Origin of the sequence: Arthrobacter sp. 35W, from assembly GCF_000482545.1 — a bacterium.
Classification (GTDB): Bacteria; Actinomycetota; Actinomycetes; order Actinomycetales; family Micrococcaceae; genus Specibacter.
This window is the reverse complement of record NZ_KI519454.1, coordinates 1,265,591-1,379,195: the sequence shown is the minus strand read 5'-3', so window position 1 is coordinate 1,379,195 and position 113,605 is coordinate 1,265,591. Positions and strand designations below refer to the sequence as shown.

The window sequence follows — 113,605 nt, the reverse complement described above, 5'->3', positions numbered from 1 at the left end:
CCCGCAACGTGGACGGGCCACCCTGGCGGCGGTATGTGGCGGTGGGCGACTCCTTCACCGCGGGCTTCGGCGATCCGGATCCACGCAGCCCCAAGGAGTTCCGGGGCTGGGCAGGGTGGGTGGCCGGCGAGCTCAGCCGCTCTTCGACGGACTTCGCCTACGCCAATCTGGCCGTCCCCGGGCTGAGGCTCCGGCAGGTTGCCAGCGAGCAGGTGCCCGCCGCCGTCGCTCTGGCCCCCGACCTGGTCACCTTCCAAGCGGGCGGGAACGATCTCATCCTCCCCGGGGCCGACCCCGACCAGCTGGCCACGCTGGTGGATGCTGCCCTCGCCTCCCTCACGGCCACAGGAGCCACTGTCGCCATCTTCGTGGGCCCGGATTCCGGTTCCGGTACCGTGCTCGGCCGGGTGCGGGCAAAGATTGCGGTGTACAACGAGAATGTACGTTCTGCCGCGGCCCACCACAACGCCGTGGTGGTGGATCTGTGGTCGTTGGAGCGGTTGAAGGACCGGCAGATGTGGGGCCCGGACCGCCTCCACCTCTCACCGCCGGGCCACCTTGCCGTGGCGGCCCTGGTGCTGGACACCTTGGGCGTTCCCCATGGCCTCGAACCCGCGGACGAGGTCGAAGCCCCCGATCCCTCCTGGCGCGAGGCACGCATCCAGGATCTCGCCTGGACCCGCGACTACTTCATTCCCTGGCTCCTGCGCGGCCTCGCACGGCAGCCAACCCGATGGAAACCACTGGCGCAGCCGCCCGTGCAACGGCGGGACCCCCTCCACCATGATCGTCCACGAAAGGCCGCCTAGCCCACCGGTCAGGGCCGTTCCTCCCGAGCGTCCCGGGGCTGGGGGCCGCGCTCCTTGAGCGAGGAGACCTCGGCCTCCAGGACCAGCACAGCCGCCGCCCCGGCCAGATTCATCCCTGATTCCAGCAATTCGTTGATGTGGACCACCCGGGCAAGATCGTCCCGGCTGTACAGGCGGCTGCCCCCGGTGGTGCGTGCAGGATCCACCAGCCCACGCCGTTCAAACAGGCGTAGCGTCTGCACCGGCGTGGCCGTCAGCTCCGCAGCAACGGTGATCCCGTAGACGCCGCGCCCGGCAGGGATGTTGGCCGGATCCACGAGCCCACCCGGCCCCCTGCCCTGCACCCGTCCGCTGCCGGTCATCTGAGCGCCAATGCTCCGGCCTCAACGGCACATCCGGGGCTGCCGTGCGGCAGATGGGCATCGATCCCCGCGGAATGGGTCCAGTCCTTGATAAATGCCGTACCCGCAATCTCCCGGGCCCTGGCAATGCCTTGGACTGCTGCCTCCTTGGTCTCAAACGCCACGGACACCGCCATCAATTGCCCATCGCCATCAACCAAATGCACCCGGTAGGCGCCGTCGGATGTGTCCACCAATTCGAATGTTCCCGACATGTCCCTCGTTCCTCGAACCAACCCACGCTATGTGATGTACACCATATTAGTTATGGTTGGTGCCATAGCAATGATGCACCGAAAGGAACCATCCCGTGGCTTTCATCGCCGTCGGCACGGAAAACAGCACGGACATTGAGCTCTGCTACGAGGACCACGGTGCGGGCCAGCCCGTGGTCCTGATCCATGGCTACCCTCTGGACGGCCATTCCTGGGAACTGGGCGGATGAGGGGTCCGCCGGCCGCCTCAGCTGGGATTCAACTCTGTGGCCAGCCCCTGGTCGTCGGGTTCAGCGTCATCCTTGTGCTCCGCCGGCCCCGCCGGTCCGCCAGCGGCGTCACGCTGACTCTCATTCTCCTCATGGGGCACGGCCGTACTCGCTTCGTCCGGCGTTCCAGCTGCCCCTGCACCGCCTCCGGCGTGGGGCTCCTGCGGATCGCGAGGCACTGGGATGTGGCCTTCTTGCACACCATCACGCACTGGTCCATCGGAGCCGTCACTGCCGCTGGTGCTGGGGAGTTCACTCATGCCTTCACGCTAGGCCAGCTCTGGTGCGATGTCGAGGACGGGCCTGGATCCACTATTCGGCAATCGTCCCCGCGCCGGGCACTGCATCAGGAGTGTCGGCTCTAGCCCTCTTCAACTGCCGGTTCTCCGGGCGTTCTGGGATCCGCTTCTTCGCCACCGTCAGCGGGTGCCTCCGGGTTCCCACGCTTGATGCCTTTCGCGCCGGCCACCGCCACCACGTCGTCATGGACGCCGCCCCGGGTGACGCTGGAACGCCACAGGCCGGTTTCTTGTCCGCGGCCCTCCACGAGCTGTTTGAAGCGCTCCAGGTCGCCTCGGATTTGAGAGGCGTCCAGGCCAAATACGGCGCCGATAATTTCAAGGCCCGTGACCGGCTGCCACGTGAGTTGGACGGTCACGATGGTTTCCGTCTCGGACGCCCGCTCAAAGACCGCACTGCCCTCATTGCTCGGGCCGTCAAGGCTGGCCCAGGCGGTGCTCTTATCGGGCCGTTGGCGGGTGATCGCGGCATCGAAGTCGCGCTTGACACCCTTCACGCTGGTTTGGAAATGCAGCCTAGTGTCGTCAAGCTGTGTCACAGCCACGACGCCGGACATGAAGCGTGGAAACACCTCGAACTGCGTCCATTGGTTGTAGGCCATGCGCAGGGGGACGTTAACCGGGGTGGTTGCCCGTACGTCCCGCACTGCTGGTTCTTCCGTCATCGCGACCACTCCATGGTCTGGATGCCGCGCGCCGCGGACCCGGTTCCTCCGTCTGCAAAGCGGCACCCACTCTTGACGATAGCCCCGTCGTGGTTTGATGGCTACGCGCCCACAGCACCGCCCAGCAGCCTGGACACGGCGGCATCGGTGGGCCGCACCCCCGCCAAACCACCCTTCAGGTAGATGTCGAGGAGCCGTGGGTCGACATATGATCCCCGCGCAACGGCGACGGTGTTTCCCAGCACCTCGGCGGCAACCACGATCGCCGCCGAAACCGCTTCACCGGTCGGAGCGCCCCCGGTTCGGGCCAATTCCGCGGCGGCCGTCATGGTGCCCTTCCAGGTCCTGAAATCCTTGGCGGAGCAGCCAGCGCCGGCCACCCGGGAGATGTACTCATTGACGGCCTGTGCGTCCACGGACTGCCACGCTTCCCCCACCTTGTAGGCCAGCAGCGCGGATCTCCCGGACTGTGCGGCCAGGGGTTTGAGGAAGTCCGCAAGCAATTTGTCATCAAGACGGAGGTCCCATGGCTGGCCGCTCTTGCCGGGGAACGACAGGTGGACTTCCGTCCCGGACACGGAGGCATGCCGGGATTCCAGCGTAGAGAGGCCGAAGGACCCGTTCTCCGCGGCATACTCCTCGGACCCGATGCGCAGAGCTCCGAGGTCCATGAGCCGCAGCGCCGCGGCCAAGGTGCGCGTTCTTGGGGATGTGGATTCCCGAAGATGCCTCGCCACCCGGCGGCGGACCTGTGGCAGCCTGGCCCCGAGTTCCGCGGCCCGGATGAACTTCTCCTTCGCCTGGGCCTCGGTCCACGCTTGATGGTAGATGTACTGCCGCCGGCCGGCGTCGTCGGTGCCCGTCGCCTGAATGTGGCCATTTGGCCGGGGGCAGATCCACACATTCCGCCAGGCCGGCGGAATGGCGAGAGCCGTGATGCGCAGCTTCTCCTTCGGCGCCACGGGACGGTTTGAGGGCGTCAGGTAGATGAAGCCTCTGCCCGCCCGGCGCCGGCTGATGCCGGGACCGTCGGGATCGCTTTGCTGTAGCCGCTGCATGCCGCTCCTCTCCTCCCACAGGTGGACCCCAGCTGGGGATTTTCAGAATCTACTTCCCACGCATATCAATAATTGTGCACATTTTCTAAACCAAAACCATTTCACTATTTGATCCGATTTTTCCGCTGGGCAGCAGCAAGGGTTGATTATTTGGTGCGGAGATGGTTACGGTGCGGCAACGGCCGTCGGGCGGGATTTCATTGTTCATCCTCTGCAACGCAGTGGTTGCTAGCCGCCGCAAAGCCATCGAGGAAACCGGAGATTTGGATCCCGCGCCGAGGACATGAATATTGGGCCGACCGAAAAATTGGAATTGTTCCAGTGGTTCATGAGGGCCATCTTGAAAGAGATTCCGGAGAACTCGCCGACCACGGTACAGACACCGAAAGGGGCACCGCACAAAAGGCCAAGTAGGCAGCCGCATCCACTATGCGGGAAAACGCAGGACTAAGTAGCAATCATGGGTTTCATCGGATGGATCATTCTCGGCCTCATCGTGGGTGTGATCGTCAAGGCGATCATGCCGGGCAGGGTTGGCGGAGGCTGGCTGACAAGTCTGGTACTGGGCGTGGTCTGAGCCATCGACGGTGGCTGGATCGGTGACCTAGTCTTCGGGTCGGGCAAGATGGAATTCGGGCTCCTGGGCTCCTGGGTCCTTGCCATCGTCGTTGCCGGGGCCTACGGAGCCATCACCGGCCGCAACAAGTCCAGTGCCTAGGCGGCCCGACCGTCTCATGGCCGCTTAGGCCAAGAACCCTATGTGGTCTAGGGGCCGGCAGCACCGCTGCCGGCCCCGGCGCCTACTCAACCGCAGCTGGCGCCTGGTCCTCCCCTTCAGCCTCCAGACGCTGCCGCTGGCGTTCTAGTTCCTTCTCGCCCTCGTGTTCGGCATCGTATAGCTTGCTGTTGCTGACCTTGAGCTCCAACATGATGGCATCGAGCTTCACATGCAGCGCCTCGCTGTCACGGTTTTGCGTGTTTTGAATGATGAAGACCATCAGAAACGTGATGATAGTCGTGCTGGTATTGATGATGAGCTGCCAGGTATCGGAGAAACCAAGCAGCGGCCCCGTGAACGCCCACACCACCAACGCGCCAACGGCGATGGCGAAGACCCATGGGTGTCCCAGAACCGTGGCCACCTTGGTGGTGAATCGCGTGAAAATGTCGGGCTCGTCCTTGTTGTGTGCCACTGGACTTTCCTTCAATGCGTCGTAGGTTCTAATGGGCGCGCCGGTCGACGGCCAGCGGAAAGATGACCAGAGAGGCCACGAGGATGATGAGGCCCACTAGGGCTGTTGCAATGCCCGCGGGAGCACCCGTGACAACGTAGACGATGAACGCCGTGGTCCCGGCCACCAGAAGCGCGACCAAGGCCAGCGCCACCTTGACGATCCTGTCGCCGTCGTCCACCAGACGCGCCTTGATTCTGTGGCCGAACAAGCGGCGGTGGAGTGCCACGGGAATCAGCATGACGGCCGTGGCCAACGCCGCCAGCACGACAAGGGCCAGAAAGGCCCCCACTTTTGAAAATCGTCCAGTGTGGCAAAGCGCTGCTGGAACGGGAGTGTCAGCAGGAATCCGGCGATGATCTGGGTGCCGGTTTGCATGACACGCAATTCCTGAAGGAGATCACCCCAGTTCCGATCCATCCTCTCCTCAGCTGTCTCGTTGCGGCCATCACCAGCCGGTGGCCCACTACTGATCCGCATCTGCGGGCCCGTCCCGCCCTAGGAGTTCCGCAGAGAATCGATCAGCTCACTCTTGCGCTTGCGGGAGTAGCCAGTGAGTCCAATGTCTTTGGCCTTCTTCTTGAGCTGGTCAACGGTCCAATCCTCATAGTCACCGGATTTTCCGCCCCTGCGGCCGATGGTGCTGCGGCCCTCCTTGGCGGCCGCATTGGAAATTCGTGCCGCCTTCCGCTTCGACGCGCCATCATCCCGCAGGGCCTCATACATCTCGGGGTCCTTCAGCGAGGGATTCTTCTTTGCAGGCATGGTTCCACTCCGTCCGGCTGGGGGTTGCTCGTGATCATGCGCTCGGTCGGACCTGAGGGTTGTGGGCGTCGACAGTGGATAGGGAATGTCGTTGTCGTGCGGGTCGATGTCGGCGGTGGCATCCCTTCCGGGGCGGCTTGGCGCACGCCGTGCTGCTGGATGTGAATTCGCCACGGTCGACCCTTCCTCGGTGGGGCAGTGCCTGGGACTATGCCGCCCCGCCTGCCACAATCCCCACGCTAGGACCGTTGCAGCCCCGGCGCAATAGACGGCGCCGTCCACCGGCGACGTGCTTCGTGGCAGTGCTGTTGATCGGGGTATTGGCAGCACACCCCCTTGCGCCGGATCGAGATATTCCGTCTAGTGGTACGTACGGCTGTGGACGCTTGTTCGCCGCCGAAGCAGTAGAAACCGGAAGGATCCATCGCATGGCTTTCATCACCGTCGGAGTAGAAAACGGCACGGACATCGAGATCTACTATGAGGACCACGGCACCGGCCAGCCCGTTGTCCTGATCCATGGCTACCCGCTGGACGGCCATTCCTGGGAGCGGCAGGGCACCGCCCTGCTCACGGCGGGGTACCGGGTCATCACCTACGACCGGCGGGGGTTCGGACGCTCCAGCCAACCCACGGCGGGGTACAACTATGACACCTTCGCCGCGGATTTGAAGTCGCTGCTCGACACCCTCGATGTCCGTGGGGCCGTCCTCGCCGGGTTCTCCATGGGCACCGGAGAGGTGGCCCGCTACCTGGGCACCTACGGATCCGAGCGCATCGCAAAGGCGGTATTCATCGGTTCCCTCCAACCGTTCCTGCTGAAGACCGACGACAACCCCACCGGCGTCCCGCAAGACGTGTTCGATGACATCCTGGCCGCCGTCACCGCCGACAGATATGCGTACTTCACCGACTTCTTCGACAACTTCTACAACACAGATGAAACCCTTGGCACCCGGATCTCTGAGGAGGCGCTGCGCAACAGTTGGAATGTGGCGGCCGGCTCCTCGTGGTTTGCCTCCAGCGCCGCGGTGCCAACATGGCCAACCGACTTCCGTACCGACATCCCCAGCATCGATGTTCCTGCACTGATCGTGCACGGAACGGCCGACCGGATACTGCCAATCGACGCCACTGGGCGCCCCTTCCACCAGGCGCTTCCCTCGGCCCGGTACATTGAAATTGAGGGTGCTCCGCATGGGCTGCTGTGGACCCATGCCGACGAAGTCAACGAGGTGTTGCTGGGCTTCCTGGGCGCATAGGACCGGCCCAGGCGCCCATGCGCGAACACCTGGGGCGAGCTAAACAGGCAGGGCATCGAGGCGATCAACGAGTGAATGGGACAGCCGCTGCCGGACCTATGCCTGGTTTGCGGCTTCCTGTTCGACAGTCTGGACCGATCGGTCCAGCAGGCAGAACTCGTTGCCTTCCGGATCACTCAGCACCACCCAGCTGACGTCGGGCCCCTGGCCCACGTCCGTACGCCGCGCACCCAGGGCGAGCAGGCGTTCAAGTTCAGCCGTGGTGGACGCCCCGTCGGCCCGCAGATCCAAGTGCAGCCGGTTCTTTGCGGTCTTTCGCTCGGGCACGGGGCATATGTCGATGGAGGGCCCGGAACCATTGCTGGGGGCGATGCTGATGAATCCGTCATCCTCTTCGACAATGTGCCAGTCGAGAACGGCGCACCAGAAATCGGCCACCACGCGCGGGGCGATGGCATCAAGGGCAATCGTTGCAATTCTGCTGGTCATGGCACCACCCTAGCCCCAGGGGCCGGGGTGTCGTTCTCGGTGGCCGCCCACGAGGCAAGCAACTGGAGGGCCTGTTCCGAGGCAGACCCGGGTTCGGCGGCATAGATGGTGAGGGTCAGGCCGGGCTCTGCCGCCATTTCCAGGCCTTCGTAGGCCAGGGTGAGGTCGCCGACGACCGGGTGGTGGAAGGTTTTCAACCCTGCACCATGGTGGCGTACGTTGTGCGCACTCCAGCGGCGCCGAAAGTCTTCGCTGCGGGTGCTGAGCTCACCGATGAGGTCGTGGAGTTCCTTGTTGTGCGGGTCGCGGGCGGCCTCGCTGCGCAGGATGCCGACGGTCATCTCGGCAAAGAGGTCCCAGTCCGGGTAGAACGCACGTGCCCGGGGATCAAGGAAGGTGAACCGGGCAATGTTCGGCGGCTGCCCCGGCATGTCGTAGACGTCCTTGTAGAACGCACGCGCCAAGGCATTGACGGCGATGAGATCCATGCGGCCGTTGCGGACGAAGGCGGGGCCGGCCGTGACGGCGTCGAGGACCCATTGCAGACTCTGGTGCGCCGCCCATGTCTGTGGGCTCCTCCGCCGCGGCGGCCTTGCCACCGGGCTTGCCGCATGGGCCAGATCGAAAAGGTGGGCGCGTTCGGCCTCGTCCAGCCGCAGTGCCCTGGCAAGGCTGTCGAGGACCTCCGGGGAGGCCCCGCTGATGGCACCGCGCTCCATGCGGGTGTAGTACTCGATGCTCACCCCGGCCAGGGTGGCCACTTCGCTGCGGCGCAGCCCCTTGACCCGACGATTGGTGCCGGAGGGCAGGCCCACCTGCTCCGGTGCCACCTTGGCCCGGCGCGACGTGAGGAACTCACGCACCTCAGCTCCATTGTTCATGTTCTTAACCCTAGCCAGGGCTGCTCCGGGGTGGGAGTCCCTGCCAGTACCCCCTACAACAGGGACTCCCTCATCGGCGGCAGGCGGTGTTGAGTGGTTGAAGGAAAGCCAACCATCGGGGACACCGCACGCCCCGGCCAACAGGAGGACACCCATCGTGACTTCAGCAACGACCACGGATGACAGCGAGCGCACACTCGATGCCTCCGGGTCCGCCGTCGGCCTCGCGGAGAAACCGCCGACGGCACCGGGCAGACGCCTGCCATTGCCGGCCCTGCTGGTCATGGCCTTGATGGGATTCATCCTGATCGCCACCGAAACCATGCCGGCGGGCCTGCTGCCGCAGATCGCGCAGGGCCTGGACGCCACCGAAGGGACGGCGGGGCAGCTCGTCAGCGCCTATGCCCTGGGCACAGTGGTGCTCACCATCCCCGCCGTCGCACTCACCCGCGGCATGCGGCGAAAACCCGTGTTCCTGGCCGGGGTGCTCGGTTTCCTGCTCGCAAACTCCGTCGCAGCCGTGTCCCCTGACATCGCCCTGACCCTGGGCGCCCGCTTCGCCGCCGGCGCGTTCTCGGGCCTGCTGTGGGGCATGCTTGCCGGGTACGCCCGCCGCATCACGGCGCCGGAACTGGCCGGGCGCGCCCTGGCCATCGCCTCCCTCGGCACACCGCTCGGACTGGCCATCGGGACACCGCTGGGATCGTGGCTGGGCACCACCCTGGGCTGGCGTTGGTCCTTCGGAACGCTCTCCCTGCTGGCCGTCCTCACGGCGGTTCTGGCCCTGGCGATCGTCCCGGATGCCCCCGGGCAGCGGGCGGAATCCCGGCTCCCCCTGGCACGGGTCTTTGCCATCCCCGGCGTCACGATAATCCTCGTTGTCATCTTCGTCTGGATGCTCGGCCACAACACCTTGTACACCTACATCGGAATCTACCTTCGGTCGGCAACCATCCCGCTGACGGTCGACGTGGCGCTCGTCGTGTTCGGGGTCTCCGCCCTGGTCGGCCTCGGCATCACCGGGGCGCTCATCGACCGCGCCCCGAGGCTGCTGGTGCTCGCCAGCCTGTCCCTGTGCACCCTGGCCGGGATCGTCTTTTTTCTGGGGCATGCATCAGCCCCCGCGGTGCTCACCGCCCTGGTGCTGTGGGGCATCGCTTTCGGCGGTGCCGCGCCACAGCTCCAAACGGCCGTCAGTGAGGCGAGTGGCGAGAACGCCGACGCCGCGAACTCGCTTCTCGGTGTAGCCTTCAACGTCGCCATATTCTCCGCCGGAGTCGTCGGCGCCGTACTCATCGGCAGCTATGACGGAACGGCCCTACCCGCCCTCATGGCCGCCCTCGCCGTCCTAGCCTTGGCGATCGCCGCCACCGCCCGCCGCAACGCATTCCCCGCCCGGAGCTAATCCTTCGGACCCCCCGCTTTCCCCTACCAACAGCCTCTACAGAACCACCAGGAGAAACCATGTTCACCGTGAACGCCTACGCCGCGCCGTCAGCCACCGGCGGCCTCGTCCCCACCACCATCGAACGCCGTGATGTCGGAGACCACGATGTCCTGATCGAGATCAAGTACGCCGGCATCTGCCACTCGGACATCCACACCGTCCGCGGCGACTGGGGCCCGCAAACCTATCCGCTGGCACCGGGCCATGAGATTGCCGGCATCGTCACCGGGATCGGCGCCGCCGTCACCAAACATGCCGTCGGCGACCGCGTGGGCGTCGGCTGCATGGTCAATTCCTGCGGTGAGTGCGCCAACTGCCAAGCCGGCGAGGAACAGTACTGCCTGGCCGGCAACACCGGCACCTACGGCGCCGTCGACCGCGACGGGACCATCACCCAGGGCGGCTACTCCACCCACGTCGTTGTCGCCGAGAACTTCGTGGTCACCATCCCCGACGGTCTCGGGCTCGACGTCGCGGCGCCACTGCTCTGTGCCGGCATCACCACCTATTCGCCCCTGCACCACTGGGGCGCCGGTCCCGGCAAGAAGGTCGCCGTCGTCGGGCTGGGCGGTCTGGGCCACATGGCCGTCAAGATCGCCCACGCCATGGGTGCCGAGGTCACGGTGCTGTCCCAGTCGCTGAAGAAGCTCGAGGATGGCCTCGAGCTGGGTGCCGACTTCTTCCACGCCACCAGCGATCCGGCCACCTTTGAACTGCTCGCCGGCAGCTTCGATCTGATCATCAACACGGTGAGCGCCGCCATCGACATCAACGCCTACCTGCGGCTTCTCACCCTCGACGGCGCCCTGGTCAACGTGGGTGCCCCGGCCGAACCGCTCCCAGTCCAGGTGTTCTCGCTCATCATGGGGCGCCGGTCCTTCGCGGGATCGGCCATCGGCGGCATCCGTGAAACCCAGGAAATGCTCAATTTCTGCGCCGAGCACGGCATTGGCGCGGAGATCGAAGTCATTCCGGCGGAGAAGATCAACGACGCCTATGAGCGAGTCCTGGCCTCCGACGTCCGCTACCGCTTCGTGATCGACGCAGCCACCCTCTGAGGCCAGAACGGCACCGCCGGGGCGGCGCGGGCCCCATTCCGCGCAGCCCGGCGGCAGCCGCGTCAGGCGTGCGTGCCCAGGTACGCCATTGCAGCCACAACGAGGGCCTGGACGCCGGTGGACAGGGTCGGTTCGACCAGAGGGGCGAAGAACGGCGAATGATTTGCTGGAATGTCCCTCGACGTAGTGCCGTTCGCTGCCGCAGTGGCATAGGCCTGCGGGTCGCAGCCGCCCAGCAGCCAATAGGTGTACGGCGCGCCAAAGGCTTCCGGGATCCTGCCGAAGTCCTCCGAGGCCGTTTGCCTCTCTGCCGTTGTCACTGCTTCCGGGGCAAAGTGTGCGGTAAACGCAGCACTGACCCGTGCCGTCACGGCCGCGTCATTGTCCGTTAGTGGGAATTGGTCAAAGTACTCGAAGTCCGGTTCCCGGGGCGATCCCGAGGCGGCGCACTCTCCCCTGGCAATCCGTTCAATGGCGGCCAGGACGCCGGCCCGGACCTGCCCGTTGTAGCTGCGGACGTTGACAAGCATGGTGGCCCGGTCGGGAATGATGTTGGACGTGGTTCCCGCATTCAGCGCCCCCACGGTAACCACCGCGAACTCCCCCGGCTTTGTCTCTCGCGCGACGACGGTCTGCAATTTGAGCACGATTGAGGCGGCCAGCACCACCGGATCGACGGACATATGCGGCATCGACCCGTGGGCGCCCCGCCCGTGCACCGTGATCCTCAGCGAGTCGGCCGCCGAAAGGACCGGACCGGCGGTCGTCGCGAGGGTCCCCGCCGGCAGCAGCATCACATGCTGTGCCAGGACGACGTCGGGCCGCGGCACCTTGGCGGCAAGTCCGTCGTCGACCATGGCTTTGGAGCCTCCGCCTATCTCTTCGGCCGGCTGGAAGAGAGCGATGTAGGTGCCGGACCACGCACCGCGCCCGTCCGCCATCAGCTTCGCGGCACCGAGCAGGGCGCTGACATGAACGTCATGGCCGCAGGCATGCATCACGCCGTCCACCTCGGAGGCATAGTTCAGGCCGGTAGCCTCCGTGACGGGCAAAGCATCCATATCAGCCCTCGACATCACGGTGGGACCGCTTCCGTTGCTGAAAATGCCGACAACGCCGGTGGTGCCAAGGCGGATGGTCGAGTAGCCGAACGACGTGAGCTTTTCATCCACCAGCTTGGAGGTCTCTTGCTCCTGGAAGCTCAGTTCGGGGCGCCGGTGCAGCTGCATGTAGGTGTCCGCCACCCAGCCGAGCTCGGCTTCAAGTCCTGCAAGGACCATTGTTGAACTATTCACGGGCATCCTTCCCTCGCGGTCTGGACATGTGGGCGTCGTCGTGCTGCCACCCTACTGCGTCAGCGCCGCCCGGACCACCGGGAGGACCTCGGTCGCAAGGAGCTCGATGGAGCGCAGGGTCTGCGCCTGCGACAGCCCGCCCAGACCCACCTGGGCGAGGAAGCGGCTGTGGCCCAGGAGTTCGTGCTCCCACAGAATCTTGTCGACGATCTCGGCCGGGCTGCCGGCGAACAGTGCGCCGCGCGGCCCCGCCCAGGAGTCAAAGCCGGCGCGGTCCAGCCGTCCGGCGCGCGGCATGTTCTGGGAGATGTAGGCGGAATAGTGCGGGAAGAAGGTGTCCCTGGCCCCCTGCGAGGTTTGCTCCACGTAGAAGTGGGAGGTCACGCCGATCCGCCCCGGAGCCTTCCCGGCCTCGGCCGCAGAGTGTCGATACAGTTCGGCCAACGGGGGAAACCGCTCCGGGCCCCCGAGGATCGCCAGGTACAACGGCAGCCCCAGCCGGCCGGCGCGGACCACGGAGGCCGGCGTCCCGCCAACCGCCGCCCAGATCGGCAGCACATCCTGAACCGGGCGGGGCCAGATCCCCGCGTCCACCAGCGGCGGACGGGTGGTGCCGGTCCAGGTCACGGGGTTCTCGCCGCGGATCCGCAGCAGCAGCTCGAGCCGGTCCTCAAAGTACTCGTCGTAGCGCTCCAACTGCTGGCCAAAGAGCGGAAAGGACTCCAGGTACGCCCCACGTCCGGCAGTGATTTCCGCCCGCCCGGCACTGATGAGGTCCAGCATGGCAAAATCCTCGAAGACGCGGACGGGATCCGCGCTGGAGAGCACCGTGACGGTGCTGGTAAGGCGGATCCGTTCGGTTTGCGCGGCCGCCGCGGCCAGCAGCACAGCGGGCGAGGCCACGGCAAAGTCCTCCCGGTGGTGCTCCCCGACGCCAAAGACATCCAGCCCCGCCTCGTCGGCCACCCGCGCCCATTCAAGGATGTCGCGGGTGCGCACCGCGGCGTCCATCGGCTGCCCATCGGCGCCGCGGGTCAGTTCGCCAAAGGTGAAGATGCCGATTTCAAACGGGGAGGCACCGCTCATGCGCGGGCCACCGCACGGGCACCGACCTCGGCTTCGAGGAAGCCGCGGACGTCGTCGAGCTCGGCGGCGTTGATGCCATGGGCCAACCCCGGATAGATGCGCTCAACCAGAGAGGTGTGCTCCGGCAGGAATCTGCTGCTGCGGGTGATTGCCACGGGTGCGATAACGCGGTCCACGGCACCGCGGCCCCAGAAGAGTGCCGGACGGCTCGCGCGCAGCGTCTCGTCGCCCGGCTGCGGTGCGCCCAGGACGAATCCACCCAGCACTACCGGGGCCAGCACTCGTTCAGGCCGGGAGCGCAGCAGCTGGCTGGCCATGAGCCCGCCCTGGGAGAATCCGATGGGGACGATGCGGGTGTCCGGGTCCACATTCTCCTCAACCCAGTCCCAGATGGCATTGGTGGCCGCCTCCACGGGGCCGGCCTCAGGGTTTCCCGGTGTGGTGATCGAGAACCATGCCGCCGCGCCGTTGCCGAGGTCAATCGGTGCCCGCAGGGATGCCCACGGCGTGGCCAGTCCCAGCGCCGGTGCCAGAGTGGCCAGGTCGAGTTCGTTGGAGCCGAACCCGTGGAAGAAGAGTGCGACGGCGGGGGGAACCCCAGGAGTGGTCCAGTCGTGTGAGCGTACGTCGCGCAGTGTGGTGTCCATTCGAAGGACCAGCTCCTTGGCTTGTGGGAATCCGGGCCGAGAGTCGACCGATTCCTCCACTATAGCAATTACTTAGAGCTTCAACTAAATCAGCTCCTGGCCGGCGGTGGACCAGTGATCACTGTGGGGACGTACTCAAGGAGTTGCAGCCGTCCGTCGAAGAGCCTGCTGCCCACCATCTCCAGCGCGACGTCGGGATAGCCGTCATAGATCCGCTCCTGCCCGGTGCGGCCCGTGATCACCGGGAACACCACCAAACGGAACCTGTCCACGAGACCGGCAGTCAGCAGCGACCGGGCGAGGCTGAGGCTGCCGAGGGTGCTCAGGGTCCCCGTCCGGGTACGCTTCAGCTCAGCCACGGCGGCAACCGCGTCCCCGGCCACCAGCTCCGCGTTCGGCCAAGCCAAGGGTTCCTTCAGGGTGGAGGAGAAGATGATCTTGGGGACAGCGGCCAGGCCGCTCAGGCTGGCACCCTCGTCCGCAGAAAATCCCGAGGCATCCGCCTCGGCCTCGGTCGACATGGCGGACATGAGCCGATAGGTGTTGGCACCCATAAGGAAGGTGTAGTCCTTCTCCCCCTCCTGCGCGAGCCACGCGAGGTATTCGGGTCCCTCCAGTCCCCACCAGCCGGGCCATCCATCCGCCGAGGCGTAGCCATCAAGGGAAATGATCAGATCGACCATCAGCTCTGCACTTGATTCACCCATGACACTCTCCTTTGTGGGACCGACTCTCGTTGCGGAAAACCCGGCCGTGGATGCGACAAACGCTACGCCGGCCACCACCTGCGGTCCATATGCCGGCGGCACCACCCGCGGTGCATCCCACGGGTCGTGCCGGCCCTGCCTCAGCTGATCTTGCGGCGGTAGACGGTGGCGGCCCAGGCGTAGGCGACGGCGAGGATGGCCACGAGCCATGCCAGCGCCGTCCAGATGCCACCGCCGGTGGGTTGCTGCGCGAACAGGTCCCGGATGGCGTCCACGATGGCTGTCACGGGCTGGTTCTCGGCAAACCACGCCACGGGGCCGGGCATCGAATCAGTGGGGACGAACGCCGAACTGATGAACGGCAGGAAGATCAGGGGGTAGCTGAAGGCGCTGGCGCCGTCGACGGTCTTCGCCGAGAGCCCGGCAATGACTGCGATCCAGGTCAGCGCGAGGGTGAACAGCACCAACACTCCGGCAATCGCCAGCCATGACGCCACCGAGGCTCCCGTCCGGAACCCCATGAGCAGGGCGACGCCGATGACGACGGCGACCGAGACGAGGTTTGCGGCCAGGGAGGTAAGGACGTGCGCCCAGAGCACGCTGGAGCGTGCGATGGGCATGGACTGAAAGCGTTCAAAGATGCCGCCCTGCAGATCGAGGAACAGCCGGTACGCCGTATAGGCGACGCCGGAGGCGATCGTGATCAGCAGGATGCCGGGGAGCATGTAGTTGACGTACGACTGGTCGGATCCGGTCTTAATGGCGCCGCCGAGCACGTAGACAAACAGCAGCATCAACGCGATCGGTGTGACAACGGTGGTGATGATCGTGTCGGGGCTGCGGAGGATGTGGCGCAGCGAGCGTCCGGTGAGGACGCCGGTGTCGCCCAGGACGTGGGTGCTCATGTCAGTTCCCTTCCTGCTGGGGCCGTGCCGCCGGCGGCATCGCCGCCGACGAGGGCGAGGAAGACGTCCTCCAGGGAGGGCTGCTTCTCGACATACTCGACCGTGGCGGCCGGGAGGAGTCGTTTAAGTTCGGCGAGGGTGCCGTTTTGGATGATCGTGCCCTGGTGCAGGATCGCAATCCGGTCGGCCAGCTGCTCGGCCTCATCCAGATACTGCGTGGTCAGCAGCACTGTCGTGCCACCGTCGGCGAGCTGCTTGACGGTCTGCCAGACCTCGATGCGCGCCTGGGGGTCGAGGCCGGTGGTCGGCTCGTCGAGGAAGATGATCGGCGGGCTGCCGATCAGACTCATCGCGATGTCCAGCCGACGGCGCATGCCGCCGGAGTACTTCGACGCAGGGCGGTCCCCCGCCTCGGTGAGAGAGAAGCGGTTGAGCAGTTCGTCCGCTATCTCGCCTGGATTTGCCAGATGGCGCAGCCTGGCGATCAGCAGCAGATTCTCGCGGCCGGTGAGCACCTCATCGACAGCGGCGAACTGGCCGGTCAGGCTGATGGCCTCGCGCACGCCGCCAGGGTTCGCCGCGACGTCGATGCCGTGGACCGTGGCGGTGCCCGCATCGGCCTTCAGCAGCGTCGACAGGATCTTCACCAGCGTGGTCTTTCCCGCGCCGTTCGAGCCGAGCAGTGCAAAAATGCTGCCGACCTTCACCTCAAGGTCGACGCCCCGCAGCACATGGAGGTCTTTGAAGGACTTCTCGATGCCCAGCACCCGGATGGCGGGTTCGAGGGCCTGGTTGATGGTCATCTACGTTTCTCCGTTCCGTCGTTGTCACGCCTGGCCCGCGGCGGCTTCGTCAATGGCGTCGGCGAGGCGCTTGCGCTCCTTGTCGATCCACTGCTTGCCGTCGTAGGCCCGGGCAAAGTCCTCGGCGAACTCCACCGGATTGCCGCCGGCGATGGCGCGGATCGGCGTCCCGTCGATTGCGGCACGCTCCCACAGGTCGGCGAAGTCGCTGAACATGGTGACGAGGGTGTCCCCGTCAGTGATGCCTCCGTAGTACATGAAGTACCGCTCGAAGGCCTTCGCGGCGGCACGGTACGGCTCGGGGAGGGCCTCGATGCGCGCCTTGTACGCCTTGTACTGCTTCTTCTGCTCGAGTGAACCCGTAAGGGCCTCGATCCACTTTGCTGCCATGGCTACTCTCCTTCGTTTGGTGTGTTGTTGCTGTGTCCAGGCTGTTCCAGCTGGTGGTGGAGCTGTTCAATCCGTTCCGCGAGGAAGCCCCACGACTTCCAGAACTCCTCGAGGTAGTCGCCACCCTGCGCGTTCAGCGAGTAGACCTTGCGCGGCGGCCCCTTCTCCGAGGGGACCTTTTCGACGTCGACGAGTCCGCGCTGCTCGATCCTGATCAACAGGGCATAGACAGTGCCTTCGACTATGTCGGAGAAGCCCTGTTCCCGCAGCCGCGCTGTGATCTCGTACCCGTAGGCCGGCTGGACGGCCAGCGTTGCAAGGACGATTCCCTCGAGCGTGCCCTTAAGCATCTCGGTCATCTGCTTGCCCATGGAACCTCTCCTTTCGCTAGTCAGTGTTGCTGACTACCACTAGATAGTAGCACTGAATAGCGGCGGCGCAAATGGTCCCTTGCGGTGATTTCAGGACTCTTCGCCAGGTAGGCGACACAGGTTTCATTGCGGGCACCGCTGTCCTTCCTGGCGCCGGTCTACCAGCGGGTCTCGGCGCCGCATGCGCAGAGGCATGGGAATTCAAAGCCGGGACACGCATCGCGCCGGACAACGAAGGTTTAGCGCACTAAACAATCATCATCGAATTATCGAAGGTTTAGGCTGGCGCGGGGCCTGCAGGCCCCAGCTGCGCCCGTTCCTCGGCCTCCACCACCTGGACTGTGCGGGAGAGCAGGCAGAACTCGTTGCCCTCTGGATCGCTGAGGACCACCCAGCTGGCGTCCTCACCCTGGCCCACGTCCGTGCGCCGCGCACCCAGGGCGAGCAGGCGCTCGAGCTCCTCGGAGGTGGACACGCCGTCCGCCCGCACGTCGAAGTGCAGCCGGTTCTTGACGGTCTTGCGCTCGGGCACGGCGAAGACGTCGATCGTCGGCCAGTCGCCGTCGGGCGGGGCAATGCTGATCCCATCGCCGTCTTCCTCGATGATGCGCCAGCCAAGGACCGCGCACCAGAAGTCGGCAACCACCCGCGGCTCGATGGCGTCGATGGCAATCGACGATATTCTGCTCGGCATGGCACCACAATAGCCCGGGGGCGGGCGGCAGTACCCCAACCATCCACGGTGAAACGTCTTTGCGGTCGTCGGCTTCGGGGTTGTGAATGAATGCCGCAGAGGTCTACAGAACGCCGCGTTCAAGAAGGCTGGCGGCGCAGCCGGCAACAGTCTCGGCCGCTGGCCGCGGCGTCCAGCCGAGGATCCGCTGCGCCTTGTCGGTGGTGTGCCGGTTCCGCCGGCCCAGCGAGACGGCGATGGCGCGCAGCCCCGGATCGAAGAGCGCCGCGGCGCGCACCACCAGATTGGGCAGTTCACGGGTGGGCACCTTGGCTGCGCGGTCGCCCAGTGACGACCGCAGCGCCTCGGCAATGTCGCGCATCCAGACAAACTCGCCGGTTCCCAGAAAGCGTTCACCACCAGCCTCGGGCGAGGTCATCGCGCGGATGTGCAGGTCCGCGAGGTCCCGGACATCGACAACCTCCAGGCCGATCTTCGGCAGCCCGGGCATCCTTCCTTCCATCATTCTGGCGATGATGCGCACCGAGCCAAGGTTCTCCGGCGAGAGGATCGGACCGAACACAGCACCCGGCAGCACCGTTGCCAGGGTGGTGGATCCCTCGTACTCCTTCATGAAGTCCCATGCTGCCCTCTCCGCAAGGGTCTTCGACCGCCGATAGGCCGGCAGCGAGGGGCTGTCAATGGTCCACAGCGTCTCGTCCGTGACCCCCTCGTCGGTGTACGAATTTGGACTTGCCGCGTTGGCCGCAGAGGTCACCACCACGCGCTTGACCCCAGCTGACGTGGCAGCCCGGAGCACCCTCAGTGCCCCATCCCGGGCGGGAATGATCAAATCATCGGCATTGCGCGGGTTTTCTTCACCCAGCGGGGAGGCAACATGCAACACGTAGTCGCAACCCGCCACCGCCTCGGCCCAGCCGTCGTCGGAGGTCAGATCCGCAGTGGCAAAGCCCATCCGGTCCGTCTGTGCCTCCGCCGCAACGGCTGCAGTGACGGCCTGGATGCGGCCGGGGCTGCGGATGGTGGTGCGCACCTGATAGCCCCGGTTCAGGAGCTCGACGATGCACCAGCCGGCGACGAAGCCCGTGCCTCCCGTCACCAATACTGTCCCTGCCATGGCGGCCCCTTTCGACTAAGGGAGATCGTACCGCTGCACCCGCACAGCAGAGGATCCCCGGGGCAATGCCCCGGGGATCCTCTCCCATTGCGCCCCCGCAGTGGGGCTGTCACATCAAATGTCAGCGGCCACTAATCACGCCCCTCTCTGCGGCCTTCGCCACGGCGTCGGCCTCGGCCTGCGTCAGCGTGCCGGCGGACACGGCCTTGTCCAGCCTGGTCTTCAGCTCGGCGGCGCGGTCGGCCTGCTCCGCCGTGTGGATCTCCGCCAAGGCCGCTGTGACCTTGGCTTCGTCAATGCCCAGTGTGGCCGCCAGGGACTTGGCCAGCGCCGCCTCCATGGCGGCACGGTCCGGCTTGGTGCCTTCCGCAGGCTTCTCGGTGGGCTTGTTGGCGTCACGGAAGGTCTTCAATGCCGCTGTGACCTGGGCTTCGTCGACGCCGAGCTTCGTGGCAAGGTCGGCAGCGATGTCGCCACGCTCGCCGCCGCGCTTGCCATGGCTGCCGGGCGCATCAGTGGCCGCGGTGGAGCTGGCGCTTGGCGTGGGGGCTGGTGTGGTGGCCGCGGAGGCCATGCTCGTGGCGCCCAGACCAATGCCCAGAGCCACCACTGTGGCTGAAATTCCGAGTGTGATGTTCCTCTTGATTGGCAACGTATCGTCTCCTCGCGTTTCGGCCGGCGGTTTTCACCAGCTTCATCGACAACATTTCAGGATCAAGATAGGTGCGGCCTGTCCGGAGTCTGTCCATGGCCTGTGAAAGCCGGGAAATATGAAAGTGCCGCCGCAACGACAGTTGCAGCGGCACTTTGGCCACGCGTTCGGGTGGAAGTTCTAGCCGAGGTGGGCCAGGCCCTCGTCGGCCACGCTGACCGTAAACACATTCGGTCCACTTCGGGTGACCCTGACGTGCTCTTTGGCGGCATTGGTCCGGGAGGCCACCTGGGTGATGGCAGTTTCCAAGGTGTGGTCGATCGTGGAGTGGTCCCAGATCTTCAGGGTCATTGAGTGCGATTCAAAGTTCATGCGCCATTGCTTTCTTTGAGTGTTTCCCAGCCACCTCGTCATTGGGGCAGCGGCATCCACCCTATGCGACGATGCACCCCGGACTGGGCCTACTGTGAGCGACAGCACAGCAAGCGTTCCTTGGATGATCTATCAGTGAGTATTTCGGACCTATTTCGACCACGAAGAATCACATCGGTACTCTGTGGGCAGTTCCGCCCTGCGCCCCGTCCCTCCCCAAGGAGCTCCCCTCGTGACCATATCTCCAGGCCTGCCGCCCGCTAAAGATTCCGCATGGCAGAGTGTGGACCCTAGGGTCGCCGCCACCGTATTGCACGAGGCTGAGCGCCTCCATGCCGCTCCCGCCGTTCTGCCGACGGCCGGTGAATGGATGCAGTACGGCCTCACCGGCAACCGCATCGGCTGGGAATCACGGCTCACGGCCCTGCAGGACCGCCTGTCGACGTCGGCGCTGGCCGCCTGCCTGTCGCAGGATGACGGCGAAACAGCGCAGTGGGCGCGGATTGCCGCCGACGATGCCTGGACGCTCTGCGAGCTCACGTCGTGGTGCCTGCCGGCCCACTACCCCAGCGGCGCCGTCGACAATTCCCGCGAGCTGCCCGACGCCGACGCCCCGGTCCTGGACCTTGACGCCGGAGTCACAGGTGCGCTTCTTGCCTGGTCCGCCTCCCTGCTGGCGGAGCGCTGGCAGGCATCCCAGCCCAGCGTGCTGCAGAGGGTCCACCGGGAGGTCCGGCGGCGCGTCCTGGCACCCTTCACCGGCAGGACCCACTACTGGTTTGGCTCCCCCGCTGCCCCGCCCAACAACTGGGCTCCATGGATCACGGCCAACGCGCTGGCCTGCTTTCTGGTGGTCGGCACCGCTGAAGAGCAGGCGGCAGCAGTGGAAACGGCGCTGCCCGTTCTGGACAACTTCTGCGCCGGCTATGGGCCGGACGGCGCCTGCGAGGAGGGTGCGACGTATTGGTGGGTTGCCGCACTGACCCTCTATGAGGCACTGGACTTCGCCGGCGCCCTCACCGGTGCAGCGGTGGACCGGCTGGCGGCACCCCTGGTCGCGGCCATGGGCAAGTACCCGCACCAGATGCAGATCCACGAACACTGGCAGGTCAACTTTGGTGATGCCTCCCCGCACATCGAAACGGCCGTGCGTTTCCACACGGCCCTGCGCTACGCGGCGGCCGTGGGCGACGGCGACGCCGCCCTCTTCGCCTGGTCCATGGGGAGCGTGGCTGGCCAACGCGATCCGGAGCGCTGGACGCTGCCGGCACCCAGCGGGCGCAACTTCCACCGGATGGTCCTGGAACTGCTGGATCCCGAGTGGATGGCACCCGGGTCCCCTACTGCCCCGGACCTCCCCTATCCGGCCGCCACCTACCTGCCCAGCACCGGTGTGCTCTGCGCCCGTGAACGGGCTGGAAGCAGCGAGGGCCTCTTCCTGGCCGTCAAGGGCGGAGACAACGGCGTCAGCCACAACCACAACGACGCCGGTTCCTTCACCGTGTTCGCCAACGGTATGCCAGTCATCATTGACATCGGCGTGGAGACGTATCGGAAGGAGACCTTCGAGCCCGACAGGCGCTACTCCATTTGGACCATGCGCAGCTCGTTCCACAATGTTCCGATCATCAACGGCCACGAGCAGCAGCCCGGCCATGCCTTCGCCGCAACCGAAGTGGACGCTTGGGGCATTGGCCACGGCGAACCGGCGGATTCCACCGGGCTGTCCATGAACCTCGAGCAGGCCTATGGGGACGTTGCAGGACTGGATTCCTGGCACCGCATTGCCCACTTGGACCGTGTCCGCGCCCAGATCCGGATCGCCGATTCCTGGCAGGGACCCAACGTCAATCCCGAAATCGTCCTGATGCTGGCCCAGGAACCGCACCGGATCTCGGCGGCCGGCTTCAGCGTGGGTGGCGCTGTCATTGGCCACTCGGACGGCTGGGAGGCCAGCTTCGAGCGGATTCCCGTCGAGGATGCGCTACTGCTCCCGGTGTGGGGGCCCTTCGTGCACCGCGCAGTGATCCGTCCCATCCCTGGGCGCCAATCCAGCGGCAGCCACGAACTGACGGTGTCGGAAGTCGGCCGCGCCTCCTCGCAACTGACCCGAACGGATCGTTTGCTTGGGGACCTAGGCGGACGCTAGGTGCCGGACGGTTCAGCGTCAAGCAGGCCGCCGCCCGCCCAATGCCGCAGAGCACTGAGTTCCTCGTCGTTGAACTCCATGCCGGTCACGCTGCAGATCGCCTCAACATTCTGCGTCCAGGCGGTGGCCAATTCCCGCGCCGTCGCCTCTCCGTTCAGCGCTCCCGCCACGTAGATCAAGCCCTGGATGACAAAATTGACGGCACTTCGGGAGACGGCCGCGCCCGATGCAACGCATGCGTCCCTGACCATCTTTGCGAGCTCGTTGCGATTGGTTGTCAGTCGAAGCTTCGACTCCATGGCCAGGAACACTTGCCTGTACTGCGCGGTGGACAACGCAGGAACGTCCGTCACCCTCGGGACCTGTTCTTCGACGGCGGGGACGGCGGCCGCCTCCAGCGGAAGGTCTTGCTGGGAGAACCGCTTCGCATCCCACACCCAGCCGGGAGCCGGCCGGGACGAATACTGGATGCGTTCGCCAATCTGGGATATCCACGCGCCGAACTTTCCGTGCCCGGCCCAGTCGTTGCCCAAAGAGGGCTCGGCCACCAGAGCGCGGTGGGCCACGAGGGCACCTTTGACGGGCCCCGGCGCGTTCACGACGAAATCCAGGACGGCAAGCACGCCCGCCGAGTGCATGCCCACCCCTCCGGGCACCAGGGCAATCGGCCCCGGAACGTTGGCTGGCGGCGCGGCGGCACTCGCCGCCCCGGCCAGCATGGCGAGCAGCTCAAATGACTGGATGACGGTGTCTGCCATCTCGCGGTAGGCAGCCGCAACCGCACCGGCAACGATCACCGTCGTCCTGCGGTCTGCAGCCCGGAACCGCTGGACCAGGGAGGTGAAGTCGGCGTCGGCGGACGCGATGAAGAACTCGTCGATATCCGTCCTGCCACCGAGCACGTCCATCGCGTCCAAAACGAGGTTGATGTCGGTGCTGCTCTTTCCCTGCTGGGTCAGCGAGGGGCAGTCCATGACCCGGAACCCGGCGCGCGTCCAGAACAGTCTGTACTTGGAGTAGACGGATGGGTTCAGGTAGCAATTCCTGATCAGGAACCGGCGGCCGCCGCCTGCTCCGCCGTCCGCCGCCGCGATGGCCGCCACCCATGCCCCTGGATCGGTGGCGAACCGCTCGGCAGCGGACGGGTCCAGCGACTGAAGCCCGGTGTACACGTTGTCGAAATCAACAAACATCGCAGCGCGCGCACCGGGGTGGCGGGTGGGGGCAGCAAACGGATCGGCCATTGGACGAGTGTGCCACCCCCGGCCTCATCGCACCAGAGGAAGTCCGCGATGCTCCACGGAGCACCTACGGGGCGGGGGTGCCGATCTTCGCCCCCGCCGGGCTGAGAACCCACCAGATGTTGTTGAAGCCCTGGCCTGCCACATCGCCAGGGGCGGAGTCCTTGGAGTAGCGGTAGAGGGGCATTCCGTTGAGCGTGACCTGCTTGGCCCCGGTGTCGGTTGTGATGACGCCGACGGTTCCCGCCACGCCGTCCACCACCGGGGTGGCGGTGGTGGTGGTCAGGGCAGGCCAGATCCCCACGCAGGGCCCGGCACAGGCGCTCTTGCCCGGGTCTTTGACGTCCTTGTCGAAGATGTAGACGGCCATGCCCTTGCCGTCGACGACGATGCTGCCGAGCGCCGTCGACGCCGTCTTGAGGTCCGCCGGTGCGGCAGTGGCAGCCGGGGAAGATGTTGCCGACGGGGCGGTCGCCGCCGATCCACTGCAGCCGGTCAGGGCCAGGGCGGCAAGGGACAGGACCGCCATTGCTGTGCTCAAACGCTTGTCCAGGTTCATGAAATGTGGCTCCTCAATGTGGCAACGACGCCGGCCGGCCATCAGCCGGGCGATGCGGTGGGTCTGCACGGCGCGAATGGGCCGATGTGCAGTACGACGACGGGAATGGTGGGAATGGTTCACCCGGTGCTGAAGACTTCTGCGGTGAACCATTTGCAGCCAACCGGCGTCTTATGGTGGGTAAGCCTTGTCCACGATGATGCCGGGGGTGTCCATGCCATTGGATGACGAGTTGGTCGCAGAGATCTACCGGGAGCACGCCCCGGTGCTGCGGCGCTTTGTCGTGGGCATAACCTCAAGCCCCGATGCGGCCGAGGACGTTGTCCAGGAAACGATCCTCCGCGTCTGGCAACAGGCCCCCGGGATCACCACCAGCATGCGCAGCTATCTGTTCCGGACGGCCAGAAACATCGTCATCGACAACTTCCGCTGGCAGCAGCGCAGGCCACAGCAGACACAGACCGAGGAGCTGGAACAGATGGCGGTTACCGTTGAGCACGTGGATGGATTGCTGACAAAGATCTTGATGGAGGAAGCACTGGGCCGGCTCAGTGCCGAGCACCGCGACGTCGTCATCGCCCTGCACTACCGCCGCCTGACAGCGGTCCAAGCCGCCGGGGAGCTCAACGTCCCAGCGGGAACGGTCAAATCCCGGGCCTTCTACGCCCTCAAGGCCCTCCGCGCCGTTCTGGATGAGATGGGAGCAACGCCGTGAACACCGACCCGGCAGACCACGCAGCCCTGCAGCACCTGGTGGGGGCCTACATCCTTGGCGGCCTGGAATCGCAGGAGCGGGTGCTGTTCGAGCAGCATCTGGCACTGTGCCCGGCCTGCACGGGCGAGGTGGACTCCCTGCAATCCCTGTCCGGGTTCCTTGACGCCATTCCGGCCGAGTCGGCCATCGCCCTTGCCTCCCCCGGCACCCCGAGTGGGCGGGCCACCGCGGCCGACGGCGGATCAAGCGATCGGGACGGTGCCCAGCGGCCTGTGGAGGCAGCCGGCGTCGGGAATCTCTTGGACAAGCTGGCTGCCCGGCGGCGGCGGAGCCATTGGCGTGCTGCGGCGCTGGTTTCCGGCGTGGCCGCGGCCTTTCTTGCCATCGGATTGGTGGCCGGGCCGGTCCTCACCGGCCCTCCCAAGCCTGAGGAAAGCTACACCATCAGCGCCACCTCGGGACCCCAGGTGCAGCTGGGTCTGCTCAAGAAGGCCTGGGGCACGGAGCTGGCACTGGACGGCACTAGCCTGCCAGCCTCCGGCATCCTGTCCCTGTGGGTCAAGGACACCTCTGGCAACTACGACAGGGCGGCCAGCTGGAATGCCACAGCGGCTGGCAAGGCCAACGTTACGGGCGCAACGCCTGTCCCCATCGAGGACATGGCAAGCATCGAGATCCGCGATGCCTCCGGACAGAAGATCGCTGTACTGTCCAGGACCACCGGAAGCTAAAGGGGTCGCTGAGGGCCGACGGCGGCCGGTCCACGGCCATCGCGGGCGCCAATGACTGGTCGGGACCGTTGAATCTCCGCGCTCAGATGTGGAGGATGTTGCCGTGTCCCTGGTTCGCTGTGAGACTGTGCGCATGGCGAGTTCTATCGATGTGTCCTGGGACCTTGATGGCATCACGATGGAGGGCACGGTGGTCCGGCCCGACGGCGATGGGCCGTTCCCGGCGGTGGTCCTCGTCGCCGGCAGCGGCCCGACGGACCGGGACTGGTGTTCGCCCCTTCTTCCTGGCACCAACGGGAGCGGGCGCCTCTTCGCGGAGGATTTTGCCCGGTCCGGAATTGCCTCGCTGCGCTATGACAAGCGGGCCTCCGGCCCCCACGCGATGGAAAACTTCCCCAAGTTCATCGGGAAGATGAGCATGCGCTCGCATTTGGAGGAGCTCGTCGCAGCCGTTCAAATGCTGGCCGGACTGGACTTCGTTGACCCCTCACGGATTGTTGGGCTCGGCAACAGCGAGGGAGCCCTTCACGTGCTGCACTACGCCACCAGTGAGCAGGATGTCCGCTTTGCCGGGCTGGTTCTCGCTGCACCGCCGGGCCGGCCGATCCAGGATGTGCTGCTGTCCCAGCTGGCACTCCAGTCTGCCCAGATTCCCGGCGCAGCCGCCTTGATGTCCAAGGTGGAGGAGGCTGCGGCGCGCTACGCTGCCGGAGAGCCGATGGATCCGGATCCGGACCTGCCCGACAGTGTGAGGATGGTGCTCGCCAGTTTCGAGACACCGGCCAATCTCCCATTTGCCCGCGAATTGTGGGTCGAGTCCACGTGCGACCCACTGGGCAAGGTGCAGATCCCCACGCTGGTGCTGATTGGCGGGAGGGATGTGCAGATCGATGTCCACGCCGACGGCGGTCCGCTGCAGTTGGCCGCGGCGGGGATGGCAAACGTGTCGTTCTCCTTCCCGCCGAATGCGAACCATGTTTTCAAGGAAGACTTCCGCACCCCGGCAGAGGTTGCTGCATCCCCCGGCAATGGCTACAACGCGCCGGACACCCGTCTGGACCCCGAAAGCCTGGCGACGATCCTCGCCTGGCTGGAGGAGACGGTGGGTTTCACAGTGGCCCCGGCCTGATCCCCCTTTGGCGACGGGTCCTGTGCCAGCGCGGCTGACACTGTCTCCGGTTGACATATGAAGACCCACGGCCGCCACGCCGGAGTACATTTCTGCGGACGCCCAAAGCTTCGGGCAGAATGTCCGATATGGGGCGGTGGAGCGAGCAGATGGTGGTCAGTGCTGCACCCGACGCCTCGTCCCTAAAAGCCGCCCGGACTCTGGCGCAGCCGGGTCCATGGTCAGATACCGGCAGCAACGACGTCCTGGTGTGGGGCAAATGCCAAGGCAGCGGTAAAACGCCCTATCAGGTGAGCGTGGACGTCGCCGCACCGGCCTACAGGTGTTCGTGCCCCAGCCGGAAATTCCCCTGCAAGCACGCCCTGGCGCTGCTGCTGCTCTGGGCACGGGGCGAGGCCGCCGATTCCGCCGCAGTGACAGCCGACTTCGCACAGGAGTGGGCGGCCCAGCGGACGGAACGGGCAACCGTACGGGAGCGCCGCCAGGCTGAGCAGCCAGCGGATCCGGTGGCCCAGGCCAAGCGGCTGGCCGACCGACTGGCGCTCATGGATGCCGGGATCGCCGATTTTTCCCTGTGGCTGCAGGATTTGGTGAGGACCGGACTGGCTGCGGCACGGAGCCACCCGTACTCGTGGTGGGATGGCGTCGCTGCCCGCCTTGTCGACGCCCAGCTTCCCGGTTTGGCCGAACAGGTCAGGGACATGGGTTCCGAGGTCCATGTCCGCGGTGATTGGGCAGACCACCTCTTCCTGCGCGCGGGCCGCTGGTGGGCGATGACCCAGGCATGGGGCGGGCGGGGCAATCTGACAGCCGAAGAATTCGGTGATCTCCGTGCCGCGCTGGGGTGGCCGACCGCTGCAGCTGATGTCCAAGGCACCGAGGCGCTGTCCGGCCCATGGCTCGTTCTGGGAGCGCACCGAAGTGATGACGGGCGGCTTCAACAACAGCGGACGTGGCTTCGCTCACCCAACGGAATGGTCGTCGTCGTGCTCGATTTCGCAGCGCAAAGCGAAGGATTGGCGACGCCGCAATTGGCGGGTTCGATGTTGGACGCCACGATGGCGCGGTATCCCGGCACTGGGCCGCAGAGAGCCATGTTCACAAGCCACGTCGCAGCGCAGGGATTGGCCGCCAATCTCGGTGAAGGCTGCAGCATCGACAATGCGCTCAAACTGGAATCAGCTGCTGTTGCGGGCTCACCATGGCGCGGACGCCATCCCGTCCTGTTGGGAGGGGTGCGGGTCGGACTTGACGATCAGGGTTGGCTGCAGGATGCAGCAGGAAGCACCCTCCCGATGGTCGACGTCCCCGTGATGTCCCTGCTGGCCCTCGCCGGCGGCCACCCCGTGGACGTGTTCGGAGAACTTGAGGACGGACGGGTGCGTCCATTGTCCATCGTCGTGAACGGCTCCGTGGTGGCACTATGACCTGGCTTGCCCACCTCCGCACTGCCGCGCTCGTTGGCACTGGACGCCACACGGTGCCCCCTGCACCCACCGAGTTGGGTGTTCGGCCGCCTGATGGCCGGGCCCACGAGGAGATGCTGCTCGGCCAAGCGGCACTGGCCGATGTCCTCTCTCGGGCTTCCCGGACGCCCATGAAACGCCAGGCCACCGATCTCCCAGAACCTGCGCCGCACGACACGGCACCGGAGGTCTCCGATGAGGCCGCCCGGATGCTCGACCTCTTGCTCTCCCAACCTCCGGGTGGTTTGGTGGTGCGCACCCAGCTGGTGGTCGATTGGCTGCAGCTCGCCGAGGCGTCGAGCCAGCGGGTGCCCCACCAGCTGCTTGCCAGACTGCTCTCGTTTGCCAACGCGAACCCGAGTGTGGCGCCGCATTTGCGTCCGGCCATCGGGATCCGCGGCCAGTGGCTGCTAGGACTCATGCCCACGGCCAAGGGACAGCGCCCCGCGACCACTGCCAACTGGGCCGAACTTCAAGGTGCCGACGCCGCTTCGGCGCTTGAGCTGCTTCGAGGCAGTGACCCTGCGGCCGCCCGCGGGCAACTGGACACGCACTGGACCACACTCAGCGCCCGGGAACGCGCGGTGCTTCTGGCAAAATTCTCGACAAACCTGCACGGCGACGACGAGCAGCTGTTGGAAAGGGCCCTCGACGACAAGGCCAAGAGTGTGCGGGACGTGGCTGCGGGCCTGCTCGACCGGCTCCCAACCAGCGCCCGCGCCGGCAGAATGGCAGCCAGACTCCATCCGCTGGTTCACTTCAAGGGGCTGCTCGGCAAGCGGATCGAAATCGATCTACCGCCTGAACCCGATGCGGCCGCAGTGCGCGACGGGATCGCGCCGGCTCCGCGCCAAGGTGAACCCGACCGGCTTGGTCGCTTGGATGCCATCGTCCGAGGGGCCCCTCTCGATGTCTGGACATCGGTGACGGGCCGCAGCCCGGCGTCAACCTTGGCGCTGCTCGAGGGCGAATCACGTGTCCTCGAGGCGATGACCACCGCCGCTGCGTTGCGCCCTGAGCTGGATTGGGTGCGCGCCCTGCTCCATGTACACACCGACCTGCGCCTCTTGAACTGCCTGCCCGCGGCAGAACGCGGGCAGGAGCTTGTTCGGCACATCAAGGGCGGCACCACACAGCCAATGGCATTGGTTCAACTGCTGCTGGACATGCCACGACCATGGGGGCCGCCGCTGGCGGACGCGGTGCTGGAACTGATCGCCAGCACGGATGGTGCCCAGTTCGCCGTCGTACTGTCCTCCGTCCTGCCGACGGCGCTCCCGCCCGAGGCCGCAGACCACTGCCGGCTCCTCATGGAGCGCCTGGAGGATGATGCACGGCGTCGTGCACTTCGCGATGTCGTGCAATACCGATCATTCCTACAATCCCTGACAGAGGCCTTTCGATGACCGATATCCAGACCTTTCCGGACGTTGTCCGCGCTCATGCCGAACATTCCTACGCCGAGGAGCTCACCGCCTTGGCAACCGTTGACGACCGTCCCCGTCCACCCAGCTGGCGATTGTCGCCCTGGGCCGTCACGAAATACATTCTCGGCGGCACCCTCGCGAATGGCGTCGACATCACGCCGAAGTACCTCGGCTCGGAGCGCCTGGTGGAAATCGCTGTTGCATCGTTGGCCACAGACCGCGCCCTCCTCTTGCTGGGGGTGCCTGGCACTGCGAAGACCTGGCTCAGCGAACATTTGTCCGCCGCCATTTCCGGATCATCGACACTCGTTGTCCAGGGTACTGCCGGCACTCCTGAGGAGGCCTTGCGGTATGGCTGGAACTACGCCCGTTTGCTCGCCGAAGGACCGTCGCGGGGTGCAATGGTTCCCGGGCCAGTCATGCGCGCCATGGAGGCAGGAAGCCTGGTGCGGGTGGAGGAACTCACGCGGATTCCCTCGGACGTACAGGATTCCCTGATCACCATCCTTAGTGAAAAGACCCTGCCCATCCCCGAGCTGAACACCGAGGTGCAGGCGCGCAAGGGATTCAACGTCATCGCCACGGCCAACAACCGCGACAAAGGCGTCAACGACCTCTCATCGGCACTGCGCCGCCGCTTCAACACCGTGGTCCTGCCCCTTCCAGACAGCCTCGACCAGGAGGTCGAGATCGTTGCCACCCGCGTCCGCAGCCTGGGCGAAGCCTTGGAGCTCCCCGCTGATCTGGCCGCCCTTTCCGAGATCCGCCGGGTGGTTACCGTCATGCGCGAACTCCGGTCCGGCGTTACCGCGGACCAACGGACCACCATCAAGTCCCCCTCCGCCACCCTTTCCACCGCCGAGGCGATCTCGGTGATGACAAACGGTCTGTCCCTAGCGGCCCACTTTGGCGACGGAACCGTCGGTGCCGAGGACGTGGCTGCCAGCCTGGTCGGCGCGGTGATCAAAGACCCGGTCCAGGACCGCGTTGTCTGGCAGGAGTACCTGGAAACCGTTGTCCGCAACCGCCCGGAATGGAAGGACCTCTACCGGGCCTGCCGCGACCTTGAAACATCGAACTGATCAATGGCCGACGTCCATGTCCTCGGGATCCGCCACCACGGGCCCGGCTCCGCGCACTCGATCGCGGAGGCCTTGGAAATCATTCGCCCGGACCTGGTGTTGGTGGAAGGACCCCCGGAGCTCGATGAAATCATTGGACTGGTCTCCGACCCGGAGATGGCACCGCCCGTTGCCGGGCTGATCTACGCCACCGACGAGCCCCGCATCGCATCCTTCTACCCGATGGCGGAATTCTCCCCTGAGTGGGTTGCCATCCGCTGGGCACTGTCGAATCGAAGCCTCGTGCGGGCCATCGACCTGCCCGCGGCCCATGCCTTCGCACTTCGCATGGACTCCGAGCCTGCGGCATCATCGGCAGCCGAGGACGACTGCGGCCCTGAACCCGGGGACGCCGGGCCCCCTGCCCAGCTGCAAGACCCGTACCGTCCGGACGCAATCGGCATGCTTGCTTCGGCCGCCGGGTACAGCGATGCGGAGCGCTGGTGGGAAGATGCCATCGAACACAGGCATGGCAGTCCCTTGGACAGGTTCGCGGCCATCGGCGAGGCCATGTCAGAGATCCGCGCCGTGGACGACCGGCCACACAACCACCCCGACGTTGTGGAGAACACCAGACGGGAAGCCGCAATGCGGCGTCTGATCCGCGCCGCCATGCGTGAAGGACACGAAGGGATCGTTGTGGTCTGCGGCGCCTACCACGTCCCAGCCCTCGTGCCCGCTGGTTTCCCTCCTGCTTCCGTCGACAACAAAATACTCTCAGGCTTGCCCAAGACCAAGGCCGCCGTCACTTGGGTGCCATGGACCTCTGACCGTCTCAGCCGGGAAAGCGGCTACGGTGCGGGCATTGCGGCTCCCGGTTGGTACCAGCATCTGTTTGCCCACCGGATGGCCCAAAACCCCGGCAACGATCTGTCCAGCACCTGGCTCGTCCGGGTTGCCCATGCCCTGCGTCGGGAAGATCTGGACGCATCGACGGCCTCCGTGGTGGAGGCGAGCCGGATGGCGGCAGCGCTGGCCTCGGTTCGAGGACGGCCGAGCCCCGGGCTGGCGGAATTGGACGATGCCATTCAGACGGTGCTTTGCGACGGCTCGCCCCTGCCGCTGGCGTTTGTCCACCGCGAACTCACTGTTGGGCATGGGATGGGCAACGTGCCGGACACTGTGCCCACAGTCCCGCTCGCCGCCGATCTCGCTGCAAGCCAGCGCCGGCTGCGGCTCAAAACCAGCGCTGCCGAAGACACCCTGGTTCTTGATCTGCGCAAGCCGAACCACCTGGCCCGTTCTGTTCTGCTGCACCGGTTGGGCCTCCTCGGTGTCGAGTGGGGCAGGCCAGACCGCGCCGGCCGCACCACGGGCACGTTCAAGGAGGTATGGGCTCTGCAGTGGAAGCCGGATCTGGCCATCGCCGTGGTGGAGGCCAGCCGATACGGCACCACCGTCGCCTCAGCCGCGGCAACACGCGTGTCTGAACAAGCGCGCGATGCCGGCAGCCTGTCGGAGCTCAGTGAATTGCTGGCCATGTGCCTGCTTGCGGACCTGCCGGATGGAGTAGGCGCCGTGGTGTCCGTGCTGGCAGAGCGAACCGCTCTGCAGCACGACGTCCCCGCCCTGTTGGAAACCATTTCACCACTTGCCCGCACCTGCCGATATGGCAATGTCCGCGGTGTAGACATCACCGAAGTGCGGAAGATTCTTGATGCCACAGTGGTGCGGGTTTGTGTGGGGCTGCCCACCGCCTGCGCCGGACTGGACGATGAGGCAGCAGCGGCCATGCGGCGCGCGGTCGACACCGCGCAGGATGGACTCACCCTGCTGCCAGGTCTGCCCATGGACGACTGGCACCAGGCATTGGCAGCCGTCGCAGGTTCCGACAGGATGCACGGCGCCGTCGCCGGGCGGGCCACCCGGCTGCTGCTTGACGCCGGTCTAGTGGACAGGGATGACGTTGCCGCACGGCTCAGCCGCCGATTGTCCATCGCCTCGCCAGCCCCGGAGGCTGCTGCCTGGTTGGACGGCCTACTCTCAGGAGACGCCATGCTGTTGATCCATGACCGACGCATCCTGCAGATAGTGGACGACTGGGTGGATGGCGTCCACAGCGATGTCTTCGACGATGTCCTGCCTCTGCTGCGCAGAACCTTTTCGTCATTCAGCAGGCCGGAGCGGCGCGAGATCGGCGAGCAAGTGAGCCGGCCGGACAAGGACGTAGAGATGGAGGAGCTGATTGACATGGATCTGGCGGCCGCGGGGCCAGCAATTCTAACGATGGCCCGCTACATCGGATGGGAGGCAATTGCGTGACCGGCACAATCCCTGATGGCCACGGCAGGCTGGGCCGATGGCGCCTCCTTTTGGGTGGAAACGACGCCGATGGCATTACTACAGCCGATGGCCACAGGGTGGCTCTCTCTGCCCTTGATGCGCGGCGCGACCAGGCCTTGGACGACCTGTACGAGGAACGCGAAAACCGGCAAGGCGGCCTCGGTGCCTCGAGCCCGCGCGTGGCCCGGTGGCTGGGCGACATTCGCGGGTACTTTCCGTCCTCCGTTGTCCAAGTGATGCAGGCTGACGCCATGGACCGGCTCGGATTGCGCCAGCTCCTGCTCGAACCAGAGATGTTGCGTACGGTCCAGCCCGATGTCAGCCTCGTGAGCACGCTCATCGGCCTCGGGCGCGTAATTCCCGAACATTCGCGGGAAACGGCCCGGGCCGTCGTTCGGCAGGTGACCAGCGAACTGGAATCACGGCTGCGGTCCACGATGGTCCAATCGATCTCTGGGGCACTGAACCGGGCCGCCCGCACCAGACGCCCACGGCACCGGGACATCGACTGGAACAGGACGATTGCCGCCAACCTCAAGCATTACCAACCGGAACATCACACAGTCGTGCCCGAGCGGCTGCTCGGGCACGCCCGGCGCAGCACCGAGATTCAACGCGAGATCATTCTGTGCATCGACCAGTCCGGCTCCATGGCCGAATCTGTGGTGTATTCAAGTGTCTTCGGCGCAGTGCTCAGCTCGCTGCGGTCGGTGGCAACCCGGCTGGTGGTTTTTGACACCGAAGTTGTCGATCTGACCGACGAGCTGAGCGACCCTGTTGATGTGTTGTTTGGAGTTCAACTAGGTGGCGGCACCGACATCAACCGCGCGCTGGCCTATTGCCAGAGCCACATCACGCGGCCGGCCGAAACCATTCTGGTGCTGATCAGCGATCTCTACGAGGGTGGAATCGCCGAGGAGATGCTTCGACGGGCTGCCACGATCGTGGGCGCTGGCACCACGATGATTGCCTTGCTGGCGCTCAGCGACGCAGGCCAGCCCTCGTTCGACTCAACCCATGCCGGTGCCCTTGCCGGAATCGGTGTCCCGGCCTTCGCGTGTACGCCGGATTTGTTTCCAGACCTGATGGCCGCGGCGATCGAACGCCGGGACGTCGGAGAATGGGCGGCTTCCCACGACATCGTGACGAGCCACGCACCGTAGGTCCGGCGGACCCATGGACTACGTCTGCGCCGGCGGGCCGTGCCGCCGGACATGGGAGAGGCGGCGCAGACGGAATGCAAACGCGAAGATCCACGCCATGAATGCCACCAGGATGACGCGTTGCACGAGTCCCTTCCACTCAAAGAGTCCGCTCCCAGGCTGCTGGCTGATCTTGAGCACGACGATCCCCAGCGCCAGGACAATGCCTGCGGCCAGCGTCCACCCCGCAAGGCGCCGCCAGTTCGGATCGCGGCGGAAACGCCTGTAGAACACCAGGCAGCTGATCGGCGCGAAGGTGAACACGATGGCACCGAAGATGCCGTGGACCAGCCCATGCGCACTTGTTTGCTCGAACATCGCCGACGGGTCGGTGGTGAAGGGACCTGACGCCGTCAAACTGACGCCGATGCCCTGCACCAGCAGCGGCCCCACCCGGGACGCAGCACCGGTGCTGAACTGTGCGGCAAGACCCCTGCCGAACACCAGCACCAGGGCGCCGGTCAGCAGGAAGCTGAGGATCTGGATCCAGCCGAAGGGGCCGAGCGACAATTCGCTGACGAACATCGACGTCCAGGAGTAGCCCGGCTGCACCCAGCCCAGAATCGTAAAAACGGCGACAAACAGGGCGGCCCCGGCCATGCCGGCAACCCCTGCCAACTGGGTGCGCCGGGAGCCGGCCGCCAACGGGCCGGGATCAGAACTCGTGCTCACACGCGAAGCCTAATGCTTCGCAGCCTCCGAGCCCTATGCCTGATCGGTATCCCCCAGCGCGTCGAGGTCCGCGCGGACGCGCGCCGGCTCGGCGTCGGCGGGCATGTTTGGCTGGTCCCGGACACCGTCCACGGAACCACGGGGATCCTTGTCCAGCGCGCCAAAGACCGGCTCCAGATCCTCCTGGGCTGGGCCCCGCTCGGCCACCAGTTCGAACGTCAGGCGGTCGGCAGCGTCGGAGGCGAGGCTGTCAACCAGTACACGGGCGATCTGGTGCCGGGCGATGACACCGTCGGCTGGGCTGCCGGCATGGCGGGTGTCGCCCTGCAGCAAGGTGATGGCCAACTGGTTCTCGTCGTTGTAGTCGAACCAGCCGGGGCGGACGATCGTGTAGGCATTGCCGCTGGCGCGGACGAGGCGTTCACTGCGGCGCTTCCAGTCGTGGGTGCCGCCGCGCCGGGTCACACCAATGGCCGTCATGAGCGCTATGCGCACGGGCCTGCCGTTCAGTGCCTGGAGCACGTTCTTCACCGCTCCGTAGTCCACAGCCTCCGCTGCCGCGGCGTCGCCGTAGGAGGAGCCCTGGGTGAAGATGACGGCGTCGATGCCGGCGACAGCCTCGGCGAGGGTCTGAGCCCGAGTCAGCTCCCCCACGACCATGGACGCAGCCGTGTCGAGGCGCCCTGCACGGGAAGAGCCACGCACGAGGGCCCGGGTCTCGTAGCCCTGCCGGACGCCTTCGGTGACGACGAGGCGCCCGACGCTGCCGGTTGCACCGACAACGAGGACGGTGCCAGGTTTGTGGGCCATCGTCATGCCTCCGGGATCTCGCGGCCAAAGGCGGCCAGCGTGATCGAGTCGGGTTCCGGTCCGCCGCGGACCCCCGTGTCGAGGGCGTCGAGGGCGCCCATCTGCTCCGGCGTGAGCTCAAAGTCGAAGACGTCGAAGTTCTCCGCAATGCGCTCCGCACGGACGGACTTGGGGATCACGGAGTGCCCGAGCTGCAGCTGCCACCGCAGCATCACCTGGGCGGCGCTCTTGCCGTGCAGCGCGGCGATGGCGAGGATCACCGGGTCGGTGAAAGTGCTCCTGGCGCCGTCGCCGCGGTAGGAGGTGATGCCGCCGATCGGCGACCACGCCTGCGTGAGGATGCCAAGGTCTGCGTTGGCCTGCCTCACCGCGGGCTGGGTGAAGTAGGGGTGGACCTCGATCTGGTTGACCGCCGGGACGATGGAGGTCCGCTCGCGCAGCGTGGCCAGATGCTCCGGCATGAAATTGCTGACGCCGATCGCCTGCACGCGGCCATCAGCCAGCAGCTGCTCAAGGCCCAGGTAGGCATCGATGGTCTTCTCGAACGCAGTGGGGAGCGGCTGGTGCAGAATGAACAGGTCCAGCTGGTCGACGCCGAGCTTGGCGGCGCTCTTCTCGAACGCATGCAGCGTCGCATCGTAGCCGTAGTCGCTGATCCAGACCTTGGTCTCGATAAAGATGTCCGAACGGTCGATGCCGGAGCGGCGGATGCCCTCCCCCACCTCGCGTTCATTGGCGTAGGCGGCGGCCGTATCGATGTGCCGGTAGCCGGTCTGCAGCGCCGCAGCGACGGCATCCACGGTGTCCTTGGGTGAAGTCTGGAAGACGCCGAGGCCGATGGCGGGCATGGCGACGCCGTTGTTGAGTGTGATGTTCATGGTGCGGGTGTTCCTTTGGGTTAGGGGCGGACAAGCACTTTGAGTGCTTCGCGGTCGGCCATGGCCTGGTAGCCGGCGGGGACATCGTCAAGACCGATGGTGCGGTCGAAGACCTTGCCCGGTTCGATGGTCCGGTCGAGCACCAGCGGCAGCAGTTCCTCGATGTAGGCGCGGGCCGGCGCCACTCCGCCCGTGAGCGTGATGTTGCGCAGGAACTCGCGGAATCCCAGCGGCACCTCGGAAAACTGCGGGGCGCCAACGCGGCTGATGACGCCGCCGTCGCGGACGACGGCGATGGCCGTCTCGATGGCGGTCTTGAGGCCGACAGCCTCCAGCACGACATGTGTCCCGTCCCCGTTCGTGAGCTCCTTGACCCTGGCAATGCCCGCCTCGCCGCGTTCGGCGACGACGTCCGTGGCACCGAACTCCCGGCCGAGGTCCGTGCGTGCCGCATGGCGGCCCATGAGGATGATGCGGGAGGCGCCCATGAGCTTGGCGGAAAGCACCGCGCACAGGCCCACTGCGCCGTCGCCGATCACCGTGACACTCTGCCCGGGTGCGATGCGGGCCTTCTTGGCCGCGTGGTATCCCGTGGACATGACGTCGGAAAGGCTGAGCAGCGAGGGGACCAGCTCCTCATCGAATCCGGCCGGGACCACGACGAGGGTTCCCGACGCCTGGGGAACGCGGGCGAACTCGCCCTGGCCGCCGTCGTCGTGACCGCCCCAATGGGCGCCGTGGCGGCAGGAGGTCTGGAGCCCTTCCCGGCAGAAGTCGCAGGTGCCATCCGAGGCGACGAACGGGGCAATCACGAAATCACCCACTGCCAGACCTGTCACCTCGGTGCCGAGTTCTTCAACGATGCCAACAAACTCGTGGCCCTTGCGGGAGCCGACGTCGGATTTCGGCATGGAGGCGTAGGGCCACAGGTCGCTGCCGCAGATGCAGCCGGCAACGATCCGCACGATCGCGTCCGTGGGTTCCTGAAGGGTGGGGTTGGGGACTGTTTCAACGCGCACATCTCCGGCGCCGTACATCAGTGTTGCTCGCATAGTGGTGGTCCTTGCTCGGTGGTGGTCCAGAGTCCAGTCAACATCCACGGCGCCCGTTGTGGGAGTGCCTGCCCTTGCAGGTAATGGCAGCACCCCCTTCCGGTGCCGGGCGCCCTTCGTCTAGTCAGAGGTGCCTTCATTGACGATGCGCAGCCCGTTGAGGGTGCGCGGGTAGCCGATGTATGGGAGGAGCTGTGTCAGGACGTCGACCAGCACGCCGCGGCTGTTGCCGACGTTGAGGTTCGCCGCGACGTGGCCGGCGACCTGCGGGTCGCATCCGCCCAGGGATACGAGCATCGAGAAGGTCAGGAGCTCGCGGGTGGGGACGTCGATTCCGGTGCGGGTGTAGTGGTCGCCAAAGCAGTTTCCCGACAGGAACTGTTGGATGTGCGCCTGGTCCTCCGGCGCCCCGGCATACATGCGCTCAACCCGGTCATGGCCGACAATCAGCTTCTGGACGGCCAGGCCCGCCGCCGCCCGCGTTTCGGGCGTCGTCGTCGACTGGCCAGGCAGCGGAAGGTCGATCCCGCGCTCCGTGAGGACGTCGTTGGCCACGCGGAGAAAGTCCAACGCCTTCGCCATGCCGACATAGGGCACAGACTGGTAGACGACCTCCTTGATTTCCACAGGCGTGACGCCGATGGTGAGGGCGGCGCCAACCATGGCACGGAACTCGGTCAGCGCCTGCGCAGCAATCACAGCGGCGAGTTGGACCATCAGGCGGGTTGTCGGTCGCAATGCCGATCCGCGCACAACATCGCCGAAGGCGAAGTTGCCGAAATACTCGATGAATTCCGGATCGGTGTGTGCCAGTGTCGCGACACCTGCCGGGAACAGTTCGTCACGGTTTTTCCGTGCTTCGTCGCTAAGGCTCATGCTGGTCTTCTCCTGCCGTGGAATGTCCCAGGGATTTTCCACCCGGGAGTTCGAGCCTAGGCCCGCCACGGACATTCAGGGAGGGCCTGCCGGAACCCCGTTGGGCACAGCCCCCTTTCCTCAGTCCCCCGCGGCCCCGCTGCTGAGCTTGGCGATCTGGGCACGTGCGGCGGCGACGAGCTCCTCGTTGGTGTGGGCGTGGCCCCACAGGCCCCATCCGCCCTCGGGGGCCTCGGTCAGCAGCACCCAAGTACGTTCGCTCAACGACGGGTCGCCGGCGGCCGCCGCAACAAGATCCGTCAGCTTGGCAACCACGGCGATCTGCTTTCCACGGTCCAGGGCGCCGGCGTTGGTGAGGACCTGCACGCGGACGTACGTGCTGTCGCCATCGACGTTCGCCAGTGCATCTCCCGGCATTTCGTGCACGAACGCGGCGGTGTTCTTGCGGAACATGGGAATGTTGGGAACTCCCTCGACGGCCATCACGGCGGCGGCCAGGTCCCTGGCGAGCTGGGCTGTGTCCGGAAAGGTTCCGGCCGCGGCGTAGACATCGATCGTCGGCATGGGAGTCTCCAATGGCAGGCGTTGGGCACCCTGACGGGCATCACAGGTTGTATGGAACGTAGCATGGATCGAGGTAGCCGCACATGGCACGGGGAGTGCATTCTGACTGGACACGCATCGAGGCGGCACCCGTCCGTCCCCCAGGAGAAATCCGAAGAACAGGAGCACCAGTGAAGGCCATCGTGTACGAGAAGACAGGGCCGTCGTCGGTGATGGTCCTCCACGACAAACCGCTGGTGGCACCCGGTCCGGGCCAGGCCAGGGTCAAGGTGGTGGTCTCCGGCGTCAATCCCACCGATTGGAAGGCCCGTGCCGGCACCGGTTCCGAAGCGATGTTGGAGGCAGCCAAGGTGCCCAATCAGGATGGGGCCGGCGTCGTGGACGAGCTCGGACCCGGCGTGGCGGGGCTGTCCGTCGGGGACCGCGTGTGGCTGTGGGATGTTGCCTGGGGCGGCAATGAGGGAACAGCCCAGGAGTTTGTGGTGGTGCCGGCCGCGCAGGTCGTTGCACTTCCGGACACCGAATCCTTCGACACCGGTGCATCGCTGGGCATCCCGGCGTTGACAGCCCATCGTGCGCTGGCCTCATATGCGGGCGGGCCGGCCAGGCTTTCCCCGGGATCCTTGGCAGGGCGCGTCGTGTTGGTTACCGGGGGCGCCGGCGCCGTCGGGCATGCGGCCATCCAACTTGCCCGGTGGTCAGGCGCAACAGTCATCACCACCGTGAGCGGGGACGAGAAGGGTGGACTTGCCCGCCGCGCCGGCGCCCATGCCGTGGTCAACTACCGCGTGGACGACGTCGCGGACGCCATACGCCAGGCCGCCCCCGGAGGCGTTGATGTGGTCATCGACGTCAACGCCCCCGCCAACATCGGCACCGACATCGAGGTGCTTAAGCCCGGCGGAACCATTGCCATCTATGCCGCTGCGCCCGGTGAATCCCTGGCCATTCCCATCCGGGAGAGCATGGCCAAAAACGTCAACTACCAGTTCATCCTCACGTACACGGTGACGGAGCAGCAGAAGGCGGCGGCCGTGGCCGACGTCGGCGAGGCGCTGAAGGCGGGGGTCCTGCGGGTCGGTGACGACCACGGCCTGCCCGTATCCCGCTTCCGCCTTGAGGACACGGCACTGGCGCACGACGCCGTGGAGGCCGGCTTCGTCGGAAAGGTCCTGGTCGACGTCTCCGCACCCTGAGATTCAAGCCGGGACGGGTAGCACCCCCTGTCAGGCGATCATGAACTCCCGCGGATCCAGCGGACGCGAGACGATTCTGATGTCGCCGATCGTGCCGATCCAGGTCTTGTCCAGCTCGCCCGCCCAGGAGTAGGCGCCAACGGCCCAAGGAGCCCCGGATTCGGCTCCGGCCAGACCCTTGTTGACGGTCGAGGGATTGCGGACCACCGCGCAGCCGTCGATGTACATCGTCGTGTTGCGGCCGTCGTTGACGACTGCCACGTGCCACCAGCGGGTGGTCCGCAGCTCGTGCCCCCAATTCGTCGTCGAGCGGTCCAGGTTCGTCGGGTAGACGCACCACTGCAGCTCGCGGCCACCACTGATGGACAATGTGGCGGTGGGTTCATCGACGTCGCCAATCGCGCGGCCGGCCGTCTTGGCCGACACCCAGCGGGAGATGAGGGCGCTCCAGGCAGAATCGCCTGTGAACGGTTCGGGCAGCTTGAAGAACGCCTCGAAGGTGTATCCCTTGTCGAAGGAAGCCTTGTTGAGCGGCGCCGCGTCAACGGTGCGCAGGTAGGCTCCGGTGTCCTTGGTCCCGGTGAAGCGCACCGAGCCCCGGGCCGGCTGGGAGGGGTGGGAGTCCACGGTGAAGGCCAGCGGCACCGTCGAGGGCCCGGTGGCAACGAGCGTGTTCCCGCGGCCGGAGGCGTCCTCCACCGTGCGGCCAGCGGCCAGGGAGCCGGATCCCTCGAAGCGCCAGTACGCCTCGGTCCCAGCGGTGACCATCGCCGACGCCGGGCGGGGGTCCCGGGGCGTCGGAGCCCGCAAGGCCGCTGGAAGGGCAAAGGAGAAGCGGTCGGTTCCGGCCGTGAGCTGCAGTTCTTCGCGCTCGAGCTGGTTGAGGCCGTGTCCACTGATGTACGGTACCTCCGTGGACACGTCCACCACGCCGCGGTCCAAGTCGAAGCGGTAGAGGCGCACCGCCGCCGCTCCGCCATAGTAGAGCTCCTGGTAGTTCGCGAGGTGGAGTTCTACGGGGTTGCCCGCGGCGTTGGTCTGGGTGAGGCGGCCCGAGGGCCAGAAGTGGCCGTTGATGCTGAGGAACACCTGCTCGTGGTCCTTGATGAGGTTGTCCCAGACAAGCTTGCCGTGGCTGCTCAGGACCGGCGTCCCGCCGTCGGCGGAGAGGGCGTCGTGGACGGTGATGATGGTGGGAGTCTGTGCATTGGCTTCGAGCACGGACCGCGCCCAGGCGATGCCCGCAGCGGACAACCTCCAGTCCAATGCCAGCAGCAGGAACGTCGTCCCCGCGCCATCGAAACTGTAGGCGGAGTTGTAGCCACCTGCGTCCTGGGCGATGCGCTGGCGGCCGGCGAGCGGAGGCAGGGTGTCGAGGAATGGGGTCCGCCCCCGCTGGTCATCCGTGCCCGAGTTCGGGAGATCGTGGTTTCCCGCGAGCACGGAGAACGGAATCTTCTTCTTGGCAAGGATGCCGAAGGGTCCCTTGGCGGCCTCGATTTCCGTGGCGCGCCCATTCTGGGTGACGTCGCCGAGGTGGGCGGCGAAGGCGAGGTCCTTGATGCCCGCGAGGTACTTCATGGTTTCCGCGAGCGGCTCCGGGTGGAGCGCCTCGCCGTCGAACAGGTACTGCGTGTCGGGGATGATGGCGAGCGTAAACACGCGCGAAGAGCCGCCCGAGGGGGCCGCCGGCACGGCGGCGGATGCCGCCGTGGGAAGCAGAAAGGGCCCGGCCGCGGCGGCGCCGACTCCGGCCAGGCCGCCGGCAAGCATGGAACGTCGTGAGAGTGTGGTTGACATGCCTGCGACGCTACGAGGCCGTCGTGAACGGCAGGAGACGGCGGCGTAAACACATGAGGTAGGACCTTAGTCGGCGGAGGAGGGAGGGCTCCCGCACTCCCTCCTCCGTTCCGAATCCGCCCGGCGCAGCGGCCGGGAGGCCGGAATCTACCGGTTGATGGTCTCCAGCTTGAGCATCTTGGCGATCACGCCGTCGAGCTCGGAATCGTCGAAGATCTTCTTCCAGTCGTCCTTGATGATGGTGTCCCGCCCGTACTGGATGGCGATTTCGCAGGCCTCGGAGAACGGGTTGGAGCCGCGCAGGGCGTTGGTCAGGGCGATCTGCACGTGGCCGAACAGCATGGCCTTGGCGGCCGCCTCCGGAACTCCGGCGGTGTGGATGGTCTCGTGGAGGGCCTCGTTCAGCAGGGTGCCGATCATGCAGGCGACAGTCTCCACGAGCGTGGGCTCCAGGATGGCCAGCTGCTTCACGGTGACCCAGTGGACGTCGATCACGGGGGCGTAGATGACCTTGATGGTGGCCTCGGCCGCGGCACGGGCGGCCTCGGAGGCATCTTCATCAATGGCGGCAACGACGTTCTGCGGGGCGCCCTGGCCGCCAAAGGTGTCGGCCCATTCCTCCTTGGTGGTGCGCTCCAGGAACACAGACGGGTGGCACGGGTGGGCTACGGCCTGGACCACGTCATCGCGCTTGGCCAGCAGCCCCGCGTAGGCGGCGGCCGGGTCCAGCGTCAAGAGGATGGCGCCGGGCTTCATCTGGGGAACGACGCCTTCGGAGATGATGCCTAGAAGGGTGTCGGGCACGGCGAGGATCACGACGTCGGCGCCCTTGACGGCGTCGTCCGTGGCTGTGATCTCGCGGCCTTCGGCGCGGACCCGGTCCTGGCCGGCGGGCGAGTTTTCACTGTAGTAGACGGTGTGGGCGCTCTTTTGGAGGTTGGCGGACACGCGCATGCCCATTTTTCCACCGGCTCCGACGACTGCGACGGTCAATTCTGCTGCTGACATTTCACTTGCTCCTTAGGAAATCGAGGCTTTGCTGGGTCCACTGGTTTTCGAGGCGGATGGTCTCCGCCTCCGAGTCCTGCCACGGCAGCCAGTGTTCGACGATCTGGTTGATGTTTCTTTCGTGGGGGCGGAACATCCCGGCCATGTAGTCATAGTCGAGAAGCCCCTCCCCGAGCGGCGCGCCGGAATACGTAAATCCGACCCACCCCTCCTTGCGGCTGAACGCAAAGTCTTTGATGTGCATGTTCAGGACATAGGGCGCGACGGCGTCGATCACCGGGTTCGGCAGCTCCAGGGCCGCGACCGTGTTGGCAGGGTCGGCGCAAATGCCCAGGGATGGGTCGCCCACGCGGCGGATGACCTCCAGAATCCGGGAGGTTGGCACCTGCTCGTAGGTTTCGACGGCGATCTTGACCCCGGCTGCCTCGAATTCCGGCAGGACCTCGGTGAAGATCTCCACGGCCTCATCCGCCGACGGCGCATGGCCCGGGACGTTGAACATGGTCCGCAGCAGCGGCGCACCGAGGATCCCGGCGATCCGCAGGAACCTGCGCAGATGCTCCGGCGCGATGCCCTTGGTGCCCAGTTCCAGCCCGATACCCAGCGAATCCGCTGTGGCCCGCACCTGGGCCAGTTCCGCATCAGTCATCGATTCAAGCGGAGCGTAGTCGCAGATCTGGAACAACTCCACGCCTAGAGCTGCGGACCGTTCCAGGGCCTGGTGGATGCTCAGCGGCTGGGACACGTGCTCCGAGAGCTGCCAGAAGAAGGCGTAGCTGCTCAGGCCGATGGTTGAGCCCATGAGGCCACCCCCGCTCCAAAGTGCAGCGCCAGGCGCTCGGTGGTCTCGTCGAGAATGGCCGTCAGGGCCTGTGGATCGTGGGCGAAGCGCCCCAGAAAGAGCCCGGCGACGGCGGTGTCCAGCTGGTCGATGAGCCCGGGTCCCGCGCTGCCGCCGTAGATGACACGGCTGGCGGCCTGTCCGGGAAGGGTTTGCAGGTGCGCATCGATGCCGCGGACCACCTCGCCGATGAAGGCTGGGGTTGCCGGCTCTGCGGCGCCGATGGCCCACTGGGGTTCATAGGCGACGATGGTCCGGCCGGCCAGCCCAAGGCTGGCGGCGCGGGTCAAGGCCGAATCGATCTCCCTGACACAGTGCGCGATGGCCTGGACCGCCGATCCCTGCTGCGGTTCGCCCACACACAGGACCGGGACGAGCCCGTTGCGGTAGGCGGCAGCTGTCTTCAGCCCGACGACGTCATCGTCCTCGCCGAAGATCCGCCGGCGCTCGGCATGGCCCACCTCCACATACCGGCCACCGAGTTCGGCGATCGTCGTGCCGCTGACCTCGCCGGTGTAGGCGCCCTCGTCCTCCCAGAAGATGTCCTGGGCTCCGGCTGCAGCGCCGGAGCCGGCCAGCAGCGCGGCCGATTCCGGCAGCGCGGTGAAGCTGGGCAGGATGAACAGTTCGATGTCGCCGCGCTGGACGGCAGGGTGTGCGGCGGCGAGGGCGGCCACCGCCCGGCAATAGTCCAGTGTGCGCGCATGGCCGAAGTACATCTTCAGGCTGACGCCGACGATGGCGGCAGGCTTAGCAGGAAGTGACACCCTCGTAGTCCTTAATCAGTGTGACCTTGTCCGCCGAGGCGGACGTCTCGTCAAAGGTGTAGGTGAGCCATTCCCGGGCGAGCCGGCGGGCCAGCTCCAGGCCGACCACCCGCTCGCCGAACGTCAGAACCTGGGCATTGTTGCTTAGGACGGAGCGCTCCACGGAGAAGCTGTCGTGGGCCGTGACCGCGCGGATGCCGGGAACCTTGTTGGCCGCGATAGCCACGCCCAGCCCCGTTCCGCAGACCAGCAGGGCGCGGTCGGCCTTGCCGGCGGCAATGAGCTCGGCGGCGGCGATGGCGACCGACGGATATGGGGTGTGGGCGCTGGCATCCACACCGACATCAACAACGGATTCGACGAGGCCGCTGGCCAGAAGATCCGCCTTCAGTGCCTCCTTGTAGGTGAACCCGGCGTCATCGGACCCGATGACCAGGCGCAGTTTGGCGCTCATGCTGTCTCCTTGATTTTGGTGCCCTCGGTGAGGGTGGTGTGGATTGCGTGGACGATCAGCGCCATGGACACGGCACCGGCATCGGGGGTGCCGAGGCTCTTCTCGGCGTGGGGGCGGGCGCGGCCCATAAGGGGCAGCATCCCGGCGGTGTCGTCGGCCGCCTGCTGGGCGGCGATGGCGGCAGAGCCCCAGGCGCTGGTGAGTGGCTGCCCGGCATCCACAGCGGAGGCAAGGGCGTCGCGGAACGGAACCAGGACGTCCACGAGGGTCTTGTCCCCGGGCTTGGCCTTGCCGAACTCCATGATGGCCGCGGCGGCATCGGCCACACCGGCCGAGACGGTGCCAGCGCTCGGGGCGTCAGTGTTGCCGAGCGCATCACCGACGGCCCGCAGGGCCAGGCCCCACAACACGCCGGACGTACCGCCGGCCTTGTCGGCCCAGGCATCGGCGGCCAGGTGAAGGGTTGTGGCAGCACCGGCCCCGCGGGCGACGGCGTCGGCTGCGGCGCCGACGGCGGCACGGACGCCGCGTTCCATGCCGATCCCGTGGTCGCCGTCGCCGGCGATGGCATCGATGCGGCCCAGCTCACCGGCGTTGGCGTCGACGACGTCCTTCGCTGCACCGAGTGCGGCCAGGACCCGGATGGCGCCGGCCCGGGAGGCCTCGCTGGCCTCCGGGATGGCTGCCACGGCTTCGGCCGGCACGGCGTCGTCCACCACGGTGTCCAGCGGAGCCGCTGTGACGGCACCGCGGCGGAAGGCGGGCGCGTCGACGGGCGCGTGCCACAGCGTTTCAAGTTCATCATCGAGCCAGAACAGGGTCAGCGAAACGCCGGCCATGTCAAAGCTGGTCACTAGTTCGCCAACCTGCGGATCCACGGTTTCCAGGCCCGCGTCGGCAAGCAGCTGGGCCACCCGGCGGTAGACGACGAAGAGTTCCTCGTACTTCACGCTGCCCAGTCCGTTGAGGATGGGCACCACGCGCCGGCCGGCGGGGGAAGCCTGGACCAGATCCTCGGGGACCTCCTGAAGGAGGCGGGCCACCAAGAGCTCGGCCAGTCCATCCGCCGTCGGGATCCCAGACTCCCCAATGCCTGGTTCGCCATGGATGCCCATGCCCACGGCCATGCGGCCCTCGGGGACGGAGAAGAGCGGATTCTCGGCGCCCGGCAGGGTGCAGCCGGTGAAGGCGACGCCGAAGGAGCGGGTGCGCTCGTTGGCGCGCTCGGCGATGATGACCGTCTCGTCCAGGGAGAGGCCCGCCTCGGCGGCAGCGGCGGCCACCTTGAAGACGGTCAAGTCGCCGGCAATGCCGCGGCGCTTGGACCGTTCCTGCACAGGGGCGCTGGAGACATCGTCGGTGACGGCAATGCTGCGGCAGTCGATGCCCTCGGCGTGCAGGCGGTCCTGGGCCTGGTTGAAGTTGAGCACATCGCCGGCGTAGTTGCCATAGCCAAGCAGAACTCCCCCGCCATTGCTGGCCGCCTTGGCCACCGTGTACACCTGCTGGGCCGACGGCGAGGCGAAGAGATTGCCCATCGCGGCTCCGTGGGCCAGCCCCTGGCCGACGAGTCCGGCGAAGGCCGGGTAGTGGCCGGAGCCGCCGCCGATCACCAGCGCGGCCGTGCCCGGAGTGCTCCGCGTGCTGCGGACCACTCCCCCGGCGACGCGCTTGACCCAGCGGCCGTGGGAGGCCACAAAGCCGTCAATCATTTCGTCGGCGAAGGCTGTGGGTTCATTGAAGAGTCGGGTCATGAGGAGTTTCCTGGACTAGTCGTAGCGGAATTCATCTTTGGGAGGGTGGAGCCGGCGGGTGCCGCGCGGCCGTTCATGCCTTGCTGCGGCGGCCGGCGTTGGCTAAGTCCTTGGCGGGCTCGGCCGGGGAGGCCATTCCGCTGCGGCTGAGGACCACCATGAGGATGGCGGAGATGAGCATGAAGCCGCCGACGACGAACATTGGCACCGTGTAGCCGCCCGTCCAGTCCTTCAGCCAACCGGTGATGTAGCCGGCACTGAATCCGGCGAGGTTGCCAACGGTGTTGATCAGGGCGATCCCCGCCGCGGCAGCGGCGCCGGTGAGGAACCGCGTGGGTACGGTCCAGAAGTTCGGCAGTGCGGCAAAGATGGACATGGCCGTGATGGTGATGACGACAATCGTGGCGGCGGGCGATCCGGCGAACAATGCCAGCGGGATGCTCAGGGCGCCAACCAGCGCCGGCAGTGCGATGTGCCAGGTCTTGACGCCGCGCTTGGTGGCGTCCTTGGACCAAAAGTACAGGGCGACGGCGGCGGGGATGTAGGGAATGGCTGTGATCAGGCCCTTTTGGAAGACATCAAACTTGGTGCCGTAGAGGCCCTCGAAGCCGGCGATGATGGTGGGCAGGAAGAACGCCAGCGCATACAGGCCATAGATGAAACCGAAATAGATGGCCGAGAGCATCCAGACCTTGCCGTTGCCAAAGACCGTCAGGACGCTGGCGTGCTTGTTGGCGGCGGCCGTTTCCTTCTTTTCCGCCGCCAGTGCGCCGGTCAGCCAGACCTTCTCCTCGGCGCTGAGCCACTTGGCCTTTGCCGGGGAATCGGCCAGGTAGAACCAGGCCACCACGCCGATGACGATGGCGGGGATGGCCACGCCGAGGAACATGAAACGCCAGCCCTCAAGGCCGAAGAAGACGCCGTGCTGCTGGATCAAGGCACCGGCCAGCGGTGCGCCGATGACTGTGGTCAGGGGCTGGGCCAGGTAGAACAGCGCCAGGATCTTGCTGCGGTGCCGGGACGGAACCCAGAGGCTGAGGAAGAGGATGGCGCCGGGGAAGAATCCGGCCTCGGCCACACCCAGGATGAACCGCAGTACATAGAGGTGTTCGACGCTGCCCACCCAGGTGAAGAGCAGGGACACGATCCCCCAGCTGACCATGATGCGGGCGAGCCAGCGGCGGGCGCCGAATTTGTGCAGGGCCAGGTTGCTGGGCACCTCCAGCAGGATGTAGCCGATGAAGAAGACGCCGGAGGCGAAGCCGAACTGCGCCGCCGACAGGCCAAGGTCCGCGTTCATGCCATTGGGGCCGGCGAAGGAGATGGCCGTGCGGTCCAGGTAGTTGATAAAGAACATGAGGGCCACGAACGGCACCAGCCGCACCGCGACTTTTCTGATCGCGGATTTCTCGACCACCGATTGAGCGGTGTCCACATTGACTCCTAGAAGGTTGGTGTCCCGGCCACATGCAGCGGTGGATGCGGGGACTGATTCCCAAGGCCATCCGGCGGGATCCCCGGTGGCTAAGTGTTGTGATCTAAACCATAGATCCGGAATCCAAATTGGTCAACCGGTTGACGTGTTTGATTTTCAAACCGTCATATTTGAAGGCCGTCATCCGCCGCTCCGACGACCTTCAGGGAATTGGTCCACCAATTGCTACGCTGTGAGTGTGTCAACATACTCCGCCGATTCGGCAGCAAAAATCAGCTCCGCCCTCGGCTCCGTGGGGCACGGCTCAGTGGTTTCCGAAGTGGCGGAGCGGCTGTTGGCCTACTTCACCAGCGGTGACATCGCCATCGGTACGAGACTGCCCGCCGAGCGCCAACTGGCCGCATCCCTGGGCGTCGGCCGTTCGGCCGTGCGCGAGGCGCTGGCCGCACTGGAAATCATGGGCATCGTGATCGTCCGACCGGGATCCGGCACCTACCTGCGCGGAGGCATCTCGGAGCTGCTCCCCCGCACCCTCAGCTGGGGAATGATGCTCGGCGCCCCCCGGACCAGGGAGCTTGTTGAACTGCGCAGCGGACTGGAGGTCCAGGCGGCGCAGCTTGCCGCCGAGCGGATTGATGACGCGGCATTGGAGAGGATGCGGGAGCATCTGCAGGCCATGGCGGACAGCCTTGGCGATCTTGCCGCCTTCGTTGACGCCGACGCCGCCTTCCACCGCGAAATCGCCGAGGGCTCGGGAAACCAGGTCCTCCAGGAGCTGCTGCAAAGCATCAGGTCGCTGCTGCGGATTTGGGTCGACAGGGCCCTGACGGACGAAGGCCATGCCGAGGCGGCCCTGAAGGAACACCGCGCGATCTTTGCCGCGCTCGAAGCCCGCGACCCATCAGCTGTCACGGCAACCATGCAGTCCCACATGGAAACCGCATCCGGCCGCCTGTTGACGGGCTTCGAAGCGGCCCAGTAGGCGGCCGTCAGCCGCGGAAATCCTCCGTGGTGACGACCCTCAGGAACGCCGCGATCTCCGCCGGCATGTCCACGGAATCATTGTCGAGCAGCCACTGGACCTGAAGTCCGTCCATCAGCGCAATGAGTTGGCGCGCGGCCGCCCCCGGCGGCAGTCCAGCCCTGAGCTGGCCCAAATCGTCCATGTCTGAGAAGGCCCGCGTCAGCGTGGCCCGCGTCCAGTTGTAGCGGTTCTTAAAATACTGGTGCGCCGGGTGCTCCTCAGCGGTGGCCTCGGCCGACAACACGCAATAGAGCGCCACCAGACCGGGAACCGTGGTGTTGTAGCGGGCTAGATCCACCATGCCGCCCAGCAGCTCTGCACCCCTGGCCGACAACGAATTGGTCAGGGCGACGGATTCCTCATCCCGCAGCGTGAGGACTGATTCCAGCAGCGCCTCTTTGGACGCAAAATGGTGCAGCAGCCCGGCCTGGCTCAGCCCCACCTTCTCGGCAACGTCCTTCAGGGACCCGGACCGGTAGCCGGACACGGCAAAAACTTCGAAGGCGGCCTTCAGAATTTCCGCGCGGCGCGCTTCGGTCTTCGCATAGGCGCCCCTGGGCCCGCTCCGGCGTGAAGGAGGCACAGTAGTGTCGCCCGTCGTCTGTGTCATGGATAACACCCTAGCGGACTGGCCATTCTTGACAGAATTGGTCAACCTCTGTGCGGGACGTCACAATTCATAACGATTCAATCTCTTCGTTGAAAACCTAGTACCTGGTTGGTTTTTGCTGTTACGGTCATTTCCAATGGCCGTCCACGGTGGACGCCACTAACCCTGAAGGGGACCGAAGATGTTCCGACCTAGGCGAATGGCCGCAGTTCTTGCCGCCGTTGCTTTGGGCCTCGCCGGCTGCTCAGCCGGCGGCGACGCCTCCCAAGCACAAACCTCCCAAACCCTCACCCTCGGCACCCTCCAGGCGCCCAAGACGTTTGCCGCGAACCAGTCCGAGTTCGCCAACCTGTCCCCGTACTACCAAGCCGTGTACGACACCCTGATCCGGATGAAGCCGGATGGATCACTGGTGCCAATGCTGGCCACGGAGTGGACCTACAACTCGGACAAGACAGTCCTGACGCTCAAGCTGCGCAGCGACGTGAAGTTCACCGACGGCACCGCCTTTGACGCCGCCGCCGCCGCGGCGAACCTCGAGCGGTTCAAGGCCGGCACCTCGCCGGACGCCCAGTTCATGGCCGCCCTGGCCTCGGCGAAGGCCGTGGACGCAGCGACGCTGGAGCTCACCCTCTCGGCCCCGGACCCGGCCTTCTTGAACTACCTGTCCAAGGACGCGTCCTTCATGCAGAGCCCCGCATCGTTCACCGCTGCGGACATTGCCACCAAGCCCGTCGGCTCCGGCCCGTACCTGCTGGACACCGCCGCAACGGTGACGGGAACCTCCTATGTCTACAAGCGCAACCCGGACTACTGGGACAAGGACCTGGTCCACTACGACAACCTGGTGCTGAACGTCTACAGCGACCAGACCTCGCTGCTGAACGCCATCAAGTCCGGCACCCTCAACGGTGCCAACACCGCCGACAACAACACGCTCACCGAGATCGAAGCAGCTGGCTACAAGGTCAACCCGCTTCAGCTGAACTACGCCGGGCTGCTGCTCTTCGACCGGGCCGGCACCACCAACCCGGCCCTGAAGGACGTCCGCGTCCGCCAGGCCATCAACTACGCCTTCGACACCAAGTCGCTGCTCCAGTCCCTGGGCCAGGGCTACGGTGAGCTGACAGCGCAGGTCTTCCCGCCGTCGTCGGACGCCTTCGACAAGTCCTTGGACTCCCGGTACGCCTATGACCCCGCCAAGGCCAAGTCGCTGCTGGCCGAGGCTGGCTACGCCAGCGGCCTGACGCTGAAGCTGCCCTCGTCCACGCTCTTCGGCACCTCGCTGCCGGCACTGATCACCCAGCAGCTCAAGGACGTCGGCATTACCGTCGAGTTCACCGATACGGGCAACAACTTCATCGCCGATCTGCTGGCCCCCAAGTACGGCGTGACCTACATGATCCTGGAGCAGCAGTCCGACTGGCAGCTGATCAACATGATGCTGGCACCGACCGCCCCGTGGAACCCGTACAAGTACGAGGACCCGAAGGTTGATGAGCTCATCAACACCGTCCACCTCGGTTCGGCTGATGAGCAGAAGAGCGCAGCCAAGGAGCTGAACAAGTACATCGTGGAGCAGGCCTGGTTCGCTCCCTGGTACCGCCCGCAGTCCAGCTACGTCACCGACGCCAAGACCAACGTCGAGGTCCAGACGGGCAACGCCTACCCGTTCATCTGGTCCTTCTCCCCCGCCTCCTAGCGGACAGCTGCGGGGCGGGGCCGCACACCAGCGGCCCCGCCCCGCAGCTTCAGGAACTCCCTAAGGAATTGTCGATGTACCGATTCGTGCTGCGGCGCCTGCTCTCCGGCGTCCTCCTTTTGTTCGTTATTACCACCGTTGCCTACCTGCTGCTCTATGCAGGCGGCGGCGACATCGCCCGCCGCATCGTGGGCCCCACGGCCAGCGAAGCCCAGGTGGCGCTGAAGGCCCACGAGCTGGGCCTGGACCGGCCGCTGGTCCTGCAGTACTGGAGCTGGCTCACCCATGCCGTCACCGGGGACCTTGGCCGGTCCTGGTTCAATGGCCAGCTGGTCAGCACCGGCGTCAGCACCCGGATGTCGGTGACCATCTCCCTGGTCCTCGGGGCCACCATCATCTCGGCAGTGGTCTCCGTTGTCATCGCCGTCTGGGCCGCCGTCCGCCGCGGCTGGGTGGACCGCGTGGTCCAGTTTGTCGGCGTCCTGGGCTTCGCCATCCCGGGATTCCTCATTGCGCTCGGGCTCGTGTCGCTGTTTGCGCTGAACCTGAAGTGGTTCAAGGCCACCGGCTACATCCCCATCACGACGTCGTTCGCCGGCTGGGCGTCGACAGTCACGCTGCCGATCATCGCCCTCTCCATCGGCGCCATTGCCGCCGTTGTCCAGCAGGTCCGCGGATCCCTGATCGATGCGCTCCGCCAGGACTACGTCCGCACGCTCCGCGCCAGGGGGCTGTCCTTCAACCGCGTTGTCTACAAGCACGTGCTGCGCAATGCCGGCGGCCCCGCACTGGCTGTCCTAGCCGTGCAGTTCATAGGCCTGCTCGGCGGCGCCGTCATCGTTGAACAGATCTTCGCCCTGCCTGGCCTGGGGCAGATCACCGTAGCCGCCACCGGCCAGGGCGACATCCCGGTGGTGATGGGCGTCGTCGTGGCCACCGCCGCCCTCGTCGTCACCGTCAACCTCATCATCGACCTGGCCCAGGGCTGGCTCAATCCGAAAGTTCGCTTGTCATGATCGATACCCCCACAGCGCTGCCCACCCCGGCGGCCAAGGTCCCCCTGTTCCGCAGGCTCCTCGCGCACCCCACCGGTGCGGCCTCCCTGCTGGTCCTGTTCCTCGTGGCCCTCGCCTCGGTGCTGGCACCGCTGCTTGCCTCCCACGATCCCAACACGGCCGATCTGCAGTCGGTGCTGGCCAAGGCCGGATCCGAGCACCTGCTCGGGGCGGACAGTGCCGGACGCGACGTCTTCAGCCGGCTGCTGTTTGCCGGCCAGTTCAGCCTTGCCGGCGCCCTGGTGGCCCTCGCCGTGGCAGTGCTGCTGGGTGTCACGGGCGGGCTGGTCGCCGGCTACTACGGCGGCTGGTTTGATTCCGTGTCCTCCTGGCTCACCGGCCTGCTGATGGCACTGCCGGGCATGGTGGTGCTGCTGGCGGCCCGCGCCGTCCTGGGCCCGTCGATGTGGCTGTCCATGATGATCTTCGGCATCCTGCTCTCGCCCGCCTTTTTCCGGCTGGTGTACGCCTCCGTCACGGCCGTCCACAACGAGCTCTACGTTGACGCTGCACGGGTCTCGGGTCTCAGCGACGTCCGGATCATCGGCCGGCACATCCTCACCGTGGTGCGGGCGCCCGTCATCATCCAGTCCGCCATGGTCCTGGGCATTGCCATCGCGATCCAGGCCGGCCTGGAATTCCTGGGCCTGGGCGACATGAACATCCCCACCTGGGGCAGCATGCTCAACGAAGGCTTCATCAACCTGTACAAGTCCCCCACCCTGGTCCTCTGGCCCGCACTAGTGATCGGCGCCGTCTGCGTTGCCCTGACCCTGCTGGCCAACGCCATGCGTGATGAACTCGAGCGCAGCCGCGGGCCGGCCAAACGCCGCAAGCGTGCCTCCTCGGCGGCCGCCGACGAGGCGGAGGCAACCGCCAAGCGCGGCGACGCCGCCGTCATCCACCCCGAGGAGACCACAGGTTCAGCCGGCGGCATCCTGCTGGAGGTCATCGGACTGGGCGTCGGCTACGACCAGGCGGACGGCTCCACCTCGCATGTGGTCAACCACGTGAACCTGCGGGTCCGCCGCGGCGAGGTCCATGGCCTGGTCGGTGAATCGGGCTCCGGCAAGACCCAGACTGCCTTCTCCATCCTGCGCCTCCTGCCGCAGGGCGGGCGTGTCACCGGCGGCTCGATCATCTTCGACGACGAGGACCTGGCCCAGCTGAGCGAGAAGGAGATGACGAAGGTCCGCGGCAAGCGGATCGCCTACATCCCCCAGGAACCGATGTCCAACCTGGACGCCGCGTTCACCATCGGCAGCCAGCTCATGGAACCGATGCGGGTGTGCCTGGGCATCTCCAAGGCCGAGGCCCGCGAGCGTGCGCTGGCCCTGCTGGCGAAGGTGGGCATCCCCAACCCGGAACGCACCTTCAACGCCTATCCGCATGAAATCTCCGGCGGCATGGCCCAGCGTGTGTTGATTGCCGGCGCCGTGTCCTGCCAGCCGGATCTGCTCATTGCTGACGAGCCCACCACGGCCCTGGATGTCACGGTGCAGGCCGAGGTTCTGAACCTGCTGCGTGAACTCCAGGACGAGCTGCAGATGGGCGTGATCCTGGTGACGCACAACTTCGGTGTCGTGGCGGATCTGTGCGACAGCGTGACTGTGATGCAGACGGGCCGCGTGGTGGAGACCGGTCCCGTCCGGGCCATCTTCAACAATGCCGGCCACCCCTACACCCGCCAACTGCTCGACGCGATCCTGGAGGACACTGCCCCGCGTGGAGCTCTCAAGAACAGTCCGCTGAACACCGGAACCCCCAACACCCTCTCAGGAGTGACGCTGTGAACGACACACTGCTGGACGTCAGGGACGTCGTCGTCGAATATCCGCTGAAAGGGTTCCGCAAGGAGCCGTTCAAGGCACTGAAGGGTGTATCGCTGGACATCCGTCCGGGCGAAACTGTGGGCCTGGTGGGTGAATCAGGGTCCGGCAAGACCACCCTGGGCCGGGCCGTGCTGGGGCTGGCCCCCGTCACCGGCGGCAGCATCAAGTACCGCGGCCAGGAGATCTCCCAGGCCACCCGGGCCCAACGCCGGGAGCTCAGCCATGAAATCCAGGTGGTTTTCCAGGATCCCTACACCTCGCTGAACCCCTCCATGACCATCGAGCAGATCCTGGTTGAGCCGCTGACCGTCCGCAAGGTGGAGCGCCAGGCGGCCAACAGGCGCGTTGCCGAGCTGCTGGACCAGGTGCGGCTGCCGCAGGACGCGGCCCAGCGCCTGCCCCGGGAGTTCTCCGGCGGACAGCGCCAGCGTGTCGCCATCGCGCGCGCCCTGGCCCTGGACCCGAAGCTGATCGTCTGCGACGAGCCCGTCTCGGCGTTGGACCTTTCCACCCAGGCCCGGGTCATGGACCTGTTCATCGAGATCCAGGAGCGGACGGGCGTCGCCTACCTCTTCGTCTCGCACGACCTCGCCGTCGTCCGGCACCTCAGCCACCGTGTGGCGGTGATGTACCACGGCGAGATCGTGGAATGGGGCGACGGCGACCAGGTCACCGGCTCCCCCGAGCACCCTTACACGCAGCGGCTCTTCATGGCTGCGCCGATCCCGGATCCGGACCGGCAGGCCAGGCACCGGGCCGACAGGCTCCGGCTCCTTGACCTGCAGCACCAGCAGGACCTCCAGGCCGGCGTGGCCTAGCACTCCCCCGCCCGGCCCCCAGCTTCCCACCACACGAAAGGCGAGCGCATGACGCAGGCCTCCACCACAGCACATCCAGAACTCTCCGCCCGTGCCACCTTCCCCGCCGGCTTTGCCTGGGGCGTCGCCACTGCGGCGTACCAGATCGAAGGCGCCGTCGCCGAGGGCGGCCGCGGGCCCAGCATCTGGGACAGCTTCTCCCACCAGAGCGGAACCACCATCCACGGCGACACCGGGGACATTGCCTGCGACCACTACCACCGCTGGGAGGGGGACCTCGACCTCATGGCAGAGCTCGGCATCCCCTCCTACCGGTTGTCCCTGTCCTGGTCGCGCCTGCAGCCCACCGGCACCGGCCCGCTCAATCCCGAGGGCGTCGCCTTCTACCGGAACCTGCTGGCCGGCTGCGCCGCCCGGGGCATCACCCCCTACGTCACGCTGTACCACTGGGACCTGCCGCAGCCGCTGCAGGACGACGGCGGCTGGCCGGCACGGCACACGGCCTCCCGTTTTGGCGACTATGCCGGGCTCGTCGCCGATGCCCTGGGCCATCTGGCGGAGCACTGGATCACCATCAACGAGCCGATGTGCGCGGCCTTCCTGGGCCACTCCTGGGGCATGCAGGCACCGGGCAGCAAGGACGACAGGCTGGCCGTCCGCGCAGCGCACCACCTGCTGCTCGCCCACGGGCTGGCCCTGGCCGCGTTCCGGGAGCGCCGGCCGGAGGCCAAGGTGGGCATCACCAACATCATTGGCAATCTGAACCCTGCCACACAGTCCGAGGCAGACCGGCTGGCCACCGAGCATTGGGACGCCGTCAGCAACAGGATCTTCCTGGACCCCGTCTACCGGGGCCGCTACGCGGACTCCACCGTTGCCGCCTACGGCCAGTACGGGCTGACCGCCACGGGCGAGGGTGCCGGCGGAGGCGACCTCGTCCAACCCGGGGATCTGGCATTGATCTCCGCGCCCGGTGATTTTGCCGGCATCAACCACTACACCAATATGCTGGTCGCCGCCGGGGACGACACCGGCACCCCCAATTGGCAGCATGTCCGCCCTACGCCGTCCTCGTTCGGCTGGTCCGATACGCCCGAGGCACTGAAGACAGTGCTGAAGCGCGTGGCGTCCGAGTACACCAGCCTCCCCCTGTACGTGACGGAAAACGGCATCACCCTGCACGACTACGTCGATCCGAACGGCGAGGTCCGCGACACGGAGCGCATCCACTACCTGCGCGGCTACATCTCCGCCGTGGGCGAGGCCATCGCCGACGGCGTTGACGTCCGCGGCTACTTCGCCTGGTCCTTCATGGACAACTTCGAGTGGGCCGAGGGGTACGACAAGCGCTTTGGCCTGGTGTTTGTCGACTACGGCACCCAGCGGCGCATCCCCAAACAGAGCGCCCACTGGTACGGCGGCATGATCGCCGCCCAGCAGGACGGCGTCCGCCCGGCCCGCTCCACCGCGGGGGCCACCGCATGAGCATCGCAACTTCTCCTTCCACCACCGACGGGACCACCGCCTTGAACACCACCACCGCCGAGCACCTCTCCACCGAAGCGCGCTTGGCCTCGCTGCTGGCCGAGCTCACCCTCCAGGAGAAGGTGCAGCTGCTGACCGGCCGCGACTTCTGGACCACGTGGCCCATGGCGAAGATCGGCCTTCGCCGCATGCTGGTCTCGGACGGCCCCACCGGGGTCCGCGGGGAGGTCTGGGACGAACGCCACCCCTCCATGAACTTCCCCTCCGCGGCTGCCATCAGCTCGAGCTGGGATCCTGCCATGGCGGACCGCCTCGGTGCCGCGTCCGCCGTCGAGGCGCGGCGCAAGGGCGTCGACGTCGTCCTGGGCCCCACCATCAACCTGCACCGCTCCCCGCTGGGCGGGCGGCACTTCGAGGCCTTCAGCGAGGATCCCGTCCTGACGGCCGAACTCGCCGCCGCCTACGTCTCCGGCGTGCAGCGCAACGGCGTGGGCGCCACCCCGAAGCACTACGTGGCCAACGATTCCGAGACCGACCGTTTCACAGTGGATGTCCGGGTCGGCGAGCGGCCGCTGCGCGAGCTGTACCTGCTCGCCTTTGAAAAGGCCATTGTCGAGTCCAAGGCGTGGCTGGTCATGAGCGCCTACAACTCGATCAACGGAGCCACCGCCACCGAAAACGAACTGCTGGAAACGCCCTTGAACTCCGAGTGGGGTTTCGACGGCGTCGTCATCAGCGACTGGACGGCCGTGCGCAGCATCAACAGCGCCAACCACTCCCAGGATCTGGTCATGCCGGGCCCGGCAGGGCCGTGGGGCGAGGCGCTGGTCGCAGCCGTCACCGCCGGCGAGGTGGCCGAGGCCAGCATCGACCGCAAGGTGCTGCGCATCCTGCAGCTCGCCGCGCGGGTCGGTGCATTGGAGGGCTTCGACGCCGTCCAGGCCGAGCCGCTGGACCGCGAGGACCCCATCGCCTTCGCCCGCGAGGCCTCGGCCGCCGGGACCGTGATGGTCAAGAACGACGGCGTGCTGCCGCTGGATCCGGCAGCGGCCCCCCGCATTGCCGTCATCGGGCACAACGCCCGGTACGCCCGCACCCAGGGCGGCGGATCCGCAACGGTCGTCCCCGAACGGATCGTCACCCCCCTTGATGGCATCCGCTCCGCCTTTGGCGTTGACAAGGTCTCCTACAGCGTGGGGGCCGTGGTCCAGGAAGGCATTGCCGAACTCCCCCTGGAGCAGCTGGCCAACCCCGTCTCCGGCGGCCCCGGACTGCGCGTTCGGTTCCTTGGCGCGGGGGGCGAGGAGCTCTTCGCCGAAGACCGCCGCTCCACAGCACTGGTCTGGTTTGGCGGGGACGCACCCATCCTGTCCTCGGCCCTGGTCCAATTCCGCACCATCTACACCCCTGAGGAAACCGGGACCATCCGTCTGGGCTTCTCCACCGTGGGCACCGGGCGGATCTTCGTCGACGGCGTCCTGCGGCGCGAAGCCACCATCGTGGCCACCGGCACCGATCTGGGCGCGGCGTTCCTGGCACCACCCTCGGCCTCCGTGGAGGTGGCGGCCGTGGCCGGCGTCCCGCTGGACGTCGTCGTCGAACTCGACACCAGCGACCGCACCGGCGCCCTTGCCAACGCCCTGAGCATCACCATCGGCATCGAGGCGGACAACAGCAGCCCCGAGGCACTCATCGCCGAGGCCGTTGCGGCGGCCCGCGGCGCCGATGTTGCCGTCGTGGTCGTGGGGACCAATTCCCGGGTGGAATCCGAAGGCTACGACAGGACCTCCCTGGACCTGCCCGGACTGCAGGACCGGCTGGTCCACGCCGTTGCCGCGGCCAACCCGCGCACCATCGTCGTCGTGAACTCCGGCGCCCCGGTCCTGATGCCCTGGCGCGGCGAGGTGGCCGCGACCCTGATTGGCTACTTCGGCGGGCAGGAATTTGGCCGCGCCCTCACCGACATCCTTACCGGCGCCGTCGAGCCCGGCGGGCGGCTGCCCACCACCTGGCCGGCCACCCAGGAGGACGTCCCGGTCATCAACGTCACCCCCGCCGCCGACGGCACGCTGGTCTATGACGAGGGGATCCACATCGGCTACCGCGCCTGGCTGAAGGCCGGGGCAACACCGGCCTATGAATTCGGCTTCGGACTCGGCTACACGCAGTGGACGCTTGATTCCGTGGACGCCCCGGCGGTGGCGGAACCCGGCGGCACCTCCGCCGTGGTGGTGGCCCTGGCCAACACCGGCGCCCGTTCCGGCAAGACGGTGGTCCAGGTCTACGCCGAACGCGCCGACTCCGCCGTCGACCGCCCCGTCCGCTGGCTCGTTGCCTCCACGCCCGTCTGGGCGGCGGCCGGCGAAACCACCACGGCCGTGCTGGACATCCCCACCCGGCTGCTGGCCTACTGGGACAACGGGTGGGTCTACGAACCCGGCGGCTACACCCTTCGCATCGGCACCTCCGTCACGGAACTGCCGCTGAAGACCACCATCAGCATCTCCACCCAGGAAGGAACCCTATGAGCCTGCCCAACCCCCTGATCCCCGGCTTCAACCCGGACCCCAGCATCGTCAAGGTGGGAGCGGACTACTACCTGGCCACCTCGACTTTCGAATACCTGCCCGGCATCCCCGTCTACCACAGCACCGACCTGCACTCCTGGAGCAGGATCGGCCACGTGGTGGACCGTGAAGGCCAGCTCGATTCCCGGGACGTGCCCACGCTCGGCGGCGCCTGGGCACCCACCATCCGCTTCCACGATGGGCTGTTCTACGTTGCCGTCACCGACGCCATGGGCCGGGGAACCCTGGTGTTCACCGCCACCAATCCGGCGGGTCCGTGGAGCGACGGACTGGCCATCGAGGGCGCCGTGGGCATCGACCAGGATCTGGCCTGGGATGGGGACGGCACCACGTACCTGACGTACTCAGGGCTGGACACCGTCACCGGGAACGCCGCGGAACACGGCGGCATCCTCCAGGTCCGCGTCGATCTGGCCACGGGCAAGGCCCTGGAGGAACCGCGCAGCATCTGGTCCGGCACCGGGCTGATGTTCCCCGAGGCCCCGCACCTCTACCAGCACGGCGGGTACTGGTACCTGATGATCGCCGAGGGCGGCACCGAGCGCGGCCACAGCGTCAGCATCGCCCGCGGCACCTCCCCCGCCGGACCTTTCGAGGGCAACCCGGCCAATCCCATCCTCAGCGCCCGCAGCACCGAGCGGCCCATCCAGAACACCGGGCATGGGGACCTCGTGCAGACGCCCGACGGCGGCTGGGCCATGGTGCTGCTGGGCATGCGGCCCAGGGGCATGACCCGGGCCTTCTCCGCCCTGGGCCGTGAAACCTTCATCACCCCTGTCACGTGGGAGGACGGCTGGCCCGTCGTCGAGCCCGTCATCCTGAACCCGCGGCCCGGGGGCGGCAGTTTCGAGGACGGCTTCGCCACCGACGAGCTCGACGGCGGCTGGATCGCCGTGCGGCGCTTCCCCGGCACGTTCGCGTCGACGGCGAAGAACCCCGGCGTTCTCACCCTTGCCGGCGACGGTTCGGGGCTGGACGATCCCCGCCCGGCCTTCCTCGGCCGCCGCCAGCAGTACCAGGTGGAGACCATCTCAGCCCTGGTGGACGCCGGATCCACCGCGCACCCGGGCAGTGCCGGTGGCCTGGCCGTCCGCTACGACGAGGCGCACCACTATTCCATCGAGCTCAGCGGGACCACCGTCACGGCCCGGGCGCGGATCGCCTCGATCGAACAGACCTGGACGCACCCCGTGCCGGACTCCCCCGTGGAACTGCGCATCGAAACCCGCCAGCCCGGCCACGGCACCGGCTTCGGCCACTTGAGTTCGGACACCATCGCGCTGCAGGCCGTCATTGACGGCGAGGCCCTGACACTTGCCGAACTGGACGGACGCTACCTCTCGGCCGAAACCGCCGCCTCCTTCACCGGACGGGTCGCCGGCGTCTTCGCCACCCGGGGCAGCGTCGCCTTCGAGTGGTTCCGCAGCACCGGCCGCGAACCCAACTAACAGCCACCACCCCAACGCCAACCAAGAAGGCCTTGATGACTACTTTCACCGCTGAAAGCCCCCTGTACTTTGTGATGCGCCATGCCGAGGGCAACCGCCTGCTCAGCGAACGCGTCCCCACCCTGACCAGCAACCCGCAGCTGCACACCCTGTATTTCCATGGTGTGGGCACCATCCTGGGCACGGAGGCCGCCCTCGCCGGCAAGCCGGAGGAGACGGCGGACATCCTGCGTCTGCTCGGCGAGCTGGAGCCCGAGGACCCGCATGCCCAGCGCGCCGCGGCGGCCGCCCTCGGCGTCGCGGCCCCGGATGCCGGCTACGAGCCGGCCACGGTGGAATGCGGCAGCGCGGCGGCCTCACATCCGGCGTCCGTCGCTGCGCTGGAGCGTTTCGAACTGTTCCTGGCCGGCCCCTCGCACGGCAATCCGTTCACCGACGTCGAGCTGAAGGCCGAGTTCACCTCGCCCACGGGGATCCGTCTGAGCGTTCCGGGCTTCTACGACGGCAACGGCAGCTACCGGGTCCGGCTTCTGGTTCCGGCCGCCGGGGACTGGACGTTCACCACCACCAGCAACGCCCGCTCGCTGGATTCCATCACCGGTTCCTTCACCGCTGCCGAAGCCGCCGCCGGCGCCAAGGGCGTGGTCCAGGTGGCCAGCACCTTCCACTTCACCTATGCGGACGGCACCCCCTACCTGCCCATCGGCACCACCTCCTACGTCTGGACCCACCAGGGCGACGCGCTGGAACAGGCGACGCTGGACACGCTCGCCGCCGGCCCCTTCAACAAGATGCGCATGTGCGTCTTCCCCAAGTCCTACCTGTTCAATGAAAACGAGCCGGCCCTGTACCCCTTTGAGGGTTCCCTCGAGGCGGGCTTCGACTACGACAGCCCCAACCCGGCCTTCTACCGGCACCTTGAACTGCGCATCGACCAGCTGGACGCACTCGGCATCGAGGCGGACCTGATCCTGTTCCACGCCTACGACCGCTGGGGCTTCTCCACCATGGGACCGGCCCAGGACGACCGCTACCTGAAATACGTCGTGGCGCGCCTCGCCGCGCACCGCAACATCTGGTGGTCCCTGGCCAACGAGTACGACCTCCTGTTCCGCAAGACCACCGAGGACTGGGAGCGCTTCGGAGGCATCGTCCAGGAGAACGACCCCAGCGGCCACCTGCTCTCCATCCACAACTGCCAGGACTTCTACGACTACAGCCGGCCGTGGATCACACACAGCAGCATCCAGCGCCAGGATGTCCACAAGACTGCCGAGTTCACCGGCGAGTGGCGCGACCGCTGGCGCAAGCCCGTGGTGATTGACGAGTGCGCCTACGAGGGCAACATCGACCAGGGCTGGGGCAACATCACCGGCGAGGAGATGGTCCGCCGCTTCTGGGAGGGCGCCATCCGCGGCGGCTACGTGGGCCACGGCGAAACTTATATGCACCCGGACGACATCCTGTGGTGGGCCAAGGGTGGGGAACTGCACGGCACCAGCCCGGACCGGATCGGCTTCCTCCGCGACATCCTGGAGCAGACGCCGGGCGGATTCCTTGACCCGCTGCCCAGCCCCTGGGATGTTCCCACCGCCGGACTGGCCGGCGAGTACGAGATCAGCTACTTCGGCTTCAACCAGCCCACCTACCGCCACTTCGTGGTGCCCGCCGGAACGACGTACGAGGTGGACATCATCGATACCTGGAACATGACCATCGAGACACTGCCGGGGACGTATGAGGGACGGTTCCGGCTTGAGCTGCCCGGACGGCAGTTCATCGCCGTCCGCCTGCGCGCCGTCCGGGACGGCCAGTGACCACTGAGGAGAACCACTCCCGGCTCTTCCCCGCCACTGAAACCATCGCCTCCGGTCCCTGGCGGTTCCAGCTCCGCGGGGATGAGTTGGCGGACATCGAATACCGGGGCCGTCCTGTGCTGCGGGCCATCCGGGCAGTGGTCCGGGACCACAATTGGAGCACGCTGGCGCCCTCGGTGGCGGCCGTGGCCACCCGGGAGGAGCACGGCGCCGCCGTTCTGGCGTTGGACATCGACTACGCGGGAACGGGTGCCGCCTACCGGGCCGTTCTCACCGTATCGGTCGATGCCGCCGGGCTGAGCGTCGCGTTCGACGGCGAGGCCCCGGCCGCGTTCGCCAGCAACAGGATCGGGCTGGTGGTGCTGCACCGGCCCGACGACACCGGACGGGCCATCACGGTCGGCTCGCCGGATGGCTCCGCCGCGGACCAGTGCTTCCCTTCCGACATCAGCCCGCACCAGCCATTTCTGGATGTCTCCTCGATGGCCTGGAAGCGCGATGGCACAGCCTTTTCCCTCGAGTTCAACGGCGACACGTTCGAGACGGAGGACCAGCGGAACTGGACCGATGCCTCCTTCAAGACCTACAGCACCCCCTTGTCCCGCCCGTTCCCGGTGGCCGTCGCCGCCGGGGACAGGGTGCACCAGTCCATCCGCCTCGCCGCGGTGCCTGCCGCGGCCGGGTCGGCCCCCGCCGCCGGGGCGCTCAACCCCGGCGTCCCGGTCGTACGCAGCCACGGCGCCGGGATCGTTCCGGGGCTGTCGACGTCGGCGTCCACCTCGGCCGCCCCCCTGCAGCGGATTCCCGGCATGGACGCGCTCCTCGTGGAACTTGGCGGAAGCAACCTGGTGGGGGCCGCGGACGCCCTCCACCAGGCGCAGGAGCAGGCGGCAGCTCTGGGCGTGCCGCTGGACGTGCGCCTCGCCGTCGGCGGTCCCGACGATCTGCCGGGCCTGCTGGATCTGGTGCCGCTGGCGCGGACCACCCGGCTGGGCGTGTTCGATTCGGCCACCCACGTCACGGAACCGGCACTGTGGCAGGAACTGAACGAGCAGGCGGGGCGCCGCGGCTTCACCGGGACGCTGCTGGCGGGCGCCCGATCGCACTTCACGGAACTCAACAGGGCCTCCGACCGGCTGCCCGCGGATGCGCCGGCGCTGGTCTACAGCATCACCCCGCAGATGCATTCCACAGAGGTGGCCCACATCATCGAGACGCTGCCCATCCAGCGCCAGACGGCGCTCAACGCCCTCCGGCTCGGATCTGGAAGGCCGCTGCACATCGGCCCCGTGACGCTGCGGGCCCGGTTCAATGCCGTCGCCACCGATGGAACCAGTGACAGTGCGGCAGCCACCGATCCCCTCCAGGGCGAGGACTTCACGGCGGCCTGGCTGCTGGGCAGCATCGCGGCACTGACCCTGCCGGGCGTGGAGACCATGAGCTGCTTCGAGGCCGCCGGCGCCCGCGGCCTGCTGGACGAGGCAGGCACCGAAACCCCCGCGGGGCGCCTGTTCACCCACCTCGCCTCCCTGCGCGGCGCCGTGGTGTTGGCCGTCGACGGCGGCGTGCCGGGCCTTGTCCTCTACCCCGTCCGCGCCGGCGACGGCGCCGTCGTGCTGTTCGCGGCCAACCTCACCGCTGCTCCGGTCACGTCCGCCGTCGACCTCGACAACGGCCGGCGCCACATCCTGTCCCTTCCCGCCTTCTCGGCCACGGCCGTCCGCCTCGGCTGACCCACCCACCACGAAAGAGAACCACCGATGTCTTCCAAACTTGCAGGAAAATCCGCCCTCGTCACTGGCGCCGGCTCAGGCATCGGCCTGGCCGTGGCACAGCGTTTTGCCGCCGAAGGTGCCCGTGTCTACTTCGCTGACATCAACCATGGCGCCGCTGCAGCTGCAGCCTCGGATGCCGCTGGCGGCACGTCCACAGCACTCGCCATGGACATCTCCGACGAGGCCAGCGTCGCGGCGGCCTACGCCACCATCGCCGCCGAGGGGCCCCTGGACATCGTCGTGGCCAACGCCGGCGTCCAGCTCTTCGGGCAGGACGCCCGGGTGGGCGACCTGGACCTGGAGGTCTGGGAAAAGACGGTCGCCATCAACCAGCGCGGGGCCTTCCTGACCCTCAAGCACGCCGTCCGGGCCATGGCGGGCCTGGGCGGCTCCATCATCTGCACCGGCAGCCCCACCGCCGTCGTTGCCTGCGGACAAACCTTCACCGCCTATTCCAGTTCCAAGGCCGGCGTCCATGGCCTGGCCCGTGTGGTGGCCGCCGACTATGCCGGGGAAGGCATCCGGGTCAACACTGTTGTTCCGGGCTACACGGAGACCCCGTTGGTGCGGACCATCGCCGCAGACCCTGTCAGCCGGGCCGGCCTGGTGGACTCAACCATGCTGGGCCGCGCCGGGACGGCCGCCGACGTCGAGGGCATCATGGTGTTCCTCGCCAGCGACGACTCGGCGTATGCGACGGGCGGCCTGTTCACCGTCGACGGCGGCCTGACCGCCTTGTGAGGCCGGGGCGGGCACCCCGCCGGCAGGCATGCCACATTTCCCTCTGCCCGGGGGTGGACTAAATCTGCAGGCGGGGTTAGCGTCGAATCACGTTGCGAGGAGGCGATGAGCATGACCAAACCCCATCCGCACACCAACCCCAGGGACCGCGCCACCGAGGATGAACTCAAGGAGGCCTTGAGGCTGCAGGCCGACGACAGCGAATCCGAGGCCGAAGCCGCCCTTGGCGCAGCCGTCGACGATGAGCCCGTCGACGTGGACTAGCCGGAGGAGTTCCTAGCCCAGGCGCTGGCGGACCATGTCGCTGACGGCTTTGCCATTGAACCGGCCGGCCACCTCGGCGGTGACCTCCTTCATGATGGTCCCCATCTGGCGCATCGACGGCTCAATGCCTTCTGCTTCCAGGGCCGCAAACGCAGTGTCGATGATCGCCGCCACGCCCGCCTCGCTGAGTGGCTCCGGCAGGTAGGCCTCAATCACCTCTGCCTCGGCGATCTCCCGGGCCGCACGGTCGCCATGGCCGGCCTCGGCATAGATCGCTGCCGTGTCGCGGCGTTTGGCCGCCTCCTTCTGCAGCAGCGCAGTCACCTCGGCATCGTTCAGATCAACGGGCGTCTTCCCACCCTTCTCGCGGGTCTCAATCTCGCCCAAAACATTGCGGACAGTCGTCAGCTCCAGTTCGTTGTGCGCCTTCAAATGGACGACGACGTCGCCCTTCAGCCGTTCCTTCAGCGTGCTCATGTGATCGACCTGTCTTGGTGGTTGGTTGGTGCTGGGAGGCTGCAGAGCCCGTTCACTACTACACGGAGCCGACCTTAAGCCTGCGTTTCCAGCAATGTTGCCATTTGTTAAGCACCCAGGACAAACATAGGGTCGGTGAGTTCACCATGCAAAGCCCATGCGGGCGACAACGTTATCCTTTCCCCCTCGCGGCGCGGTTTCCTGGCCGCCGCACTGACCGGAGCCGCACTGACGCTGGCCCCGATGCAGTTCGCCGCCGCCGACACCGGAGCCAGCAACACCAAAACAATCACCGGGCATCTGGAGCCCGGTGCCGCAGACTTCGTCTATCTTCCCGTCGAAGTTCCCGCCGGTGTCAACAAGATCAGCGTTTCCTACAGCTACAGCAAGCCCTCGGTCGCATCAGGGCTGATGAACAACGCCTGCGACATCGGCATCTTTGATGACAAGGGCACCAAGCTAGCGGGCAAGGGTTTCCGTGGCTGGTCCGGCGGCTTCCGCACCGAGTTCTTCATCAGCGCCGCAGAAGCAACCCCCGGGTACCTGCCCGGCCCGGTCGGCAAGGGCACGTGGAACATCGTCCTCGGCCCGTACCAAGTGGCCGAGCAGGGCATGGACTACACCGTCAATGTCACCTTGGACCACGGAGCCGACGGCGCCCCCTACCGCCCGCAGTACGCGGCGCAGCAGGTTGCCGGCCGCGGCGCCGGCTGGTACCGCGGCGACGCCCACCTCCACACGGTGTATTCCGACGGGAAGCGCACGCCCGCGGAGGTCGCTGCCGGCGCCCGTGCCGCGCGCCTGGACTTCATGATCAGCACCGACCACAACACCCCCGCGTCGCACGGCGCGTGGGGGCCGCTGGCGGGCGAGGACCTGCTCATTCTCACGGGCGAGGAAGTCACGACCCGCAACGGCCACTACCTCGCCCTCGGACTGGAGCCGGGAGACTGGATCGACTGGCGCTACCGGGCGCGCGAGAAGGGATTCGAGCAGGAGGCGCAGCGGATCCACTCCTCGGGTGGAATCGTAGTTCCGGCACACCCGTACTGCCCCTACGTCGCCTGCCGTTGGAAGTTCGGCTACGACAACGCCGACGCCGTTGAGGTCTGGACCGGGCCGTGGACCGCCGACGACGAGTACGCCATCAATACGTGGGATTCCATGTTGTCCCAGTCCGTCCGCGGCGGCGGCCGCTGGCTTCCTGCGATGGGCAACAGCGACGCACACAGTGCCCCGCAGGTCATCGGCTTCCCTCACAACGTCGTCAACGCTTCGGCACTTTCCCGGGACGCCGTGCTTGAGGGCATCAAGAACGGTCGGAGCTGGATCGCGGAGTCTGCGGACGTAGCCCTGGCCTTCAATGCCACTTCCGGTGGCCGCAGCGCTGGAGTCGGCGAGCGCCTCGACGCCGCCGAAGACGCCCCCGTCACGGTGACGGCAGAGATTTCCGGCGTCCCCAACGCCGTCGTCCGTTTCATCACCGATGAGGGCCAGATCCGCCAGAGCAGCCTCCCGGCCTCAGGCCAGGGCACCGTCACCTGGGTGACGACGCCGCAGCTGTCCGCCTATGTGCGCGTCGAAGTCCGCCACCCGATGGCCGATGGGACGCCCAGCAACGGCACTGCCATGGGGACCACCCTCCTGCTCGGTCCCATGGCGGCACTCACCAACCCGATCTTCCTCGGGAAAAAATAGCCCCCGCCGTCCACGGCACCGTGCACCCATGTGGGTTGCAAGGTGCCGTGGATGTTTGCGTCAGCCCCGTCCGCCCTCGATCCTTCGGCTGCGCTGCTCCTGGGCCTTCGGGCCGTAAGGGTATACGCCCACCCGGGGCGCGCTGACGTCCGTGAGCCGCTGGACCTCGTCATCGAGCAGTTCCAGATCCGCCGCGGCGAGGTTGTCCGCCAATTGTTCGACAGTGCGGACGCCAAGAATCACGGACGTGACGGCGGGGCGGGCGGCCAGCCAGGCCAGCGCCACCTGGGATGCTTCCACGCCATGGTTGGCTGCGATGCCCTCTACGGCAGCAACTACATCCCAGGTCCGGGGATCGTCGTTTCGTTGCTGCCAGGCTTCCATCCCGCGCTGGGGGTTCTCGCCCAGCCGCGTGGCACCGGCGGGTGGTGCGTCCCGCGTGTACTTGCCTGACAGCCAGCCGCCACCCAGCGGCGACCACGGCAGCAGACCGATCCCGGCGTCGAGGGACGCCGGGACAATCTCGGACTCGATCTCGCGGACCAACAGGTTGTACTGGGGCTGCAGCGTTGCCGGGACGCTCCAGCCATGTGCCTTGGCCAGATGGACGGCCTTGGTCAGCTGCCAGCCCAGGAAATTTGAAAACCCGTAGTAGGCAATCTTGCCCCGGCTGACGGCATCGTTGAGGAACCGCAGGGTCTCTTCAAGGGGTGTGATGGGATCCCACGCGTGCATCTGGTACAGGTCGATCTGGTCCACACCCAGGCGGCGCAGTGAATCATCCAACGCACGCGTGAGGTGGCGGCGGGAGGTTCCGACGTCGTTTGGGCCGGCCCCCATCGGAAAGCGGCCCTTGGTGGCGACCACCATCGTCTCCCGGACGTCCGGGCGGGCGGCAAGCCACCGGCCGATGATCTCCTCCGACGCTCCGGCGCTGTACACGTCGGCCGTGTCGATGAAGTTGCCGCCGGCGGCGGCGTAGCGGTCAAGGATGGCATGGGACGTTTCCTCGGTGGCCTCCGCGCCAAAGGTCATGGTGCCAAGCGCAAAGCTGGAAACCACGGCACCACTGTTGCCCAATGTGCGGTATTGCATGATGCTCCTCAGCCCTCGGTGGGGGTCTTGCCGTTGGGAATGTGGTTCCGCCAGCTGTGCTCGGGGGCGAACCCGAGCATCCGCTTCGCCTTGTCGATCGACAGCATGGTCTCGTGCTCGCCGAGCTCCTTCGACACCTTCACATGGGGGAACACCTCGGCGGCCAGTTCGGCACTGGGCCGGTCCATGACCGTGTCCGCGTTCGCAATGATGAAGGCTTCAAACCCCGGCCGGCCGTTTTCCAGTGCACGGACCACGGCCTGCGCACCATCCCGGCCGTCAATGTACGCCCACAGGTTCCACTTGCGCAGTCTCGCATCGGCGTCAAAGGACGGAAAGTCGGCGTAGTCCGCCACATCCATGACATTGGAAAACCGAAGCCCCACGATGCTCAACTCCGGATCCCAACGCGTCATCTCCACGGCCATCTGCTCCTCCAAATGCTTGACGAGCGAATAGGTGCTTTCCGGCCGGGCCGGATACTCCTCATCAACGGGGATGTAGGGCGGGTCGACGTCGAACGGCAGCCCGAGCACCGTCTCGCTGGACGCGTACACCACCTTCTTGATCCCCGCCCTTCGGGCAGCTTGGAACACGTTGTAGGTGGAGAGCATGTTGTTCTCGAAGGTGGCAGCATCCGGCAGCAGGCCCGGTGCGGGAATGGCCCCCAGGTGGACCACAGCGTCGAAGCCGCTGTGCCTGTCATCCAGACCCAAAAACACGTCCAGAACCTGTCCGTAGTTGCGCAGATCCACGAGGGCCAATCCCGGACTCCGCTCCCCCGCCCGGTCAAGATTGAGCACCTGGTGCCCGTCCTCGGTGAGCCGACGCACCACGTGGCGCCCCAGCTTCCCACTTCCACCCGTCACTGCAATTCTCATCTATGCTCCCTCGAATATCGGGTCAAGTACCGACAAGCCGATCCTACCGACCGGATCCGTTCCGCAACGGAAAAGCTCCACCGGGAGCTGGCCGGGTCGCTGCATCGCAACACCGCTTGGCACCAATGGCATTTGTCTCCAAATGGAGTGTGGCACCGTCAATCTGGTCCACAGCCACTACTCCCAAAATAGGGTGTGGAAATGCCTCAAACGGGGTCAACTGGTCACCCGAAGTTCAAGGGCAAATGATTCCTAAGTCGTTGCATTTAATCCTCTCGTTAACGAAGCCCATGGTTAAGGACAATCCACCCAACTACTAATGGATTGCTAGGTTCCTCGGCTCGTCATTTCGACAGCCTATTGAGGATTTTTTATCCCACATTCTACCTGCGGGACCTCGCCGCATGGTTGTCCGTTTTGACAAGGAATCGCCCGAGGACTAATGAAATGTTCTGTCATTGACGATCATTTCCCCTTTGGCCGGCGTTTGGCCCTGGAGGCAGGTGAAGTGGGCTGATGCCGCGGAAAGCATGTTGAACGGGCTCTCCACGCGCTGAGTACGGCGCCCGGGACGTAGACATGTCCCTTCGGGCGTTGGCTTCACCCCTACCCCAAGATGTTAGCCACATAGCCGCCGGAAAGCCACACCTTTTCCTTCGGGCAATGCCACCCAGCACCGCCCTCACGGAAGCCCCCGCCCGCTTCGAGGTTGGGCCCCACCTCGCATCAGGAGCGAACCTATGCCATCCATGGCATTCGACAGCCCCACAGATCACTGCCACAATTCCATGGAAATCCTCAGTGCAAAAGCGTAGTGTGGCACACCTACCGAAACATGCAGCAAACCCAATTCAATACCTCCCCTCGGCCCCGGCAGGGACCTTCGACTGGGGATGCAAAGCCAGCCTTTTCATTTGTGAAGGGTTGTCCGCCGGGCACCTGCCGCGCCTCCACGGGTCGCTTCTTTGCCAATTCAGCTAACAGGGCAGACGATGGCAAAGGTTGAACTTTGGCTCCATGCATGGTTACGGTGAAGCAGCTGCCGTCGAACGCCGGCGGCCGCAGAAGTTGAGGAGTTGTTAATGGTTACCAAGAACAATTCGCAGGCCGGATTCACCGTTCCGGGTTTGGAACTCAAAGACGGCCACGCAGTGGCGGCAACCCTGCAGAGCCGGCTGCATGCCCTCAATGATCTCCAGCTCACGCTCAAACACGCGCACTGGAATGTTGTTGGCCGGGACTTCATTGGCGTCCACGAAATGCTCGACCCGCAGATAGACCTCGTTCGGGCCATGATCGACGAGACGGCCGAACGCATGGCCACACTCGGCGTATCACCCAACGGCTTGGCCGGGGCGCTGGTCAAGGCACGGGACTGGGACGACACTCGATCGGCCGGGCCGGGACCAACGAACATCTGGCCGCTTTGGACTTGGTCTACACCGGCGTCATCGCGAGCCACCGAAAGGCCATTGAGGCAACCGGCGATCTGGACCCCATCACCGAGGACATGCTCATTGGCCAAACCGGCAAGCTGGAGCTGTTCCAGTGGTTCATGAGGGCCCACCTTGAAAGTGATTCAGGTGCCCTGGCCAACGCCGGCGCCATGACGGAGAAAAGCGCGGCACAGAAGGTGAAGTAGTAAACCGCGCTTGGCAACGGTATCAGTGGTACATGGAGCAAAGGAGAAATCATGGGTTTCATCGGATGGATCATTCTCGGCCTTATCGTCGGTGCGATCGTCAAGGCGATCATGCCGGGCAGGGTCGGCGGCGGGTGGCTGACCAGCCTGGTTCTGGGCGTCATCGGCGCGATCGTCGGCGGCTGGATCGGCGACCTGCTCTTCGGCTCCGGCAGGATGGAGTTCTGGAACCTCGGGTCCTGGATCCTCGCCATCGTCGGCGGGCTCGTCGTTGCAGGCGTCTACGGAGCCATCACCGGCCGCAACAGGTCCAGAGCCTAGGCGACCGGGACCACACCGCGGGAGTACGGAGAAACGGCGGGTAGTTCCGGGGCCGGCACGGCAGCTGCCGGCCCCGGCATCCTCCAACAGTGCTGTCGAAATCCAAAACTCTCCTGCTGTGGGACGGGTCCCCCTACATCCACTTCTTGAATCTGAAAACCGCGTAGAGCACCAGGCCGAAGGCGACCATCGAGCCCAAAGCCAACGGGTAGCCGAACGCCCAGTGCAACTCGGGCATGTTATCGAAGTTCATGCCGTAGATGGCGCCGATGAGCGTGGGTTCGAAGAGGATGGCCGCCCATCCCGAGATCTTCTTCATGTCCTCGTTTTGCCGTTGCGCGACGAGGGTCGAGTTCACGCTGAGGATCTGTGAAAGCGCGTCGCGCAGCTCGGAAACGCGGACGCTGGCGTGGGCGACGTGATCGGCAACATTTTGCAAGTACGCCTGAAGGGGTTCAGGAACCTCGGAGCACCGGCGTGTATCCGTCAACGATTGCATCCAGGAGCCGTTAGGCAACGGCCTCCGGACCCAGGCTGAGAAGGTGTTCGTCATCCAGTAGCGTCCGCCCGCCGAGGTCCGCAATATCGGACGGATCGCCAGAGATTGCTGCCTCATCCGTCCCGTCGATCCACCGTTTATCTTGGCAGAGCACCGCGATGGCGTGCGGCGGACCAGGACATGGAACTCGGAGAAGTCGACGTCCTCGATGTCCCGGCCTGTTGGTGCGGGGAAAAGGCTCAAGGCCATCCGGTGGGGCGCCGCGTCGGCGACGTCAAGCGCCTCGGCCACGGATGCGTTCTCCGGCGTGGGGCGGAGAACGCATCCCTCGATATATGGGGCCAGCTTAGCCCGGTGGTTCAGCCGGCCTTGATCGGTAGCTGCAGGTAGGAAGCGCTGTTCCCACCGGTGTGGATGACATGCTGCCCCTTGTTCGCGGGAGCATAGTCTGCAGCTCCGGGCATCATGGGCCCCAAAAGGCTGCGGCCGCTGACGATGAAGCGGAGCTGCTCACCCGGGTGGAAAACAAGCCCGATCGGGAGCAAGTCAATCTCGATGCCCACGACCTGGCCAGGCGTAAGCTTTTGAACCCGGTTGAAGCTATGCACTGGGACATCATGGGTCGACAGTGCCTCGTCAAGGTTCCGCAGAGAAACACGCAGCCGGCCGTCGGAACCCTTGTAGCGGAGGATCGAGCCTCCGCGTTCAGTGAGGTCGTGGATCATCGCACCCTGGTTGGGAACCGTGAACTGCTGCAAAGGCGTACCGAACCTGTCGAGCTTCTGCACCAGGACAAACAGGTCCATGTCCTCCGAGCCCCGGGCCTCGACCCACAAGTGGGCCTTGGGGTAGCCAACCATCACGGTCTCTCGGTCAAAGCGCGCCACGAAGGATGCGGAGTCCGGGTTGGCCCCGATTGAGTACGTGACCATGGCCTGGGCCTCCGGAGGCGTCAGTCCCAGTGTCCGAGGGCGACCCTCGAGGTAGTACTTGGTGGAGGTGACATCTGATGGAGGAAATGCCTCCGCGCCGATGTCGATCTGGTCTCCGCCTTCGAGGTCGAGCAGGGAGTAGCGTACGGGCGGGGTCGCCTCCCACCCGTTGTCCTTGCCCTTAAGGTAGCGATCGAAGAACTGCAGCAGGTCCTCGACATTCTTTTGCTCGTAGTAGTCGGGCCATTCCTGACTGTTGTGGATTCGAAGCCACTTCTGCGACGACGCCATCCGGCGCCAGGCCCGGAAGGTCCCCGCGGTGTGTAGCGTGTTCGAGTAGCTGGCAACGACGTAGGCCGGCACGGTGATCCGGTCGAAGTCCGGGATTTTGTTCTCCCACAGATCGGTCATCAGGGGGTACCGCTCGGACTCTGCGAGGATGTCTTCCTTTCGATTCTTGCCCCAGAAGCTGCCGTTTTGCAGTGTCGCGGCAAATCCGGTGTCCGGCATGCCGCCTCGCATCACCAGATCCCGGTAGACGTCGCTGACTCCTTCCCAGGGATTGATCGCGGCCAGGTGGGGAGGTTGCTCGGCCGCAGTGAACCACTGCGAGACGGCGAGGTAGGAGGTTCCGCTCATGCCGACCTTGCCTGAGCACCATTCCTGCCCGGCCAGCCATTCGATCAGATCGTGGCAATCCCTGCCTTCCTGCCGGTCCCAGAGGACGCTGTCACCTTCGGAATCGACGACACCCCGGATGTCCGGGTTGCAGATTGCGTAGCCCTGCGCACACCAATACGCCGGATCCGGCCCCTCAAACTTCTCCAGGCCAGAAACGATGTCGTTGCCAAGCCCGACAAGCCCAAAGATGCCCATGACGCTGGCGGAGGTTCCCTGGCCCTTGCCATATGGGCTCCACGCAACGATGACCGGAACCTCTTCCACGCCGACGGGCCGGAACAGATCAACGTGGATCGTCACGCCGTCGCGCAGCATCACGGGCACGTCCTTCTCGAACAGGATGTCCACTGGCAGTGCGCGGAACTGAGGGGCAACCCGGTACCCCGCCCTTAACGTGCGGGCACCGGGATCGAACGCTGTCAAAATGCCAATCCTGTCAGCGGGCAACGGCTGGGAGGGTGCGAACATCTGCTGGTCAATGCCCATGGCGGGCTCCTCACGTCTCTGGATCGAGGCACGGATTCGTGTGCCGAGCCCAGCGTATGGCCCACAGGGAAATAAATCAACAGATGTTTATATAATTGGAGTGAAGGGTAGGCTGATCCCATGACTGCACAGGAAAAGGCCCCACCTGGACGACGCCGAGGGCGTCCCCCAGGGACCGAAAGCACACGAAAAGCCGTCCTCGAAGCGGCGCGCAAACGGTTTGCCGACGACGGCTTCACTGCGACGACGATTCGAGGCATCGCCGCCGATGCCAACGTCGATGCTTCACAAGTCATGCAGTTCTTTCGCTCAAAGGACGAGCTGTTCGCAGCCGTCATGTCCATTCCGCCGACGGTCCTTGATCTTTTCGACACTGCCTTTCAGGGCCCCGATGAGCATCTCGGGGAACGCGTCGTCCGCGCCTACCTCCAGGCATGGGAAGGATCCCCGGAGGAGTCGGAACCCCTGATGGCGATGCTGCGCGGAGCAATTGTCAACGAGAACGCCAGCAGACAGCTTGCAGACTTCATCCAATCCAGACTGGTCGACGGAGCAACTGGCCGTACTGCCGACGATTCCGAGACCTCGCTTCGGGCCGGCCTCGCCTCAGCGATGCTCGTGGGCCTCGTTACCAGCCGACGCATCATCGGCGTCCCCCTCCTGACCGGAGCCGACGCCGAGACGATTGTCCGCATCACCGCCCCGGCAATCCAGGAAATTCTCGCCCCGCACGCCGACAGGCGGTCAGCGCTGCTCTCGCACTGACTCGGCGGATCACATGGACGGCACGCTGGTGGATTCCACGCCCGTTGTCGAACAGGTCTGGAGCGAGTTTGCGGCCCCTTGGGGCCTGGACATCGCCGAGATCCTGCGTACCCCACATGGTGCAGGGGCCAAGGAGGTTAGGAGTCCGCGGCGTTCTCGAACGTCTGGATAGCGCGGCCCGCCAACCGAGGAATGATCTGCGCAACGCCGATGCGGTCGAAATGCTCGTACGCGCGGTGGGCGGCAAAGCCGGCGGCATCGTTGTACCGCTCCAGGATCACGATCTGCGCAGGGTCGGCGGCCCCCTGGACGAAGTCGTAGGCGAGATTCGCTTCTTCGGAACGGGTGGCGGCGGCCATCTCGCCGAGCAGCCGCAAAACCGCGTCCGCTTCCCCGGGCTTCACGGTGTAGCGGACGACAACCTGGAAGAACGTTCCTGCCATATCAACATTCCTTGCCGTGGCTCGTGTGGGTACAACCATGTCAGAGCGAGCCTAATCGCCTGGCAACCGATTGCCAAAACGCCCACCTAGTGTTGTATTCACTTCTCTGCCTGCCGGAACCCCTGCCGGAAATTTGGGCCATTCAGCCATGCGGCACAAATTCCCCGGAACAGGGCCATTCGGCACCCGGTACGCCATGTGTCGGGTGTCACGTGTTGCGCGCGAACTGTTCAAGTCTTGTTCATCTTTTGGCTCCCAAACTTGTCATCACAAGTACCAATCGGGCCCACACAATGAGATGTATCCCGTTCGCATTCCGAAAGGCACCCCCATGTCACTCGCCTCCGTGAGCCGCGCCGCCAAGGTCTCGGCCATCGCTCTTACCGCAGTCCTCGCTCTCAGCGCCTGTGGCGCCTCCGCCGCCAGCACGCCGTCGGCCGACGCCGGCACCTTCGCCAAGGACTCCAGCACCCTGATCATCGGCATGGTTCCCGACGAGAGCTCCGCAACGTCGACCTGGCAGCCCCTTGCCGACTACGTTGCCAAGGTCACCGGCAAGAAGGTTGAGGTCAAGGAATCCTCGAACTACGCCGCGCTCATCGAAGCCAGCGTTGCCGGCCAGGTTGACGTCGTCTCGTTCTCGGCCTTCACCTACCTCCAGGCCAAGGCCAAGGGCGCCGAGTTCACGCCCGTAGGCGCCACCGTGGACGCCAGCACCCACAAGCCCGGCTACTACTCCGACGCCATCGTGCCGGCCTCCTCGAACATCAAGGACATTGCCGGATTCAAGGGCAAGAAGGTCTGCTTCGTCAACGAGAACTCGACCTCCGGCTACCTGTTCCCGCAATACCTGCTCAAGAAGGCAGGCCTGTCCAAGACCGACTACACCCCCGTCTTCGCCGGCAAGCACGACGTCTCGGCCCAGAAGACCGCCCAGGGCACCGAGTGCGAGGCTGGCTTCGCCCAGGAGACCACCGTCACCAGCACCGGCCCCGCCGCTGGTCTGTTCAAGAGCGAGGACCTGAAGGTTGTCGAGAAGGCCTTCGTCCCCGGCCCGCCCTTCGCCGTTGCCGACACCCTCCCCGCCGACGTCAAGTCCGTGCTGAAGGACAAGATCTCCACGGTCACCATCGCCGACCTGAAGACTGCCGGCATCGCTACCACGCCGGCCTTCGAGAAGTTCTTTGCCGAGGGCTACAAGCCCGTTGACGACGCGTACTACAACGACCTGCGCGACCTCTGCAAGACCCTCCCCGACGTCAAGACCTGCGAAGGCATCTGACTCATGGCAAACGCTCACGCCGTCGAAATCGGCGGATTGACCAAGCTCTACGGCGGAACCCGCGCCCTCGATGGTGTGAGCCTCACGGTCGAGGAGGGCGAGATCGTCGTCCTCCTCGGCCTGTCGGGATCCGGCAAATCAACACTTCTGCGCCACATCAACCAGCTTGACCTCCCCACCGAGGGAAGTGTCCGAGTCCTTGGCGAGGACGTCGCCACACTCCGCGGCAAGGGCCTGCGCAGCCTTCGGTCCCGCGTTGGGGTCGTGTTCCAACAGTTCGAGCTCGTCGGCTCGCTGTCGGTGCTGGAGAACGTCCTTACGGGCTCCCTGGCCCGCCTCCGCGGGCCGCGCCTGGGCACCTGGATGTACCCCAGGGAACTTCGTACGACGGCGCTGGGCCACCTTGAGCGCGTCGGCCTCGCTGGACGCGAGCACCAGCGGGCCGACACCCTCTCGGGCGGCCAGCAGCAGCGCGTCGCGATCGCACGGGCGCTGATGCAGTCTCCGGAGATCCTCCTCGCAGACGAGCCCGTTGCGTCCCTCGATCCCGAATCCTCGCAGCAGGTCATGGACCTCATCCGTGAGATCGGCCGCGAGCGGGGCCTGACGGTCATCTGCAGCCTCCACCAGATCGAGCTTGCCATGTCCTGGGGCGACCGTCTGGTGGGCCTGCGGGCCGGCAAGGTTGTCCTCGACACGCCCACCTCGGGCATCGACAAGGCCTCTGTCATGAAGATCTACAGCGCCGTCGCGCCCGCAGCGTCGCTCGAGTCCGAGCTCGAAGCCCTCCAGCATGCGTCGGTTGGGTCCATCCGGGCGGCGGCATCGTGACTGCATTGGCCACACCCCCGGTCCAGACCGCCACGCCGCGGGCCAGGGGCGGAGCGGGCCGGCGCCGGGCGGCCTCGTTCGCGATCGCGGGAGTCCTTGGCGTCTTCGTCATCGCGGCAATCATCGCCTTCATCACCCTGGACTTTTCAGGCGTCGGCTTCCAGAAGAGCATCGTCTCCGCGCAGCGTTTTTTCGCACGGATGGTCCCCCTGGACTTCTCCGACCCCGGGGAACTGGTCTGGCTCACGCTGCTGACGCTCGCGATCGTCATCTGCGGAACCGTCGTCGCGGGCATCCTCTCTGTGCCGGTCGCCTACTGGGCCGCACGCAACACCAGCCCGCACCCGAGCCTGCAGTGGGTCGGGCGGGCCATCACCGTACTGGCGCGGTCCTTCCCCGAACTCATCCTCATCATCATCTTGGCGACGATGTTCAGCCTCGGCTCCCTGCCGGGCATCCTGGCCATCGGCCTGCACTCCATCGGTATGGTCGGGAAGCTGTTCGCCGATGCCATCGAACAGATCGACGAGGGACCGCGGACGGCGATCCGCGCGGCAGGTGGGACAAAGTTCCAGCAGTTCGCCTCCGGCATCCTCCCGCAGGTGACCCCCAGCTGGATCGCCACCATCCTGCACCGCAACGACATCAACCTGCGGGCATCGGCGATCCTCGGCTACGTCGGCATGCCCGGGCTTGGCTACGAGCTCTCCGCCAGCATCCAACGGCTCGACTACAAGCGGGCCATGGCGATTGCCCTGATCCTGTTCCTGCTCTGTGTTGCCATGGAGATCATCTCCATGGTCATCCGCAAGATGGTCCTGCGCAGCGGGCACACCGCCTCCGCCAAGCCCTCCGTGTGGGAACGCAGCCGCGGAGCGGTCATGGGCTGGACGGCACTTGTCGTGGTTGTCGTATCGACCTTCATTGCCCAGCCGGCGTGGGGCGACTTCCTCACCATCTGGACAGTCCTGCCGGAGCGCATCGCCAGCTTCTTCCCGCTGTCCACCGGCGACTACACCTGGGCCCAGGCCCTGAAGATGCTGTGGGACACCATCTCGATCGCACTGGCCGGTACGCTGATCGGCGTCGTCCTCTCCAGCATCATCGGCTCCCTCGCGGCGGAGAACGTCGCCGTCAGCCGCGCCGCCCGTTCGTGGGCCCGGCTGGGGCTGTTGGCAGTGCGCGGCATCCCGGAGCTGATCCTCGCCATTGTCCTGATCCTGGTGACGGGCCTCGGCGGCAGCGCAGCTGCGCTGGCCCTGGGAATCGGCACGGTGGGCATGCTCGGCAAGCTCCTGGCCGACTCCATCGAGGAAGTTGACCCGGGCCCCGAGCGAGCACTGAAGGCAGTCGGAGCCTCCCGGCCGCAGGTCTACTTCTCCTCCACGCTTCCGCAGGCGTCGCCGGCGTTCATCGGGCACATCTTCTACGCACTGGACGCCAACGTCCGCGCCGCGACTGTTCTGGCGGTTGTTGGTGCCGGTGGTGTGGGGCAGGCGATGTTCAATGCTGCCCAGCTGAGCCAGTACAACGTCGTGGCGACATTCACGCTGCTGGTGATCGGCGTCGTCCTCATCATCGAAGGCATCGCGGTGTTCCTCCGCAAGCTCCTCTCCTACTAGCCAATTGCTGTGACAATGGCCGGGACTTCTCGTCCCGGCCATTGTCGTCACCGCCTCCGCCATCGAAAGGCCCATCCTATGGACATGCACACACGCCCGCCGACCATCTCCGCGCAGGTCTGGAGCGGCGGGCAGGAACTCGAACTGCGGGATCTGCCGGCACCGGATCTGGGACCAGGCGAGGCCCTGGCCGCCATCGATCTGGCCACCATCTGCGGCTCGGACATCCACACGTTCTCGGGCCGCCGGCCCGGCCCCTTCCCCGGGATCCTCGGCCACGAGGCCGTGGGCCGGATCGTTGCCACCGGCGACGGCGGCGTCCGTGACTTCCACGGCAGGGAACTGTCCGTGGGCGACCGGGTGGTCTGGAGCGTCACGGTGGCCTGTGGCAGCTGTGACCGCTGTGCCGCAGGACTGACGGCCAAATGCCGCAGCCTGCTCAAGACCGGCCATGAACCACTTGGCGGCGAGTGGGGCCTGTCCGGCGGCTATGCCTCGCACATCCACCTCCCCCGCGGCGTCACCCTGGTGTCGGTTCCGGACGAACTCTCCGACCGGGCAGCCGCGCCGTCGGCCTGCGCCACGGCCACCGTCATGGCCGTGCTGGAGGCGGCGGGGCCCCTGAAAAGCCGCCGTGTGCTCATCAGCGGCGCCGGGATGCTGGGGATCGTCGCCTGCGCCGTGGCCCGCTCCCGGGGCGCAGCATCGATCGAGGTCCGCGATCTCAACCCGGAACGTCTTGAGCTGGCCCGCCGCTTCGGCGCCACTAAGACCACGACGGCGGGCGGGGGCGATGGCGGCGCTGCCTTCGACGTCGCCGTCGAACTATCCGGTGCGCAACCGGCCGTCGCCTCGGCGCTGGCCGCACTCGATACGGGTGGCCGCCTCGTTCTCGCCGGCTCCGTGTCCCCGGGACCCGCCGTCGCGGTGGATCCGGAGCGCATGGTCCGGTCCCTGCTGACCGTCACGGGTGTGCACAACTACGAACCGGCGCACCTTCAGCAGGCGGTGGACTTCCTCGTGGAAACCAAGGACAGCTGTGATTGGGATGCACTGGTGGAACCGCCACGGCCGCTGGCGGATCTGGCCTCCCACATGGCACCGCCGCAGGGGCACCACCTCAGGAAATCAGTGGCAGCAGCGCACCCAGCGTAGGACCCAGAGCAGGAGCACGGAATGACAGATCTCATCTTTACCGGCGGACCGATCCACACCATGGACAGATTGAACCCGACGGCGGAGGCAATCGCGGTGTCCAACGGCAGGATCACCGCCGCCGGTACGGCGGGTGACGTACTGGCCCTCGCGGAGCCGCACACCACGATTGTCCGCCTTGAGGGGAAAGCGCTCCTGCCGGGCTTTGTTGAAGCGCATGGACACCCGACCTTGGGAATGGCCTTCCGCGGCAAAGGAGTCATTGACGTCAGAGCACCCATCTGCCCGACCTCCGGGCAGGTGATGGCAACGATCACGGCGGCCATCGCTGAAGCCCTCCCCGGCGAAGCATTGACAGTTGTTGGCTGGGAGGAGCTGCTCCGCCCTGATCTGCCCGAACCAACGCGGGAGTTCCTTGACCTGCTCGCGCCGGCGAATCCGCTGGCCGTCCTCCACAACAGCGCCCATTCCGCCTGGGGGAACAGCCTGGCCATGAAGGCCGCGGGGCTTGGAAACGACACCCCGGACCCGAAAGGCTCCCGGTTCGTCAGGGACGGTTCGGGAAATCTGACGGGACGGGCCGAGGAGCTGCCGGCCACCCTGATCATGGCCGGCTCGCCGCTGCGCGCCACCCACGAATCGGCCCCTGGACTCCTGGCTGCCGAATACGCGGCGTACTCGGCAGCTGGAGTGACAACCGTAGGCGAGCTGGCGTTCGATCCAAAGGACCGCGGACTGCTTCGAGCGGTGTCTGGGAAGCAACGATCGATCCGGATCCGGGCCTACCGGATGTCCAATCGTCCTGCTGTCCCCGCCGAGGAAGGATCCGACGACGGATTCTTCCGCGAAGTTGGGGTCAAGCTCTGGGCGGACGGTTCACCGTGGGTCGGCAGTTTTGCCGCCTCGTTTCCCTACCTCGACACCGAAACCACCCAAAAGCTCGGGTTTGCCGGCACCAAGGGGTGTTGCAAATACACCCAAAACCAGGTGTATGAACTCTGCCTGTCGGCTCTGGCCAAAGGAGAGCAAATCGCCATCCACGCCCAGGGGGATGCCGCCATCGACATGGTCCTCGATGCGATCGAAGCCGCCCTGAAGCAGCAGCCCACCGAGAACCACCGGACCCGCCTCGAACACTGCTGCCTGATGACTGCCCACCAGTTCGAGCGGGCAGCCGGCCTCGGTGTCACCTGCAGCCTGTTCCTATCCCACGTGCGGTACTGGGGCGACGTCATGCTGGCAGATCTCTTCGGCAGCCGAGCCGAAAACTGGACGGCTGCACGGAGCGCCCTTGACGCAGGAGTGCGGATATCGCTGCACAACGACGTTCCGGTGACACCGAGCGAGCCGCTGCGGAACATCCATGCCGCCGTGACCCGCCGCACCGTTGGCAGCGGCAGGGTGGTTGGCCCGCGCCAACGCATCACGGTGGAGGAAGCCCTTCGGGCAGTGACGATCGACGCGGCCTGGCAGCTGCAGTCCGAGGACGAGATCGGATCCCTGGAGGTGGGCAAGCAAGCGGACTTCGTGGTGCTTGATGCCGACCCGTTGGGCATTCCGGCGGAGGCCATCCAGGACATCCAGGTCGTGGCAACCTACGTCCACGGCGTCCAGACCCATGGCGCTGGACGTTGGACGGTCTCCGCGGATTCCGCGCCTGTACTCTAGGACCCGGCAAGGAGCCGGCCCCATTGGGGAGCAAGCAATGGCGCCCCGGCCAGCTTCAGGCAATGCCACAGTGTGACAGCCACCGAGTCCAGCACCGGCACGTCCATCTTTTCCTCGATTGCCGCGGCCATGTTGGCACCGTACAGGTTGGTGCACAGGTAGACGACGGCGTCGGGCTTGGATGCTGCCAGCCCCAGGGAACCGGGCAGCATGTCATCACATGAAACACGCGCGAACGATTCATTGTCGCTCAGGCCCAGGGCCACGTCGCCAACCGTGGTGATGCCGTTGCCGGCGTACGAGCCAATGATCGCCCGGTTCACGTCCGCGGTGTACGGGGTGAACAGCCCGATCCGTTCCGTGCCAAAGGACGCGAACGCGTCCATATAGGCCAGGGTCGACGTGGTGGCGGGAATGCCGGTGGCGTCGTGGATTTGGGCCACCAGTTCGCGGTCATGCTCCACTCCCAGCCAGGAGCCCGATGTACCGTTCCAGGCAATAACGTCGACGTCGGAGGTGGCCAGCAGGCGCGCGGCGCCGCGCATCACCTCGGCGTCGAACTGCTTGTCCGAGGAATCGTCGAGCGCAATCCTGGTGACAGGAATGCGGGTGTAATGGATCGTCACGTCGGTGCGGTCGCCGAGGATTCTGTAGCTTTGCGGCTCGAGGCACGTGTTGGACGAGGGCACAATCATGCCAATGCGGGTGGTGGGTGGTGCTGCGGACATGTGGGCTCCTAGGCGTGGGCGAGGACGGCGCTGTCCTCGACGGTGTTGTGATGGCTGCGGAAGCCATGGCGGGCAAGAAAGCGTCCGACGGGGCCGGGGTCGTGGAAGCCCCCATTGCTGACCACCACCTGGCCGGCAGAGACAACGACGGCGGGCCAGCCGGACAGTGTGTGGCCGTCGAACGGGGAGAAGTCCGTCCCCATGTGCAGGTGGTCGCCCGCGACGGTGCGCTCCTCGGCCGGGTCAAAGACCACCAGGTCCGCGTCGTAGCCTTCGGCAATGATCCCCTTGCCGGGAACGGCGTTGATCCGGGCGGGGCCCGCGGCGAAGACCTCCACGAAGTCCTCCACCCGGCTGCCCGGCTCCCCCATCATGGCCGTGAAGGTCACGGGCATCCGCGTTTCCACGCCCGGGAGGCCATGCGGCATGGCGCGGACGTCGTCCGTTCGCTCGAGCTTCTGCGACAGGTCGTAGCAGGAGTGGTCCGAGGCGACGGTGTGGATGGCACCGGCGGCCAGACGGTCCCGCAGCGCGGCAACCGTGCGCGCGCTGCGCATCGGCGGGCAGCAGGCGAACCACTCGGGAAAGCGGGAACCGTACACGCCCTCGTCCAGGGTGACGTAGTGCGGGCAGGTCTCGGAGAACGCCTGTAGTCCGCGGCGGCGCGCCTCGGTGACCAAATCAACGGCACCCGGCGTCGTTTGGTGGACGAAATAGACAGGTGCGCCGGTGTACTCGGCCATCGCCAGCACTTCCTTGACGGAGATTTCCTCGGCGAGTTCCGGGCGGGTCAGGTGCAGGTGTTCAATGCCGATGGTGCCCGCCGCGGCGTGCTGCTCGGTGCAGTCGGCGATGATCGGATCGTGTTCGGCATGGATGTAGGTCAGCCCGTCCAGCCGCACCATCTCACGCATCACCTTCAGGAGGGTGTCTCCATCCGCCATGGTGCTGCCGCGGTTGGTGGTGTACATCTTCACCGAGCGCACCCCCTCGGCCGCCAGCTGCTCCAACTGCCACGGAATGCTCTCGTCCCAGGCAACCACTGAACCGTGCAGTGCCACGTCGCAGCGGGACTGCGTGGCGAGCTCCTTCTTGATGCGGACTGCCTCAAGCGGGGATTCGGTGGCATCGCGCGGGATGCCGAAGTCGATGATGGTGGTGGTTCCGCCCCACAGGGCCGCCGTCGACGTCGTCGCGTAGTCATCCAGCGTCGAGTACCGGCCGGTGGTCTGGTCGACGTGGCAATGCCCGTCCACGCCGCCGGGAATCACCAGTTGCCCCGTGGCGTCGATGGTGCGCAGTGCCGCCGGAATGGGCTGCGTTGCATCCACCACCTGCTCGATCTTTCCCGAGCGCACAACAATGTGCCCCTGGCTCCGGCCGCTTGCATTGACGATGGTCCCGTTGGCGATGACAAGTTCTGCTCTGTCGGACATTGTTCTTCCTAACGTGCTGCGGCAGCGGCCTGTGCCGACTGCACGTCGGCCAGGGCTGCATCGAGGGATGGGGAGAGGCCCTTGCGGGCCTTGAGGGGCGGCGGGGCAAACGAGCCGGCCCGGTGCGGTCCGGACGCCAGCGCCACCACTGCCTCGGTCATGCGGATGCCGGCCGAGATGCCGTCGACAACGGGTACGGGGATTTGCCCCGCCAGTTCCCGGGCGAGCCCGGCCAGCGGCGCTCCGGCCAGAATGACGACGTCGGCGCCGTCTTCCTCCACTGCCTGCCGGCTCAGGGCCAGCAGGGTGTCTTTGAAATCCGATTGCACCGAGCCGATGCCATTGAGCGCCTCGTTGATGGACCGGATGGAGACCAGCCGGCTGGCAAGGCCGAACCTGTCCACGCACTCCCGGTACCACGCCTTAATGCGGTCCGAAATGGCGATGATGGCGAAGCGCTGGCCCTGCAGGGCCGCGGCGCACAGGGCGGCTTCGGTGATTCCAATGACGGGGACGTCGGCGAGCTCCTTGAGCGCCGGCATGCCCGGATCGCCGAAGGCGGCCACCACGACGCCGTCCACCCGCCCCGCGGACGGACCGCCGCAGTGCTGGGCGATGGTCTCAGCCACCGCCCCGGCGGCGATGAGCGCCTCGAACCGGGTCTCGATGTATTCGACACCGTGGCCGGCCGTCCTAATGACAAGCTCGGTGCCGGGGGCGGCCGAGCGCAGGGCCTCGGCCTCGATGAGGGCTGTAACGTCCTCGCTGATGTTGGGGTTGATGACTAGCAGTTTCATGGCTTCTTCCGTTACGGGACGGGCTGGGACAGTGCTGACGGCGCGGTGTCCGACGGGAACTGTTCACGGTATTTATCGATGTGGGAGGCCGATCGGGCGGCCGCCCGTTCTGGATCGCCACTGGCAATTGCCAGGTAGAGGGCGCGGTGCTCCCGGAGCAATTCGGGCAGATCGTCAACATGCCTGAACAGCCAGTGCATCCGCCCCTGCAATGGTTCCAAGGCCGACCGGAGGAAATCGTTGTCCGCGATCCGGGTGATCGCGTCATGGAATTCGCTGTTGGCCCGATGCGCCTCCAGCAGCGATCCCTTGGCGAGGAACTCCTCGGCGGCCTCCAGCAGGCCTTCAAGCGTCCGAAGGTCGTCGGCGTCCGCCCGCGCCGCGGCCAGGCGGCACGCCAGGACTTCCAGGGAGTTCCGGACGTCAAAGAGGTCTGCAACGTCCTTGGCGCTCAGGGCACTGACCTCGGCGCCCCTGCCGCCGCGGTCGCTGATGATTCCTTCCTGGCGCAGCATCCGCAAGGCTTCGCGGACGGGGAGCCGGGAGACATGGAATTCGGCGGCAAGGTCGCGTTCAACCAGCCGGGTCCCGGGAGCATAGTGGCCCTCAAAGATCCTCACACGGATGGTGTCGCGGACGGTTTCGCGCAGGGGGCGGTCCTTGTCGCGGGGTGCGTCGGGGGTGCGCATGGTTTCTCCATTCGGATTCTTGACGGCGGTTGATGCTCCCGGGATGGCTGCATCCGTTTACATGTGGCTAGACGGCCAGGCGCTTGCTGTAGTCCAGGACCAGCACCGAGACGCCCATGATGACGGCGGCGCCAACGAAGTACAGCAGGGCCCAGGTGTAGGAACCGGTTGCGCCGACGATCAGTCCCACAACAATCGGCGTGACAAAGCCTGAGATGTTGCCGCTGAGGTTCATGGCACCTCCGAGGACGCCGGCGTTGGTCCGGCCACCGAGGATCGAGGGGATGCTCCAGAAGAGGCCCACCCAGCGCAGGAAGAACATGACCACGGACAGCAGGACCACCGCCGTCGTCGGATCCGCCACGATGGTGACGCCCACCAGGCCGGCAACCACTACAGCGCTGGAAACGCCCAGCAGGGTGCGCATCACCCGGTTTGCCGATGCACCTGACTCACGCCATTTGTCGGCAAGGGTGCCGCCCAGGATTTCGCCCACGAAGCCGGCTCCGAAGATCACGAAGGTTGACCAGCCGATGGTGTTCAGGTTGAAATGCTTGGCCTGGGCCAAGTACAGCGGGCCCCAGGTCAGCAGGCCGTAGAACACGCCGTTGAAGCCCAGCCAACCCAGGCACATGGCCCAGAAGGAGCGGAACTTGAGATACGGGAGGAGGGCTCGCCTGCCCTTGCTGCCGACCATTTCGGCGGCCGCGTCTTCCTCCGCGTGGGAGGCCTCGATGTAGGCGGCCTCGGCTTCATTGACGGCACGGTGCTGGCGGGGGTTGTCGCGGACATACCACCAGACGGCCAGGCCCATGAGAATCGTCGCCGCACCGGCGATGATGAACGAGTACCGCCAGCTGCCCGTGACGGCAATGAGCCAGGTGATCAGGATGCCGCCGATTCCGGCACCCAGCGGGGCGCCGGCGTCGAGGATGGTGGCACCGCGGCCGCGTTCCTTCTTGTGCATCCAGATGGCGTTGAGTTTGCCGCCGGCGGGCATGACGCCGGCCTCCGTCACCCCGATGCCCAGACGGGCAATGAACATGGTCAGGAAGCCGCCAGCCAGGCCGGAGACAGCTGTTGCGGCGCCCCAACCGAAGCACGACGCCGTGATGATTTTGCGGGGTCCGAACTTGTCGATCAACAGTCCAACGGGAATCTGCATCAGTGCGTAGGTCCAGAAGAAGGCCGACAACAGGAGACCGACGAGCTCCGGCGGGAGATTGAAATCCTTTTGGATGATGGGCAGCGCCACGGAGATGGAACCGCGGTCAATGTAGTTGACGGCAACGAGGATCAAGAGCAGGACAAAAAGCTTCCAGCGGACGTTGGTGCGACGTTGCACTGCGTCCTTGCCGGGCGTGGTGTCCTCGTTGGCGCCTGCGGGTGCCACCGATTCGGTACTTGGGAGAGACATAGCTGCTCCTTTACATGGAGGGTGAGGGACTGGAGCGTGGCCTGCCAGGAACCACAGCCATCGAGATCGGGGCCCGTTGGACGGCTGGCGTGGGTTCTGCGGGTGGTCCTGCGGCAGGAGGTTCACGAAAGTTTTTGTTTGGGATCCCAGCTTGGGATCCCAAATTCAAATTTAGAAGTGTCCCGCACCACAGTCAATGGCTTGGTTGGGCTGAAACTAGAGCCCAACCATCCAGGTTCGGTATACAGAACGGTAATTTCTGGGATCCTGCGGCAATCAGGGCATCTCCGCACTGGAGGTAATCGATCTCCCTTGGTAGCTTTCATCGCATGGCCACCAAACGGAGTTCGATGCCCCTCGTCCGCGTTCACAACTTCTCCATCTCCCTCGATGGCTTCGGCACCGGTCAGGGGCAGGAGCTCAATGCACCTTTCGGGCATGCCGGGACTCGCCTGCTCGAGTGGGCTTTTCCGACGCACACTTTTCAGCAGATGGGCTTCCATGGCGATGAGGCCGGCTCCAATGGAATTGATGAAACTTTCGCAAGCCGTTGGGGCTCCGGCATCGGCGTGGAGATTATGGGCCGCAACAAGTTCGGCCCCCAGCGCGGCCCGTGGGCCGACGAGGACTGGCGGGGCTGGTGGGGCAACAACCCGCCGTTCCACACCCCGGTGATCGTCCTCACGCACCATCCGCGCCCCCCGCTGACCATGGACGGTGGCACCTCTTTCCACTTTGTGGACGCCGAACCGGCTGAGGCCCTCGAACAGGCACGCATCCTCGCGGGCGGCCTGGATGTGCGGATCGGCGGCGGCGTCGACACCATCCGCCAGTTCCTCGAGGCCGACCTGATCGACCAGATGCACATCGTTCTAGTGCCAATCATTCTTGGCCGCGGCGAACGACTGTGGGACAGCCTCGAAGGACTCGAGGAACGATTCCACATAGAAGCCGCACCCTCCCCCAGCGGTGTCATCCATCTTGTCTTCGCACGGCGCGGCCGAGCCACGCCTGGCCCTGGATGATTGATTCGAAGGGGTGGCAGCGCAGGCAAGCTCGGGTCAGTGTTTCCTGCCGCCAACACCCGGCACGGACGTGACCTGTGTCATCCACGCCACAATCTCGACTTCGTTGATGTCGTCCACGGATTCCAGCTCCACACCCCGGGTCGATTTGCCCATCCCCACCGGTGCCACCGGCGGCACCGGCTCGAGCGCCGCGCCATTGATGAACATGAGCTTGACATGGCGGGCAAAGCCGCCGCAGCTGAAACACCACCCGTCGCCGACGCCGTAGTACGCCATGCCCCACTTCACGGAGCGCTGGAGGCTGGGCAGCGTCGTGGCCGCCAGCGCATCGATCGCTTCGGCGATGCCGCGCTGCGGCTGCGGCAGGCTGGCGATGTAGTCGAAGACAGGCTTGTCGCCGACCGCCGCCTTCGCGGGGCTTGCCCTGCCGGTCATGGCTTCCGGAAGTGCAAAGGCGGCGGCTTGCGCTGAGGTGCGGGCGTCCGTCTTGGGAATATCCTTCTTACCGCTCTCCCTGCTGGTCATGGAGAGCATTATTCCCTACGCATCAAGGGAAGCCGCCAACCTGCGCACACGACGCTGGCCGCGGTGCTGCCGAGCCTCATTCTTGGCCCCCTGCACATCTACGCAGCCAGGGCGAGGGACCGGGCTCGGACATCAGCCGGCGGCTTCTCGACTTTTCGTGTATCGGGAGGCGATCTGTGGGCTCTGGCCTTGGAAGGCGGCCCGGTCCGCCACGAACACGGTCTCGAGGAGGCCAGCCTCTTGCACCCCGGGTGCGATGACGACCTCACCGAGCTCAATTCCGGCCAAGGCTGCGGTGACGACGTCTTCGGGGCGCATGCGGGGCACCGCGGATAGATCCATGCCTTGGACTGCGTGGAACTCGGTTGCCACGATGCCCGGGCACACAACGTGCACGCTTACGCCGCTTCCTTCAAGTTCGGCATGCAGCGTTTGTGACATGGCAACCGTGCCGGCCAGACTTCCCGCGTACACGGCACGCTGGCCTTGTGGTGGTGCCGCTGGGGAGGCGCCCGAGAAGGCGATCATGCCAGCGACGTTGATGATCGTTCCCGAGCCCCGCTCTAGCATCCCAGGGAGGACGGTGCGGGTGAGCAGGGTGGGTGCGAGGGCCTTGACGTAGTTGAGTCTGCTGCGACAACCTGGACGTCCGCGGACGGCAGGGACTCAGCCAGGACTTCCAGACGCTCCCGGCGGCGGCCGACAACGAGCAGATCGTAGCCGTCCGCGGCGAGGCGTTCGGCGAAAGCCTTCCCTGTCCCCGATGATGCTCCGGTGACTACGGCCAGTGGCAGCATGTTTGCGCTCCTTTGCGAATACGGTTCAGGACACCAGCTTGGCGAGATTGTCGAGCTCATTGGCCCGGCCGGCCAAGAGGCGCCCGGTCCACACCTCGTCGTGCAGCTGTTCGACCCGGATAGTCACCTCAGTGCCGCCGTCGACCTCGGCAAGCTCGACGACGGTGAGGTGCGCATAGGGCCCATGGTCCGGAACGAAGTCGATGAGCGAGCTGTAGGCCAGCCGTTCCGGTCCGGCAATCTCGGTGAACGTCTTCTTCGATTCTGTGGCCAGCGGCATCCCCTGCTGCTCCATGAACGCGATCTGTTCGGGTGCGACGGCGGTCATCGTATAGATGAGTTCGCCGCCCTCGCGCAGGTCAAGCTTGGCTACGTTGGTGCGGAATCCATCCCCTTGTCGATACGACCACAGTATTCCGGGTCCGGCTGGCACGGAACACCCCCAGGCGTGCCCGCGACGCTGGCGGACGTGTCAGTGCTTCCCCTCATTCGGCGAAGACGGTGCGGTCCAGGAAGTCGTTGCGGAACTTTCCGGCCGGATCCAACCGTGCCGCCAATGCCTTGAAGTCGGCAAACTTCGGGTAGAGCGGAGCCAGCTCGGCGGCCCCGGCGGCAAACACCTTGCCCCAGTGCGGGCGGGCGGCAAACGGCGCCAGGGCCGCCTCGATGGCCGGAAGCACCGCCTCGACCGCGCCCTGGTCCCGCTTCCAGGTCAGGTGCAGGCCGATGCCGTCACGGCCGTAGTTGCCGCTCAACCAGAGGTCGTCCGCGGCAATGGTGCGGATCTCGGACACGAGCAGCAGCGGGGAGATGGTGTCCGAGAGGGCGCGCATCGCCGTGATCGCCGCCACGGCATGCCCGCGTCCCACCAGGTACTCGGACTGGATTTCATCGCCGTTGCTGGGCAGGTAGTCCATCCGGAAGTGCGCCAGCCTGTCGGACCACGGGCCTTCGACGCCGCGCTGCTCGGTGCAGTTCTCCGCCGACACGCCCGGCAGCGGGTGCATCGGCTGCCCTGCCGCCGTGCCGCCAAAGAGCGGCGCCGGCCACGCGGCGGGGCCGGCGCCGCCCACGCGCTCCTTGAACCACGCCTGGCCGACCGTCTCGCCGCGCCAGTCCGTGAACAGGCTGACGGAATAGGCGGCGGAGGTCACGCTGTCCAGGTCCGCCAGCACCTGGTCCCACGGCAGGTCCAGGTAGACGTGCTGGGCCACCGTGAACAGCGGCTCGATGCGCAGGGTCACCTCCGTGACGACGCCCAGGGCGCCCAGGCCCACCACATAGGCCGGGAAGTCCGCCGTCGTACTGCGGCCGACGGTGCGGACGCGGCCGGCGGCGTCAACGAAGCGCAGGCCCACGACGGCGGTGGCCAGGTTCCCATTTCCGTCCCCGGAGCCGTGCGTCGCCGTGGCAATGGCCCCGCCCACGGAGATGTGCGGCAGGGAGGCCAGGTTGTGCAGGGCAAAACCGCGCCCGGCCAGCTCCGTGGCCACCGTCCCGTACGTGGCGCCGGCACCGACCGTGGCCGTCAGGGACTCCTCGTCGATGGTGATGGCGGCCGGCAGCCGGTCCAGGCACACCAGCGTGCCGGCGGTGTCGGCGATGGCGTTGAACGAGTGGCGCGACCCCAGCGCCCGGACCCTCGCCGAACCGGCCACCAGCGCCGCCAGCTCGTCCTCGGATTCCGGGTGGTGGATCCCCGCGGCCCCGTAGTGGTGGTTGCCGGCCCAGTTGGATTCAACGGTCCTCTGCTGCACGGGCATGACTGCTCCTTTGGTGGCGTGAACGATCGAAATTCCTGGGTGGGACACGGCGTGGGGAATCGCGGCCACTGCACGCTGGCGCAGGGACGATGCGGGGGCCAAGGTTCGGCACCTGCATCGTCCCTGCACCTCAGGCTAGTTTTTGGCGACCTCGAGCTCAACCACTGCCCAGGACAGGGCCGGCAGGGTAAGGCGCAGTTCATCGCCGGAGGCCTTGACCCCCGCCAGCGCTGTCAGGCCCACCTGCCCGCGGGTGTCGAGCTCGTTCTTGGCGAACCGGTCCTTGCCCTCGGGGATCTCAAGCACCTCGGCCCGGGTGATCCGTCCGGCGTCGAACCCGCGCAGCGCCACCTCAACATCGGCCGCCTCCTCCAGGCCGCGGTTGGCGAAGAACAGCGCGATCCTGCCGCTTTCCTCATCCCAGGTGGCACTGACGTCAACCAGGTCCGTGCCGCCAAAGCGCGCGTTCTCATACTTGTCGGAATCCACTTCGGTGCGCAGGATCAGCCCCTTGGCCAGCTCCGCCATCCGGGCAAACGGGTAGAAGATGCTCTGCCGCCACGCCGGACCGTTTTCCTCGGACAGGATGGGGGCAATGACGTTGACCAGCTGCGCCTGGTTGGCGATCTTGACGCGGTCGCCGTGGCGCAGCAGCGAGTTCAGCAGCGTTCCGACGACGACGGCGTCTGTCACGTTGTAGTGGTCCTCGATCACCCGGGGGTGTTCGCGCCAACCCGAGGCGTTGACCCGGTGCGGCTGGTCCTCGGTGTCCAGGCCGCTCTGGTACCAGACGTTCCACTCGTCGAAGGAGAGGTTGATGTGCTTCTTGTGCTTGCCTTTGGCCCGGACCGAATCCGCCGTGGCCACCACAGATTCAATGAAGTAGTCCATGTCAACGGCGCTGGCCAGGAAGCTGCCGGCGTCGCCGTCGTGCTCCTGGTAGTAGGCGTGCAGGGAGACGTAGTCCACCTCGTTGTAGGCGTGGGTGAGCACCGTCTGCTCCCACGAGCCAAAGGTGTCCATCTGGGAGCTGGAACTGCCGCAGGCCACCAGCTCGATGTCCGGATCGACAAAGCGCATGGCCTTGCCGGCCTCCTGGGCCAGCCGGCCGTACTCCTCGGCCGTCTTGTGGCCAATCTGCCACGGCCCGTCCATCTCATTGCCCAGGCACCAGAGCTTGATGTCGAACGGATCCTTGTGCCCGTTTTTGGCGCGCAGATCCGAGAGGTAGGTGCCGCCGGGATGATTGGCGTACTCCACGATTTCCCGCGCGGCGTCCACGCCCCGGGTGCCGAGGTTGATGGCTTCCATGATCTCCGTACCGGCCTTGCGGGACCAGTCCACGAATTCATGCAGCCCGAAGGCATTGGTTTCCAGGGTGTGCCAGGCGCCGTCGAGGCGGCGCGGGCGGTTGGCCACCGGCCCGATGCCGTCCTCCCAGTTGTAGCCAGAGACGAAGTTGCCGCCGGGGTACCTGATGACAGTGGCGCCCAGTTCCTTGGTGAGTGCCAGAACATCCTTGCGGAAGCCCTGCTCGTCCGCTTCGGGGTGGCCGGGCTCGTAGATTCCTGTGTAGACGCAGCGGCCCATGTGCTCCACGAAGGAGCCGAACAGGCGCCGGGGCACCTCAGAGATGGTGAAATCGCGGTCAATGCTGATCTTTGCGCGGGACATGGTGCGGGGTCTCCTCGAGGGTTGTTGGTCGTGTCGATCTGGTGGGTGGAGCTGGTTCAGGTGCCGGCGAGCCCGGTAGTGGAGATGCCCTTGACGATCTGCCGCTGGAAGAACAGGAACACCACAATCAGGGGCAGGGCTGCCAGCAGTGCCGAGGCCATGTTCTGGGCGTATTGGATGCCGTAGGCGCTCTTGATGGTCTGCAGGCCCACCGGCAGCGTCAGCAGAGAGCTGTCATTGGTGGCGATGAAGGGCCAGAGGAAGTTGTTCCAGGCACCGATGAAAACGAAAATGGCAACGGCGGCCAGAATGGGGCGGGACAGCGGAAGCACAATCAGCCAGAAGATCCGCAGCCGGCCGGCACCGTCCACGCGGGCCGCATCCTCCAGCTCGCGGGGAATCTGGTCGAAGAACTTCTTGAGCACAAAGACCATCGCCGGGGCAATCACCTGGGGCAGGATGATGGCCCAATAGGTGTCGATCAGGTGCAGTGACAGCATTTGGTAGAAGAGCGGGATCATCAGCACCGGCGGCGGAATGATGATGGAGCCAATGATCGCCCCCATCAGCAGCTTCTTGCCCCGGAACTCGATCCGCGACAGCGCATAGGCCGCAAGCGCCGAGATCGCCAGGGTGATGGCGGTGATCGCCGCCGAGGTAAAGAGCGAGTTCCAGGTCCACAGCGGAATGTTTCCCTCCGAGAGCACCTTGGCGAAGGCGTCGAAGGTGAAGCCCGACGCCGGAACCCAGCTGATGGGGGTGGCCGCGGCCTCCGTTTCGCTCTTCAGGGCCGTGGCCGTCGCCCAGGCAAAGGGGACCAGCCAGATGACGGCAAAGACGGCGACGACGGCGGTGGCGGCAACGCGCGCCACCGGGAACTTCTTCCGGGACCGGCGGGCCGGCGCAGCCGGGGTGGTCCGGCTGGGTCGGGCAAGAGTCTGCGTGGCCATGTCATGCGCTCCTTTTGCGGGTAACGAAGAACTGTCCGATCGAGAGGACCACGATGAGACCGAAGAAGATGAAGGAAATGGCCGAGGAATAGCCCAGCCGGTAACCGGTGAAGCCCGTCTCGAAGATGTACTGGACGATGGAGCGTGTGGACCCGGCGGGTCCGCCAGCCGTCATTTGGTAGATCTGGTCAAAGACCTTCAGCGATGCCAGGATCTGCAGCATTACGATCAGTGCAGTGGTCGGGTTCAGCTGCGGCAGAGTGATCGAGAAGAACTTCCGCCAGCTGCCGGCCCCATCCAGGGAAGCCGCCTCATAGTGCTGCTGCGGAATGTTCTGCATGGCGGCCAGGTACAGCAGGAAGTTGAAGCCCACCGTCCACCAGAGCGTAGCGATCACAATGGACCACATCGCCACGTTCGGATCATTCAGCCAGGCCACCGGTGCGATGGAGAACGCGGCCAGGAAGTCATTGATCAGACCCAGCTGTGGGTTGAACATCCAAGTGAAGAAGAGCGACACCACCGTGGAGGCCAGCAGGTACGGGGCGAAGAAGGACAGCCGCCAGAGCCACTGCGCCGGCAGGCCAAGATTGACCAGCGCGGCAAGGGCCAGGGCCACCAAGACCAGCGGGACGGTGCTGATCACTGTGAAGTACACCGTGTTGCCCATGGAACGCCACATATCGGCGTCGCCAAAGGCCTCCGCATAGTTGGCCAGCCCGATCAGGGTGCCGTTGGCTCCCGTCAGCGACTTTCCGGTCAGGCTCATGTAGGCGCCGTAGACCAGCGGCCACACCAGAAAGACCAGAAAGAAGGCCAGGAAGGGTGCAGCGAAGCCCCAGCCGTGCAGCGTATCGCGCCGCTTCCCGGCGGCCCGCCGCAGCGGCGGGGCTCCGGCGTCGTGGGCCCGGACCTCGGTCCGGCGTTGGATGGCAGAAGTGCTCATGCGATGGACTCCCTTGTCCCGAAAGTTGGGTTCTTTCCCGTGGTTGGTGGGTTCAGTGCCATGGGGCTACACCGGGTTCGGCTTGGACAGCAGGGTGTCCAACCGCTTGATGAAGGCGTCCCAGCCCACCGAGGCCTTGTCGCGGCCCAGGAAAACGTTCTGCACGTTCTCGGCAAAATAGGACTGGAAATCCGAGCCCGACCCGGTGAACCAGGCCTGCGGATCGTAGTTGATGATGTCGGCTGCGCCGGCGTAGTGGGCCTGCGGCATCAGAGCCTCGTACTCGGCCGACGTGACCACCGGCTGGTAGGCCGGGATGTGGCCGGCCTCCGCCCACGCCAGGGACCCCTTGAGGATGTCGCTGACAAATTTGTACACATCCCGGCGCTTGGCCTCGTCCAGCGACGACTGGTGCGGCAGCACAAAGGCGTGCGAATCCGCGTATGCAGCAGGAGTGCCAAACAGTGTTGGGATGGGCATGGCCTCCAAGGGGATGCCCGCCGTCTTCATGGTCGGCAGCTCCCAGACGCCTGAGAAGAGCATGCCCGAGCCTCCCCCGGCAAACTCGGCGATCGCAGTGCCGCCGTCGCCGCTGCGCGTGGCAATGGTGTCGTCCAGCATCGAGGTGATGAATTCCAGGACAGTGATGGCCACATCCCGGTCCACCTGCGCCGGCTGCCCCTGGGCCAGCACCATGTCGGCGCCGTGCTGCTTGTAGAACGTGTAGAACATGCGCCACATCTGCGCGCCGTCGCCCAGGTAGCCGTAGGACAGACCGTGCTTCCCCGTCGCCTTCTGCAGTTCCCTGGCCACGTCCAGAAATCCGGCCGGGCTGTCCACGGGCTGCAGCTGCCCATTGGATGCCAGGACACCGGCCTTTTGGGCGATCTCGGTGTTGTACATCAGGATGAACGGATGCGAATCCAGGGCAAGGGAGTAGACCTTGCCGTCCAGTTCGCCACCTTTCCACACCCGCGGCGCAAAGTCGGTGGGCCGGATGCCGTTCTCGGCCAGCAGGGACAGGTCCCAGGGGTCCAGCAGTCCACCGGGGGCGTAGCCCGGCATCCTGGCCGCGTGCATAATGGCCACCTCCGGCGGACGCCCGCCGGCGGACGCCATGGCCAGCTTTGTGTAGTACGGGGCGCCCCAGGCCAGGACGGTGGGATCGACGTGGAATTCGTGCTGTGCGGCGTTGACCTTGTCGATCATCCCCTGCATCTTGATTCCGTCGCCGCCGGAGAGCAGATGCCAGAATTTCAGCTGCTCCGCAGTGGCGGCCGCTGCCGGACCGCCGCAGCCGGACAGGGCTCCTGCGCCCAGCAATCCGCCCAGTAGTGCTCCCCCACCCATCATCAATTGCCGGCGGGACATTCCATGCGTGTTGCTGCTGTTGTAGCCGTTGACTCGATTCACCCGTCACTCCTTTGGACGCGTTGGCACCGGACACTGGAATCCAGTGGTCGGTGCGAAACCAGGCTTGATGCTCTGAGAACCTGCGGTTTTTATGACCTGCCTCACAGATTACATCGTTGTAATGATGACGGCAAGGGATTTTTGTTAGCGCGCACAATTCTTTTCGGCGGTCTGGGTCCGCCCGGGCTAGCCCCGGCTTCCGCCTGGGCCTGTGCTGCCCCGCTCCACGATCCGGTAGGGCAGCGATACGTCCACCACCGCCCGCTTGGGGCTGCCCATCCGCTCCGTCAGCAGGCGGAGGGCATTGACGGCGAGTGCCTTTTTGTCGAAGGACACGGTGGTAAGTGCCGGAACGGCAAACTGCCCGTCTTCAATGTCATCAAAACCGGCCACCACCACATCCTCGGGCACCCGGTGCCCGGCGTCGGCCAGTACGCTCAGGGCACCGATGGCCAGCGAATCTGTGAAGCAGAAGAAGGCGTCCGGCAGCTCGTTGTCCGCCAGAAATGCCCGCAGCGCCTCGGCGCTTCCCCTCGGCGTCCAATAGTCGCAGCCGATCTCCAGCCGCGGGTCATGGGGGATGCCCATTTCCGACAGGGCCTCCCGGTACCCGCGGGAGCGCAGCAGGGACGTGGCCGATCCCCGACCCTGGTCCGCACCCACCACGGCAATCCGCCGCCGGCCGTTGCGAGCCAAGGCCAGGGTCATGTCCTTGGCCGCCGCCAGGCTGTCCACCCACACGCGGTCCGCCAGATGCTGGACCACGTCGCCCAGCAGGACCACGGGGGGAAGAGTGCCGCCCACCCGGATGGCACTCTCGTCCAGGACCACCGGATTGAGGATCAGCCCGTCAATGAGATTGGTGCGCGCCTTCGACAGCAGGTCGTGTTCCCGTTGGGGGTCAAACCCCGTCTCCTCGATCTGGACACTCCAGCCTTGGTCGTGGGCCGCCTCCACAATGTGGTGGGCCACTTCGGCCGAATACGGGGTGCTCAAATCCGGCAGCGCCAGGCCAATCACACCTGAGCGGCCGTTGCGCAGGCCCCGGGCGGACAAGTTCGGGACATAGTCCAGCTCCGCGAGGGCCGCCTCGACCTTGCTCCGGGTCCGCTCACTCACTGGAACCAGACCGTTGACCACATTGGACACGGTCTTTGGCGACACCCCCGCGCGCGCGGCAACATCCTTGACTGTGGCGCGCACAGTTCCCTACCTCTCCCCTGCAGTCAGCGTGGCTTTCCACCGGACACGTCCGATGCTACAAGACCACACCCCTCAGCCGGGTGTCACCAACGCGATGGCCCCGTGCAGCTAGCGCGCCGAATACGCTCCATCCACCAGGTGGTCAATCGAGGACGGGGGCGTCGGCCAGCCGTGGCGTGTGGATGCAGCCCGGGCCGACGGCATTGACCCGGATTCCGTGGGGCGAGACTTCCAGCGCGGCCGACCTCGTCAGCCCGGCAACGGCGTGCTTGGAAGAGACGACATAGGCGGCGGTGTTGTGCTTGATTGCCGCGGCGGTTCCCCCCTACTGCTCGAATCCCCTCAACCAGACGCTCTGCGCTTCGAGGTTGATGTCAGAGACGACCTCGGTGGCCCCTCCCGCCGACAGGAGCTTCTACGCGGCTGCGCCGTCGTCGAGGACTGAGGACTGAGGACTCCCACGTTGACCGGCCCCGCAGTCCCCCAAATGGACTGTGGCATAGGCAGCCAGCCTGTACGGCCTGCGATGCATCGTTCCACCAAACAGAACCAAACCATTGACAGTGCAAACCGTTTTGGCTACTGTGACTTGAGCGACATACAAAACGTTTTGCAAAGGAGCAGGTTCGTGGCAAAAGTAGGCATCCGGGATGTGGCGAAAGCTGCCCAGGTTTCCGTGACGACCGTGTCGCACGCGCTCAGTGATGCCCACGGTTCCCGCGTCAACGCCGCGACGAGGGACCACGTCCGGGCGGTCGCCGAAGAACTCGGCTACGCGCCCAATAGATTGGCGAGCGGACTGCGCAACCAGCGCTCGTACCTGCTCGGCATGGTGAACGATCAAATCGCAACCACTCCTTTTGCCGGCGAGATGATCCTGGGGGCCCAGGATGCCGCCTATGAGCGCGGATGGCTCCTGATGATGCTGGACACCGCCAGCGATCCGGAACTGGAGAAGAAGCAGATCAATACTCTGCTCCAGCACCAGGTCGATGGCATTGTCTACGCCAAGATGTACCACCAGCGGATTGCAACCCCCACCGAACTGGCGGGAGTGCCGACAGTCCTGCTGGACGCCACGTCGGATCTAGGGAGCATCTCCTCCGTCGTGCCGGATGAGGTGGCGGCAGCACGGACCGCCGTCCGCACCCTGATCGACGCGGGGCACAGGACCATCGGCTTCATCAACAACATTGATGACATTCCCGCCACGCACGGACGGTTCCAGGGGTACGTGGAGGCGCTGGGGGAAGCTGGCATCGACTTCGATCCCGCCCTCGTCGCCACAGCTGAATCCAGGGCCGAGGGGGGCCGAATCGCTGCCCAACACTTGCTCTCCCTGCCCACGCGGCCGACGGCCCTGTTCTGCTTCAGCGACAGGATGGCCATGGGCGCCTACCAGGCGGCCGGCTCCCTCGGCATGACCATCCCACACGACCTGTCCGTCATCGGGATCGACAATCTCGAACTGATCGCGGAGGGCCTGTGGCCTGGCCTGACAACAGTGGCACTCCCCCACTACGGCATGGGCCGCTGGGCTGTGACGCAGCTCCTGGACGAGATCGAGGCCTCTGGGGATGAGGAACCCGTCCACATGATCTTTGACTGCCCGCTGGTCCAGCGCGGGTCGGTCGCTCCGCCACTGCACATCTAACGCAACGGCACACCGCAAGCAACACCTGGTACGCACAAAAAATGGGGACGTGGCTGCTCTAACAGCCACGCCCCCGGGCGGAACCATCAGCACAAGAACCCAGTAGAAAGATTCAACAGCAATGAACACTCGCTTCAAGCGGCTCCTAGCCGCAAGTCTAACCGCCGCCACTTTGGTCGGCAGCCTGGCAGCCTGCGGGACGGGCGCCGGAAACTCCAAGGACGGAGCCAACGGCGAACTCACACTCTGGACGCACAACGCTGGAAATCCGGACGAGCTCGGGGCCATCCAGTCCATTGTGGACGCCTACAACCAGAGCCAGAGCAAGGTGAAGATCAAGGTCCAGGCCTTCCCGCAGGACTCGTACAACGATTCCGTTGTCGCGGCGGCCTCGGCGAACAAGCTGCCGTGCATCGTCGACATCGACGGACCGAACGTCCCGAACTGGGCCTGGTCAAAGTATCTGGCGCCGTTGAACCTCTCGGTTGATCTGTCCGCGAACCTGCCCAGCACCCTGGGCAAGTGGAATGGCCAGACCTACTCGGTAGGCTACTACGACGTGGCCCTGGCCATGCTGGCCCGCGCTTCGGACCTGAAGGCGGCCGGCGTACGGATTGCCACCGCGGACAATCCGTGGACCAAGGACGAATTCAATGGCGCACTGGCGGCATTGAAGAAGCTGGGCAAATGGGACGCGCCACTGGACCTCGGCACGGCCGGTACTGGTGAGTGGCTGCCCTACGCGTACTCCCCTTTCCTGCAGTCCTTCGGCGGAGATCTGATCAACCGCAGCGACTTCCAGAGCGCGGACGGCGCCCTCAACGGCGACAAGGCTGTCGAGTGGGCCAACTGGTTCCATGGCCTCATCGCCGACGGCTATGCCGCGCAGAAGAGCGGCAAGGACTCCACCGCGGATTTCCTGAACAACAAGAGCGCCATCGTCTACACCGGCAGCTGGGCGGCTGACAAGGCACGCACGGCGCTCGGCGACGACCTGGTCGTCATGCCATCCGTGGACCTGGGCAATGGCCCGAAGATCGGCGGCGGATCCTGGCAGTGGGGCGTGACCACCGGCTGCAAGAACCCCGAGGCCGCGATGGACTACCTTTCCTTCTCCCTGAAGCCGGAGAACATTGCCGCCGTCGCCAAGGCAACCGGCACGATCCCCGCCACAGACGCTGCCGCCGCGCTGGTGCCCGGCTATGAACCCACGGGCAAGAACCGCCCCTTCCTCGACTTCTCCAAGAAGTCCGCCGTGCTGCGCCCCGAGACACCGGCCTACCCGTTCATCGCCACCGAATTCGGCAAGGCCGCCCAGGACATCATTTCCGGCGCCGACCCCAAGCAGGCCTTGGACAAGGCCGTCAAGAACATTGACGCCAACATCAAGTCCAACAACGGCTACAAGAACTAGTCCGCCTCCGGGGTGCCGCGCCGCGATTGAACTGTCGCGGCACCCCGGCCCGGGATCCAGTCAGGACCAGAAACGATGAATTCCTCTCCAGCTCCGGCATCCCTGCCGGCCACAGACCGTGCCGTCCCTGCAACCTCTTCAGCACAGAAGCCGCGCCAGCTCAAGAAGTACCACCGGCGCGAACAGCGCGCCGGATGGGCCATGCTGAGCCCGGCCGTAATCCTTCTACTGCTCTTCGTGTTCGTGCCGGCCGTGCTCGCCTTCGGGCTTGCCTTCACCAACGCCCGCCTGATCTCCCCGAACCCGCCCGTCTTCGTCGGGGTGGACAATTTCGTCCGCTTGTTCGCCGATGACGGGTTCTACCGGGCCCTGCTGAACGTGGCGTACTTCGCCGTCGTCGTCGTGCCACTCCAGGCCGGCGTCGCGCTGCTGATGGCACTGCTGGTCAACGGCAAGGTCCGCGGGGTCAACTTCTTCCGCACCATCTACTTCCTGCCCGTGGTGACGTCCATGGTGGTCGTCTCCCTGCTGTGGTTGTTCATGTACCGCCAGGACGGCCTGCTCAACGAAATCATCACCAGAGTGACATTCGGAGCAGTCCATGGACCGGACTGGCTGAACAACACGGCGACGGCAATGCCGGCCATCATCCTCATGTCCGTCTGGCAGGGTGCCGGATTCCACATGATCATCTGGCTCTCGGGGCTGCAGACCATCTCGGCGGATCTGTATGAAGCCGCTGACATCGACGGGGTCAGCCGGTGGCAACGGTTCAGGTACATCACCTGGCCCGGGCTGTCCGCCACCCGCAGCCTAATCCTGATCACCATCACCATCCAGGCATTGAGCCTGTTTACCCAGGTCAGCGTGATGACCCAGGGCGGGCCGCTGGATTCGACGACGACGATCGTCTACCAGGCCGTCCGAGCCGGCTTCAAGCAGCAGGAAACCTCCTATGCCTCCGCGATTTCGCTCGTCTTCTTCGCGCTGGTCCTCATCGTCTCCGCAGTACAGCGATACCTCACCCGAGAGAAGTCCTGACATGGCCACCACCCTCGAAAGCGCCCGCCCGCGCACACGCGTCCGTTCATCCTCCCCCAGCCCGCGCCGGGTCCGTGGCATCGGCGGCTGGATCGTACGAATCCTGCTGGGCGTCGTCTTTGCCTTCCCCCTGCTGTTCATGTTCGTGTCCTCGTTGAAGCCGGACCAGCAGATCTTCGGCGACCTGTCCTCCATTGCCGCGTTCCTGCCGGTCGGCAACCTGTCGCTGGACAACTACGGTGCCGTCTTTGACCGGGTCCCGGCCGCCCGCTTCCTGGTCAATTCCATTGGCATCTCGGCGGTGACCGTCGTTCTGGGCGTCCTGATCAACAGCCTCGCTGCATTCGCCCTGTCACGGATGAAGGTCCGCGGCAAGGGAGTCATCCTGACGCTGATCATCGCCACCCTGATTGTGCCCTTCGAAACACTGGCATTGCCCCTGGTCTGGTGGGTCAACCAGCTTCCCTGGCTGGATCTCAACGGGTTCTCGTTGTCACTGACCACGGGGTGGCTGGACACCTACCAAGTGCAGATCCTCCCGTTCGTGGCCAACGCCTTCTCCATCTACCTCTTCCACCAGTACTTCGAATCCATCCCCAAGGAACTGGACGAAGCCGCACGAGTGGATGGGGCCAGCTGGTTCAAGATCTACCGCAAGATTGTCATGCCGCTGTCTGGACCGGCCATCGCCACGGTGTCGATCCTGACCTTCCTCCCGGCCTGGAACTCCTACCTCTGGCCGCTCATGGTCGTCCAGAGCGAGGAACTGCGTCCCGTCATGATCGGCGTGCAGTACTTCTTCCAGCTCAATGTCTCCTGGGGCGAGGTCATGGCCTATTCGTCAATGATCACCCTGCCCGTCGTCGCACTGTTCATCGCGTTCCAACGCTCTTTTGTGAACAGCATCGCCTCCAGCGGCGTCAAAGGCTAGACACGCTGGCTCCACTTGAACAGCGTTCCGACGATTGAAGAGAAGCGAGACCTAGACCCATGACCACCCCGAACGACACGTCGCTCGACACCTTCCGGCCGGCCCTGCACTATGCGGCCAGCAACACCTGGCTCAACGATCCCAACGGCCTGATTTTCCATGAGGGCATCTACCACCTCTACTACCAGAACAACCCGACGGGCACTGTGTGGGGCAATATGTCGTGGGGGCACGCCACCTCCACGGACCTGCTGGCCTGGACCGAGCACCCGGTCGCCATTGCCTGCGATGAGCGGGAGGACATCTTCTCCGGCAGCATCGTCTTTGACCGGCACAACACCAGCGGATTTGGTACAGCGCAGACGCCGCCGCTCGTTGCCGTCTACACCAGCGCCTACAAGGCGGCCTCCGAGCACCACGGCATCCAGGCCCAGTCGCTGGCCTACAGCCTGGACGGCGGCTACACGTGGATCAAGCACGCCGGCAACCCGGTGCTCAGCCGTGGCTCGGCCGAATTCCGCGACCCGAAGGTGTTCCGCTATGACGGTGACGCCGGCAGCTACTGGGTCATGGCGGCCGTGGAGGCGGCCGACTTCCAGGTCGTCCTCTACAGGTCCGATGATCTGAAAACCTGGGAGCTGCTGAGCAGCTTCGGCCCTGCCAACGGGACCGGCGGCGTCTGGGAGTGCCCGGACCTCTTCCCACTGCCCGTCGACGGCGATCCGGAGAACCTCAAGTGGGTCCTGGTCGTGAACCTCAATCCGGGCGGTCCCAACGGTGGATCGGCCGGGCAGTACTTCGTTGGCGATTTCGACGGGACCACGTTCACTTCATCCACCACCGTCACCGAGGGCCTGCAGGATCCGGCCCGGCTGGAGGAATACCGGTGGCTGGATTGGGGCCGGGACTACTACGCCGCCGTGTCCTTCAGCGACGCCCCCGACAACCGCAGGCTCATGATCGGCTGGATGAACAACTGGCAGTATGCCAACGAGATTCCCACGGCGCCGTGGCGCAGCCCGATGTCCCTGGCCCGTGAGGTGTCTCTGCGCACCACCGACGGCGGCCCGCGTCTGGTGCAGCAGGTTGCCGCAGACCTGTCCACGACCACCGTCCCCTCGACATTGTTCGACCTCGAGGCGGTAGTCGTATCTAACGAGGCGCTGGTTCTGGACGGCGCCTCCGGCAGCGTTCAATGCATCCACCTCACCCTCACCCCGGGATCGGCGGACGAGGTTGGGCTGGTCGTGCGCGGCAACGGCATAGAGGGCACCCGCATCGGCATTCTGCCCGCGCAGGGCCGGATCTTCATCGACCGGCGGAACTCGGGGCAGGTGGACTTCCACGAATCGTTCGCATCGATCGACTCTGCCCCGATCGAGACCAGTGACGGTTCCTATGAGCTCACCATCTACGTGGACCACTGCTCCGTCGAGGTCTTCGCCCAGGGCGGGCTTCTCACCCTGACGGAATTGGTCTTCCCCGCCGCCACCAGCACCGACGTATCGCTCTATGCCGCCGGCGGCACGGCAACCTTTGACAGCCTCAGCATCAAGCGCTGGGCCTGACGGCACCCTCGGAAAGAGACGCACTATGCACAGCTCCACCCCCACGCCCGGAACCATTCTGGACGTCGTCGTCATCGGCGAAGCCCTCATCGACGTGGTCACCACGCCGGTGGGCACGAGTGAACACCCCGGCGGTTCACCGGCAAACGTGGCCTATGGACTGGGCCGGCTCGGCGTCACCACCGGGCTGCTGACAGCCATCGGCGACGACGAACGCGGCGCGGCCATCGGGACGCACCTGCACAGCGCTGGTGTGCTCCTCCTGCCGGGGTCGCGGTCCCTGGCGAGGACTGCATCGGCCACGGCCACACTTTCCGCGGATGGCTCGGCCAACTATGACTTTGACATTGTCTGGGATCTGGAACCGGTCGCTCCGGCCCATATTCCCAAGGTGCTCCACACCGGATCGATCGCGACCTTCCTCGCACCGGGCGCCGCCGCCGTCAAGGAGCTTCTGTGCCAGGCCCACCGTGAATGCCTGGTGACGTACGACCCCAACATCAGGCCCGCCCTGCTCGGCAGCCATGCCGAGGCCCTGTCAACGTTCGAAGACCTTCTCCACCTGACCGACGTCGTCAAACTCAGCGACGAGGACGCCCAGTGGCTGTACCCCGGCAAAGAGCTGGAGGACGTTGCCGCACGCATCCTGGATCTTGGTTCCCGCCTGGCGGTCATCACGAAGGGGTCCCTCGGTTCGCTGCTGGCCACCAGTTCGGCACAGCTGCTCGTGCCGTCGGTGGAGTCCGAGGTCGCGGACACCATTGGAGCAGGCGACTCATACATGTCGGCCCTGATCATGGGACTGCTCACCCGCGGGACCGACGGCTTCGCACCCGCCGTACTGGAGCAGCTGGGCCGCATGGCATCCATGGCCGCAGCCATCACCGTGCGGCGCCCGGGCGCCAATCCGCCCACCCTTCAGGAGCTGCGAACCCACCTGGACTAGGAGCGGCCGGCTCTTGGTCCTGGGTGGCGGCCCAGCTTGCCAGGAGCCGGAGGGCATCCGCCGTCGGTGTTCCTGGTTCCGCCGTGTAGATCAGCAGGTTCCAGCCGGGGTCTGCCATCAGCTCGCTGGCCTCAAACAGAAGATCCAGGGTGCCGACGATGGGGTGGCGGAAGTGTTTGACGCCCCTCGCGTGGCGCCGGACGTTGTGGTCGCCCCATTTCCTGCGAAACTCCTCGCTCCGGGTGGAGAGTTCACCGATGAGGTCCTGGAGGTCCTTGTCGTAGGGATCCCGGCCGGCCTCCGTCCTCAGGATCGCCACAATCGCATCTGCCGCGGCGTCCCAGTCGGGGTAGAAGAGCTCGGCCCTTTCCCGGTCCAGGAAAGCGTGCCGGGCCAGGTTGACGGGCCGTTCCCCGGAACCATAGACGTCCATGTGCAGCGCTCTCCCGAGGGTATTCGCCGCGATGATGTCCATCCGTCCGTTCCGGACCAGGGCCGGGCCGCCCGTGACCGCATCGAGGGCGAGCTGAAGGCCGGGGCGGACGACGGCGTTGCGCGGCGATCGCCGCTGGCGGCGGGCCGGCGGCGTCGTGGCGGCCCGTGCCAGATCGAAAAGGTGCTGACGTTCGGCGTCGTCAAGCAGCAGGGCACCCGCGATGCCGTGCAGGACCGCATCCGACGCCCTGGAAAGTTCGCCACGCTCCAAACGGGAGTAGTACTCCACACTCATCCCGGCCAGCAGCGCGACCTCGGTCCGGCGGAGCCCGGGGACGCGCCTGTTCAGCCCCGGAGCCAAGCCAACCTCGACCGGCTGGACCCTGGCCCGCCGCGTCGTGAGAAATTCCCGAATGCCATCTCGATTCAGCTCAGTCATGACACCACACTACGAGCGGTTTGCCTCGCGTGGGGTTCCCTGCCAGTACACCCCGCAGCAGGGCACCCCGCGCCCGCGGATGGGCAGGTTTGATGGTGAAGACGGCCCCGCGCCGTCCCCAAGCCACCACCGGCCCTCCCGCCAAAGGAAAACCGTGTCCCAACGCCAAGCAACACATCCCCTGCCCGCCCCAGTACCTGTCCCCGCCGAAGCCCCGCGGGCACGGGCCACCCTGGTGCTGGCCTCGCTCGGCTTCTTCCTCATCACCCTCGACATTCTGATCGTCAACCTCGCACTGCCCAGCATCGGCAGGGAGCTTGGCGGCGGAACCACCAGCCAGCAGTGGGTCATCGACGGCTACACCCTGATGTTCGCCGCCCTGCTGCTGTTCGCGGGGAACCTCTCGGATCGGATCGGCGCCAAGCGGGCCTTCGGCCTCGGCATCGCACTGTTCCTGGCGGCCTCGATCGCCTGCGCCATCGCACCAACCGCAGGGTTCCTGATCGCAGCCCGCGCCTTCCAAGGCAGTGCGGCGGCCCTCATGCTGCCAGCTTCGATGGCCTTGATCCGGCATGCCTTCCCGGACCCGCGACGGCGGGCGCACTCCTTGGGGATCTGGGCCGTCGGCGGCGCTGTCGCCGGCGCCGTGGGCCCACTGGTCGGAGGCCTGCTCACGACCATCAACTGGCGGCTCGTGTTCGCCATCAACCTGCCCGTCTGCATCGCGATGCTGGTGCTGCTGATTCCGATTGCCGCCTCGCCGCGGCGGCCCGCGCCCTTCGACTGGGCCGGCCAGAGCACGGCCATCGTCGCTCTGACGGCGCTGATGTACGGACTCATCACGGGAGGAGCGGAGGGCTTCGGCTCGATGCACGTCGTGCTGAGCCTGGCAGTGGCAGCCGCGGGCATCACGGGGTTTCTGCTGATCCAAGCCCACGGGCGGCACCCGATGATGCCCTTGGAGTTGTTCCGCTCGCTGGGTATGCGGGTTTCCCTCGCCGTCGGGTTCGCGTTCATGGCGAGCCATTTCGGCACCGTGTTCGTGCTCAGCCTCTTTCTCCAACAACACCTTGGCCTGACACCGCTCCACGCCGGACTCGTGTTCCTGCCCTCGGCGGCCTTCAGCATCCTCGGGAACATTGCCAGCGGGACCCTCGCAAACCGCTTCGGGCCGCGGGCGCCCATAGTCCTCGGGTTGGCTTCCATGGTCGTCGGGCTCACCGCCATGGTCATCACGGCACCACTGGGGTCACCGGTCCTCATGGGAGGCCTCCTGGTCCTCACCGGAGCCGGCGGATCCATCGCCATGCCGCAGGTCGCCGCCGTCGTCCTCGCCAGCACATCCGGCGAGCGGGCCGGAACCGCAAGTGCCGTGTTCAACACCTTCCGGCAGGTCGGCGGCGCCGTCGCCATTGCCGTTTTCGGGGCCCTCGTCGCTGACGGCGCCAATTTCGTCCACGGAATGCAGCTCAGCTTCATCATCGCCGCATCCCTGCTGCTCATCACCGCGGCCGCGGCCTTCGTCGTCCTCCGCCCGGCGGGCATCAAAGCCAGCCAAACCATCCACTAGGCAACCCAGAGCCGGGCCGCTTGGACGCTAGGAGGCAGTGGCGTTCTCAAAGGTTTGGACGGCGCGGCCCGCCAGGCGCGGGATGATCTGCGAAACGCCAATGCGCTCGAAATGCTCGTACTCACGGTGTGCGGCAAAGCCGGCCGCATCCCGGTAGCGTTCGAGGATCACGATCTCCGCCGCGTTGTCGACGCCCTGGAAAAAGTCGTAGGCCAGATTCGCCTCTTCCCCGCGCGTGGCGGCGGCCATCTCGCCCAGGAGCCGCAGGACGTCGTCCGTTTCCCCGGGTTTCACCGTGTAGCGGACAACAACCTGGAAAAATGTCTCTGCCATGCCAGCATTCCTTGCTCTCGAGCCTTGTGGACGCAGCCACCCCAGACCAACCCTAACGGGATGGCAACCGGCTGCCAAGCGGCTGTCGCCGCCCACGCGGAATCGGGAACTGCGGGGCCCAACGAGGAAAGGGAGGTGCACAGTGCGCACCTCCCTTTCCTTGTCATCCGGCTCCTACTGCGCGGCAGTGGCCCTCAATGCGGCCATGCCGGCCGCAATCCGCTTCACGCCCTCCACGATGGCCTCCTCGCTGGCAGCATAGGAAAGCCGGATGTGCTGCTCGCCGTACTGTCCAAACTCGCCACCGGGGCGCACGGCCACACCGTGCTTGCGCAGATGGGCGACCATCTCCTCCGACGACAGGGATGCGTCGTACTTCGGGAAGAGGTAGAAGGCTCCCTCGGGTGTGCCGACATGCAGGCCGTCAATGCCCGCGAGACCCTCAAGCATCAGGGCGCGTCGACGGGTGTAGGCCTCGTGCATCCGCTCAATGTCCGGACCGCAGGTTTCCAACGCCGTCAGGGCCGCCAACTGGTTGGCGGTGTTGACGGAGCCATTGAACGTGGCATGCACGCGGGCTGCCGCTGCGATGACGGAGGACGGTCCCCACAAGTAGCCAACGCGCCACCCGGTCATGGCGTAGCTCTTGGAGAAGGTCTGGCAGTAGATGGTCCGTCCTTCAAGGGCCTCGATCTGCAGGGCGGACGTGAAGGGCTCCGCCGTGTAGACGAGATCACTGTAGGCCTCATCGGTGAGCACCAGAGTGTCGGTGCCCGCCAGTAGGTCCGCCAACGCCTCCAGCTCAGCACGGCTGTGGACAATGCCGGTCGGGTTGGAGGGGTTGCAGAAGACGAAGAGCTTTGCCCCGTCCAGGGCCGAGGACAGCGCCTCGAGATCCCAGTGGAGGTCGGCCGCCAGCGGCACGGGAACCAACACACCGCCCGCCATGCTGACAAGGTCGGCGTACAGCGAGTAGGTCGGGTCCGGGACCACCACGCGGTCCCCCGGATTGACGATGCCCAGGATCGCCGCGGCCAGGCCGGCCGTGCCCCCGTGGGTGATGAGGATGTCGGCACTGGAAACGGGTTCGCGCGTCAGCTCCGATAGCCTGCCTGCCAGAGCCTCGCGGAGGACGGGCTCTCCCTGCGCCGGGGAATAGTGGGTGTGCCCTGCAGCCAGGGCCGCTGTCGCTGCGGCCCGCACCTGCTCCGGGGTGTCGAAATTGGGCTCGCCTACGGCCAAGGAGACGAGGTCCGGGCTGGACTGGGGCTGCTGGACACGGCGCGAGGTGCGCTGCACACGTTGGACGGCCTCCGCAGCAGCGAAGGGGATCTGGACGGGCGCTGGAATGTTGGTCATATGGATCCTGCTATCTGATGGTGGAAGGTGGATGTCAGCTGTCGGCGGGGTTGCCGGGCACCAGTGATTCCGGCGCCCCGGCCCACCTGCTGATCTCAAGGTCGCCGGAAACATCGCGCTGGAACGTCGGGGCAATGATCAGTTCCTGGATGACGGTGCGCTGCGGCAGGGTGGCCACCAGGTGCACAGCCCTTCCAATGTCCTCCGGCTGGACCATGGCTGCGCGCTCGTCGTCGCGCGGCGGCCTCGCCCGGTTGTCCATGATGGGAGTGCTGGTCTCACCAGGAAGGATGGTGATGGCCCTCAGCCCGTCATTGCGGAACGTATTGTGCAGATAGGTCATGAAATTGCGCACCCCGGCCTTGGCCGCACCGTACGCTGCCCCGCCCAGCAGATTGGGGTTGACGGCAGCCAGGGACGAGATGGTGATGATGGTGCCGGTGCGGCGCTCGAGCATGTCGGGCAGTACGGCCTGCGTCAGCAGATAGACGGCATTGAGGTTGACGTCCATCACCTGCTGCCATTCCTCCTGGCTGATCCATCGAACGTTAAGCACCTTGCTGGCGCTGCCGGCATTGTTGACCAGAATGTCCACCGGACCCAGATTGGCCTTGACCCAGGCAACCAGGTCATCAACTTCGGCCTTGGATTCGATGTGGGCCGTCCGGGCAACGGCATCACCGCCGGCACGCTTGATCTTTTCGGCCAGCAGTTCAAGAATCCCCGGCCTGCGCCCCACCAGCACCACCGTGGCGCCTTCGCTGGCAAGCTGCGTTGCGCTCTCACGGCCAATTCCCGACCCGGCGCCGGTGACAATGGCGACTTTGCCGTCTAGAGCTCCCACGGTGGTTCCTGCTTTCTGCATTAGGTAGTGATACACATCTCTAAGATGAGAATACTTTCTCATCTATTCCACGCCCAGTCAATGATCCCGGGATGATCATTGCACCGACGGCCGCGAACTCCCCGCACCACCTCTTGCCTGATTGGCGGCAGGGGGTCACACTTGGATCAGTGAAATGCGAATTTCATCTCATTTCAGAATCAACAACCACTTGGAAAGAGAGACCGACGTGTCATCAGAGAACATCCGCGTGAGCCCGGCCTGGACGCGCCCCGCACCCTTGCTGCTCGAAGCGTTCCGCGCCTACTCCGTGGCCAACCTGGGCGACGCCGTAGGCCGGCTGGGAATCCCCGATGGTGGGATCGTGCCCATTTGGGCCGGCGCGAGCGCCGTCGGCTCAGCACTGCCCGTGCTCACCGTGGCCGGCGACAACAAGTCGGTCATTGACGCACTTGACCACATCCAACCCGGCGACATGCTGGTCATCAACGCCTTCGGCTACAACGGCCGCGCCATCATGGGCGACAACCTGGCCCAGCGGTTCGAGTTCCACGGCGCCGTCGGCGCCGTCGTCGATGGCTACGTCCGCGACCGCTCCATCATCGAAGAACTCAAGTTCCCCGTCTTTGCCCGTGGGCTGACACCTGCGGGGCCGTTCAAGAACGGCCCCGGCACGATTGGCGAGGCTGTGGCGATTGGCGGCGTGGTCGTCAACCCTGGCGACATCGTTGCCGCCGACGACGACGGCATCATCTTCATCCCCATCGACCGCGCCGCCGAGGTCCTTGCCGAAGTCACGAAAATCGTCGAGCTTGAGGCAAGCAAGGACGCCGAGGTCCAGGCCATGCGGCACCAGCCGGCCTGATCCAGGCGACCCCGCATCGACACGCGTCCGGCGGTCCACCCTGCGCGGGTGGGCCGCCGGACGCGTGCTTGCCAACCCCCATGAAACGAGTTAACTCAGAGTTAACAGAACAATGAAGAAACGTGCTTGACGCCACAGCAAAAACGAGACAGACTTCTCATATGTGATTGGCATCTCAGCCGCTTTGATCACAGCACACTCTTCTTCGAAAGGCCGCCATGACCAGCACCAAACCCGGGAACGGCACCCTGGACACGCAGCAGATTCAGGTAGCCACCGCCGACGGCAAGGTCGTCCGCAGGGCAACCGTCGCCGGAGCCATGGGCTCGTTCGTCGAATGGTACGACTACGGAATCTACGGACTCCTGACGACCTATCTGGCAATCAACGTCATGGGCTCCAAGGACGTCGGATCGCTCCTGCTCACCAACGTCGGCTTCTTGGTCAGCTTCCTGGCCCGCCCCTTTGGCAGCGTCATCTGCGGCTATCTGGGCGACAAGATGGGGCGCAAGACGCTGCTGTCCACCTTGCTGCTGCTCATCAGCGGCGCTACAGCGGCAATCGGCCTGATTCCCTCGCATGCTGCCATCGGTGTGGCCGCACCCATCCTGCTGATCCTGCTTCGAATCCTCCAGGGCTTCTCGGCCGGTGGAGAAGTTGCCGGCGCCATGTCCTTCGTGGGCGAGTACGCACCCAACCGCACCCGCAACTTCGCCATGAGCTTCATCGCCGTCGGGTCCTTCCTCGCCCTGCTCTTCGGCAGTCTGCTCTCCACCGTGCTGATCGTCACGCTGGGTGACGCCACCATGGAGGCGTGGGCCTGGCGCATCCCGTTCCTGGTTGCTGTACCGCTGGGTTACGTGGGGTTCTACATCCGCAGCCGCATGGAAGACACTCCGCACTTCGCAGCCCTGCGCGCCGCCAACCACGTGGAGCGCAACCCGCTGCGCGCCGTCTTCACCTCCAAGAAGCACCTGCAGGCCATCGCGATCACCATCTTCCTGCCGGCCGTCAACGGCCCCGGCTACTACCTGCTGTTTGCCTACATGCCCACCTACCTGAAGACCTCTCTGGGCAAGGAGCACAACTTCAGCAGCGCACAGGCCCTCATGGTCACCGCCGTCGGCCTCGTGGCCATCATCATCGCCATCCCGCTCATGGCCCGCCTGTCCGACCGCATCGGCCGCAAGCCCGTTCTGGCCATCTCCGCCATCGCCATGGCAGCCGTGTCCTACCCAATGTTCGCCTTCATCGCCACCGGTCAAATGGGCCCGGCCATGGCCGGCGCCGCCGTGATGGCCGTAGCCTTCGCCGGCCACGCCGCCGTCGTGCACACCGTCCTGACGGAGATCTTCCCCACCACTGTGCGGTACAGCGCCTACAGCATTGGGTTCAGCATCAGCACCATCATCTTTGGTGGAAGCGCTCCGCTGGTCATGACGGAACTGATCAAGGCCACGGGCAACCCCATGGTCCCCGCCTGGGCGTCCATCATCACCGCAGTCATCACGCTGACCACCATCTTCTTCCTGAAGGAAACCAAGGGCCAGCAGCTACGCTCCCACTAGAGGAGCCCCGCCTGCCGACACCCCCGGCGCACGGCACCGCAACACACCACCATGAACCTAGCCCCCCAAGCAGCCACCACCAACCATCTGGGAGACACAGTGGGAATCAACTCAGTAGCCGTCGTCGCCGACCTCGGCGAGAGCTACGGAAACTACACCATCGGCGACGACGCGGCCCTGCTCGGCCTCGTCACCGCATCCAACATTGCCTGCGGCTTCCATGCCGGCGACCCCCGCGTCATGGACGCCACCGTCAAGGAGTGCGTGGAGCGCGGCATCGAACTCGGAGCGCACCCGGGCTATCCGGACCTCGTGGGATTCGGCCGCCGGCTCATCGAAGCATCGGAGGAGGAGATCCGGACCGATGTGCTCTACCAGATCGGCGCCCTTGACGCATTCGCCCGCATCCACGGCGGCACGATCAGCCATGTGGCACCGCACGGCCGGATGGGCAGCATCGCGCAGACCGACCCCAAGCACGCCCGTGCCATTGCCGACGCCGTGGCCGCCTACGACTCCTCCTATGTGGTGATCTGCCAAAATGGCGTCCTGGCGGACGAGTCGCGGGCCCGGGGCCTGCAGGTGGGCTATGTCTTCCTGGCGGACCGCGGCTACGGCGAAGACGGCATGCCTGTCCCCCGCTCGGCGGAGGGTGGACTCCTGTACGACCCGGCGGAAATCGGCCGCCGCGTGGTCCAGGTGGTCCAGGATGGCACCGTCCGGGCCGTCTCCGGAAAGGTTGTGCCCCTGGGCCACGACTGCGATGTGGTGCTGCTCCACGGCGACCACCCCGATGTCCTGGCCAATGGCACGGCCCTGCGCAAGGCACTGGCGGAAGCCGGTATTGCAGCCACCGGCCTGCGCGAAGTGCTCGCCGAAAAGGCCGCTGCGGCGGCGTCGGCCTGATCCCCGGTCGACGATAGGTCCGCCTCCCATGGCTGCTTTCGAAAACCTTGCAGACAAGATCGCCATGCACGAGTTTGGCGACTCCGCATTGATGCTCAGCGTCCGCGATGACGACCCGGCCGTGCGCCGTGGCGTCATCGCGGACGTGCGCTCCATCCTGCTGCCCCGCCTCCCCTATGGAGCGCGCGACGCCGTCGCCGGCTTGGAGTCGCTGCTCGTCGAATTCGACCCCCTGGTGGTGGCTCCGCGCCAGCTCGCCCAGGTGTTGGAGTTGATCATCAATGTCCACCAGCACGACGCCGGGGGCGGCGGCACCGCACCACAGCAATTCCTCATCCCGGTGGATTTCCGCAGGGAGTTTGCGCCCGATCTGGACGATGTGGCCAGCGAGCTCGGCCTCACCCCGGCGCAGGTCATCGAAGCGTTCACGGGCTCCTCCCTGCGGATCAATCTCCTCGCCGCGGCCATGGCACCCATGATGGACGGCGTTCAGTTTCCGGCGCCGGTGAGCAGGTGCGCCATCCCCCGCACCGATGTGGCAGCAGGTTCCATCATGGTCGCAGGACTCAATGCCATCATCCAGCCGTTCCCCGGCCCCACCGGGTGGAAGGTCATCGGCCGGACCCCCTTGCGGATCTGCGACATCGCAGAACAGCCGGCAACGTCCTACACCGCGGGCGACAACGTCAGATTCATGGCACTCGAGGACG

Annotated in this window: 110 protein-coding genes and 3 pseudogenes (2 of these 113 cut by a window edge); 49 read left to right on the top strand and 64 right to left on the bottom strand. The window is 65.9% G+C overall.

All coding sequences use genetic code 11. The features are described from left to right. Positions 1-809, top strand: partial view of an SGNH/GDSL hydrolase family protein gene (locus K254_RS22030; protein ID WP_196810885.1) — the 3' portion only. Its footprint begins 55 nt before the window's first position; 809 of the gene's 864 nt are visible here — the last part of the coding sequence; its start codon lies off the left edge, out of view; the stop codon is at positions 807-809. Positions 810-817: 8 nt separating this feature from the next. On the opposite strand, the gene K254_RS0105910 is transcribed toward K254_RS22030, so the two are convergent. Then, positions 818-1,171 (bottom strand): MerR family transcriptional regulator, encoded by a 354-nt coding sequence (locus K254_RS0105910; protein ID WP_155848464.1) that lies wholly within the window; start codon positions 1,169-1,171, stop codon positions 818-820. After that, complete coding sequence (locus K254_RS22025) at positions 1,168-1,425, bottom strand: YegP family protein (RefSeq protein WP_051388903.1); 258 nt, start codon at positions 1,423-1,425, stop codon at positions 1,168-1,170. The genes K254_RS0105910 and K254_RS22025 overlap by 4 nt, the downstream gene beginning before the upstream one ends. 95 nt (positions 1,426-1,520) lie before the next feature. Here K254_RS22025 and K254_RS25635 point away from each other — a divergent pair. Next, positions 1,521-1,643 (top strand): annotated as a pseudogene (locus K254_RS25635) (alpha/beta fold hydrolase); the annotation flags it as partial. Between the two features lie 412 nt (positions 1,644-2,055). Here the strand turns inward: K254_RS25635 and K254_RS22020 are convergent. Then, a complete protein-coding gene (locus K254_RS22020) occupies positions 2,056-2,658 on the bottom strand; it encodes an SRPBCC family protein (protein WP_081709924.1) in 603 nt (200 codons plus the stop codon). A gap of 101 nt (positions 2,659-2,759) precedes the next feature. Beyond that, entirely contained in the window at positions 2,760-3,716 is a 957-nt protein-coding gene (locus tag K254_RS0105885) for a DNA topoisomerase IB (RefSeq protein WP_026554579.1), read from the bottom strand. Positions 3,717-4,176: 460 nt separating this feature from the next. On the opposite strand from K254_RS0105885, the pseudogene K254_RS26440 reads away from it, so the two are divergent. Beyond that, positions 4,177-4,434 (top strand): annotated as a pseudogene (locus K254_RS26440) (GlsB/YeaQ/YmgE family stress response membrane protein). An 82-nt stretch (positions 4,435-4,516) separates the two neighbouring features. Here K254_RS26440 and K254_RS0105875 read toward each other — a convergent pair. The 4 genes from K254_RS0105875 to K254_RS0105865 all read right to left on the bottom strand — a co-directional run bounded on the left by K254_RS0105875 (position 4,517) and on the right by K254_RS0105865 (position 5,713). Continuing rightward, on the bottom strand, positions 4,517-4,909 hold the full coding sequence (locus K254_RS0105875; protein WP_026554578.1) for a low affinity iron permease family protein: 393 nt from the start codon (positions 4,907-4,909) through the stop codon (positions 4,517-4,519). A gap of 28 nt (positions 4,910-4,937) precedes the next feature. Continuing rightward, complete coding sequence (locus K254_RS26395) at positions 4,938-5,240, bottom strand: DUF6328 family protein (RefSeq protein ID WP_331271229.1); 303 nt, start codon at positions 5,238-5,240, stop codon at positions 4,938-4,940. Beyond that, positions 5,183-5,368, bottom strand: a complete 186-nt coding sequence (locus K254_RS26390) for a DUF6328 family protein (RefSeq protein WP_331271228.1) — start codon at positions 5,366-5,368, stop codon at positions 5,183-5,185. The genes K254_RS26395 and K254_RS26390 overlap by 58 nt, the downstream gene beginning before the upstream one ends. Positions 5,369-5,446: 78 nt before the next feature. After that, complete coding sequence (locus tag K254_RS0105865) at positions 5,447-5,713, bottom strand: DUF7218 family protein (RefSeq protein WP_026554577.1); 267 nt, start codon at positions 5,711-5,713, stop codon at positions 5,447-5,449. A gap of 428 nt (positions 5,714-6,141) precedes the next feature. Here K254_RS0105865 and K254_RS0105860 point away from each other — a divergent pair, with 428 nt between their 5' ends. Further along, positions 6,142-6,975 carry an alpha/beta fold hydrolase gene (locus K254_RS0105860; RefSeq protein ID WP_026554576.1) on the top strand — a complete coding sequence of 278 codons (834 nt, stop codon included), beginning with the start codon at positions 6,142-6,144 and terminating at the stop codon, positions 6,973-6,975. 96 nt (positions 6,976-7,071) lie between these two features. Here the strand turns inward: K254_RS0105860 and K254_RS0105855 are convergent, their stop codons facing one another. Together K254_RS0105855 and K254_RS0105850 are read right to left on the bottom strand one after the other, a co-directional pair. Next, positions 7,072-7,464, bottom strand: a complete 393-nt coding sequence (locus tag K254_RS0105855; protein ID WP_026554575.1) for a VOC family protein — start codon at positions 7,462-7,464, stop codon at positions 7,072-7,074. Next, positions 7,461-8,345: a helix-turn-helix transcriptional regulator gene (locus tag K254_RS0105850; protein WP_026554574.1), complete on the bottom strand. Its 885-nt coding sequence runs from the start codon at positions 8,343-8,345 to the stop codon at positions 7,461-7,463. Before K254_RS0105850 ends, K254_RS0105855 begins: the two co-directional genes overlap by 4 nt. A gap of 157 nt (positions 8,346-8,502) precedes the next feature. Between K254_RS0105850 and K254_RS0105845 the strand changes: the two genes are divergently transcribed. Next, positions 8,503-9,750 carry an MFS transporter gene (locus tag K254_RS0105845; protein WP_231391757.1) on the top strand — a complete coding sequence of 416 codons (1,248 nt, stop codon included), beginning with the start codon at positions 8,503-8,505 and terminating at the stop codon, positions 9,748-9,750. A gap of 59 nt (positions 9,751-9,809) precedes the next feature. After that, complete coding sequence (locus K254_RS0105840) at positions 9,810-10,850, top strand: NAD(P)-dependent alcohol dehydrogenase (RefSeq protein ID WP_026554572.1); 1,041 nt, start codon at positions 9,810-9,812, stop codon at positions 10,848-10,850. Between the two features lie 62 nt (positions 10,851-10,912). Here K254_RS0105840 and K254_RS0105835 read toward each other — a convergent pair whose 3' ends face one another. The 12 genes from K254_RS0105835 to K254_RS0105780 form a co-directional block, all read right to left on the bottom strand. Continuing rightward, positions 10,913-12,151 (bottom strand): amidohydrolase, encoded by a 1,239-nt coding sequence (locus K254_RS0105835; RefSeq protein WP_196810884.1) that lies wholly within the window; start codon positions 12,149-12,151, stop codon positions 10,913-10,915. A 45-nt stretch (positions 12,152-12,196) separates the two neighbouring features. After that, positions 12,197-13,231, bottom strand: a complete 1,035-nt coding sequence (locus K254_RS0105830; RefSeq protein WP_026554570.1) for an LLM class flavin-dependent oxidoreductase — start codon at positions 13,229-13,231, stop codon at positions 12,197-12,199. After that, complete coding sequence (locus K254_RS22005) at positions 13,228-13,878, bottom strand: alpha/beta hydrolase (RefSeq protein ID WP_051388901.1); 651 nt, start codon at positions 13,876-13,878, stop codon at positions 13,228-13,230. The genes K254_RS0105830 and K254_RS22005 overlap by 4 nt, the downstream gene beginning before the upstream one ends. An 89-nt stretch (positions 13,879-13,967) precedes the next feature. Then, positions 13,968-14,585, bottom strand: coding sequence for a dihydrofolate reductase family protein (locus K254_RS0105820; protein ID WP_026554569.1), 618 nt, complete (start codon positions 14,583-14,585; stop codon positions 13,968-13,970). 140 nt (positions 14,586-14,725) lie between these two features. Next, positions 14,726-15,490 (bottom strand): ABC transporter permease, encoded by a 765-nt coding sequence (locus K254_RS0105815; protein ID WP_026554568.1) that lies wholly within the window; start codon positions 15,488-15,490, stop codon positions 14,726-14,728. After that, positions 15,487-16,293 carry an ABC transporter ATP-binding protein gene (locus K254_RS0105810; RefSeq protein WP_026554567.1) on the bottom strand — a complete coding sequence of 269 codons (807 nt, stop codon included), beginning with the start codon at positions 16,291-16,293 and terminating at the stop codon, positions 15,487-15,489. The genes K254_RS0105815 and K254_RS0105810 overlap by 4 nt, the downstream gene beginning before the upstream one ends. Positions 16,294-16,317: 24 nt before the next feature. Then, positions 16,318-16,683: a DUF1048 domain-containing protein gene (locus K254_RS0105805; RefSeq protein WP_026554566.1), complete on the bottom strand. Its 366-nt coding sequence runs from the start codon at positions 16,681-16,683 to the stop codon at positions 16,318-16,320. Between the two features lie 2 nt (positions 16,684-16,685). Then, positions 16,686-17,054, bottom strand: coding sequence for a PadR family transcriptional regulator (locus K254_RS0105800; RefSeq protein ID WP_026554565.1), 369 nt, complete (start codon positions 17,052-17,054; stop codon positions 16,686-16,688). A gap of 277 nt (positions 17,055-17,331) precedes the next feature. Next, a complete protein-coding gene (locus tag K254_RS22000) occupies positions 17,332-17,748 on the bottom strand; it encodes a VOC family protein (protein ID WP_051388899.1) in 417 nt (138 codons plus the stop codon). Between the two features lie 103 nt (positions 17,749-17,851). Then, positions 17,852-18,865: an SDR family oxidoreductase gene (locus tag K254_RS0105790; protein ID WP_026554564.1), complete on the bottom strand. Its 1,014-nt coding sequence runs from the start codon at positions 18,863-18,865 to the stop codon at positions 17,852-17,854. Positions 18,866-18,986: 121 nt separating this feature from the next. Further along, the gene (locus K254_RS0105785; RefSeq protein ID WP_155848463.1) at positions 18,987-19,517 is read right to left on the bottom strand and encodes a hypothetical protein; all 531 of its coding nucleotides are present in this window, start codon (positions 19,515-19,517) and stop codon (positions 18,987-18,989) included. Positions 19,518-19,697: 180 nt separating this feature from the next. Continuing rightward, positions 19,698-19,889 (bottom strand): hypothetical protein, encoded by a 192-nt coding sequence (locus tag K254_RS0105780; RefSeq protein ID WP_026554562.1) that lies wholly within the window; start codon positions 19,887-19,889, stop codon positions 19,698-19,700. A gap of 232 nt (positions 19,890-20,121) precedes the next feature. On the opposite strand from K254_RS0105780, the gene K254_RS0105775 reads away from it, so the two are divergent. Beyond that, complete coding sequence (locus K254_RS0105775; RefSeq protein WP_155848462.1) at positions 20,122-22,038, top strand: heparinase II/III domain-containing protein; 1,917 nt, start codon at positions 20,122-20,124, stop codon at positions 22,036-22,038. On the opposite strand, the gene K254_RS0105770 is transcribed toward K254_RS0105775, so the two are convergent. Beyond that, the gene (locus tag K254_RS0105770; RefSeq protein ID WP_026554560.1) at positions 22,035-23,282 is read right to left on the bottom strand and encodes an NYN domain-containing protein; all 1,248 of its coding nucleotides are present in this window, start codon (positions 23,280-23,282) and stop codon (positions 22,035-22,037) included. The two genes, K254_RS0105775 and K254_RS0105770, sit on opposite strands and share 4 nt — an antisense overlap. Before the next feature lie 64 nt (positions 23,283-23,346). Next, entirely contained in the window at positions 23,347-23,838 is a 492-nt protein-coding gene (locus K254_RS0105765; protein ID WP_051388897.1) for a COG4315 family predicted lipoprotein, read from the bottom strand. A gap of 214 nt (positions 23,839-24,052) precedes the next feature. On the opposite strand from K254_RS0105765, the gene K254_RS0105760 reads away from it, so the two are divergent. The 8 genes from K254_RS0105760 (at position 24,053) to K254_RS0105725 (ending at position 33,873) form a co-directional block, all read left to right on the top strand. After that, the gene (locus K254_RS0105760; RefSeq protein ID WP_026554558.1) at positions 24,053-24,553 is read left to right on the top strand and encodes a sigma-70 family RNA polymerase sigma factor; all 501 of its coding nucleotides are present in this window, start codon (positions 24,053-24,055) and stop codon (positions 24,551-24,553) included. Further along, positions 24,550-25,284, top strand: a complete 735-nt coding sequence (locus K254_RS0105755) for a zf-HC2 domain-containing protein (protein ID WP_035749048.1) — start codon at positions 24,550-24,552, stop codon at positions 25,282-25,284. Before K254_RS0105760 ends, K254_RS0105755 begins: the two co-directional genes overlap by 4 nt. Positions 25,285-25,417: 133 nt before the next feature. After that, on the top strand, positions 25,418-26,413 hold the full coding sequence (locus K254_RS0105750; RefSeq protein WP_026554556.1) for an alpha/beta hydrolase: 996 nt from the start codon (positions 25,418-25,420) through the stop codon (positions 26,411-26,413). 290 nt (positions 26,414-26,703) lie between these two features. Beyond that, positions 26,704-27,840 carry an SWIM zinc finger family protein gene (locus K254_RS0105745; protein ID WP_231391756.1) on the top strand — a complete coding sequence of 379 codons (1,137 nt, stop codon included), beginning with the start codon at positions 26,704-26,706 and terminating at the stop codon, positions 27,838-27,840. Next, a complete protein-coding gene (locus K254_RS0105740) occupies positions 27,837-29,285 on the top strand; it encodes a DUF5691 domain-containing protein (protein ID WP_026554554.1) in 1,449 nt (482 codons plus the stop codon). The genes K254_RS0105745 and K254_RS0105740 overlap by 4 nt, the downstream gene beginning before the upstream one ends. Next, a complete protein-coding gene (locus K254_RS0105735; RefSeq protein ID WP_026554553.1) occupies positions 29,282-30,388 on the top strand; it encodes an ATP-binding protein in 1,107 nt (368 codons plus the stop codon). The genes K254_RS0105740 and K254_RS0105735 overlap by 4 nt, the downstream gene beginning before the upstream one ends. 3 nt (positions 30,389-30,391) lie before the next feature. Then, positions 30,392-32,689, top strand: a complete 2,298-nt coding sequence (locus tag K254_RS0105730) for a DUF5682 family protein (protein WP_026554552.1) — start codon at positions 30,392-30,394, stop codon at positions 32,687-32,689. Next, positions 32,686-33,873, top strand: coding sequence for a VWA domain-containing protein (locus K254_RS0105725; protein WP_026554551.1), 1,188 nt, complete (start codon positions 32,686-32,688; stop codon positions 33,871-33,873). The genes K254_RS0105730 and K254_RS0105725 overlap by 4 nt, the downstream gene beginning before the upstream one ends. 18 nt (positions 33,874-33,891) lie before the next feature. Here K254_RS0105725 and K254_RS21995 read toward each other — a convergent pair whose 3' ends face one another. The 6 genes from K254_RS21995 to K254_RS21990 form a co-directional block, all read right to left on the bottom strand. Next, positions 33,892-34,584: a DUF998 domain-containing protein gene (locus K254_RS21995; protein WP_155848461.1), complete on the bottom strand. Its 693-nt coding sequence runs from the start codon at positions 34,582-34,584 to the stop codon at positions 33,892-33,894. A gap of 33 nt (positions 34,585-34,617) precedes the next feature. Continuing rightward, positions 34,618-35,394: an SDR family oxidoreductase gene (locus tag K254_RS0105715; protein ID WP_026554550.1), complete on the bottom strand. Its 777-nt coding sequence runs from the start codon at positions 35,392-35,394 to the stop codon at positions 34,618-34,620. Between the two features lie 2 nt (positions 35,395-35,396). Further along, a complete protein-coding gene (locus K254_RS0105710; protein ID WP_026554549.1) occupies positions 35,397-36,272 on the bottom strand; it encodes an aldo/keto reductase in 876 nt (291 codons plus the stop codon). A gap of 20 nt (positions 36,273-36,292) precedes the next feature. Further along, a complete protein-coding gene (locus K254_RS0105705) occupies positions 36,293-37,324 on the bottom strand; it encodes a zinc-binding dehydrogenase (protein WP_026554548.1) in 1,032 nt (343 codons plus the stop codon). A 120-nt stretch (positions 37,325-37,444) separates the two neighbouring features. Continuing rightward, positions 37,445-38,200 carry a carboxymuconolactone decarboxylase family protein gene (locus K254_RS0105700; RefSeq protein ID WP_026554547.1) on the bottom strand — a complete coding sequence of 252 codons (756 nt, stop codon included), beginning with the start codon at positions 38,198-38,200 and terminating at the stop codon, positions 37,445-37,447. Between the two features lie 120 nt (positions 38,201-38,320). Further along, a complete protein-coding gene (locus K254_RS21990) occupies positions 38,321-38,764 on the bottom strand; it encodes a tautomerase family protein (protein ID WP_051388894.1) in 444 nt (147 codons plus the stop codon). Between the two features lie 170 nt (positions 38,765-38,934). Between K254_RS21990 and K254_RS0105690 the strand changes: the two genes are divergently transcribed. Beyond that, positions 38,935-39,960, top strand: a complete 1,026-nt coding sequence (locus K254_RS0105690; RefSeq protein ID WP_026554546.1) for an NADPH:quinone reductase — start codon at positions 38,935-38,937, stop codon at positions 39,958-39,960. A gap of 30 nt (positions 39,961-39,990) precedes the next feature. Here K254_RS0105690 and K254_RS0105685 read toward each other — a convergent pair whose 3' ends face one another. The 7 genes from K254_RS0105685 to K254_RS0105655 form a co-directional block, all read right to left on the bottom strand. Beyond that, positions 39,991-41,760 carry a LamG-like jellyroll fold domain-containing protein gene (locus K254_RS0105685; protein WP_026554545.1) on the bottom strand — a complete coding sequence of 590 codons (1,770 nt, stop codon included), beginning with the start codon at positions 41,758-41,760 and terminating at the stop codon, positions 39,991-39,993. A 147-nt stretch (positions 41,761-41,907) separates the two neighbouring features. Then, positions 41,908-42,768, bottom strand: coding sequence for a phosphogluconate dehydrogenase C-terminal domain-containing protein (locus K254_RS0105680; protein WP_026554544.1), 861 nt, complete (start codon positions 42,766-42,768; stop codon positions 41,908-41,910). Between the two features lies 1 nt (position 42,769). After that, the gene (locus K254_RS0105675) at positions 42,770-43,570 is read right to left on the bottom strand and encodes a sugar phosphate isomerase/epimerase family protein (RefSeq protein WP_026554543.1); all 801 of its coding nucleotides are present in this window, start codon (positions 43,568-43,570) and stop codon (positions 42,770-42,772) included. Beyond that, positions 43,549-44,376, bottom strand: coding sequence for a triose-phosphate isomerase family protein (locus tag K254_RS21985; protein ID WP_035749041.1), 828 nt, complete (start codon positions 44,374-44,376; stop codon positions 43,549-43,551). The genes K254_RS0105675 and K254_RS21985 overlap by 22 nt, the downstream gene beginning before the upstream one ends. Then, positions 44,360-44,830, bottom strand: a complete 471-nt coding sequence (locus K254_RS0105665) for a ribose-5-phosphate isomerase (RefSeq protein WP_026554542.1) — start codon at positions 44,828-44,830, stop codon at positions 44,360-44,362. Before K254_RS0105665 ends, K254_RS21985 begins: the two co-directional genes overlap by 17 nt. Further along, positions 44,827-46,584, bottom strand: coding sequence for a dihydroxyacetone kinase family protein (locus K254_RS0105660; protein WP_026554541.1), 1,758 nt, complete (start codon positions 46,582-46,584; stop codon positions 44,827-44,829). Before K254_RS0105660 ends, K254_RS0105665 begins: the two co-directional genes overlap by 4 nt. 73 nt (positions 46,585-46,657) lie before the next feature. Beyond that, positions 46,658-48,019, bottom strand: coding sequence for an MFS transporter (locus tag K254_RS0105655; RefSeq protein ID WP_026554540.1), 1,362 nt, complete (start codon positions 48,017-48,019; stop codon positions 46,658-46,660). Between the two features lie 238 nt (positions 48,020-48,257). Here K254_RS0105655 and K254_RS0105650 point away from each other — a divergent pair, with 238 nt between their 5' ends. Beyond that, positions 48,258-49,001: a FadR/GntR family transcriptional regulator gene (locus K254_RS0105650; RefSeq protein WP_026554539.1), complete on the top strand. Its 744-nt coding sequence runs from the start codon at positions 48,258-48,260 to the stop codon at positions 48,999-49,001. Positions 49,002-49,008: 7 nt separating this feature from the next. On the opposite strand, the gene K254_RS21980 is transcribed toward K254_RS0105650, so the two are convergent. Beyond that, positions 49,009-49,653 (bottom strand): TetR/AcrR family transcriptional regulator, encoded by a 645-nt coding sequence (locus K254_RS21980; protein ID WP_051388890.1) that lies wholly within the window; start codon positions 49,651-49,653, stop codon positions 49,009-49,011. A 199-nt stretch (positions 49,654-49,852) separates the two neighbouring features. On the opposite strand from K254_RS21980, the gene K254_RS0105640 reads away from it, so the two are divergent. The 11 genes from K254_RS0105640 (at position 49,853) to K254_RS25630 (ending at position 65,178) form a co-directional block, all read left to right on the top strand. After that, positions 49,853-51,355 carry an ABC transporter substrate-binding protein gene (locus K254_RS0105640; RefSeq protein WP_231391755.1) on the top strand — a complete coding sequence of 501 codons (1,503 nt, stop codon included), beginning with the start codon at positions 49,853-49,855 and terminating at the stop codon, positions 51,353-51,355. Positions 51,356-51,429: 74 nt separating this feature from the next. Then, complete coding sequence (locus K254_RS0105635) at positions 51,430-52,371, top strand: ABC transporter permease (protein ID WP_026554537.1); 942 nt, start codon at positions 51,430-51,432, stop codon at positions 52,369-52,371. After that, positions 52,368-54,203: a dipeptide/oligopeptide/nickel ABC transporter permease/ATP-binding protein gene (locus tag K254_RS21975; RefSeq protein ID WP_051388889.1), complete on the top strand. Its 1,836-nt coding sequence runs from the start codon at positions 52,368-52,370 to the stop codon at positions 54,201-54,203. The genes K254_RS0105635 and K254_RS21975 overlap by 4 nt, the downstream gene beginning before the upstream one ends. Continuing rightward, entirely contained in the window at positions 54,200-55,060 is an 861-nt protein-coding gene (locus tag K254_RS0105625) for an ATP-binding cassette domain-containing protein (RefSeq protein WP_026554536.1), read from the top strand. Before K254_RS21975 ends, K254_RS0105625 begins: the two co-directional genes overlap by 4 nt. A 48-nt stretch (positions 55,061-55,108) precedes the next feature. Then, the gene (locus tag K254_RS0105620) at positions 55,109-56,545 is read left to right on the top strand and encodes a GH1 family beta-glucosidase (RefSeq protein ID WP_026554535.1); all 1,437 of its coding nucleotides are present in this window, start codon (positions 55,109-55,111) and stop codon (positions 56,543-56,545) included. After that, complete coding sequence (locus K254_RS0105615; protein WP_081709923.1) at positions 56,542-59,073, top strand: beta-glucosidase family protein; 2,532 nt, start codon at positions 56,542-56,544, stop codon at positions 59,071-59,073. Before K254_RS0105620 ends, K254_RS0105615 begins: the two co-directional genes overlap by 4 nt. Beyond that, complete coding sequence (locus tag K254_RS0105610) at positions 59,070-60,581, top strand: glycoside hydrolase family 43 protein (protein WP_026554533.1); 1,512 nt, start codon at positions 59,070-59,072, stop codon at positions 60,579-60,581. Before K254_RS0105615 ends, K254_RS0105610 begins: the two co-directional genes overlap by 4 nt. Positions 60,582-60,616: 35 nt before the next feature. Continuing rightward, positions 60,617-62,398: a DUF5605 domain-containing protein gene (locus K254_RS21970; protein ID WP_231391754.1), complete on the top strand. Its 1,782-nt coding sequence runs from the start codon at positions 60,617-60,619 to the stop codon at positions 62,396-62,398. Further along, complete coding sequence (locus K254_RS21965; protein WP_051388887.1) at positions 62,395-64,131, top strand: hypothetical protein; 1,737 nt, start codon at positions 62,395-62,397, stop codon at positions 64,129-64,131. The genes K254_RS21970 and K254_RS21965 overlap by 4 nt, the downstream gene beginning before the upstream one ends. 27 nt (positions 64,132-64,158) lie before the next feature. Further along, on the top strand, positions 64,159-64,914 hold the full coding sequence (locus tag K254_RS0105595; protein WP_026554532.1) for an SDR family NAD(P)-dependent oxidoreductase: 756 nt from the start codon (positions 64,159-64,161) through the stop codon (positions 64,912-64,914). 111 nt (positions 64,915-65,025) lie between these two features. Continuing rightward, entirely contained in the window at positions 65,026-65,178 is a 153-nt protein-coding gene (locus tag K254_RS25630) for a hypothetical protein (RefSeq protein WP_155848460.1), read from the top strand. A 12-nt stretch (positions 65,179-65,190) separates the two neighbouring features. Here K254_RS25630 and K254_RS0105585 read toward each other — a convergent pair whose 3' ends face one another. Next, positions 65,191-65,655, bottom strand: a complete 465-nt coding sequence (locus tag K254_RS0105585; protein ID WP_026554531.1) for a GatB/YqeY domain-containing protein — start codon at positions 65,653-65,655, stop codon at positions 65,191-65,193. Positions 65,656-65,790: 135 nt separating this feature from the next. Between K254_RS0105585 and K254_RS0105580 the strand changes: the two genes are divergently transcribed. Further along, positions 65,791-67,353 (top strand): CehA/McbA family metallohydrolase, encoded by a 1,563-nt coding sequence (locus K254_RS0105580; protein ID WP_196810883.1) that lies wholly within the window; start codon positions 65,791-65,793, stop codon positions 67,351-67,353. Positions 67,354-67,413: 60 nt separating this feature from the next. On the opposite strand, the gene K254_RS0105575 is transcribed toward K254_RS0105580, so the two are convergent. Both K254_RS0105575 and K254_RS0105570 read right to left on the bottom strand, forming a co-directional pair. Further along, positions 67,414-68,448 carry an aldo/keto reductase gene (locus K254_RS0105575; protein WP_026554529.1) on the bottom strand — a complete coding sequence of 345 codons (1,035 nt, stop codon included), beginning with the start codon at positions 68,446-68,448 and terminating at the stop codon, positions 67,414-67,416. An 8-nt stretch (positions 68,449-68,456) separates the two neighbouring features. Further along, positions 68,457-69,329, bottom strand: a complete 873-nt coding sequence (locus K254_RS0105570; protein ID WP_026554528.1) for an NAD-dependent epimerase/dehydratase family protein — start codon at positions 69,327-69,329, stop codon at positions 68,457-68,459. 1,082 nt (positions 69,330-70,411) lie between these two features. Between K254_RS0105570 and K254_RS21960 the strand changes: the two are divergent. Further along, positions 70,412-70,971, top strand: a pseudogene (locus K254_RS21960) (Dps family protein). A 51-nt stretch (positions 70,972-71,022) separates the two neighbouring features. After that, entirely contained in the window at positions 71,023-71,292 is a 270-nt protein-coding gene (locus K254_RS0105560) for a GlsB/YeaQ/YmgE family stress response membrane protein (protein ID WP_026554527.1), read from the top strand. A gap of 133 nt (positions 71,293-71,425) precedes the next feature. On the opposite strand, the gene K254_RS26435 is transcribed toward K254_RS0105560, so the two are convergent. Next, positions 71,426-72,082 (bottom strand): CorA family divalent cation transporter, encoded by a 657-nt coding sequence (locus tag K254_RS26435; RefSeq protein ID WP_026554526.1) that lies wholly within the window; start codon positions 72,080-72,082, stop codon positions 71,426-71,428. Positions 72,083-72,150: 68 nt separating this feature from the next. Next, complete coding sequence (locus K254_RS0105550; protein ID WP_026554525.1) at positions 72,151-73,890, bottom strand: CocE/NonD family hydrolase; 1,740 nt, start codon at positions 73,888-73,890, stop codon at positions 72,151-72,153. 120 nt (positions 73,891-74,010) lie between these two features. Between K254_RS0105550 and K254_RS21955 the strand changes: the two genes are divergently transcribed. Further along, positions 74,011-74,655, top strand: coding sequence for a TetR/AcrR family transcriptional regulator (locus K254_RS21955; protein WP_051388886.1), 645 nt, complete (start codon positions 74,011-74,013; stop codon positions 74,653-74,655). A 137-nt stretch (positions 74,656-74,792) separates the two neighbouring features. On the opposite strand, the gene K254_RS0105540 is transcribed toward K254_RS21955, so the two are convergent. Beyond that, positions 74,793-75,098: a putative quinol monooxygenase gene (locus tag K254_RS0105540; protein WP_026554524.1), complete on the bottom strand. Its 306-nt coding sequence runs from the start codon at positions 75,096-75,098 to the stop codon at positions 74,793-74,795. Positions 75,099-75,429: 331 nt separating this feature from the next. Here K254_RS0105540 and phnD point away from each other — a divergent pair, with 331 nt between their 5' ends. The 5 genes from phnD to K254_RS21945 all read left to right on the top strand — a co-directional run bounded on the left by phnD (position 75,430) and on the right by K254_RS21945 (position 81,656). After that, a complete protein-coding gene (gene phnD, locus K254_RS0105535; protein ID WP_026554523.1) occupies positions 75,430-76,380 on the top strand; it encodes a phosphate/phosphite/phosphonate ABC transporter substrate-binding protein in 951 nt (316 codons plus the stop codon). A 3-nt stretch (positions 76,381-76,383) separates the two neighbouring features. Beyond that, positions 76,384-77,211, top strand: coding sequence for a phosphonate ABC transporter ATP-binding protein (gene phnC, locus K254_RS0105530; protein ID WP_026554522.1), 828 nt, complete (start codon positions 76,384-76,386; stop codon positions 77,209-77,211). After that, the gene (gene phnE / locus K254_RS21950) at positions 77,208-78,833 is read left to right on the top strand and encodes a phosphonate ABC transporter, permease protein PhnE (protein ID WP_155848459.1); all 1,626 of its coding nucleotides are present in this window, start codon (positions 77,208-77,210) and stop codon (positions 78,831-78,833) included. Before phnC ends, phnE begins: the two co-directional genes overlap by 4 nt. A gap of 78 nt (positions 78,834-78,911) precedes the next feature. After that, the gene (locus K254_RS0105520; protein ID WP_026554521.1) at positions 78,912-79,988 is read left to right on the top strand and encodes a zinc-binding dehydrogenase; all 1,077 of its coding nucleotides are present in this window, start codon (positions 78,912-78,914) and stop codon (positions 79,986-79,988) included. Between the two features lie 21 nt (positions 79,989-80,009). Further along, complete coding sequence (locus tag K254_RS21945) at positions 80,010-81,656, top strand: amidohydrolase (RefSeq protein ID WP_081709922.1); 1,647 nt, start codon at positions 80,010-80,012, stop codon at positions 81,654-81,656. Here K254_RS21945 and K254_RS0105510 read toward each other — a convergent pair. From K254_RS0105510 to K254_RS0105490, 5 genes are all read right to left on the bottom strand, one after another. Beyond that, entirely contained in the window at positions 81,653-82,384 is a 732-nt protein-coding gene (locus K254_RS0105510) for a maleate cis-trans isomerase family protein (RefSeq protein WP_026554520.1), read from the bottom strand. The genes K254_RS21945 and K254_RS0105510 overlap by 4 nt on opposite strands. Positions 82,385-82,392: 8 nt before the next feature. Continuing rightward, positions 82,393-83,820 (bottom strand): amidohydrolase family protein, encoded by a 1,428-nt coding sequence (locus K254_RS0105505; RefSeq protein ID WP_026554519.1) that lies wholly within the window; start codon positions 83,818-83,820, stop codon positions 82,393-82,395. An 8-nt stretch (positions 83,821-83,828) separates the two neighbouring features. After that, the gene (locus tag K254_RS0105500; protein WP_026554518.1) at positions 83,829-84,617 is read right to left on the bottom strand and encodes an aspartate/glutamate racemase family protein; all 789 of its coding nucleotides are present in this window, start codon (positions 84,615-84,617) and stop codon (positions 83,829-83,831) included. 11 nt (positions 84,618-84,628) lie between these two features. Further along, complete coding sequence (locus tag K254_RS0105495) at positions 84,629-85,306, bottom strand: GntR family transcriptional regulator (RefSeq protein WP_026554517.1); 678 nt, start codon at positions 85,304-85,306, stop codon at positions 84,629-84,631. Between the two features lie 67 nt (positions 85,307-85,373). Next, entirely contained in the window at positions 85,374-86,723 is a 1,350-nt protein-coding gene (locus tag K254_RS0105490) for an MFS transporter (protein ID WP_026554516.1), read from the bottom strand. A 350-nt stretch (positions 86,724-87,073) separates the two neighbouring features. Here K254_RS0105490 and K254_RS0105485 point away from each other — a divergent pair, with 350 nt between their 5' ends. Beyond that, a complete protein-coding gene (locus K254_RS0105485) occupies positions 87,074-87,748 on the top strand; it encodes a dihydrofolate reductase family protein (RefSeq protein ID WP_026554515.1) in 675 nt (224 codons plus the stop codon). A 36-nt stretch (positions 87,749-87,784) separates the two neighbouring features. On the opposite strand, the gene K254_RS24765 is transcribed toward K254_RS0105485, so the two are convergent. The 11 genes from K254_RS24765 to K254_RS25260 all read right to left on the bottom strand — a co-directional run bounded on the left by K254_RS24765 (position 87,785) and on the right by K254_RS25260 (position 97,329). Beyond that, complete coding sequence (locus tag K254_RS24765; RefSeq protein WP_026554514.1) at positions 87,785-88,276, bottom strand: DUF1801 domain-containing protein; 492 nt, start codon at positions 88,274-88,276, stop codon at positions 87,785-87,787. Positions 88,277-88,408: 132 nt separating this feature from the next. After that, complete coding sequence (locus K254_RS21935; RefSeq protein ID WP_196810882.1) at positions 88,409-88,846, bottom strand: SDR family NAD(P)-dependent oxidoreductase; 438 nt, start codon at positions 88,844-88,846, stop codon at positions 88,409-88,411. Next, the gene (locus K254_RS25915) at positions 88,840-89,073 is read right to left on the bottom strand and encodes an SDR family NAD(P)-dependent oxidoreductase (protein ID WP_196810881.1); all 234 of its coding nucleotides are present in this window, start codon (positions 89,071-89,073) and stop codon (positions 88,840-88,842) included. Before K254_RS25915 ends, K254_RS21935 begins: the two co-directional genes overlap by 7 nt. A gap of 25 nt (positions 89,074-89,098) precedes the next feature. Then, positions 89,099-89,506, bottom strand: a complete 408-nt coding sequence (locus K254_RS21930) for an SRPBCC domain-containing protein (RefSeq protein ID WP_051388883.1) — start codon at positions 89,504-89,506, stop codon at positions 89,099-89,101. A gap of 52 nt (positions 89,507-89,558) precedes the next feature. Beyond that, entirely contained in the window at positions 89,559-90,836 is a 1,278-nt protein-coding gene (locus K254_RS0105465) for an FAD-binding protein (protein WP_026554512.1), read from the bottom strand. 135 nt (positions 90,837-90,971) lie between these two features. After that, entirely contained in the window at positions 90,972-92,510 is a 1,539-nt protein-coding gene (gene arfA, locus K254_RS0105460) for an arabinosylfuranosidase ArfA (RefSeq protein WP_026554511.1), read from the bottom strand. A gap of 56 nt (positions 92,511-92,566) precedes the next feature. Further along, a complete protein-coding gene (locus K254_RS0105455) occupies positions 92,567-93,460 on the bottom strand; it encodes a carbohydrate ABC transporter permease (RefSeq protein WP_026554510.1) in 894 nt (297 codons plus the stop codon). Between the two features lies 1 nt (position 93,461). Next, positions 93,462-94,406, bottom strand: a complete 945-nt coding sequence (locus tag K254_RS0105450) for a carbohydrate ABC transporter permease (protein WP_026554509.1) — start codon at positions 94,404-94,406, stop codon at positions 93,462-93,464. A 66-nt stretch (positions 94,407-94,472) separates the two neighbouring features. Then, a complete protein-coding gene (locus K254_RS0105445) occupies positions 94,473-95,777 on the bottom strand; it encodes an extracellular solute-binding protein (protein WP_026554508.1) in 1,305 nt (434 codons plus the stop codon). A 228-nt stretch (positions 95,778-96,005) separates the two neighbouring features. Beyond that, complete coding sequence (locus tag K254_RS0105440) at positions 96,006-97,022, bottom strand: LacI family DNA-binding transcriptional regulator (protein WP_026554507.1); 1,017 nt, start codon at positions 97,020-97,022, stop codon at positions 96,006-96,008. A gap of 142 nt (positions 97,023-97,164) precedes the next feature. Next, the gene (locus tag K254_RS25260; RefSeq protein ID WP_081710067.1) at positions 97,165-97,329 is read right to left on the bottom strand and encodes an SDR family oxidoreductase; all 165 of its coding nucleotides are present in this window, start codon (positions 97,327-97,329) and stop codon (positions 97,165-97,167) included. Positions 97,330-97,650: 321 nt separating this feature from the next. Here K254_RS25260 and K254_RS0105435 point away from each other — a divergent pair, with 321 nt between their 5' ends. The 6 genes from K254_RS0105435 to K254_RS0105410 all read left to right on the top strand — a co-directional run bounded on the left by K254_RS0105435 (position 97,651) and on the right by K254_RS0105410 (position 104,576). After that, on the top strand, positions 97,651-98,676 hold the full coding sequence (locus K254_RS0105435; protein ID WP_026554506.1) for a LacI family DNA-binding transcriptional regulator: 1,026 nt from the start codon (positions 97,651-97,653) through the stop codon (positions 98,674-98,676). A gap of 121 nt (positions 98,677-98,797) precedes the next feature. Further along, the gene (locus K254_RS0105430) at positions 98,798-100,090 is read left to right on the top strand and encodes a sugar ABC transporter substrate-binding protein (protein WP_026554505.1); all 1,293 of its coding nucleotides are present in this window, start codon (positions 98,798-98,800) and stop codon (positions 100,088-100,090) included. Positions 100,091-100,165: 75 nt separating this feature from the next. Further along, positions 100,166-101,131, top strand: a complete 966-nt coding sequence (locus K254_RS0105425; protein ID WP_026554504.1) for a carbohydrate ABC transporter permease — start codon at positions 100,166-100,168, stop codon at positions 101,129-101,131. 139 nt (positions 101,132-101,270) lie between these two features. Continuing rightward, positions 101,271-102,062, top strand: coding sequence for a carbohydrate ABC transporter permease (locus K254_RS0105420; protein WP_442853053.1), 792 nt, complete (start codon positions 101,271-101,273; stop codon positions 102,060-102,062). Between the two features lie 59 nt (positions 102,063-102,121). Next, the gene (locus tag K254_RS0105415) at positions 102,122-103,630 is read left to right on the top strand and encodes a glycoside hydrolase family 32 protein (RefSeq protein ID WP_026554502.1); all 1,509 of its coding nucleotides are present in this window, start codon (positions 102,122-102,124) and stop codon (positions 103,628-103,630) included. Between the two features lie 25 nt (positions 103,631-103,655). Then, positions 103,656-104,576, top strand: coding sequence for a carbohydrate kinase family protein (locus K254_RS0105410; RefSeq protein WP_026554501.1), 921 nt, complete (start codon positions 103,656-103,658; stop codon positions 104,574-104,576). On the opposite strand, the gene K254_RS21925 is transcribed toward K254_RS0105410, so the two are convergent. After that, positions 104,512-105,450, bottom strand: a complete 939-nt coding sequence (locus K254_RS21925) for a helix-turn-helix domain-containing protein (RefSeq protein WP_035749039.1) — start codon at positions 105,448-105,450, stop codon at positions 104,512-104,514. The two genes, K254_RS0105410 and K254_RS21925, sit on opposite strands and share 65 nt — an antisense overlap. Positions 105,451-105,604: 154 nt before the next feature. On the opposite strand from K254_RS21925, the gene K254_RS0105400 reads away from it, so the two are divergent. Further along, positions 105,605-107,020 carry an MFS transporter gene (locus K254_RS0105400; RefSeq protein WP_196810880.1) on the top strand — a complete coding sequence of 472 codons (1,416 nt, stop codon included), beginning with the start codon at positions 105,605-105,607 and terminating at the stop codon, positions 107,018-107,020. 27 nt (positions 107,021-107,047) lie between these two features. Here the strand turns inward: K254_RS0105400 and K254_RS0105395 are convergent, their stop codons facing one another. The 3 genes from K254_RS0105395 to K254_RS21920 form a co-directional block, all read right to left on the bottom strand. Next, the gene (locus K254_RS0105395; protein WP_026554499.1) at positions 107,048-107,353 is read right to left on the bottom strand and encodes a putative quinol monooxygenase; all 306 of its coding nucleotides are present in this window, start codon (positions 107,351-107,353) and stop codon (positions 107,048-107,050) included. Positions 107,354-107,527: 174 nt separating this feature from the next. After that, a complete protein-coding gene (locus K254_RS0105390; RefSeq protein WP_026554498.1) occupies positions 107,528-108,712 on the bottom strand; it encodes a pyridoxal phosphate-dependent aminotransferase in 1,185 nt (394 codons plus the stop codon). A gap of 34 nt (positions 108,713-108,746) precedes the next feature. Continuing rightward, on the bottom strand, positions 108,747-109,556 hold the full coding sequence (locus K254_RS21920; protein WP_035749612.1) for an SDR family oxidoreductase: 810 nt from the start codon (positions 109,554-109,556) through the stop codon (positions 108,747-108,749). A 229-nt stretch (positions 109,557-109,785) separates the two neighbouring features. Between K254_RS21920 and K254_RS0105380 the strand changes: the two genes are divergently transcribed. The 4 genes from K254_RS0105380 to K254_RS0105365 form a co-directional block, all read left to right on the top strand. Beyond that, a complete protein-coding gene (locus K254_RS0105380; protein ID WP_026554497.1) occupies positions 109,786-110,421 on the top strand; it encodes an RraA family protein in 636 nt (211 codons plus the stop codon). Between the two features lie 218 nt (positions 110,422-110,639). After that, positions 110,640-111,989, top strand: a complete 1,350-nt coding sequence (locus K254_RS0105375) for an MFS transporter (RefSeq protein ID WP_051388880.1) — start codon at positions 110,640-110,642, stop codon at positions 111,987-111,989. A gap of 99 nt (positions 111,990-112,088) precedes the next feature. Continuing rightward, a complete protein-coding gene (locus K254_RS0105370; RefSeq protein ID WP_026554495.1) occupies positions 112,089-112,895 on the top strand; it encodes a LamB/YcsF family protein in 807 nt (268 codons plus the stop codon). Between the two features lie 28 nt (positions 112,896-112,923). Further along, positions 112,924-113,605 carry the 5' portion of a carboxyltransferase domain-containing protein gene (locus K254_RS0105365; protein ID WP_026554494.1) on the top strand. It continues 59 nt past the right edge of the window, so the window shows 682 of its 741 coding nt (coding positions 1-682); the start codon lies at positions 112,924-112,926; the stop codon falls past the right edge of the window.

Excerpts from the sequence above, each read along its gene's own strand:
- K254_RS0105675 (WP_026554543.1), bottom strand. The coding sequence starts at position 43,570 with ATGGGCTCAACCATCGGCCTGAGCAGCTACGCCTTCTTCTGGCAGCTC.
- K254_RS0105635 (WP_026554537.1), top strand. The coding sequence starts at position 51,430 with ATGTACCGATTCGTGCTGCGGCGCCTGCTCTCCGGCGTCCTCCTTTTG.
- K254_RS0105390 (WP_026554498.1), bottom strand. The coding sequence starts at position 108,712 with ATGACCAACATTCCAGCGCCCGTCCAGATCCCCTTCGCTGCTGCGGAG.
- K254_RS22020 (WP_081709924.1), bottom strand. The coding sequence starts at position 2,658 with ATGACGGAAGAACCAGCAGTGCGGGACGTACGGGCAACCACCCCGGTT.
- K254_RS0105415 (WP_026554502.1), top strand. The coding sequence starts at position 102,122 with ATGACCACCCCGAACGACACGTCGCTCGACACCTTCCGGCCGGCCCTG.
- K254_RS0105490 (WP_026554516.1), bottom strand. The coding sequence starts at position 86,723 with ATGTCTCTCCCAAGTACCGAATCGGTGGCACCCGCAGGCGCCAACGAG.
- K254_RS0105505 (WP_026554519.1), bottom strand. The coding sequence starts at position 83,820 with ATGTCCGACAGAGCAGAACTTGTCATCGCCAACGGGACCATCGTCAAT.
- K254_RS0105615 (WP_081709923.1), top strand. The coding sequence starts at position 56,542 with ATGAGCATCGCAACTTCTCCTTCCACCACCGACGGGACCACCGCCTTG.
- K254_RS24765 (WP_026554514.1), bottom strand. The coding sequence starts at position 88,276 with ATGACCAGCAGGGAGAGCGGTAAGAAGGATATTCCCAAGACGGACGCC.
- K254_RS0105810 (WP_026554567.1), bottom strand. The coding sequence starts at position 16,293 with ATGACCATCAACCAGGCCCTCGAACCCGCCATCCGGGTGCTGGGCATC.
- K254_RS0105425 (WP_026554504.1), top strand. The coding sequence starts at position 100,166 with ATGAATTCCTCTCCAGCTCCGGCATCCCTGCCGGCCACAGACCGTGCC.
- K254_RS0105820 (WP_026554569.1), bottom strand. The coding sequence starts at position 14,585 with ATGGGTGAATCAAGTGCAGAGCTGATGGTCGATCTGATCATTTCCCTT.
- K254_RS0105805 (WP_026554566.1), bottom strand. The coding sequence starts at position 16,683 with ATGGCAGCAAAGTGGATCGAGGCCCTTACGGGTTCACTCGAGCAGAAG.
- K254_RS0105585 (WP_026554531.1), bottom strand. The coding sequence starts at position 65,655 with ATGAGCACGCTGAAGGAACGGCTGAAGGGCGACGTCGTCGTCCATTTG.
- K254_RS26390 (WP_331271228.1), bottom strand. The coding sequence starts at position 5,368 with ATGGATCGGAACTGGGGTGATCTCCTTCAGGAATTGCGTGTCATGCAA.
- K254_RS22000 (WP_051388899.1), bottom strand. The coding sequence starts at position 17,748 with ATGCCGAGCAGAATATCGTCGATTGCCATCGACGCCATCGAGCCGCGG.
- K254_RS21955 (WP_051388886.1), top strand. The coding sequence starts at position 74,011 with ATGACTGCACAGGAAAAGGCCCCACCTGGACGACGCCGAGGGCGTCCC.
- K254_RS0105560 (WP_026554527.1), top strand. The coding sequence starts at position 71,023 with ATGGGTTTCATCGGATGGATCATTCTCGGCCTTATCGTCGGTGCGATC.
- K254_RS0105610 (WP_026554533.1), top strand. The coding sequence starts at position 59,070 with ATGAGCCTGCCCAACCCCCTGATCCCCGGCTTCAACCCGGACCCCAGC.
- phnD (WP_026554523.1), top strand. The coding sequence starts at position 75,430 with ATGTCACTCGCCTCCGTGAGCCGCGCCGCCAAGGTCTCGGCCATCGCT.
- K254_RS0105660 (WP_026554541.1), bottom strand. The coding sequence starts at position 46,584 with ATGACCCGACTCTTCAATGAACCCACAGCCTTCGCCGACGAAATGATT.
- K254_RS0105665 (WP_026554542.1), bottom strand. The coding sequence starts at position 44,830 with ATGAGCGCCAAACTGCGCCTGGTCATCGGGTCCGATGACGCCGGGTTC.
- K254_RS0105740 (WP_026554554.1), top strand. The coding sequence starts at position 27,837 with ATGACCTGGCTTGCCCACCTCCGCACTGCCGCGCTCGTTGGCACTGGA.
- K254_RS0105800 (WP_026554565.1), bottom strand. The coding sequence starts at position 17,054 with ATGGGCAAGCAGATGACCGAGATGCTTAAGGGCACGCTCGAGGGAATC.
- K254_RS0105865 (WP_026554577.1), bottom strand. The coding sequence starts at position 5,713 with ATGCCTGCAAAGAAGAATCCCTCGCTGAAGGACCCCGAGATGTATGAG.
- K254_RS0105520 (WP_026554521.1), top strand. The coding sequence starts at position 78,912 with ATGGACATGCACACACGCCCGCCGACCATCTCCGCGCAGGTCTGGAGC.
- K254_RS0105780 (WP_026554562.1), bottom strand. The coding sequence starts at position 19,889 with ATGAACTTTGAATCGCACTCAATGACCCTGAAGATCTGGGACCACTCC.
- K254_RS21990 (WP_051388894.1), bottom strand. The coding sequence starts at position 38,764 with ATGCCGACGATCGATGTCTACGCCGCGGCCGGAACCTTTCCGGACACA.
- K254_RS0105430 (WP_026554505.1), top strand. The coding sequence starts at position 98,798 with ATGAACACTCGCTTCAAGCGGCTCCTAGCCGCAAGTCTAACCGCCGCC.
- K254_RS0105495 (WP_026554517.1), bottom strand. The coding sequence starts at position 85,306 with ATGCGCACCCCCGACGCACCCCGCGACAAGGACCGCCCCCTGCGCGAA.
- K254_RS0105395 (WP_026554499.1), bottom strand. The coding sequence starts at position 107,353 with ATGGCAGAGACATTTTTCCAGGTTGTTGTCCGCTACACGGTGAAACCC.
- K254_RS0105750 (WP_026554556.1), top strand. The coding sequence starts at position 25,418 with ATGGCGAGTTCTATCGATGTGTCCTGGGACCTTGATGGCATCACGATG.
- K254_RS0105715 (WP_026554550.1), bottom strand. The coding sequence starts at position 35,394 with ATGGCCCACAAACCTGGCACCGTCCTCGTTGTCGGTGCAACCGGCAGC.
- K254_RS0105570 (WP_026554528.1), bottom strand. The coding sequence starts at position 69,329 with ATGAGAATTGCAGTGACGGGTGGAAGTGGGAAGCTGGGGCGCCACGTG.
- K254_RS22005 (WP_051388901.1), bottom strand. The coding sequence starts at position 13,878 with ATGGACACCACACTGCGCGACGTACGCTCACACGACTGGACCACTCCT.
- K254_RS0105705 (WP_026554548.1), bottom strand. The coding sequence starts at position 37,324 with ATGCGAGCAACACTGATGTACGGCGCCGGAGATGTGCGCGTTGAAACA.
- K254_RS0105640 (WP_231391755.1), top strand. The coding sequence starts at position 49,853 with ATGGCCGCAGTTCTTGCCGCCGTTGCTTTGGGCCTCGCCGGCTGCTCA.
- K254_RS0105760 (WP_026554558.1), top strand. The coding sequence starts at position 24,053 with ATGCCATTGGATGACGAGTTGGTCGCAGAGATCTACCGGGAGCACGCC.
- K254_RS0105540 (WP_026554524.1), bottom strand. The coding sequence starts at position 75,098 with ATGGCAGGAACGTTCTTCCAGGTTGTCGTCCGCTACACCGTGAAGCCC.
- K254_RS0105850 (WP_026554574.1), bottom strand. The coding sequence starts at position 8,345 with ATGAACAATGGAGCTGAGGTGCGTGAGTTCCTCACGTCGCGCCGGGCC.
- K254_RS21970 (WP_231391754.1), top strand. The coding sequence starts at position 60,617 with ATGACTACTTTCACCGCTGAAAGCCCCCTGTACTTTGTGATGCGCCAT.
- K254_RS0105680 (WP_026554544.1), bottom strand. The coding sequence starts at position 42,768 with ATGTCAGCAGCAGAATTGACCGTCGCAGTCGTCGGAGCCGGTGGAAAA.
- K254_RS0105620 (WP_026554535.1), top strand. The coding sequence starts at position 55,109 with ATGACGCAGGCCTCCACCACAGCACATCCAGAACTCTCCGCCCGTGCC.
- K254_RS0105860 (WP_026554576.1), top strand. The coding sequence starts at position 6,142 with ATGGCTTTCATCACCGTCGGAGTAGAAAACGGCACGGACATCGAGATC.
- K254_RS0105855 (WP_026554575.1), bottom strand. The coding sequence starts at position 7,464 with ATGACCAGCAGAATTGCAACGATTGCCCTTGATGCCATCGCCCCGCGC.
- K254_RS0105700 (WP_026554547.1), bottom strand. The coding sequence starts at position 38,200 with ATGAGCCTTAGCGACGAAGCACGGAAAAACCGTGACGAACTGTTCCCG.
- K254_RS0105790 (WP_026554564.1), bottom strand. The coding sequence starts at position 18,865 with ATGGCAGGGACAGTATTGGTGACGGGAGGCACGGGCTTCGTCGCCGGC.
- K254_RS0105910 (WP_155848464.1), bottom strand. The coding sequence starts at position 1,171 with ATGACCGGCAGCGGACGGGTGCAGGGCAGGGGGCCGGGTGGGCTCGTG.
- K254_RS0105840 (WP_026554572.1), top strand. The coding sequence starts at position 9,810 with ATGTTCACCGTGAACGCCTACGCCGCGCCGTCAGCCACCGGCGGCCTC.
- K254_RS0105550 (WP_026554525.1), bottom strand. The coding sequence starts at position 73,890 with ATGGGCATTGACCAGCAGATGTTCGCACCCTCCCAGCCGTTGCCCGCT.
- K254_RS0105375 (WP_051388880.1), top strand. The coding sequence starts at position 110,640 with ATGACCAGCACCAAACCCGGGAACGGCACCCTGGACACGCAGCAGATT.
- K254_RS0105510 (WP_026554520.1), bottom strand. The coding sequence starts at position 82,384 with ATGTCCGCAGCACCACCCACCACCCGCATTGGCATGATTGTGCCCTCG.
- K254_RS25915 (WP_196810881.1), bottom strand. The coding sequence starts at position 89,073 with ATGCTGCCACTGGCCGTAGTCACCGGAGCATCATCGGGGACAGGGAAG.
- K254_RS0105835 (WP_196810884.1), bottom strand. The coding sequence starts at position 12,151 with ATGCCCGTGAATAGTTCAACAATGGTCCTTGCAGGACTTGAAGCCGAG.
- K254_RS0105730 (WP_026554552.1), top strand. The coding sequence starts at position 30,392 with ATGGCCGACGTCCATGTCCTCGGGATCCGCCACCACGGGCCCGGCTCC.
- K254_RS21980 (WP_051388890.1), bottom strand. The coding sequence starts at position 49,653 with ATGACACAGACGACGGGCGACACTACTGTGCCTCCTTCACGCCGGAGC.
- K254_RS0105485 (WP_026554515.1), top strand. The coding sequence starts at position 87,074 with ATGCCCCTCGTCCGCGTTCACAACTTCTCCATCTCCCTCGATGGCTTC.
- arfA (WP_026554511.1), bottom strand. The coding sequence starts at position 92,510 with ATGTCCCGCGCAAAGATCAGCATTGACCGCGATTTCACCATCTCTGAG.
- K254_RS0105685 (WP_026554545.1), bottom strand. The coding sequence starts at position 41,760 with ATGTCAACCACACTCTCACGACGTTCCATGCTTGCCGGCGGCCTGGCC.
- K254_RS21925 (WP_035749039.1), bottom strand. The coding sequence starts at position 105,450 with ATGACTGAGCTGAATCGAGATGGCATTCGGGAATTTCTCACGACGCGG.
- K254_RS0105770 (WP_026554560.1), bottom strand. The coding sequence starts at position 23,282 with ATGGCCGATCCGTTTGCTGCCCCCACCCGCCACCCCGGTGCGCGCGCT.
- K254_RS0105500 (WP_026554518.1), bottom strand. The coding sequence starts at position 84,617 with ATGAAACTGCTAGTCATCAACCCCAACATCAGCGAGGACGTTACAGCC.
- K254_RS0105450 (WP_026554509.1), bottom strand. The coding sequence starts at position 94,406 with ATGAGCACTTCTGCCATCCAACGCCGGACCGAGGTCCGGGCCCACGAC.
- K254_RS0105885 (WP_026554579.1), bottom strand. The coding sequence starts at position 3,716 with ATGCAGCGGCTACAGCAAAGCGATCCCGACGGTCCCGGCATCAGCCGG.
- K254_RS0105595 (WP_026554532.1), top strand. The coding sequence starts at position 64,159 with ATGTCTTCCAAACTTGCAGGAAAATCCGCCCTCGTCACTGGCGCCGGC.
- K254_RS22025 (WP_051388903.1), bottom strand. The coding sequence starts at position 1,425 with ATGTCGGGAACATTCGAATTGGTGGACACATCCGACGGCGCCTACCGG.
- K254_RS21935 (WP_196810882.1), bottom strand. The coding sequence starts at position 88,846 with ATGCTAGAGCGGGGCTCGGGAACGATCATCAACGTCGCTGGCATGATC.
- K254_RS0105710 (WP_026554549.1), bottom strand. The coding sequence starts at position 36,272 with ATGAACATCACACTCAACAACGGCGTCGCCATGCCCGCCATCGGCCTC.
- K254_RS0105455 (WP_026554510.1), bottom strand. The coding sequence starts at position 93,460 with ATGGCCACGCAGACTCTTGCCCGACCCAGCCGGACCACCCCGGCTGCG.
- K254_RS0105830 (WP_026554570.1), bottom strand. The coding sequence starts at position 13,231 with ATGAGCGGTGCCTCCCCGTTTGAAATCGGCATCTTCACCTTTGGCGAA.
- K254_RS0105420 (WP_442853053.1), top strand. The coding sequence starts at position 101,271 with ATGTTCGTGTCCTCGTTGAAGCCGGACCAGCAGATCTTCGGCGACCTG.
- K254_RS25630 (WP_155848460.1), top strand. The coding sequence starts at position 65,026 with ATGACCAAACCCCATCCGCACACCAACCCCAGGGACCGCGCCACCGAG.
- K254_RS21975 (WP_051388889.1), top strand. The coding sequence starts at position 52,368 with ATGATCGATACCCCCACAGCGCTGCCCACCCCGGCGGCCAAGGTCCCC.
- K254_RS21945 (WP_081709922.1), top strand. The coding sequence starts at position 80,010 with ATGACAGATCTCATCTTTACCGGCGGACCGATCCACACCATGGACAGA.
- K254_RS0105465 (WP_026554512.1), bottom strand. The coding sequence starts at position 90,836 with ATGCCCGTGCAGCAGAGGACCGTTGAATCCAACTGGGCCGGCAACCAC.
- K254_RS0105445 (WP_026554508.1), bottom strand. The coding sequence starts at position 95,777 with ATGTCCCGCCGGCAATTGATGATGGGTGGGGGAGCACTACTGGGCGGA.
- phnC (WP_026554522.1), top strand. The coding sequence starts at position 76,384 with ATGGCAAACGCTCACGCCGTCGAAATCGGCGGATTGACCAAGCTCTAC.
- K254_RS0105735 (WP_026554553.1), top strand. The coding sequence starts at position 29,282 with ATGACCGATATCCAGACCTTTCCGGACGTTGTCCGCGCTCATGCCGAA.
- K254_RS0105765 (WP_051388897.1), bottom strand. The coding sequence starts at position 23,838 with ATGAACCTGGACAAGCGTTTGAGCACAGCAATGGCGGTCCTGTCCCTT.
- K254_RS0105575 (WP_026554529.1), bottom strand. The coding sequence starts at position 68,448 with ATGCAATACCGCACATTGGGCAACAGTGGTGCCGTGGTTTCCAGCTTT.
- K254_RS0105815 (WP_026554568.1), bottom strand. The coding sequence starts at position 15,490 with ATGAGCACCCACGTCCTGGGCGACACCGGCGTCCTCACCGGACGCTCG.
- K254_RS0105410 (WP_026554501.1), top strand. The coding sequence starts at position 103,656 with ATGCACAGCTCCACCCCCACGCCCGGAACCATTCTGGACGTCGTCGTC.